Origin of the sequence: Rhodococcus sp. IEGM 27 (assembly GCF_033142305.1) — a bacterium.
Lineage (GTDB): Bacteria > Actinomycetota > Actinomycetes > Mycobacteriales > Mycobacteriaceae > Rhodococcus_F > Rhodococcus_F oxybenzonivorans.
On the sequence record NZ_JAWLSG010000001.1, the window covers coordinates 1 to 115343 of the forward strand.

At 63.7% G+C, this 115343-nt stretch carries 109 protein-coding genes and 2 pseudogenes (1 of these 111 running past the window's edge); 43 read left to right on the top strand and 68 right to left on the bottom strand.

All coding sequences use genetic code 11. The annotated features are described in order from the left end of the window. Positions 1 to 26: 26 nt before the first annotated feature. The 12 genes from R4P95_RS00005 to R4P95_RS00060 form a co-directional block, all read right to left on the bottom strand. The gene (locus R4P95_RS00005; RefSeq protein WP_317746855.1) at positions 27 to 410 is read right to left on the bottom strand and encodes a hypothetical protein; all 384 of its coding nucleotides are present in this window, start codon (positions 408 to 410) and stop codon (positions 27 to 29) included. Positions 411 to 622: 212 nt separating this feature from the next. After that, entirely contained in the window at positions 623 to 991 is a 369-nt protein-coding gene (locus R4P95_RS00010) for a hypothetical protein (protein ID WP_317746854.1), read from the bottom strand. Beyond that, positions 988 to 1365 carry a hypothetical protein gene (locus R4P95_RS00015; RefSeq protein ID WP_317746853.1) on the bottom strand — a complete coding sequence of 126 codons (378 nt, stop codon included), beginning with the start codon at positions 1363 to 1365 and terminating at the stop codon, positions 988 to 990. The genes R4P95_RS00010 and R4P95_RS00015 overlap by 4 nt, the downstream gene beginning before the upstream one ends. Before the next feature lie 374 nt (positions 1366 to 1739). After that, positions 1740 to 3575, bottom strand: a complete 1836-nt coding sequence (locus tag R4P95_RS00020) for an acyl-CoA dehydrogenase (protein WP_317746852.1) — start codon at positions 3573 to 3575, stop codon at positions 1740 to 1742. Positions 3576 to 3747: 172 nt separating this feature from the next. Further along, positions 3748 to 4374: an SGNH/GDSL hydrolase family protein gene (locus tag R4P95_RS00025; RefSeq protein WP_317746851.1), complete on the bottom strand. Its 627-nt coding sequence runs from the start codon at positions 4372 to 4374 to the stop codon at positions 3748 to 3750. Continuing rightward, the gene (locus R4P95_RS00030; RefSeq protein WP_317746850.1) at positions 4371 to 4946 is read right to left on the bottom strand and encodes a PadR family transcriptional regulator; all 576 of its coding nucleotides are present in this window, start codon (positions 4944 to 4946) and stop codon (positions 4371 to 4373) included. The genes R4P95_RS00025 and R4P95_RS00030 overlap by 4 nt, the downstream gene beginning before the upstream one ends. 620 nt (positions 4947 to 5566) lie before the next feature. Further along, on the bottom strand, positions 5567 to 5980 hold the full coding sequence (locus tag R4P95_RS00035; protein ID WP_317746849.1) for a transposase: 414 nt from the start codon (positions 5978 to 5980) through the stop codon (positions 5567 to 5569). A 150-nt stretch (positions 5981 to 6130) separates the two neighbouring features. Continuing rightward, entirely contained in the window at positions 6131 to 6883 is a 753-nt protein-coding gene (locus tag R4P95_RS00040; protein ID WP_317756773.1) for a sulfite exporter TauE/SafE family protein, read from the bottom strand. Continuing rightward, positions 6880 to 8091 carry an MBL fold metallo-hydrolase gene (locus tag R4P95_RS00045; RefSeq protein ID WP_317746847.1) on the bottom strand — a complete coding sequence of 404 codons (1212 nt, stop codon included), beginning with the start codon at positions 8089 to 8091 and terminating at the stop codon, positions 6880 to 6882. Before R4P95_RS00045 ends, R4P95_RS00040 begins: the two co-directional genes overlap by 4 nt. Positions 8092 to 8303: 212 nt before the next feature. After that, complete coding sequence (locus tag R4P95_RS00050) at positions 8304 to 8555, bottom strand: WhiB family transcriptional regulator (protein WP_317746846.1); 252 nt, start codon at positions 8553 to 8555, stop codon at positions 8304 to 8306. Positions 8556 to 8691: 136 nt separating this feature from the next. Further along, on the bottom strand, positions 8692 to 9996 hold the full coding sequence (locus R4P95_RS00055) for an amidohydrolase family protein (protein WP_317746845.1): 1305 nt from the start codon (positions 9994 to 9996) through the stop codon (positions 8692 to 8694). Positions 9997 to 10023: 27 nt separating this feature from the next. Beyond that, positions 10024 to 11685, bottom strand: coding sequence for an alpha/beta fold hydrolase (locus R4P95_RS00060; RefSeq protein WP_317746844.1), 1662 nt, complete (start codon positions 11683 to 11685; stop codon positions 10024 to 10026). 169 nt (positions 11686 to 11854) lie between these two features. On the opposite strand from R4P95_RS00060, the gene R4P95_RS00065 reads away from it, so the two are divergent. Next, positions 11855 to 12526 carry a FadR/GntR family transcriptional regulator gene (locus R4P95_RS00065; protein WP_317746843.1) on the top strand — a complete coding sequence of 224 codons (672 nt, stop codon included), beginning with the start codon at positions 11855 to 11857 and terminating at the stop codon, positions 12524 to 12526. Between the two features lie 35 nt (positions 12527 to 12561). Here R4P95_RS00065 and R4P95_RS00070 read toward each other — a convergent pair whose 3' ends face one another. Next, positions 12562 to 12924: a hypothetical protein gene (locus R4P95_RS00070; RefSeq protein ID WP_317753890.1), complete on the bottom strand. Its 363-nt coding sequence runs from the start codon at positions 12922 to 12924 to the stop codon at positions 12562 to 12564. 536 nt (positions 12925 to 13460) lie between these two features. Continuing rightward, positions 13461 to 14834 carry a DUF1254 domain-containing protein gene (locus R4P95_RS00075; RefSeq protein WP_317746841.1) on the bottom strand — a complete coding sequence of 458 codons (1374 nt, stop codon included), beginning with the start codon at positions 14832 to 14834 and terminating at the stop codon, positions 13461 to 13463. 146 nt (positions 14835 to 14980) lie between these two features. Between R4P95_RS00075 and R4P95_RS00080 the strand changes: the two genes are divergently transcribed. Next, the gene (locus tag R4P95_RS00080) at positions 14981 to 15979 is read left to right on the top strand and encodes an ABC transporter substrate-binding protein (protein WP_213572782.1); all 999 of its coding nucleotides are present in this window, start codon (positions 14981 to 14983) and stop codon (positions 15977 to 15979) included. Between the two features lie 77 nt (positions 15980 to 16056). Here the strand turns inward: R4P95_RS00080 and R4P95_RS00085 are convergent, their stop codons facing one another. Both R4P95_RS00085 and R4P95_RS00090 read right to left on the bottom strand, forming a co-directional pair. Then, a complete protein-coding gene (locus R4P95_RS00085) occupies positions 16057 to 16470 on the bottom strand; it encodes a DUF202 domain-containing protein (protein ID WP_213572783.1) in 414 nt (137 codons plus the stop codon). Continuing rightward, positions 16452 to 16997 carry a YidH family protein gene (locus R4P95_RS00090; RefSeq protein ID WP_317756774.1) on the bottom strand — a complete coding sequence of 182 codons (546 nt, stop codon included), beginning with the start codon at positions 16995 to 16997 and terminating at the stop codon, positions 16452 to 16454. Before R4P95_RS00090 ends, R4P95_RS00085 begins: the two co-directional genes overlap by 19 nt. 142 nt (positions 16998 to 17139) lie before the next feature. Between R4P95_RS00090 and R4P95_RS00095 the strand changes: the two genes are divergently transcribed. Further along, a complete protein-coding gene (locus tag R4P95_RS00095) occupies positions 17140 to 18282 on the top strand; it encodes a DUF1214 domain-containing protein (protein ID WP_317746871.1) in 1143 nt (380 codons plus the stop codon). Between the two features lie 541 nt (positions 18283 to 18823). Here the strand turns inward: R4P95_RS00095 and R4P95_RS00100 are convergent. From R4P95_RS00100 to R4P95_RS00120, 5 genes are all read right to left on the bottom strand, one after another. Then, positions 18824 to 19321 carry a hypothetical protein gene (locus R4P95_RS00100; protein WP_397517749.1) on the bottom strand — a complete coding sequence of 166 codons (498 nt, stop codon included), beginning with the start codon at positions 19319 to 19321 and terminating at the stop codon, positions 18824 to 18826. Positions 19322 to 19572: 251 nt separating this feature from the next. Further along, positions 19573 to 19965 (bottom strand): hypothetical protein, encoded by a 393-nt coding sequence (locus R4P95_RS00105; RefSeq protein ID WP_005564217.1) that lies wholly within the window; start codon positions 19963 to 19965, stop codon positions 19573 to 19575. Between the two features lie 462 nt (positions 19966 to 20427). Further along, the gene (locus R4P95_RS00110) at positions 20428 to 21183 is read right to left on the bottom strand and encodes an ATP-binding protein (protein WP_317746840.1); all 756 of its coding nucleotides are present in this window, start codon (positions 21181 to 21183) and stop codon (positions 20428 to 20430) included. A gap of 39 nt (positions 21184 to 21222) precedes the next feature. Then, positions 21223 to 21861, bottom strand: coding sequence for an RES family NAD+ phosphorylase (locus R4P95_RS00115; protein ID WP_317746839.1), 639 nt, complete (start codon positions 21859 to 21861; stop codon positions 21223 to 21225). 6 nt (positions 21862 to 21867) lie between these two features. Further along, positions 21868 to 22464, bottom strand: coding sequence for a hypothetical protein (locus tag R4P95_RS00120; RefSeq protein ID WP_317746838.1), 597 nt, complete (start codon positions 22462 to 22464; stop codon positions 21868 to 21870). Between the two features lie 550 nt (positions 22465 to 23014). Here R4P95_RS00120 and R4P95_RS00125 point away from each other — a divergent pair. Next, positions 23015 to 23341: a hypothetical protein gene (locus R4P95_RS00125; RefSeq protein ID WP_249353882.1), complete on the top strand. Its 327-nt coding sequence runs from the start codon at positions 23015 to 23017 to the stop codon at positions 23339 to 23341. Between the two features lie 416 nt (positions 23342 to 23757). Here the strand turns inward: R4P95_RS00125 and R4P95_RS00130 are convergent, their stop codons facing one another. From R4P95_RS00130 to R4P95_RS00140, 3 genes are all read right to left on the bottom strand, one after another. Further along, positions 23758 to 24189, bottom strand: coding sequence for a hypothetical protein (locus tag R4P95_RS00130; protein ID WP_249353883.1), 432 nt, complete (start codon positions 24187 to 24189; stop codon positions 23758 to 23760). Between the two features lie 155 nt (positions 24190 to 24344). Beyond that, positions 24345 to 24614: a hypothetical protein gene (locus tag R4P95_RS00135; protein ID WP_213572788.1), complete on the bottom strand. Its 270-nt coding sequence runs from the start codon at positions 24612 to 24614 to the stop codon at positions 24345 to 24347. 46 nt (positions 24615 to 24660) lie between these two features. Continuing rightward, entirely contained in the window at positions 24661 to 25716 is a 1056-nt protein-coding gene (locus tag R4P95_RS00140) for an SDR family oxidoreductase (RefSeq protein WP_397517748.1), read from the bottom strand. Between the two features lie 91 nt (positions 25717 to 25807). Here R4P95_RS00140 and R4P95_RS00145 point away from each other — a divergent pair, with 91 nt between their 5' ends. The 3 genes from R4P95_RS00145 (at position 25808) to R4P95_RS00155 (ending at position 27148) form a co-directional block, all read left to right on the top strand. Beyond that, positions 25808 to 26125 (top strand): ArsR/SmtB family transcription factor, encoded by a 318-nt coding sequence (locus tag R4P95_RS00145; RefSeq protein WP_213572790.1) that lies wholly within the window; start codon positions 25808 to 25810, stop codon positions 26123 to 26125. A gap of 115 nt (positions 26126 to 26240) precedes the next feature. Beyond that, positions 26241 to 26663: a hypothetical protein gene (locus R4P95_RS00150; protein ID WP_213572791.1), complete on the top strand. Its 423-nt coding sequence runs from the start codon at positions 26241 to 26243 to the stop codon at positions 26661 to 26663. Positions 26664 to 26719: 56 nt separating this feature from the next. Further along, positions 26720 to 27148, top strand: a complete 429-nt coding sequence (locus R4P95_RS00155; RefSeq protein WP_317746836.1) for a hypothetical protein — start codon at positions 26720 to 26722, stop codon at positions 27146 to 27148. A 2-nt stretch (positions 27149 to 27150) separates the two neighbouring features. Here R4P95_RS00155 and R4P95_RS00160 read toward each other — a convergent pair whose 3' ends face one another. Continuing rightward, the gene (locus R4P95_RS00160; RefSeq protein WP_317746870.1) at positions 27151 to 27879 is read right to left on the bottom strand and encodes a pyrimidine reductase family protein; all 729 of its coding nucleotides are present in this window, start codon (positions 27877 to 27879) and stop codon (positions 27151 to 27153) included. Further along, the gene (locus R4P95_RS00165; RefSeq protein WP_317746835.1) at positions 27879 to 28403 is read right to left on the bottom strand and encodes a flavin reductase family protein; all 525 of its coding nucleotides are present in this window, start codon (positions 28401 to 28403) and stop codon (positions 27879 to 27881) included. Before R4P95_RS00165 ends, R4P95_RS00160 begins: the two co-directional genes overlap by 1 nt. Before the next feature lie 217 nt (positions 28404 to 28620). On the opposite strand from R4P95_RS00165, the gene R4P95_RS00170 reads away from it, so the two are divergent. Further along, positions 28621 to 30120: a stealth family protein gene (locus R4P95_RS00170; protein WP_397517747.1), complete on the top strand. Its 1500-nt coding sequence runs from the start codon at positions 28621 to 28623 to the stop codon at positions 30118 to 30120. Positions 30121 to 30145: 25 nt separating this feature from the next. Here R4P95_RS00170 and ppk2 read toward each other — a convergent pair whose 3' ends face one another. Beyond that, a complete protein-coding gene (gene ppk2 / locus R4P95_RS00175) occupies positions 30146 to 31090 on the bottom strand; it encodes a polyphosphate kinase 2 (RefSeq protein ID WP_317746834.1) in 945 nt (314 codons plus the stop codon). Positions 31091 to 31174: 84 nt separating this feature from the next. Here ppk2 and R4P95_RS00180 point away from each other — a divergent pair, with 84 nt between their 5' ends. After that, the gene (locus tag R4P95_RS00180; RefSeq protein ID WP_317746833.1) at positions 31175 to 31543 is read left to right on the top strand and encodes a helix-turn-helix domain-containing protein; all 369 of its coding nucleotides are present in this window, start codon (positions 31175 to 31177) and stop codon (positions 31541 to 31543) included. Here the strand turns inward: R4P95_RS00180 and R4P95_RS00185 are convergent, their stop codons facing one another. Continuing rightward, positions 31544 to 32479, bottom strand: a complete 936-nt coding sequence (locus tag R4P95_RS00185) for a phosphodiesterase (protein WP_213578151.1) — start codon at positions 32477 to 32479, stop codon at positions 31544 to 31546. It lies immediately after the preceding gene. Between the two features lie 254 nt (positions 32480 to 32733). Here R4P95_RS00185 and R4P95_RS00190 point away from each other — a divergent pair, with 254 nt between their 5' ends. Continuing rightward, complete coding sequence (locus R4P95_RS00190; protein WP_317746832.1) at positions 32734 to 33030, top strand: putative quinol monooxygenase; 297 nt, start codon at positions 32734 to 32736, stop codon at positions 33028 to 33030. Positions 33031 to 33066: 36 nt separating this feature from the next. Here the strand turns inward: R4P95_RS00190 and R4P95_RS00195 are convergent, their stop codons facing one another. Both R4P95_RS00195 and R4P95_RS00200 read right to left on the bottom strand, forming a co-directional pair. Continuing rightward, positions 33067 to 33735 (bottom strand): 3-oxoacid CoA-transferase subunit B, encoded by a 669-nt coding sequence (locus R4P95_RS00195; protein WP_317746831.1) that lies wholly within the window; start codon positions 33733 to 33735, stop codon positions 33067 to 33069. After that, positions 33732 to 34496, bottom strand: a complete 765-nt coding sequence (locus R4P95_RS00200; protein ID WP_317746830.1) for a CoA transferase subunit A — start codon at positions 34494 to 34496, stop codon at positions 33732 to 33734. The genes R4P95_RS00195 and R4P95_RS00200 overlap by 4 nt, the downstream gene beginning before the upstream one ends. Before the next feature lie 227 nt (positions 34497 to 34723). On the opposite strand from R4P95_RS00200, the gene R4P95_RS00205 reads away from it, so the two are divergent. Beyond that, positions 34724 to 35497: an IclR family transcriptional regulator gene (locus tag R4P95_RS00205; RefSeq protein ID WP_317746829.1), complete on the top strand. Its 774-nt coding sequence runs from the start codon at positions 34724 to 34726 to the stop codon at positions 35495 to 35497. A gap of 6 nt (positions 35498 to 35503) precedes the next feature. Here R4P95_RS00205 and R4P95_RS00210 read toward each other — a convergent pair whose 3' ends face one another. Then, positions 35504 to 36376 carry a slipin family protein gene (locus R4P95_RS00210; RefSeq protein ID WP_213572799.1) on the bottom strand — a complete coding sequence of 291 codons (873 nt, stop codon included), beginning with the start codon at positions 36374 to 36376 and terminating at the stop codon, positions 35504 to 35506. Continuing rightward, positions 36373 to 36837 (bottom strand): NfeD family protein, encoded by a 465-nt coding sequence (locus R4P95_RS00215; protein ID WP_317746828.1) that lies wholly within the window; start codon positions 36835 to 36837, stop codon positions 36373 to 36375. The genes R4P95_RS00210 and R4P95_RS00215 overlap by 4 nt, the downstream gene beginning before the upstream one ends. A gap of 143 nt (positions 36838 to 36980) precedes the next feature. Here R4P95_RS00215 and R4P95_RS00220 point away from each other — a divergent pair, with 143 nt between their 5' ends. Continuing rightward, on the top strand, positions 36981 to 37649 hold the full coding sequence (locus R4P95_RS00220; RefSeq protein WP_317746827.1) for an SIMPL domain-containing protein: 669 nt from the start codon (positions 36981 to 36983) through the stop codon (positions 37647 to 37649). Between the two features lie 32 nt (positions 37650 to 37681). Continuing rightward, complete coding sequence (locus tag R4P95_RS00225) at positions 37682 to 38497, top strand: HugZ family protein (RefSeq protein WP_317746826.1); 816 nt, start codon at positions 37682 to 37684, stop codon at positions 38495 to 38497. Between the two features lie 105 nt (positions 38498 to 38602). Here R4P95_RS00225 and R4P95_RS00230 read toward each other — a convergent pair whose 3' ends face one another. Continuing rightward, positions 38603 to 39115 (bottom strand): hypothetical protein, encoded by a 513-nt coding sequence (locus tag R4P95_RS00230; protein ID WP_317746824.1) that lies wholly within the window; start codon positions 39113 to 39115, stop codon positions 38603 to 38605. A 49-nt stretch (positions 39116 to 39164) separates the two neighbouring features. Beyond that, the gene (locus R4P95_RS00235; protein WP_317746823.1) at positions 39165 to 39314 is read right to left on the bottom strand and encodes a hypothetical protein; all 150 of its coding nucleotides are present in this window, start codon (positions 39312 to 39314) and stop codon (positions 39165 to 39167) included. Positions 39315 to 39636: 322 nt separating this feature from the next. On the opposite strand from R4P95_RS00235, the gene R4P95_RS33465 reads away from it, so the two are divergent. The 9 genes from R4P95_RS33465 to dpdD all read left to right on the top strand — a co-directional run bounded on the left by R4P95_RS33465 (position 39637) and on the right by dpdD (position 59855). Further along, a complete protein-coding gene (locus R4P95_RS33465; protein WP_397517746.1) occupies positions 39637 to 39963 on the top strand; it encodes a pentapeptide repeat-containing protein in 327 nt (108 codons plus the stop codon). Positions 39964 to 42313: 2350 nt separating this feature from the next. Further along, on the top strand, positions 42314 to 45613 hold the full coding sequence (dpdE, locus tag R4P95_RS00240; RefSeq protein ID WP_317746822.1) for a protein DpdE: 3300 nt from the start codon (positions 42314 to 42316) through the stop codon (positions 45611 to 45613). Beyond that, the gene (dpdF, locus tag R4P95_RS00245) at positions 45610 to 48201 is read left to right on the top strand and encodes a protein DpdF (protein ID WP_317746821.1); all 2592 of its coding nucleotides are present in this window, start codon (positions 45610 to 45612) and stop codon (positions 48199 to 48201) included. Before dpdE ends, dpdF begins: the two co-directional genes overlap by 4 nt. Position 48202: 1 nt before the next feature. Continuing rightward, positions 48203 to 49126: a protein DpdG gene (dpdG, locus tag R4P95_RS00250; RefSeq protein WP_317746820.1), complete on the top strand. Its 924-nt coding sequence runs from the start codon at positions 48203 to 48205 to the stop codon at positions 49124 to 49126. Positions 49127 to 49129: 3 nt separating this feature from the next. Further along, positions 49130 to 52213 (top strand): protein DpdH, encoded by a 3084-nt coding sequence (gene dpdH, locus R4P95_RS00255; protein ID WP_317746819.1) that lies wholly within the window; start codon positions 49130 to 49132, stop codon positions 52211 to 52213. Further along, the gene (locus R4P95_RS00260) at positions 52210 to 52914 is read left to right on the top strand and encodes a hypothetical protein (protein ID WP_317746818.1); all 705 of its coding nucleotides are present in this window, start codon (positions 52210 to 52212) and stop codon (positions 52912 to 52914) included. Before dpdH ends, R4P95_RS00260 begins: the two co-directional genes overlap by 4 nt. Further along, positions 52911 to 57353: a protein DpdJ gene (dpdJ, locus tag R4P95_RS00265; RefSeq protein ID WP_317746817.1), complete on the top strand. Its 4443-nt coding sequence runs from the start codon at positions 52911 to 52913 to the stop codon at positions 57351 to 57353. Before R4P95_RS00260 ends, dpdJ begins: the two co-directional genes overlap by 4 nt. Beyond that, positions 57350 to 57880 (top strand): phospholipase D-like domain-containing protein DpdK, encoded by a 531-nt coding sequence (dpdK, locus tag R4P95_RS00270; protein WP_317753888.1) that lies wholly within the window; start codon positions 57350 to 57352, stop codon positions 57878 to 57880. Before dpdJ ends, dpdK begins: the two co-directional genes overlap by 4 nt. Beyond that, positions 57867 to 59855, top strand: a complete 1989-nt coding sequence (gene dpdD / locus R4P95_RS00275; RefSeq protein ID WP_317746815.1) for a protein DpdD — start codon at positions 57867 to 57869, stop codon at positions 59853 to 59855. The genes dpdK and dpdD overlap by 14 nt, the downstream gene beginning before the upstream one ends. Before the next feature lie 420 nt (positions 59856 to 60275). Here dpdD and R4P95_RS33470 read toward each other — a convergent pair whose 3' ends face one another. Further along, positions 60276 to 60650: a helix-turn-helix domain-containing protein gene (locus R4P95_RS33470; protein ID WP_397517745.1), complete on the bottom strand. Its 375-nt coding sequence runs from the start codon at positions 60648 to 60650 to the stop codon at positions 60276 to 60278. A gap of 224 nt (positions 60651 to 60874) precedes the next feature. Between R4P95_RS33470 and R4P95_RS00280 the strand changes: the two genes are divergently transcribed. The 3 genes and pseudogenes from R4P95_RS00280 to R4P95_RS00290 all read left to right on the top strand — a co-directional run bounded on the left by R4P95_RS00280 (position 60875) and on the right by R4P95_RS00290 (position 64784). Then, positions 60875 to 62422: a hypothetical protein gene (locus R4P95_RS00280; RefSeq protein WP_317746814.1), complete on the top strand. Its 1548-nt coding sequence runs from the start codon at positions 60875 to 60877 to the stop codon at positions 62420 to 62422. Next, positions 62415 to 63275 (top strand): HNH endonuclease signature motif containing protein, encoded by an 861-nt coding sequence (locus tag R4P95_RS00285; protein ID WP_317746813.1) that lies wholly within the window; start codon positions 62415 to 62417, stop codon positions 63273 to 63275. Before R4P95_RS00280 ends, R4P95_RS00285 begins: the two co-directional genes overlap by 8 nt. 364 nt (positions 63276 to 63639) lie before the next feature. Continuing rightward, positions 63640 to 64784 (top strand): annotated as a pseudogene (locus R4P95_RS00290) (IS3 family transposase). Between the two features lie 106 nt (positions 64785 to 64890). On the opposite strand, the gene dbpB (R4P95_RS00295) reads toward R4P95_RS00290, so the two are convergent. From dbpB (R4P95_RS00295) to R4P95_RS00310, 4 genes are read right to left on the bottom strand one after another with little or no spacing between them, the layout of a single operon-like run. After that, a complete protein-coding gene (gene dbpB / locus R4P95_RS00295; RefSeq protein WP_317746812.1) occupies positions 64891 to 65988 on the bottom strand; it encodes a DGQHR domain-containing protein DpdB in 1098 nt (365 codons plus the stop codon). Continuing rightward, positions 65981 to 67225, bottom strand: coding sequence for a tRNA-guanine transglycosylase DpdA (gene dpdA / locus R4P95_RS00300; protein ID WP_317746811.1), 1245 nt, complete (start codon positions 67223 to 67225; stop codon positions 65981 to 65983). Before dpdA ends, dbpB (R4P95_RS00295) begins: the two co-directional genes overlap by 8 nt. Beyond that, positions 67222 to 68361: a DGQHR domain-containing protein DpdB gene (dbpB, locus tag R4P95_RS00305; protein ID WP_317746810.1), complete on the bottom strand. Its 1140-nt coding sequence runs from the start codon at positions 68359 to 68361 to the stop codon at positions 67222 to 67224. Before dbpB (R4P95_RS00305) ends, dpdA begins: the two co-directional genes overlap by 4 nt. Next, the gene (locus tag R4P95_RS00310) at positions 68358 to 69248 is read right to left on the bottom strand and encodes a hypothetical protein (RefSeq protein WP_317746809.1); all 891 of its coding nucleotides are present in this window, start codon (positions 69246 to 69248) and stop codon (positions 68358 to 68360) included. The genes dbpB (R4P95_RS00305) and R4P95_RS00310 overlap by 4 nt, the downstream gene beginning before the upstream one ends. Before the next feature lie 107 nt (positions 69249 to 69355). Here R4P95_RS00310 and queC point away from each other — a divergent pair, with 107 nt between their 5' ends. Genes queC through queD form a run of 3 tightly spaced genes read left to right on the top strand, consistent with a single transcriptional unit; the run spans position 69356 to position 71065 of the window. Beyond that, on the top strand, positions 69356 to 70045 hold the full coding sequence (queC, locus tag R4P95_RS00315; protein ID WP_317746808.1) for a 7-cyano-7-deazaguanine synthase QueC: 690 nt from the start codon (positions 69356 to 69358) through the stop codon (positions 70043 to 70045). 1 nt (position 70046) lies between these two features. Then, the gene (gene queE, locus R4P95_RS00320; RefSeq protein WP_317746807.1) at positions 70047 to 70682 is read left to right on the top strand and encodes a 7-carboxy-7-deazaguanine synthase; all 636 of its coding nucleotides are present in this window, start codon (positions 70047 to 70049) and stop codon (positions 70680 to 70682) included. Between the two features lie 8 nt (positions 70683 to 70690). Next, a complete protein-coding gene (gene queD / locus R4P95_RS00325; RefSeq protein ID WP_317746868.1) occupies positions 70691 to 71065 on the top strand; it encodes a 6-carboxytetrahydropterin synthase QueD in 375 nt (124 codons plus the stop codon). A 758-nt stretch (positions 71066 to 71823) separates the two neighbouring features. Here queD and R4P95_RS00330 read toward each other — a convergent pair. Next, a pseudogene (locus R4P95_RS00330) lies at positions 71824 to 72253 on the bottom strand (transposase); the annotation flags it as partial. An 89-nt stretch (positions 72254 to 72342) separates the two neighbouring features. Between R4P95_RS00330 and R4P95_RS00335 the strand changes: the two are divergent. From R4P95_RS00335 to R4P95_RS00345, 3 genes are all read left to right on the top strand, one after another. Then, the gene (locus R4P95_RS00335; protein WP_317746806.1) at positions 72343 to 72756 is read left to right on the top strand and encodes a CoA-binding protein; all 414 of its coding nucleotides are present in this window, start codon (positions 72343 to 72345) and stop codon (positions 72754 to 72756) included. Between the two features lie 123 nt (positions 72757 to 72879). Then, positions 72880 to 73569 (top strand): tellurium resistance protein, encoded by a 690-nt coding sequence (locus R4P95_RS00340; protein WP_317746805.1) that lies wholly within the window; start codon positions 72880 to 72882, stop codon positions 73567 to 73569. 60 nt (positions 73570 to 73629) lie between these two features. Beyond that, positions 73630 to 74040: a secondary thiamine-phosphate synthase enzyme YjbQ gene (locus R4P95_RS00345; protein ID WP_317746804.1), complete on the top strand. Its 411-nt coding sequence runs from the start codon at positions 73630 to 73632 to the stop codon at positions 74038 to 74040. Between the two features lie 25 nt (positions 74041 to 74065). Here the strand turns inward: R4P95_RS00345 and R4P95_RS00350 are convergent, their stop codons facing one another. Further along, positions 74066 to 74701, bottom strand: coding sequence for a TetR family transcriptional regulator (locus R4P95_RS00350; RefSeq protein ID WP_317746803.1), 636 nt, complete (start codon positions 74699 to 74701; stop codon positions 74066 to 74068). Between the two features lie 152 nt (positions 74702 to 74853). Between R4P95_RS00350 and R4P95_RS00355 the strand changes: the two genes are divergently transcribed. Next, positions 74854 to 75303, top strand: a complete 450-nt coding sequence (locus R4P95_RS00355) for a CarD family transcriptional regulator (RefSeq protein WP_249353907.1) — start codon at positions 74854 to 74856, stop codon at positions 75301 to 75303. A gap of 139 nt (positions 75304 to 75442) precedes the next feature. Here R4P95_RS00355 and R4P95_RS00360 read toward each other — a convergent pair whose 3' ends face one another. Beyond that, a complete protein-coding gene (locus R4P95_RS00360) occupies positions 75443 to 76282 on the bottom strand; it encodes a glycine-rich protein (RefSeq protein WP_317746867.1) in 840 nt (279 codons plus the stop codon). Positions 76283 to 76541: 259 nt separating this feature from the next. Here R4P95_RS00360 and R4P95_RS00365 point away from each other — a divergent pair, with 259 nt between their 5' ends. Beyond that, positions 76542 to 77540 (top strand): MBL fold metallo-hydrolase, encoded by a 999-nt coding sequence (locus R4P95_RS00365; protein ID WP_317746802.1) that lies wholly within the window; start codon positions 76542 to 76544, stop codon positions 77538 to 77540. 38 nt (positions 77541 to 77578) lie between these two features. Here R4P95_RS00365 and R4P95_RS00370 read toward each other — a convergent pair whose 3' ends face one another. Together R4P95_RS00370 and R4P95_RS00375 are read right to left on the bottom strand one after the other, a co-directional pair. Beyond that, a complete protein-coding gene (locus R4P95_RS00370) occupies positions 77579 to 78577 on the bottom strand; it encodes an Acg family FMN-binding oxidoreductase (protein WP_317746801.1) in 999 nt (332 codons plus the stop codon). A gap of 50 nt (positions 78578 to 78627) precedes the next feature. Continuing rightward, positions 78628 to 79233: a hypothetical protein gene (locus R4P95_RS00375; protein WP_317746800.1), complete on the bottom strand. Its 606-nt coding sequence runs from the start codon at positions 79231 to 79233 to the stop codon at positions 78628 to 78630. Between the two features lie 221 nt (positions 79234 to 79454). On the opposite strand from R4P95_RS00375, the gene R4P95_RS00380 reads away from it, so the two are divergent. From R4P95_RS00380 to R4P95_RS00390, 3 genes are all read left to right on the top strand, one after another. Next, positions 79455 to 79730 carry a hypothetical protein gene (locus R4P95_RS00380; RefSeq protein ID WP_397517744.1) on the top strand — a complete coding sequence of 92 codons (276 nt, stop codon included), beginning with the start codon at positions 79455 to 79457 and terminating at the stop codon, positions 79728 to 79730. 106 nt (positions 79731 to 79836) lie between these two features. Continuing rightward, positions 79837 to 80829, top strand: a complete 993-nt coding sequence (locus R4P95_RS00385) for an Acg family FMN-binding oxidoreductase (protein ID WP_317746799.1) — start codon at positions 79837 to 79839, stop codon at positions 80827 to 80829. Positions 80830 to 80934: 105 nt separating this feature from the next. Next, a complete protein-coding gene (locus tag R4P95_RS00390) occupies positions 80935 to 81816 on the top strand; it encodes a universal stress protein (RefSeq protein ID WP_317746798.1) in 882 nt (293 codons plus the stop codon). 98 nt (positions 81817 to 81914) lie between these two features. On the opposite strand, the gene R4P95_RS00395 is transcribed toward R4P95_RS00390, so the two are convergent. The 6 genes from R4P95_RS00395 to R4P95_RS00420 form a co-directional block, all read right to left on the bottom strand. After that, on the bottom strand, positions 81915 to 82967 hold the full coding sequence (locus R4P95_RS00395; protein ID WP_317746797.1) for an NAD(P)-dependent alcohol dehydrogenase: 1053 nt from the start codon (positions 82965 to 82967) through the stop codon (positions 81915 to 81917). A gap of 40 nt (positions 82968 to 83007) precedes the next feature. After that, positions 83008 to 84408 carry a wax ester/triacylglycerol synthase family O-acyltransferase gene (locus R4P95_RS00400; RefSeq protein ID WP_317746796.1) on the bottom strand — a complete coding sequence of 467 codons (1401 nt, stop codon included), beginning with the start codon at positions 84406 to 84408 and terminating at the stop codon, positions 83008 to 83010. Positions 84409 to 84604: 196 nt separating this feature from the next. Then, positions 84605 to 85516, bottom strand: coding sequence for a 3-oxoacyl-[acyl-carrier-protein] synthase III C-terminal domain-containing protein (locus R4P95_RS00405; RefSeq protein WP_317746795.1), 912 nt, complete (start codon positions 85514 to 85516; stop codon positions 84605 to 84607). Further along, a complete protein-coding gene (locus R4P95_RS00410) occupies positions 85500 to 86603 on the bottom strand; it encodes a 3-oxoacyl-ACP synthase III family protein (protein WP_317746794.1) in 1104 nt (367 codons plus the stop codon). The genes R4P95_RS00405 and R4P95_RS00410 overlap by 17 nt, the downstream gene beginning before the upstream one ends. 153 nt (positions 86604 to 86756) lie before the next feature. Next, positions 86757 to 88142 (bottom strand): wax ester/triacylglycerol synthase domain-containing protein, encoded by a 1386-nt coding sequence (locus R4P95_RS00415; protein ID WP_317746865.1) that lies wholly within the window; start codon positions 88140 to 88142, stop codon positions 86757 to 86759. Between the two features lie 225 nt (positions 88143 to 88367). Next, the gene (locus R4P95_RS00420) at positions 88368 to 88622 is read right to left on the bottom strand and encodes an SHOCT domain-containing protein (RefSeq protein ID WP_317746864.1); all 255 of its coding nucleotides are present in this window, start codon (positions 88620 to 88622) and stop codon (positions 88368 to 88370) included. Positions 88623 to 88860: 238 nt separating this feature from the next. Here R4P95_RS00420 and R4P95_RS00425 point away from each other — a divergent pair, with 238 nt between their 5' ends. Further along, the gene (locus R4P95_RS00425) at positions 88861 to 89760 is read left to right on the top strand and encodes a universal stress protein (RefSeq protein WP_317746793.1); all 900 of its coding nucleotides are present in this window, start codon (positions 88861 to 88863) and stop codon (positions 89758 to 89760) included. A 408-nt stretch (positions 89761 to 90168) separates the two neighbouring features. Here R4P95_RS00425 and R4P95_RS00430 read toward each other — a convergent pair whose 3' ends face one another. Further along, complete coding sequence (locus R4P95_RS00430) at positions 90169 to 91077, bottom strand: universal stress protein (protein WP_317746792.1); 909 nt, start codon at positions 91075 to 91077, stop codon at positions 90169 to 90171. A gap of 271 nt (positions 91078 to 91348) precedes the next feature. On the opposite strand from R4P95_RS00430, the gene R4P95_RS00435 reads away from it, so the two are divergent. Further along, positions 91349 to 91879 (top strand): flavodoxin domain-containing protein, encoded by a 531-nt coding sequence (locus R4P95_RS00435; RefSeq protein ID WP_317746791.1) that lies wholly within the window; start codon positions 91349 to 91351, stop codon positions 91877 to 91879. A 57-nt stretch (positions 91880 to 91936) separates the two neighbouring features. On the opposite strand, the gene R4P95_RS00440 is transcribed toward R4P95_RS00435, so the two are convergent. Genes R4P95_RS00440 through R4P95_RS00455 form a run of 4 tightly spaced genes read right to left on the bottom strand, consistent with a single transcriptional unit; the run spans position 91937 to position 94942 of the window. Continuing rightward, positions 91937 to 92134 (bottom strand): PLDc N-terminal domain-containing protein, encoded by a 198-nt coding sequence (locus R4P95_RS00440; protein ID WP_317746790.1) that lies wholly within the window; start codon positions 92132 to 92134, stop codon positions 91937 to 91939. A gap of 26 nt (positions 92135 to 92160) precedes the next feature. Beyond that, positions 92161 to 92898, bottom strand: a complete 738-nt coding sequence (locus tag R4P95_RS00445) for a hypothetical protein (RefSeq protein WP_317746789.1) — start codon at positions 92896 to 92898, stop codon at positions 92161 to 92163. Further along, entirely contained in the window at positions 92895 to 93431 is a 537-nt protein-coding gene (locus R4P95_RS00450; RefSeq protein WP_317746788.1) for a flavodoxin domain-containing protein, read from the bottom strand. The genes R4P95_RS00445 and R4P95_RS00450 overlap by 4 nt, the downstream gene beginning before the upstream one ends. Next, entirely contained in the window at positions 93428 to 94942 is a 1515-nt protein-coding gene (locus R4P95_RS00455; protein WP_317746787.1) for a DUF4389 domain-containing protein, read from the bottom strand. The genes R4P95_RS00450 and R4P95_RS00455 overlap by 4 nt, the downstream gene beginning before the upstream one ends. A 212-nt stretch (positions 94943 to 95154) precedes the next feature. Here R4P95_RS00455 and otsB point away from each other — a divergent pair, with 212 nt between their 5' ends. Beyond that, positions 95155 to 98790 (top strand): trehalose-phosphatase, encoded by a 3636-nt coding sequence (gene otsB / locus R4P95_RS00460; protein WP_317746786.1) that lies wholly within the window; start codon positions 95155 to 95157, stop codon positions 98788 to 98790. Positions 98791 to 98824: 34 nt separating this feature from the next. On the opposite strand, the gene R4P95_RS00465 is transcribed toward otsB, so the two are convergent. After that, entirely contained in the window at positions 98825 to 100525 is a 1701-nt protein-coding gene (locus tag R4P95_RS00465) for a GAF domain-containing sensor histidine kinase (RefSeq protein ID WP_317746785.1), read from the bottom strand. A 164-nt stretch (positions 100526 to 100689) separates the two neighbouring features. On the opposite strand from R4P95_RS00465, the gene R4P95_RS00470 reads away from it, so the two are divergent. Together R4P95_RS00470 and R4P95_RS00475 are read left to right on the top strand one after the other, a co-directional pair. Further along, a complete protein-coding gene (locus R4P95_RS00470) occupies positions 100690 to 101217 on the top strand; it encodes a pyridoxamine 5'-phosphate oxidase family protein (protein WP_317746784.1) in 528 nt (175 codons plus the stop codon). Positions 101218 to 101318: 101 nt separating this feature from the next. Next, entirely contained in the window at positions 101319 to 101969 is a 651-nt protein-coding gene (locus R4P95_RS00475) for a response regulator transcription factor (RefSeq protein ID WP_317746783.1), read from the top strand. Positions 101970 to 102236: 267 nt separating this feature from the next. Here the strand turns inward: R4P95_RS00475 and R4P95_RS00480 are convergent, their stop codons facing one another. From R4P95_RS00480 to R4P95_RS00490, 3 genes are all read right to left on the bottom strand, one after another. Continuing rightward, the gene (locus tag R4P95_RS00480; RefSeq protein WP_317746863.1) at positions 102237 to 103586 is read right to left on the bottom strand and encodes a wax ester/triacylglycerol synthase domain-containing protein; all 1350 of its coding nucleotides are present in this window, start codon (positions 103584 to 103586) and stop codon (positions 102237 to 102239) included. A gap of 76 nt (positions 103587 to 103662) precedes the next feature. Beyond that, on the bottom strand, positions 103663 to 104133 hold the full coding sequence (locus tag R4P95_RS00485; protein WP_317746782.1) for a DUF6544 family protein: 471 nt from the start codon (positions 104131 to 104133) through the stop codon (positions 103663 to 103665). Further along, positions 104134 to 105207 carry a DNA polymerase IV gene (locus R4P95_RS00490; protein ID WP_317746781.1) on the bottom strand — a complete coding sequence of 358 codons (1074 nt, stop codon included), beginning with the start codon at positions 105205 to 105207 and terminating at the stop codon, positions 104134 to 104136. A 179-nt stretch (positions 105208 to 105386) separates the two neighbouring features. Between R4P95_RS00490 and R4P95_RS00495 the strand changes: the two genes are divergently transcribed. Then, positions 105387 to 106184 carry a hypothetical protein gene (locus R4P95_RS00495; protein WP_317746780.1) on the top strand — a complete coding sequence of 266 codons (798 nt, stop codon included), beginning with the start codon at positions 105387 to 105389 and terminating at the stop codon, positions 106182 to 106184. A 105-nt stretch (positions 106185 to 106289) separates the two neighbouring features. Here the strand turns inward: R4P95_RS00495 and R4P95_RS00500 are convergent, their stop codons facing one another. Next, positions 106290 to 107681 carry a plasmid pRiA4b ORF-3 family protein gene (locus tag R4P95_RS00500; protein WP_317746779.1) on the bottom strand — a complete coding sequence of 464 codons (1392 nt, stop codon included), beginning with the start codon at positions 107679 to 107681 and terminating at the stop codon, positions 106290 to 106292. Positions 107682 to 107808: 127 nt separating this feature from the next. Between R4P95_RS00500 and R4P95_RS00505 the strand changes: the two genes are divergently transcribed. Beyond that, positions 107809 to 108156 carry a hypothetical protein gene (locus R4P95_RS00505; RefSeq protein WP_317746778.1) on the top strand — a complete coding sequence of 116 codons (348 nt, stop codon included), beginning with the start codon at positions 107809 to 107811 and terminating at the stop codon, positions 108154 to 108156. 26 nt (positions 108157 to 108182) lie between these two features. On the opposite strand, the gene R4P95_RS00510 is transcribed toward R4P95_RS00505, so the two are convergent. From R4P95_RS00510 to R4P95_RS00545, 8 genes are all read right to left on the bottom strand, one after another. Next, positions 108183 to 108512, bottom strand: coding sequence for an amphi-Trp domain-containing protein (locus R4P95_RS00510; protein ID WP_317746777.1), 330 nt, complete (start codon positions 108510 to 108512; stop codon positions 108183 to 108185). Positions 108513 to 108554: 42 nt separating this feature from the next. Then, complete coding sequence (locus R4P95_RS00515) at positions 108555 to 108950, bottom strand: WhiB family transcriptional regulator (protein WP_397517742.1); 396 nt, start codon at positions 108948 to 108950, stop codon at positions 108555 to 108557. Between the two features lie 183 nt (positions 108951 to 109133). Further along, positions 109134 to 110177 (bottom strand): alcohol dehydrogenase catalytic domain-containing protein, encoded by a 1044-nt coding sequence (locus tag R4P95_RS00520; RefSeq protein ID WP_213572885.1) that lies wholly within the window; start codon positions 110175 to 110177, stop codon positions 109134 to 109136. A 143-nt stretch (positions 110178 to 110320) separates the two neighbouring features. Beyond that, positions 110321 to 110521, bottom strand: coding sequence for a ferredoxin (locus tag R4P95_RS00525; protein WP_213572886.1), 201 nt, complete (start codon positions 110519 to 110521; stop codon positions 110321 to 110323). Positions 110522 to 110526: 5 nt separating this feature from the next. Then, a complete protein-coding gene (locus R4P95_RS00530; protein ID WP_317746776.1) occupies positions 110527 to 111750 on the bottom strand; it encodes a cytochrome P450 in 1224 nt (407 codons plus the stop codon). Positions 111751 to 111968: 218 nt separating this feature from the next. Then, positions 111969 to 113270 (bottom strand): MFS transporter, encoded by a 1302-nt coding sequence (locus R4P95_RS00535; RefSeq protein ID WP_317746775.1) that lies wholly within the window; start codon positions 113268 to 113270, stop codon positions 111969 to 111971. A gap of 213 nt (positions 113271 to 113483) precedes the next feature. Then, positions 113484 to 114266, bottom strand: coding sequence for an enoyl-CoA hydratase/isomerase family protein (locus R4P95_RS00540; protein WP_317746774.1), 783 nt, complete (start codon positions 114264 to 114266; stop codon positions 113484 to 113486). 37 nt (positions 114267 to 114303) lie between these two features. Continuing rightward, on the bottom strand, positions 114304 to 115343 hold the 3' portion of the coding sequence (locus tag R4P95_RS00545) for a thiolase family protein (protein ID WP_317746773.1). It continues 136 nt past the right edge of the window; only the last 1040 of its 1176 coding nucleotides appear in the window; its start codon lies beyond the right edge, outside the window — the gene reads right to left on this strand; its stop codon occupies positions 114304 to 114306.

Below are 115343 nucleotides of genomic sequence, written 5' to 3' on the forward strand. Positions count from 1 at the left end.
GGTCATTGTCTTGCCTTCTCGCCAAGCTAACTCGGCGTGTCGGCCAGAGCCAGTTCAACCGTTATCCCGACAGTCCCCGCGGCAGTGCCGATCGCTGCGGCGGCACCGACTGTGCCTGCGGAAATGGCCTCACCCGGGGCGACACCACTGCGGATATCCATATACATCCCTACCGGGGCGGCAGCAGCCGGTGCGATTTTGCCGATCCGTGCCGCATTCTCTAATACCGTCAGGCTCTTGTTTGTGAGTGCGGGGTTGCCATCTATCAACCCCGCTATTGCGAATGCCTCCGCTTGTGTAATTCCGAACTTGGTATTGGGGTCATCGTTGAGGTCACCGGGTGTGGTCGCCTCCGGTGGTGTGGGGAGGAGGCCGTCGGTGTCGGGGGTTGGTGGTGGGGTTGTTCCCACGCCCGGAACCGCGGTGGGGTCGGGCGTGGGAACACCTGTGTGGGCCGGTGACCGTGTGTCGGGGGTCGGGTCACCGGCCGAACCCGAACCGGTCCGAGAGCCTGGTTCGGGAATCTGGGGGCCCGCAGAAGGTGCTTGCGGGCCGGAAATAGTGGCGGAAGAGGTTGGTTCGGACGCGGCGGGGATCAGCGGCCCGCCCGTGCCGGTGGGGATCACCAGTGGTCCGGTGACCGCGCCCCCGGTGATACCGCCACCGCCCGGGTTGAGCGCCCAGGTGTCAGGTTCGCTGTCGGTACCGGCGGGGCGGTGGTTTCCGGACCCGGGTCGAAACACGGATACCCCGGAAACGGTTCCCCACCAGGGTGGGTGCCCTCCCATAGTGCCTGCGCTGCAGCGGTTTCGCGGGCGCAGCGCTCCGCCGGGGTCTCGGCGTGCGCGGACGGCCCGAACATCAGGGCCATCGCGATTACCGCACCGATCAGCAACCCCGACAACACCGCCGCCACCCGCAGACGACCCCGATCCACGTCCGCCGCGGCGTGGGACTGGTGGCGGGATGCGCCGTGGCGGGGTCCCGTCACCGTCGATCCCCCGGCCCTGCGGGCACGACCACCCGCGCCGGCACCGGCCCGTCGCCGGAGTCCTGTCCGCTGCGGTCGCGGGCAGTATTCCCCGGGGCGTCCGGGTGGTTCCGGGCGGGAATGATCGCCGCGACGAGTGTGTCGGCACCGGACCAGAACAACCGGCCCGCGATCGAGAGCACCAGGAAATAACCGAGGTACACCCAGATGGTGCCGTACCGGTCCGCCCACTCCCCGAGGTGGTCGAGGTTCGCGAACACCACGACCAGCAACACCAACCCCGCAGCAAGGGCGAGCGCAGCTTTCACCGCCCCCGCGCCCACCCGCGAACTACTGTTTCGGGCTATTGGTGGATGCCCGGCCTGAGTGCTCACAGCACTGTCCCCCTGCGGAAATGGTACTTCGGAAACGGTCACCACGTGTCCTGTGCGCGGCGTCGAATGCTTTCAATTCTTTCGCTACGACAGGATATTTCGCCGTTACGGCCCTCCCACGGACTCATCCGGATCGGTGCATCCAGGTTCAAGAGACCGCGCACGACGTGATGGCTGTTTGGCACGACATCTTGGCACAACAGTTCGACGGCAGGGAAGCTCAACGTCTAAACCAAATTTCCGATGCCTTTTCGAGCTCGCGGATGCCTCGAGCGCAGCGGCGACCCATGTTTTGCTGATGCTTGCGACGGGTTCTACAGCGCGCTGACGTCTAGGCGAGTTCCGGTGAGCAGTTGAATCCGGTGCAACGCATATCAGAACACCGCATCCTCGATGTCCATGATCTCGCCGTCGAGGTCGCCGAGGACGACCCTGGTTGCCGCGAGTCCGGGCAAGATGGTGCGTGTAAAGTATTGTGCTACAGCGACTTTACCGCGGTAGAAGTCTCCGTCGGTGCCGGTGACCTCGGCATCGAGCTTGGCGAGGGCGATCTGGGCTTGGCTCAAGAGCTGCCAGCCGACGAGGAGGTCGCCGACGGCGAGCAGGTACCGGACCGATCCGAGGCCGACCTTGTAGAGTTCGGTTGGTTCTTCTCCGGCTGCGAGCAGGTGGGTGGTCAGTGCTGCGGTCATCATCTCGATGTCGCCGAGCGCCGTTTCCAGCAGTTGGCGCTCGTTCTTCAAGCGCTCGGATCCGTCCTGGGCCGTGAGGAACTCGCGGATCTGGCCGACGACATGCGACAGGGCTTCGCCGCGATCGCGCGCGATCTTGCGGAAGAAGAAGTCCTGCGCCTGGATCGCGGTGGTGCCTTCGTAGAGGGAGTCGATCTTGGCGTCGCGGATGTACTGCTCCAGCGGGTAGTCCTGGAGGTAGCCGGAGCCGCCGAGGGTCTGGAGCGACTCGGTGAGGTACTGGTAGGCCCGCTCGGAGCCGACGCCTTTGACGATCGGCAGGAGCAGATCGTTGACACGCGACGCGAGCCCTGGGTCGGCGCCCGAAACATGCTGTGCGACGACGGCATCGTGGTGAGCGGCAGTGTACATGTACACCGCGCGCAGCCCTTCGGCGTAGGCCTTCTGCATCATCAGGCTGTGACGCACGTCGGGGTGGCGAATGATCGGAACACGCGGAGCGGTCTTGTCGGCCAACTGCGTCATATCGGCACCTTGGACGCGCTGCTTGGCGTAGTCGAGTGCGTTGAGGTATCCGGTGGACAGCGTCGAGATAGCCTTGGTGCCGACCATCATTCGGGCGATCTCGATGATGTCGAACATCTGCGCGATGCCGTCGTGACGTTCGCCGACGAGCCAGCCCTTGGCGGGCCGGTCGTGGCCGCCGAAGGTGAGTTCGCAGGTGGCCGAGCCCTTGAGACCCATCTTGTGTTCGAGACCGGTGGCGTAGACACCGTTGCGTTCGCCCAGTTCGCCGGTCTCGAAGTCGAAGAGGAACTTCGGCACGGCGAACAGGCTGAGCCCCTTGGTGCCGGGGCCAGCACCCTCGGGTCGCGCGAGCACGAGATGGACGATGTTGTCGAAGAGGTCACCGGATTCGCCCGAGGTGATGAATCGCTTGACGCCTTCGATCTGCCATGAGCCGTCAGGCTGTGCGATGGCCTTGGTGCGCCCGGCGCCGACGTCCGAGCCGGCATCGGGTTCGGTGAGCACCATCGATGATCCCCAGTCGCGCTCCACCCAGATCTGGGCCCATCGTTTCTGTTCCTCGGTGGCGTGGCGGAAGAAGACGTCGCCGAAGCAGGCGCCCATGGCGTACATGTGGGCGGCGGGGTTGGCGCCGATAAGCATCTCGATCAGCGCCCACACGACGGGGCGGGGCATCGGGGTCCCGCCGAGTTCCTCGGCGATACCGACCTTGTCCCAGCCTGCTCCGTAGCCGGCGCGGTAGGCGGCTTTGAGGCCTTCGGGCAGGTGCACGGTGTGCGTGGAAGGGTCGAATGTCGGTGGGTTGCGGTCGATCTCCGCGAACGACTCGGCGACCGGACCTTCGGCGATGTGGCGCAGTTCGGCGAGCATGGTGCGCACGACGTCGGAGTCCAGATCGCCGTAGGCGTCGGTGTCCAGGATGTCGCCGAGACGCAGGGCTTCGAATAGGTTGAATTCCAGGTCTCTGACGTTGCTCTTGTAGTGGCCCATGATGGTCCTTTCGGGGATGAGTGTCAGGCTTGCCCGTTGGCGGAAACGGCGGGAACGAGTTGAAGGTGAGGTTGTTTCGCGGTGCTACCGTCGCCGGAGGAGATGCCGCGCAGCCGTCGTCCGATCCACGGTGCGAGGTGTTCGATCGTCCATTTGGCTTCACTGAACGGGGTTAGGCGCGTAGGGATCCCGCTGGAGGTAGGTGCCAGTCGGTTCCGTCGGGGAGCCCGAGCAGGTGCGCGGCACCGCTGGCCAGTCGCTGATGGCCCAGCTCGTTGAGGTGTAGACGGTCCGGGGACCAGGCACGCAGGTCCTCGAACACCGAACCTGCAGGGACGGTGAGTGCCAGCACGCCACGGATCTCGGCGATTCGGTCGATTCCCGCGTTCAGAGCGCGTACGCGCCCGCCGAGTAGGCGTCCCGGTATAGACAGGCCCGCGAGGTTGGGCACCTTGACCACGATGGTGGTCGTGGCGACGGCGGACAGCTCGGCGGCGATCCGGTCGAGTACGTCGAGTACCTCCAAGACGTCACCGGAGGGCCGGAGCGCGTCGTTGCCGCCGGCGGTGACGGTGACGAGGTCGGGACGCAGTGCGCGTGCGGCGCCCACTTGTTCGGTGAGTACCTCGGGGGCGAGTTTTCCGCGGACCGCGAGATTCGCGTATGCGACCGCGTCGTAGTGGGCGGCAAGGACGGCGGCCAGGCGATCCGCCCAGCCTCGGGGACGGCCGTCGGGCCATTGGAGGTCGCCCAGACCCTCGGACTGGCTGTCCCCGAGGGCGACGTAGGTGAAGGTCATGAGCCGGCGGCGATCGTGGATTGGAGTCGGGAGGCCAGCACGTCGGCGGTTCGGCGGCACCATGCGGCGTTCTCACGTTCGAAGCTGATGCCGCGCAGGCCGGTGAGGTAGGGCCCGATACGAGGACTGTCGGCGAGGAAGTCGTCTTCGGTCTGAGCACCTCGAAGGAGCGCGAGCAGCCCTTCGAAGTGGTTGGCTTTCGCTTCGGCGTGGGATGCGCGTTCGGTAAGGTCCTCGATGAGCGCCGACAGATCGCCGACTTCGGCGGCGTGCACTTTGACGAGCAGGTCGTCCCGAATGAACGTGGGCTTAGACGCGACATCGATGAAGTGGCGCAACGCCTCTCGGCCGGAATCGGTGATCGTGAACACGCGCTTGGTGGGCCGTTTTTCCTGCACGACCGCGTGTCCGGAGATGAGGCCGCCCTCTTCGAGCCGGGTCAGCTCCGCGTAGAGCTGTTGGGGTGAGGCGTACCAGTAGTTGGCCACCGACAGGTCGAAGATCTTGGTGAGTTGGTAGCCGGAGGCGCTCTCGTCGATCAACGCGGCCAGTACTGCATGGCGAAGTGCCATCGATTCACCGTCCCTAGCTCTCGAAGTTGATGAACGATCCGGCTGATCGTCCGTGCGGGGCGACTGGCTGCTCGGCGTTAGTCGCTCGGGTGTTTCGCGCGAAACGCCCGCTGTAACTACGGCCAAGCTTGAGGTAAGAGGCACCAGCTTGTCAAGGCATGAATATTCAAATTGATGACTAGTCTTGTCCGGGGGCAGTAGGGGGCATGGTTGCGCCGTGGGCCGGTGGCCGAAAGGCCCGGAGGGCTCACATTGCGGGCTGGTCCGGGTGGCCGTTCATGGTTCGTTAGCGCAACGAGGAAAGGAAAACCTGACATGAAGTTGATTTCAACTCGTCGTACCTTCATCTCCGGCGCCGCAGCCGCAGTGTGCGCCACCGGCCTGTTGGGTTCTGCGGTACGTGAGAATTGGCATCCCAGCACCCTGTCTTCGACAAACCAGTGGCCTGTGTGACCGCGAATCGGACCGATGAGGGGGCGAAGAGACCTATCGTCGATATCGGAACCCCGGCAGTCCGAATCCGATCCCTGCTTAGTAAGTGTTTGGAAATGGTCACGATGCGCGGGTCGATTGCCATGGGCGGCGTCCCGGTGTCGGCGCGAGTCGTGTCATGAGCCCGATCATGGCCCACTTGATGAACTCCTCCGAGTGCGCGGGGAGGCGCTCATAGTCGTGGTCGAGGCGACGACAGCGCACCCCCACGACAGCGTCCGTTCGATCACCCAGCGGTGCGGTAGTACAGCAAACCCACTCTGCTCTTTGGGTTTCCGAACGATATCCAGTGCGATGCGGCAGTGCGTGTCGATCCAGGCGACCAGCTTGCCGGCGTAGCCGCCGTCGGCCCACACCATTACCATCGACGGCATCACGGTCTTTGCCCGCGCCAGCACCCGGCGTCCGCCGTCACGGTCCTGCACACTCCCCGCCGTCACCAACACCACCACGAGTAGGCCGAGGGTGTCGGTCACCAAGTGCCTTTTGCGCCCATTGACTCGTTTCGCTTCGGGGCCGAAATCGAACAGCTTTCCAAACACTTACTCAGAGGCAGACGCTATGTCAGTAGTTGTGAACACCGATAGAGATCCGCGTCCGGATTCATCGGCGGACAGACCCGATGGGACGGACGCAGGTCAGGAAATTCGAGGGCCGGTGCCGGGGATGGGCACGGTCATGGCCCGAGGTGCTCAGAGCGAGGTGACTGCCCGCAGCACGGTGGCCGCCGCCCTTACGTAGGCCGGCGCGACGGCGACCGTGCGGGCCTGGGCCGGGTTGACGCGTCCGGTCAGTGCTCCGCCGACCTTGACTCCGACGAGCAGGGCGGCGGCCGCGGTCAGCCCGAGCCTCGGATCGATGTGGACGCCTCCACCGGAGGCGAGTTTGGTGGCCAGGGACAGGCTGGCAACGGTGACGAAGAACGGTTGCAGGGTCGCGGCGAAGGCGTGTTGCGGCCACTGGGTGGCGAGCGCGTAGATCGTCACCCGGGGTGCGGCGACCCCGGCGGTGGTGTTCATCAACCCGGACACGAAACCTGCAGCCACCACCGGGGTTCGGCGATCGTCGTGGTTGCGCAGGCGCCGACGTGCCAGCACGGTGGCGGTGAGCCCGACGAGGACGCTGACCCCGAAGACGAGGGCCAGCCACGACGCCGGGACCGCAGCGACCAGCACGGCGCCGGGCAGGACGCCGAGGATCGCCGCCGCGGTCAGCATCCGGTATCGGCGCCAGTCCACGTCGCGGCGCACGACACCGAAGATCAGCGCTGCCGAACAAATGCTGCAGATGTTGACCAGCAGCACCCCCGTCGCGGGGCCGAGGAGCAGCGTGAGCAGCGGGGCGGAGACGAGCGCGAGACCGGTACCGCTGAGCCGCTGCAGGACGGCACCGACCATCACCGCCGCCGCGACCGCCGCCCCGGGCAGGAGCACGGTATCGATCAACTGGTGCGCTCTCCGACGCCGATCTCCATCAGGTCTTCGCCGACGATCAGGTCGCCGGAGAAGCCGGCGGCCGCGGCCTGCCACCGTTCGGTCGGGTTGTTTCCCGGCGCGAGATGCGAGAGGACCAGTGTTTTCACCCCCGCCTCCTCGGCGACCGGACCGACCTGCTCGATTGTGGTGTGCGAGTGCAGGAGGTGTTCGATGAACCCTTCTTCTTCCGGGCTGTACGGCGGTTCGCCGTAGAGCGCTTTGACCCAGTGGGCATCGATCACCTCGTGGACGAGGATGTCGGCACCTGTGGCCATGGTGATCAGGTTGGGTGTGGGTGCGGTGTCGCCGGAGAAGACGATGGATCCGTCGTCGGTGTCGAAGCGGAACGCGAATGCGGGATAGACGGCGCCGTGATCGACGAGGGTCGCGGTCACCCGGACGCGGTCGTCCTCCATGACCAGGAACGGGTCCATGACCGGGAACTGGTTGTCGTTGGCCCGGGCCGCGGCGGCGGCGGGAATCTGAATGTCGTGGGTGCGAATGAGCTTGTCGAGACCGGGTTTACCGGAGTCGCGGAGCCGGTCGTTGATGTCGGTGGCGAATACCTGGGTGAGGTAGTTGGTCATGTCCACCGTGCCCGGTGTCGGGTTCTCGGGGTTGACCACCGGGGCGTCGGTGTTGCCGGAGATCGGGGACAGCGCACCCCGGTCGCCGGGTCCGTAGACCTCGACCGGTGCCGATCCGGGAAGTCCCTGGTACCAGCCGGAGAGCACGATGTTGAAGTAGTCCATGGTGTGGTCGGAGTGCAGGTGCGTCAGGAAGACGCTGCGCAGGCCTTCGTAGCCGTGGAAGTCGCCTTCCTTGCCGAGGTTGGCCAGCCGAAGTTGGTGTGCGACGCCCATTCCACAGTCGACCAGGTAGATCGCGCCGTCCACGACGACAGCGGTGGCGATGCCGTGGCGGGTCTGGTCGCCGCCGTTGTGGCGGGCGATCCAGGTCATCGGGCCACCGGCGGTGCCGAGCAGGACCAGGCGGGTGCGGTGCGCGCGTGCGTTGTCGACGTAAGCAAAGGTTCCGGCGGTCGCCGCGGAGGTGGTGGTGGTGTCGGCCGAGGAGCAACCGGCCAGAGCAGTCTCGGTCCCGAGTGCCATGACACCGGCGAGCAGTCCGCGGCGGGAGAGCGAATGTTGGTGAGCCTCGTGGATGAGGTTGCACATCGAAATAGTCCTTCGCTGAAGTTCGGCACGACAGGCATCGGCAGGGGCGCGCAGCGCGGCATTGCCGGAGCGGCCGTGGAAGTGGGCGTCGACGCGGGTGCGGACACCGGAGCCGCAGGTGCGCCTATCGGGGTTCGCATGGGTAATTCAGGAAGCGAGCGGTGTGGACCGAGCGGTGGTGGGGTTCTTCGTTCCGGCGCGTTCGCGTTCGGTCATTCCGCCCCACACCCCGTGCGGTTCGGGGTGCCCAGGACATGGGCGAGGCAGTGCGCCTCCACCGGGCAGTCGCCGCAGATCTTCTTTGCGTCGTTCTCTCGGCGGATCCGCTGTCCGGCGGGTTCGTCGTCGGGGGCGAAGAAGGTGGCCGAACCAGTGGAGCGGCATCGGGCGTGGAGTTGCCAGTCCCAGAATTCGGTGACGGCGATGAGCTTGGCTTGCTGCCGCGAGAGCAGAGTCGACGGCATGGTGGTTTTCCTCGGGGCCTGGTGACAGTCCGCCGCCGGGCACACGGATATCGGCGGACGTGGTTGTCCGTGGCCGGCCGGTGACGGTGGGTGCGCCACGCTCCCCACCCTCACCGGCGGTGACGGTCAGCAGTTCCTACGCGGGGATGGGGGTGCCGCGGTGGGTTTCGCTGAGTTCGGCCGGGCGCGCGGACTGTCCGGAGCCCGGATCCTTGTGGAAGGCACCGTTCTTCATGATGCCGACGATCTTGGACTGGTCCTGCAGGATGGTGATGTCTTCGAGCGGGTCACCGTCGATGAGGATCATGTCCGCGTAGAACCCGGCCTTGACCTGACCGAGGTCGTCGGGCATGCGCATGATCTGCCCGCCGAGGGCGGTGGCCGCGAGCAGGGTGTCCTTCGGGGAGAACTCGAGCAGTTCGACGAAGTGCTGCAAGTCGCGGGCGTAGGTGCCGTGCGGGGTCCACGCGAACCCGTAGTCCCCGCCGGGCAGCACCCGGATGCCGCGTTCCTTCATCTTCTTCAGATTGTCGATCGCACAGTCGAGTTCGTGCTGGTATCCGGCAGCTTCGGCGGCCTCGGGGGGATACCCGAACGCTTCGGCGTCGTGCAGGGTGGCGACCAGCCAGTTCAGCCCGGGTGCGACGAAGATGCGGTCCTTCTGCTCTTCGAGCATGTCCAAACCCTCCTCGTCGGTGAAGGAGGCGTGGTAGATGATGTCGACGCCGTTGCGCAGCGACATCTTCACGCTCTCCCCGGACCTGGCGTGTGAGCACACCCGCAGTCCGCGGCGGTGCGCCTCGGTGACCGCGGCGAGGGTTTCCTCGTCCGAGAAGTAGTTGTCCTCGGCGTGCTGGTTGCCGGTGATCTCCTCGCCGGACATGCTCAGCTTCACCAGATCCGCGCCCAGGTCGACGTTGCGCCGGACAGCCTTGCGCATCTCCTCGGGACCGTCGGCGAAGGCGGTGATGCCCTTGACCAGTGCGCCGCCGGTGACCGCGATTTCCTGACAGTTCGCCAGGTAGCGGGGTCCGGGGATCTGGCCGGCGTTGATGGCGTTGCGGATGACCACATCGAGTCGCGGCTTGGCGGCGGCGGCACCGACGCACATGGTGTAGCCGGAATCGATGTAGGTCTGCGCGGACCGGGCACACAGCAGTGTGTGTTCCTCGACGCCCATCGTCCCGAGACCGGGCAGGTCGGCGGAGTTGACCCAGGAGAAGTGGGTGTGAGCATCGCACAGACCCGACATCAGGAACTTGCCCTGGCCGTCGATGACTCTCGCGCCTTCGCGAGGCAGATCTCCGGTGCCCTTGCGGACCTCGGCAATGCGTTCGCCTTCGACCAGCACTTCACCCTCGTACGGGTCGGAGCCGGTGGAGTCGAAGATCCGGACGTTGGTGAAAAGGATGGACTGATCGGGGGTGTTGGCTGACGTCATTGTCGCCACTCCTTTCTTCGGAGAAGCTCAGGGCTTGGTCAGGAATTCCTGAAGCCGGTTGGTGACAGCACTGGGGTCTTCGAGGGAGTGCCAGTGGCCCACCCCGTCGAGCACGTGCTTCTGGGCGTTGGGGTAGAGCGCGAGCAGTTCGTCGTTGACCGCGACCGGGCTGACCTTGTCCTCGTCGCCGGTGAGCAGCAGAACGGGGACGTCGATCTTGGCGAAGTCGGGTTCGGCCGCGGCGGCGAGGGCCTCGCAGGCGCTCGCGTAGCCCTCCGGGTTCTGGCCGAGCAGCAGTTCGCGGACCAGGGCCACCGTTGACGGGCGGCTGCTGTGCGTTTTTTCCGACAGCGCCGCTGCGACGATGGTGTCGGCGACGGCGGACATGCCGCCTTCACGGATGGTGCGGGCGCGGGCGCGGGTGGCGGTCTTGGCGGCCTCCGGCTGGGCGCGGACCGCGCCGAGGAGCGCGACCTTGCTCACGCGCTGCGGGTACTTGGCGGCGAACGTGTTCGCGACCAGGGTGCCCATCGAGTGCGCGACCAGGGCGGTCTGCTCGATGCCCTCGGCGTCGAGCAGTTCGCGCAACTCCTCGACCCACTTGTCGATGCTCGCGGGACCGGCGAACGGGGAGCGACCGTGACCGGAGAGGTCGTAGCGCAGCACTGTGTGTGTTTCGGCGAGGGTCGCGACCTGCGGCTCGTACACGGTGGTCGCACCGCCGAGGCCGTGGATCAGCACGACCGCGGGGCCGCTGCCGGTCTTCTCTACGAACAGCTCGCTGGTCCCGGCCGGGGTGAGGCGGTCCACAGCGGCCGGAATGCCGATGCTGTTGCGCAGCTCGCCGAGGCCGGGGGCGGAGACGATCACCTCGTCGCCCTCGACCAGGTATTTCGGCGGGTCGAAGCCGATACCGACGCCGACCGGGGTGCCGGTGGCGATCACGTCGCCGGGTTCGAGAGTGATGCCGGCCGAGAGCGTCTCGATGATGGTGGGCACGTCGAAGATGAGCTGGGCGGTGTTGGTGTCCTGCCGCAGTTCGCCGTTGACGCGGGTCTGCAGCTGCAGGTCGTTGATGTCGATCTCGTCCGCGGTGACGGCCCAGGGACCGAGCGGGCAGAACGTGTCGAGGGACTTTCCGATGAACCACTGCTTGTGGTCGCGCTGCAGGTCGCGGGCGGTGACGTCGTTGATGAGGGTGTAGCCCCACACGTAGTCCATCGCGTCGTCGCGGCTGACCTTGGAGGCGCGCTTGCCGATGATGATGCCGATTTCACCCTCGTAGTCCAGCGCGGAGGTGATGTCGGTGTGCGGGTCGACCGGGTCGCCGGAAGCGATGACCGTGGCGGCGGGTTTGGTGAAGACCACCGGGTACTGCGGCATGTGCTGTCCGTCCGCGGAGCCGGTCGCGTCGAACCCGCTCTTGGCGAATTCGGCGGCGTGCTCGGAGTAGTTCCGCCCGACGCAGAACACGTTGCGGTGCGGGGTGATGGGGGCGAGCAGCTTGCCGCCCTCGGCGGGGGTGCTGGTGCTCAGCCGGCCGAGTGCGGCCCGGCCGCCGGTGATGATCTCCTGCAGCTCGCGCACCTGGGCGCCGGTGTCACCGAACTGCACGGGCAGTGCAGCTCCGTTCGCGTCCACAGCGCAGACGACCGCGCCGTTCTTACCTTGAATCCGCGCGAAGCGCATGAGACCTCCTGTGAAACCAATGTGAACCAAACCGGGTTGCGGTTCGTATTGGTTACGATAGGTCGAGTGCGGTGTGATCGTCAACACTTGATTATCCGCAGTGCCGACGGGAAAGCTGGTTCATAACCCACTATGATTGGTTCGAATTGGTTCGTCGAGAGGAGTTGTTGTGACCCTGGCTGTGGGACCTACGGCTGCCGCTCTGCGGCACATCGAAGCCGTCGTCGCCGAGCGGCAGTTGGGCCCGGGTGACAAGCTGCCGACCGAGCGGGAACTCGCCGCGGAGGCAGGTGTCAGCCGTGCCGTGGTCCGGTCTGTACTCGAAGACCTCGAAAATCGGGGAACCGTGGTGCGACAGGTGGGCCGGGGCACGTTCCTCGCCCCGAGCGAATCCGCGGCCGAAGAGACGGCGAACCATCCCAGCCCCAGCGAAATCATGAGCTCGCGGCTCATCCTCGAACCGGAACTGCTCCCACTCGCCGTGGCCGCAGCAACCCGTGACGACATCGAGGAAATGCGGCGCTGCCTGCGCGGCGGCGACGGCGCCCGATCCTCGGAAGAGTTCGAACGGTGGGACACCGCGCTGCACCACAGCTTCGCGCTCGCCACCCACAACATCGTCCTGATCGGCGTCAGCCAACTCCTCATCGACAGCCGGCAACAACCGATCTGGGGTGGGCTGAAGAAGCGCACCTTCAACCCCGAACTCCATCGCGAATACTGCGGCGAGCACACCGACATCGTCGAAGCCATCGCGGACCGTGACCCGGACAGCGCCCGCACCGCGATGCGCGTGCACCTGAGGCACGTCCGCACAACCCTGTTGGGCGACAACGCCTGACCGAACCACCCACAGCACTCACCCGCGTCGACCGCTCACTGGCGTCCGATCGGGGTGCCCGGGGTCACGGTGACGGTCTCGACGGGCCCGCCAGCAGATGTCTGGTACGCCATGAGGGTGTGTTCTCCGGGCGCGGTGGAGGTCCAGAGCGAAAACGCGTGGCCGAGGATGACCGGTGAGTTGTAGTACGGATCTATGGTGTCCCAGATCAGTTCCTGGGGGAAGAACGTCGAGGCACGGTTGTAGTCCACGATCGACACGCTTCGCTCTATCGGAGTGGAGGTTCTGGCCACCACGAGATACGTGCAGCCGGACCCGTAGGAAGCGGGGCCGTTGCTCAATCCCGGGAGCACTGTGACATCGGTGACGTCGGCCAAGGCCGTCGGTGCGGACCACATCGAAGCAGCACTACAGAGGGCCACCACCGACAAGGTGCGCCGGGCAATTCGGGAGAGGCACATCCCGGGAGGTCGGCGTTCGAGGCGCATCCGTTACATGCCATCTCGATGCTAGTGCGCCACCATGATTTTCGATTGCCGATAGCGGAGACAACGTCCGAAATTGAGACATCCCTGTTTGTCTGGCTAGCCTCGATCTTTGTCGGATGACGGATTGTCGTGTCGGATGACAATGCAGTTGAGACATTGACGGGCGATGTGAGACTCGGTGACACGAATCTGGGAGGACGCGGCTGCTGGCCTGTTGTGAGACCCGGGCCTCGGCCCCATCTTAGGTGTCACCCGAACACGGCGAACCGGTGAGGAACCTGTCTTCGTCTCAGTTCATCTGTCACTCGTAGACACTTCGGTGCGCTCGCCGGCGCAGGTTACCGACTTCCAGATAAGTGTCATTCGATCTCACGCGCGTTGCCATCCAACAAGCGAGGCGTCTAGCTCAGGCGGCGCTCATGGTCTCTCGATCGGTGACATGTTGGTCAGTGCGTCGGGTCGCTGACTATGTGGACCGGGGGAGGTGTCCATTCGCCGTGCAGGGCAGAGTTCTTGGGTTGGTACATCCGCAGCGCGATGAAAAATGGGCCTGCTGGGCATGGAAGCCATTCGCCCACGGCTGGTCTTTCGTTGCTGATAGTTATGGTCATCGGGTATGCGGCGGCGTCTTCTTCTCGGCCTGAAGTGCCGACTGAATGTTTGCCGGCTGGTGCGGCGTACAGCCATCCGTTCAGGTCGTAGAGAGTGATACTCCAGAAGGCTTTGGCGGGCGGCGGATCTGTGAGGTGTATCTGATAGCTGTGGTCGGAGCCATTCAACTGGTCGCGGTTTCGGTCGTAATATGTGTTGTACGAGCAGTTTTCATCAACTACGTTTGCTCCAAGGCCAACAAAGTTCATGACCGCGCGTGCAAGGAAATTGTCGCCATGTGTCCCTTTGTCTAGGACACGTGTCCATCCGCTTCCGATCGGTTCGCCGAGTTGGGGTCGCGATCGCGCGAGTAAACTCATGGCGTCGGAAAAGCCCCGGGCTGCGCCGCGGGCGGCTGCGGCATCGAGCTCGCGAAGTCCGCTGCTAGATATGTCGGGGTTGCTGATTCCTAGGATCCGAAATTGCTGGACGTGGCTTTGGTCGGTTCGCGGGTGACCGTTGATGCGAAGCGAAGTGTCCAGGGCGGACAGGAAGCTCTGCCACGACGTTTCCACTTCCTCTTGGTGGATTATCGGCCAGGACCGATTTGCGGTTACCGCATGATCTGTGCTGATCGTGACTTCATCTTGAAGCTTGTGTACGACGGGGAGGTCGCCCGTGCCGAAGACCTGGATCCTCATCAACACCCACATCAGCGGTGTGGCTACGCGGAAAACCTCGACATCGGCCGGCGTCGGGCCCTGCCAATCTGTGGTCATGACCGCGAATCGCTGCGGCGCGTCAGGGTAGGTGCGACTGCTGATATTGCTGACATTGCTATACGCATCGAGAAGCTGAAGTGTGTAGTAGCGCTCTCCAAAACTGGGCAGATCGATGAAGACGGGCCCGTCGGCGAGGTCCAGCCACCCGTTCGAGTAGAGGGTGTCGACGTTGGGCACGCGAAATGCCTTGTAAGTCGAGTCCGCGATCTGCCGGTCATGGGCGAAAGTATTGAGGCGCCAGGGCTCTGCCGGTGTCTTCGGTGCTGAGGTCGAGCACATGCTCGCGTACTGGTAGACGCTTGGCAGGCCGTAGATCACGGCCTGCATCATCGCGGTACGACTCAGATTCTCATGATCATCGCCGTCGTGGGGAACGATGTCCGCTCGCGCAGATGCTGATAGTTGCGTTGCCTCGGTCGGGTCGTAGCTAGATCGAGCAAAGGCCATGAGCCTGGTTACTCCTTGCCTAATGAGTGATTGACATCACTCTGTTCACGTAGCATGGTAAACCTACCTGAGTTCACTTCACCAGACCAGTACGATCTTGAGAGGTTCCCTTGAAGCACTTCACTAGGCGGGTTCTAGGTACGGGTATGGCTCTTGTCCTGGCAAGCGCGGCAGTGGCATGTAGCAGCGGTGGCGGTTCGTCGGTCGTGGAGGGTAGTTGGGACGAGGTGCTCGCGGCGGCCAAAAGCGAAGGTTCGGTGATGCTGTACTCGGCGCAGCACCCCAAAAACCTTGAAGCCCTGCAAGCTGCGTGGGCTCAGAAGTATCCAGAGATCACGTTGGAGTTCGTACGCGGAACCGACGTTGACCTCATCCCTCGTATCGACGTCGAAAACCGCACCGGCAAGGGGACGGCCGACGTGCATATCACCACTGATACGGCGTGGACTGCCAGCGCGTCCGACAGCGGCGATTACTCAACTACACTGCTAGGTCCGAGCTTTGACAACCCAGCTTATGAGCCGGATGTCAGCATCAAGAACGATCGATTCTTCTTGACTACCGCCGCGACCTTCGGCTTGGGATGGAACACGACCGTCGTTCCGGAGGGGATTCAAGATCCAACGGACGTCTTCGACCCCAAATATCAGGGGCGGGTGGGCATCGTCAAACCCGTGGGTATCGCTTCGTATGTCGACTTCTACGACTTCTACAATGAGAACTTCGGAGACGATTTCGCTGAACGGCTGGCGAAAATGAACCCCCGGATCTATCCGAGTGCGCTGGGCGTTGCTCAAGCTTTGACGTCGGGGGAAGTAGTTGTTTCGCCCATGGTGCAACCCCTTGTTCGCGAGCTGGAATCGGGAGCACCAGTGAACTGGACACTTCCCAAGCCATCGTGGGGTACGCCGTTCTACGGACACGTCACCAAGGCTGCTCCTCACCCCAACGCTGCCCAGGTACTAGCCGATTTTCTAGTCAGCGTCGAAGGGCAAACCGCTCTGGCTACCGCAACAGCGACCGCCTTGCCCGACATACCAGGTGCAGTCGCAAACGCCCACGAGATACAGTCGCCCGATCCGACCGAACTTACCTCGGAGTACGTCGAAAAAGCGTCGCGCGAATGGGAACAACTCTTCACATAAGTGGTCTCACAGTCCCAGGTCGAACGCCGTGCGATCAGTCGTACGGCGCTCGGACTGGGAAGATCACTGATCAGATCTCATAGGGCGACGAATCCGGCGATCAAGAACAAGGCGACCACGCCACTGACTGAGGTCAGACCGGCCAGCATCAACGCAGCAGCACCGGGCGCCAGTGCCAGGTGGATACAACCATCATCGGTTACCGCCAATCGCGGTCGTGTGTTTCGCCTCCTGAGATAGAGGATCGCTACCAGCGTAAGTGCGAGTGCTGCAAGCATCGACGCGATGGCAGTAAGGGCAGCAGTCGAAAGCGACATGCACACCCGTGCGCCGGCGATAGCGCATAGCGCCAATGCGCACGACGTACGTTCCCATGCCAACAACGTTCGCTCGAGTTGCAGGCCGCCGTCGTCGAGCGTAATGAACAGCGGTGCGCAAGTGGCTGGTTTACTGTCCTCGGACCGGTGCGGGATCACTGAAACACTGACCACAAAACCAAACCGCTAGCACCGATTACAACCAGCGCAAGCGGCAGCGTCCCCCGCGGATCGGGCAGCGGCGTACGTTCGCGCATGCTGCGTTCGGCCCTCGCCCAACCGCACCACGCTTGCACTGGCATACCGATCGAACTACCCACAAGGGCAACCGAAGCCAAAACGCTAGCGACTGAGTGATCTCCAATCTCGAACGCCTGAATCGCTACTCCAGTTGCCATCAGGGCCAGAGAAGTACGTATCCACGCGAGGTAGGTGCGCTCATTCGCGAGACTGAATCGCACATCAGGCTCTTCGCCTCTGTCATACACAGCTCGCGGAAACCTCTGGGATGCCACTCGCTTCGCCCGCTTGACCATTTGTTCTCCCGCAGTTTGATCGGCGCCGCAATGCAGGACAGTGCGGCCTGTCACCTCATTCACCGCAACTCTACTTGAGTTCAGTTTAGTATCGGACTCGAGGCTTATCACCCACACTCCGTGAACAGAAGGACTTGTTTTGCCAGACCGCGCATTTGGTTCCATCGGCCTCGACGAGGCGGCCCGATCTCTTCAGATCTGGGGTTTTCCGCTGATCTTTGCTCAACGGATTCGGCTACGGTTCACGAACCCACTGGACCCGGACGCTGCTCGACCCGAGACTTCTGCCGGCGCTCCGCTGAACACGATGGGCCATCAACGCAGACTGTCCGATCACACCCTCACTGCAGGGGTAGCGCCCAACGTGGACACGCTCTACTCGTTGGCATTCCTCGACCTCGACGCCGGACCGTTCCTGCTGACGATGCCGAACTTCGGCGATCGTTACTACAGTGTCCAGATCTGCGAATCTGATACGACAACACGAATTGTCCTGGGCCAGCGCACCTCAGGTCCTCAGCTCCCCCCGATACGCATTTGTCGGGGTGACCCATCTCTTGCCGACGGCAAATCCGAAACCGCCATCAAATGTTCAACCCGCTTCGTGATGGTCGCCATACGAGTGCTGGTACTGCCGGAAGACCCGGAAGACACGGCACTCGCGCGCGCACTCCAGGAACAAATACAGCTCACCGGCCCTTCTATGCCTTCGCGAGCCGCGTCCGAATCCCTGACGGACCTGGTTCGCAGGGAACGGAACGCGGAGATCGTTGACCCCGCTGGCTTCCTCGACTCACTGCAGCATGCGATGACCGCAATCGCACCCGATAGCATCCCATCGACAGTCGTTGAGCAAGTCGAGTGTCTTCAACGTTTGGTGCGCGACACCACCTCGGTCGAGTGGCGCGCCATCTCGGACGGACTGAATGCCGGGCTTGATCAGATCGCTCAACACGTCAAGACCCTTGGCGAAACCAGGAATGGATGGGCGCTCAATGAACGCGGCGCCGACTTTGGCGGTGACCATCTCCTGCGAGCCGCAGTCGCATACTCGCAGATCTACATCAACCCAGCCATCGAAGCCCTTTATCCCGTCTGTGAAGTAGACGATCAAGGCCAACAACTCAACGGTGCCCACGCCTATATGATCACGTTCGAACCGGACGATTATCCTCCAGCCAAATACTTTTGGTCGCTCACGATCTATCACAAAGCCGGCTTGCTCTATGGCAACGAGCTAGCCCGGTATGCGATCACCGACCGCACCCCCGGATTGGTGGAAGGCGCGGACGGGCGACTTGAAGTATGGATCCAAACTGAGCGCCCTCATGAACCCGAACGCAATTGGTTACCTTGCCCTCCCGGTGATTTCAGGCTGATGCTGCGCCTATATGGACCAGATCAAACCGACTGGGCACCCCCTCTGGTAACGCCCCGTGTAGCTCAATGATCGGCACTCCGCGCGGCGGCTGTCCTCGCGCCACACCGGGCGTACAAGACATCAGTGACGGGCCGCTTCCAAGAGCACATTGCGATCGCCAGGTGGATCGACCCTGAGCTCGCGATTGCATCTGCCGGCGGCTACTCGGTGATAGGTAGCAGTGGGATTCGCGTTACGTTCTGTCACTGGTGACGAAACATGCTGCGCCACACCGATATTTATGTTATGTCAACTAGAGCGCCGTGTCTTGCAACAGACGGCCGATCACCGTAGCTGCGTCGCCGACTTGGCCGCGCCCCGAAGTCGGCCAGCGGCCGATCCGAGCCACACGGGCGGGATCTTCCCGGCCGCACTCCGGGCATCCCGCGCACCAGCCGCGAGCCTGACTGCGGACCCAAACCTGCGCAGGTGGAGTCCGACCGGTTCCCGAAGTCGGAACCCCGCGCCTCGGATACGCTGGAGTACTGGGGTTTTCGTCACAGGCGACTGGAGGTGCGGCGCCACACGGTTGCCGGCGGCTCGTACCAACGCTGACCACCGTCGCGATCGATCAGGTGTCGTCCCATTCGAGGCCGAGCAGCCGCATCGCATTCCCCAGTTCGGGATCGTCCGGCCTGACGGGAGCAGACTCGAGTGCGGTGAGGTGGGGGCTGATCGGTGGGTCGCCGGGGTGTTCGTAGATCGCCCACAGGCGCAGCCCGTCGCCGTGCCGGGAGTCGAACTCCACCCCGGTGACCGGCTGGCCGTCCGGGTCGGTGAGGGTGTTGATCCACTGCGAGATGGCCTGCGTGAGTGCGCGTGGGCGACCGTCGCGGATCGCGGCCCCGTCCAGGTCGTCGAGTCCGTGCCGGATCGCGGCGGCCCGGAACCCGGCCCGCAGGGTGGCCAGGGTCTCCGGGTGTCCGGGCAGGGCGAACCATCCCGTCACCGCGCCCCGGACGGCGAGGCGCGGGGTGCACCAGGACCGCGGCACCAGCCCCAGCGGGAGGCTCGGGAACGCGGCCTCGTCCTCGTCGTCGACGACGATGTCGTCGAGTTCTGCGGTCATCTGCGGGCTCGGTCGGGCGAACGCAAGAACTTCGAGGAAGCACGCAAGTCGGCTGGCGCCGGTGTAGAGGGTGCGCCACACCCCGTTCGGGTCGTCCCACCGGCCGGTGAACCGCCCATCGGTGGCGTACTCCCACGGTGTCCACTCCCACGGCGACGGGGCGAAGCCGACCCGTTACACCTCGGTGCCGTGGCGGTGGGCACAACACACCGGCCCGCGTGCGGTGTGAACGGGGGCGGAGGCGGGGTCGCTCATCCGACGGCAGCGAACTGCCGGGCCGCGGCGAGCACCTGAGGTCCGATGTCGGCGAGTTCCCCCTCGCGCAGCAGCAGCGCCGGTGCCCGGTCGTCGAGGATCGGGTTCAGGCCCTGGAACCAGGCCTGCGCCACCGCCGGGGTGTCGCGGGCGGTGATCAACCGGGCGGCGCGGTAGGCGATCCGTAGCCGTTCGACGTCGGTGTCGTTGCCGATGGTCCGGGTTCCGTCCGCCCACTGCCGCACCGCGCGGGTTTCCTTGACCCGGCCCAGGTACGCGACCAGCTTGGCGCCGAGCAGCTCGCGCAGGGCGGTGACCAGCTCCGGCTGGCTCATCCGGGCGGCCTCGTTGTACGCGGCGAGATCCGGTCGCGGGTGTGCGGTTGTCATGGCAGATCCACCTCCTGATCCCAGGATAAATCACAACCGACATCCCCACCACCGTCAACTCGACTCACTGCGCGGGCAGCAAGCGAGGCCCCACCGGGTACGCCGTCTCCGCGACGCACAGGCGGGGGCTCGTCGGCGTCGTATCGGTCTCGGCGGTCGCGCAGCCGTGCGACGTCGGGTCGTTGCCAATGACGAATCGGCACGTGTCGGATACCCACCCATCCTCCCCGGTAACAGCACGGAACCAGGCAGGAGACCGGCCGATGACACCAGCCACCGGCGCTGTCCCACCGCTTCCCGGAAGGCCCTCCCCTACTCCTCCCCGGCGCTCGAACAGCTGGTCCTGATCGGGTGCGCCGCAGCCGATCCGGGTGTCTGAACGGGGATCCGCGCCGTCGAGGGCGCCGAATCATCCCTCATCCTGTGGTAACTATGCCGTCGTGGCGTCACAGCGTTATGGCGCTATAACACGTGCTGCCGGGTTAGTTGGCTGATTGCCAGCGGTCCCTGCCATCGGAACCCGGCGCGCACACCATCGGGACACCCTTCTTGGAGACGCCGGTCCCACCGGAGCAGAACGAGCCCGGATTCACCGCTTTCGGACCCGACGCTGCAGGCGGGGTATACGCGGGGGCCGGCGGGGGTACATACGCGGGCGTCGTGGCATTCCCGCGACATCCACTGCGCCTCGTCGCAGACCAGCACCCGAAATCGTTCGGAGAGCACGTCCTTGAGCAGCCGGTCGAATTCGATCGGCTCCAGTGGCGGTGCGCCACCGATCGCGAGGGCGTCGAAGAGGGTGTGGCGAATGTCGCGCGGCGTCGGTCGGGCCCGGAACAAGCGGATCCGTACCCCGGCCCCGACCAGCCCGACCATCCACTCGGCGATGTAGTACCTGTTGCGGCCGAACGCGTCGCCCTTGGTGGTGATCTTGCGGTTGCGGCGGTCGTCTTCGAGGGTGAACATCCACAACCGGGTCTCGTCGGCGTCGTGGATCGGGGTCGGATCGCCGTCCCAGGACTGCATCGGAGTCCGATCACCGAGCTCACCGATGCTGTGCTCGGTGTTCCACCACTGCACCCACGCCAGCACCTCGCCGGTGAACGCCTCGAACGACAGGGCGGGCTGACCGGGATCGACCGGGGCGCCGCTGATCCGGGTCTGCCCATAATGATCCTGAGCTGCGGAGATGCCGAGGTGAGGGCGTCTTACCGACATGAAATCTGGAAACCGAACTGCTGTCCGCATGGGGCTCAATCACGGTCCGAGTGCAGCGTTGTGCGGGGTGAGGATCGCACCCAACAGGTAGTGCCCATCGGCGGAGTCGAGCGCGATCACGCCTCCGACGGCGGTGACGGCGGGGTGAGTGTGTATGGCCGGGTCATCGGCCAGCATCCAGGCGACAGTGTTCTCGTCGTGCCGTGGCCGGTATTGCACGCCATCGACATCGGGGTTCGCGGCGAGGATCGCGGCGACCCATCGGCGGGTGTGCAGATACCCGGAGGGGTCGCACTTGGACAACCAGGCGCCGGCGTTGATCCGGGACGCCCCGGTCCCGGTCAGATCCACGACCTTCACCGTGCGGGTGGTCCGCACTTCACTGAGGACCCGGCCGGCGATCTTCGCCCGCGGGATCAGCCGCGGGGACTGGTCGACAGGAAGGTTGCGGCAGAGCGTCTCGGCGACCGCCGCAGCGGGGCTGTCACCGAGGTACAGGTACGCGTAGGAGCCGTCGAGACTGTCGAACCGGCCCCCAACCCTGACGCGGGGCCGGGCGGTGGGGTTCAACTCCGCGGCGCCGCGGGCGGCGCTGTGGATGCGCCACAGCGAGGTATCGGTGGGAATGGTGGTGATCAGGGCAGCAGGCAACGGTGTGGGTGGATCCGGGTAGGTCACGCGGGTTCAGTCCTGCGTCAGGTCGTCGGCCATGTCCCGCAGATCCTGCTCGTGCCCACCGTCGGCGGCCAGGGCGGCCGGGGATCGTGGGTCGTTGGCGAAGTCGGTCGGGCTGAGCCACCAGGACGCCACACCCCACGGGTCGTCCTTCGCGCCGAGGGCCCGGTTGATCTCGGCGACGATCGGGCGGACCTGCCGACGTTCGGCGTCGAACTGGAAGGCGGGGTAGAGCTTGTGCCCCGATACCGGCAGGGCGATCACCGTGCCGGCTGCCGACAGGCGGCTGGCAGTGTTGCGGCTGGTGGCCGCCTTCCCCAGGACACGGCTGACGGCGGTGGAGTCGAGCATCTCGTGCTGGTCGACGATCGAGTTCAGCACGGACGCGACGATCCGCGTGCGGGCCACCGCCGCGGCGGCCGGGTTGGCAACCGCACGCTCCTGTTGACGTGCCAGCGCGGGGCTCATCGACAGCAACGCCGTCACATCGTCACGGACAGGACGCAGGGCCGGCCGACGGGAGAACTCCTCAACCAACAGCTCCACGAGGTCCGGATCCGACAAGGCATGGATCGAGTCGCGGGCACGATCACGGTCGACGAGCATGTCCACCACCTCCATTTGTGCCAATAGCGTACCGCGTACCGCGCGTGTCGCGATAGAGGCGTGCGGAGGGCCTCGACACTCGCCCTCTCAACGCCGATACTGCGCCCCCTCAGCCGGTCCGGAACATGCGCCCCACCCTGCCGCGCCAGCATGAATCGGCATTCGCACTCAGCGAACATCGCGGGAACCGCCTCGGCCCCGCAGACAACAACGAGCCTTCGCTCGACAATCGAGCCAGCACCGTCCGCCCGTCGGGCCTCGGCGAATGTCCACGGCCACGGAGTCCGGCGGTCGACGCACTTCAGCGGCCGGCTTAGGGGCATGAAATTACTTAGCAAAAAGAGTTAGCACTCCCACGACACGAGTGCTAAATTTCTTATGGGGTCTTCGTCACAAGCGGAGACCCTCGACCGAGTCGCAACCCTCGACCACCGAAACGGCTTCGACAACACCGTTCCCGTTGCGCCCGAACAGGTCTTGACGACGCTTCCGGTCTCGTCAATCCTATGTGCCCCGTCGACCCGACTCGTCAACCGTGAGAAGGAGGATCATGACCGCCGCCGTCCCCGACAGCCCCGGTGCCGACCACCGCATGTGTTCCTCCCTCGAAGACACTGGGATACGGAAACAGCATGAGTCGCGGTTGCCCGCCATGTCGATCGCCCTCGGAGCGCTGTCCGTGGCGTCGTTCTGGGTGGTCGGACTCGGCTTCGCCTTGGGGGTGGCCGCGGTGGTCTGCGGCGCCGTCGCTACGTCGCGGTCCGCAGTAGCGGACGACGAGGCGGCATCGTTGCGGGCCCTGCTGGGTGTCGTTGCCGGCGCCGCGGGGATCACCGTCTCCGCGATCGCTCTGTTCCCCGTGCTGGCGCAGTTGTAAACCGCGAACACGACATCGTCATTCTTGGTCGCCATCCGGGCCTACCACACCACACCGGCACCGCTGCCCCTCTCGACCACATGTCGACGGCAGGGTGCGGGTGCTGTCGTCAACGACCTGTATGTCAGCGCCATCGCCCCCGGGACACCGTGTTCGATTTTCCTCGCTTACGGCCTGTCAATGGACACGAGGAAGCCCGGGCCGGCATCCGTGCCAACCAAATGGTGGCCACACGTCAGCTAGCGTTCACCGACGGTCACTGACCTGGTCGACGAGACCACACACCAACGCGATATCGGCGTCGAGGGCGGCACCCGTCAGGACTGAACGTGAGCTCGCCGGCGCCGATGCCCGCGCTTTACGTGCCCCCACCGCCGCCGGGGTATGGCATTGGCGGCCGCCGCCTATCGTCAAAGTTATGTCGTGGTGACGTCGGGTGGGTCGGGAAGATCGACGTCGAGAACGAAGTCGAGCCAGATGATCGCGTCGGCCAGAGTGTCCACGCGCAGGGTGGTGTCGAATTGTTGTTCGGCGATGGCGAGTAACCGTTCCCCGGCCGCGACTTCTTCGGCGAGGAAGGCCGCTACCGTCTGCAGCACCCAACGCTCCGATGCCGCCAGGTCGTCGACGTCGACATGCGTCCCGTCCGTGAAGTGAAGGTCGAGGACGAACCGCTCCCCGGGCCCCGCGGCGCCCAGACGAGCGGTGATTACGCCGACGATGGCATCGACGACCCAGGCCAGCACATCTCCGTAGTCCGGCTGACCGTCGGTCGGCTGCGGTTCGGCGCACACTCGGGAGATCTCCCGCGAGAACAGGGTGGCGTCACGGTCACCGACCAGTTTCATCAGTCGACCACCCAAAGCTGCAGCCGACGGGCTGTGGGGACGACCTGCCTTCGATCCCATACCCAAGAGTGCCCGATCCCGGGCACCAACACCCAGTCGAGTCAACGTGCACGCTTACTGGCCCGAAACGGGTCGTGCCGAGCCGGCTCACCGGTTCAAACAGCAAGTCGGGTCAGCCGCCAGCCACGGCGTGCGGCGATGAAACCCGACACGGCCCCGAGAAGTGCACTGAGAATCAGGCCGGCAGCGAGAAACGGCATCGGATCCACCGAGTCCATGTGCGCGGCGCTTCCTCCGGCGCCGAGTGTTTCGTAGCTGCCCACGTAGAAGTGCACCGGGTACGAGAGCCACCAGGAGAACAGGCCGATACACACCAGGCCCGCACCGAGACCGAGGGCCGTTCCGATCAATGTCAGTGTCCGCACACGTTCAACGTCGCAAACGCCGGCTGTGCTGTTACCGCGGCCGCCCTCAGGGGATGATCCTCCGGGCCCGGAGGTCGCGGAAGATGTCGAGGAACATCTGCTCGGTCTCGACGTAACGGTGGAAACCCAACCTGCGCGCCTTGGACCCGTCGGCGATGACGTCATAGTCCCAGCCGAAGACGAAGTCACCGAACGCCCACGATGAGACATCCTCGTACGGCGTGGGTTTCAGCCCGTGCTTCGCGACTAGGTCCTTCCACACCGGCTCCTTGTCCGCCATGACGACGTCCATTGACATCGGCAGCGGCGGCGCGACGTCCAGTTCGAAGAAGTCCGCGATCTTCGGCAGCATCTCTTCCCAGCGGAACAGGTCGCCGTTGTTGATGTTGAACGCCTGATTGGCGCACTCGGGCGTGGTCGCGGCCCAGACGGTGGCCTCCGCCAGCAGTCCTGCGTCGGTCATCTCGATCAGACTCGTGTACGCGCCGGGCTTACCCGGAAACCGCAGCGGCACTCCGAGTTCCTTCGACATCGTGGCGTAAACCGCAATCACCAGCGCGAGGTTCATCGGGTTTCCCAGCGCGAACCCGCATACGACCGACGGACGGATCGCGGACCACGTCCAGCGCTTGCCGCGCTGGCGGTCCTCGAGGAACTGCTGCTGATCCACGTTGAACTCGGGCGGCATGTGCGGCGGGTCGCTCTCGCGCGCCGGCGTCTTGAACGGCCCGAGGTGGGCGCCGTAGACCTTGTAGCCCTGCATCAGGCTGACGTGCTCGAGTCCCGCAGCCATCGGTTCGAGCGCATTCACGGTGTTGACCAGCATCGCGACGTTGGGCGCAACGAGCTCCGCCCACGACGGGCGGTCCTGGTAGGCAGCGTAGAAGATGTGGGTCACGTCGCGCAGTTCGCCCAGCTTGTCGGCGGCGTCGCGCTCGTCGAGCAGATCGACCGCGATGTGCCGCACCCGGTCGGTGTCGAGTCCGCCCCGTCGCGACAGTCCGACGACGTCCCACTCCCCTGTCGCCTCGAGATGGTCGATCAGATTGCCGCCGATCACCCCGCGCGCACCGACGACCACTGCCACTCTGCGCTTCGTCATCACTCACTCCTATCGGTATATCGCGAAGTTGCGATATACCGAGTCAAGCACACATATCGGAAAATTGCGATATAGCGGTACGATGGACAACGTGAGTGAACATCCGGACCCGACCGACCTGGCCTTGGTCTTCAAAGCGCTGTCGAACCCGACCCGCGTGCGCATCCTGCAGTGGCTGAAGGAGCCGGACACCTTTCCCCCGCAGCTCGAACCAGCCGAAGAGGTGGGCGTGTGCCTGAAACACATCCAGGCGAGGGCCGAGGTTTCGCAGTCGACGGCCTCGCAGTACATGGCCGCCCTGCAGAGCGCCGGACTGGTCACGAGCCATCGGATCGGCCAGTGGACCCACTACCGCCGCGACGAGGAGACGATCGCCCGACTGGCCGACCACATCCGCACCGAACTCTGAACGCCGCCTTCACGTCGATTCGACACTAGTAGGGAATGAGGTCGACTTCGGTCCTGGTTCGCCGAGACGGAGTCGGGGGCGAGGGTCGCCGCCGGTGCTGGGTAGTGTCCGGAGCATGCCCCGCTACACGACGACCTTGCACAACCGCGCGGCCCCCGACGCGCCGGCGTCCATCAGCCGGCACGTGCCGTTCCACGTCGCGCACGAGGCGGCCGCCGCAGCGTGGGTTCGAGCGCTCCGTGAGGCGTGCGGCGATCTCCTCGACCCGGTCACGCAGACCGCCGTCGTCAACGTCGTCAGCAACTTCGGCCGCGAACTGTTCACGGAGGAGGCGTACGTTGACGTCACCCTGGCCCGGATCGGCACCACGTCGCTCACCCTGCAGATCGGGATCGAGCAGGACGGCACGCAGGCCGCCGAGGTGACCGCCACACTCGTTCAGCTCGATTCGAGCCGTCGTGGTTCGGCGCCTTGGTCACCGGCTCAGGTTGCAGCTCTGGAGACGCTGAGCACCGCACCGGTCACACCTTCGCGATGACGTCGGTTTCCCCATCGCCGCGTTTCGAGAGCGCCTGAACTGGGCATTTCTGCACCATGAGTATCGAAGACGGCCCCGGCGACACGCTGAGTCCCAGCGAAAGCCTCGACTCCGACGATGTGCGCAACAACGACGGAGACGATGTGGTCGATCCTCCCGACGGCTGGAGTGAGGCCGACAAATTCGGTACCACGGCGCGGGAGGAGCGCGAGGGCGAGTCGCTGGACGAGAAGCTGGCCGAGGAGGAGCCCGACGTCGCGTTCGAGGAGCAACTCGACATTCCGATTGCCGAGCTGCCCGACGATCAGCTGTCCGAGGATGTCGACCGCATCATCGACGGGGAGGACGACATCGTGATCCCGGTGCTGGGCACCAAGCATGCCGATGTGGTGGAGGGTGTCATCGTCGAGGATTCGCGCACTGACCGGGGACAGATCGACGGCGCCGCGGAGGATGGCGACTCATTCTTCACCGTCGTCGACTGACTTCAGCGAACCCGGCCGTATCGGAGGTACAGGAAGTCGTCGTGGGTCAGAACGTGCTGGAGTGACAGCGTGCGCGGCGCTGTCAGGGTGGGGCCGGCGGTCGCCTGCTGGGGTTGTGGTCCGGCCAGCCTCGGCGCCACGGTGAGGCACATTTCGTCGACGAGGTCGTGCATGACGAGGTCGTCCAGCAGCGTCGGACCTCCTTCGCACAGAATCCGGCGGAGCCCGCGGTCGCGGAGTGCAGCGATCAGGGAGGGCATCTCGACGGTGTCTTCGCCCGCGACCACGATGTCTGCGGCCTCTTCGAGTGCTGCGCCGCGCTCGGTCGCAGTTCTCTGCGAGGTGATGACGAGCGGCCGCACGTCCCCGGTGAACAACGGCGTGTCGAGCGGAATGTTTCCGGTGCGAGTCACGACGGCGATCGGCGGTGGTGCGTCCTGGCCCCATCGTTCGAGCCGATAGCGCGACTGCTCCTCGGTGAGCACCGCCGGTCCGTAGCGTTCTGCCCGGATGGTTCCGGCTCCGACGAGAACCACGTCGGCGTAGGTGCGCAGGGCGCGCAGAAGTTGGTGATCCACCGCATCCGACAGCGGCCGGACCCGGCCGTCGAAAGCAGCGGCGCCGTCCAGGCTGGCCACCATGTTCACCCGGACTCCGTCGGGTGGGTCGCGGTAGAACTCCTCGGCCGACACCTCGTCCGTGCCCATGTTCAGTGTGCGCATGGTCGGCATCATGCCTCATGTCCGGGTTCGAGGTCCCGCACGTCCGAGAAGGTGATCAGTTCACCCAGATCGTCCGGCGCCGAGCCGCTTTCGGGTGCGAGGAGGAACGCGACATGATCGCCGAGCTGGAGGCGTTCGAGGATTCGGCCGCTGAACCAGGCCGCGGAGTCGGCGAGGATCGGCAGCCCGTGGGGGCCGGTGCGCCACTCGCACTGCGCGAACTTGTCGATCTCGTCACCGGTCTGTTCACCGAAGAGAGTCGCCAGCGCGAGGTGCTCCCGGGTCAGCAGATGGACCGCGAGGTGTTCGGCGTTCACCGCGACCCCGTAGGTGTGGTTCTTGTTCGACAACCCCACCAAGAATCGCGGCGGGTTGATGCTGACCTGCGACGCAAACCCGACCAAGCACCCCGACCGCTGCTCTTCCCAGCGGGTGGTGACCACGAACATCGGATAGTTCAGCAACGCGACGACATCCTCGAACGCCTGTCCGGCGTCGTGCTGCGTCGTATCGGAATTCCCGTTAGGCGGCATTTACCCTGTCTAACAGATTGGGGCGGAAGCTACGCAGGCCGCCGTCCTTCGGAACGCCGGTTCAGGGCATAGAATAGGCCTCGCCGCACTCGCAGCCGTCACCTGAAAGGCCCCCACGATTACTCATTCTTCTGCTCCGCACGATGTTTACCTGGTTCCACCCGAGCAGGAGAGCGGCGACGCCGTCGCTCACGTTTCCGCCGCGGCACAGTCCAGGTTGGAACACCGACCCGATGTTGTGCGGGTCAAGGGTCGCTTCGCGCTGACCATCACCACCACGACGCCGCACGAGGCGATGGTGGAGGATCTGCTGTTCATCCGCGGCGTGCTGGACGGCGCGGGCATCGACTATCTGCTGGTGCGGGGCAACGACGAACGTCCGGTGATCGCGGTCGACTGGGCTTTGCGTAAGCAGTTGCGCACCGCCCTCGTGGCCGCGTGCCGGAACCGCCCGTTCTACTCGAAAACCGTCGATTCGGGGCGTGGTTCGGCCGTTCTCGTCGCCGACGGCGCCCTGTCCGCGAACTCGAAGGCGCGGATCTTCCGGCTGTTCCGTCCGCGGGTGCACGTGGCGAGCGGCCTGAGCTACGGGGCGGCGACGGGTGTGCAGATCGAACTGTGGAAGTTTGCCGCCGACGAGATCGTACTTCCCATGGAGAATTCGCTGACCCGCCACATCGTGCGGCCGGAAGAAGCGGTCCGCGGCACCGTCGAGCGGTTCGGTCGGGTGTGGCCGACGATCGAGAACATGTTCGCCGACCACGCCTCCGACATCAACTTCGACATCGATCTGGTGTTCTCGTGGGTGGACGGATCGTCCAAAGAGTTTCAGGCGCAACGTGCCAAGCGGATGCAGAACTATGTGGTGGGCGAGGGCGACGACTCAGAGGCCCGGTTCCGGCAGATCAACGAACTGAAGTATGCGCTGCGCTCGGTCCACATGTACGCGCCGTGGATTCGCCGCATCTTCGTCGCCACCGATTCCGATCGTCCGGCGTGGCTGGCCGATGACCCCCGCGTCACCTTCGTGCCCAGCGAGGAATTCTTCGCAGATCCGTCGGTGCTGCCCACCCACAACTCGCAGGCGGTGGAGTGCCAGCTGCACCACATCCCCGACCTGTCGGAGCACTTCCTGTATTCCAACGACGACATGTTCTTCGGCCGCCCCGTCGGACCGGAGATGTTTTTCTCCCCCGGCGGGATCAGCATGTTCATCGAGGCGACCACCCGAATCGGGCTGGGCCACAACGACGAACAACGCAGTGGTTTCGAGAATGCAGCCCGCGTCAACAGGCGGTTGCTGCAGAACCGCTTCGGGGTCACCACTACCCGGCACCTCGAACATGCCGCCACCCCGCTCCGCCGGAGCGTGCTCGAGGAGATGGAGAAGGAGTTCCCCGACGAGTTCGCCGCCACCGCGGCCAGCACCTTCCGCGCCAGCTCCAACATCTCGGTGACCAACTCGCTGTATCACTACTACGCGTTGATGAGCGGGCGCGCGGTGGTGCAGACGTCGGCGCGCGTGAAGTACGTCGACACCACCGTCAAGGCGGGACTGCGCGACATGGATTCGCTGCTCGCCAAGCGGTCCATGGACTTCTTCTGCCTCAACGACGGCAGCGCACCGGAGATCGACCTGGAATTGCGCACCAAGAGGGTCACCGATTTCCTGGAAAGCTACTTCCCCATCCCGGCGCCGTGGGAGACCGGGGCTTGAGCGACCGCCCCCCGGGGAGGCTCCGTCAGACCGCGGGGATCGAGTCTCCTGGCCGCTCACCCTCGTCGTAGACGGTGGCGGGTGGGCCGATGATCTGCGGGTCGGGCGTGCCCACCACTTTCTCGTCCTTGCCGGTGTAGTCGAACTTGTGGAGCACCCACCGGATCGCCTCGATGCGGGCCCGCTTCTTGTCGTTCGACTTCACGACGGTCCACGGCGCGTGCGGGGTGTCGGTGTAGAAGAGCATGGCCTCTTTCGCCTCGGTGTAGGCGTCCCATTTGTCGAGGCTCGCGAGGTCGGTGGGTGAGAGCTTCCACTGCTTGACGGGGTCGGTGCTGCGGGCCACGAACCGGGCGTGCTGCTCTTCCCTGCCCACCGAGAACCAGAATTTCAGGACGCGGATGCCCGACTGCACCAGCATCCGTTCGAACTCGGGGGCCGACCGGGTGAATTCCAGATACTCGTTGGGGGTGCAGTACCCCATGACGCGTTCGACGCCGGCGCGGTTGTACCAGGACCGGTCCATCAGGACGATCTCACCGCCCGCCGGGAGGTGCTGGACATACCGCTGGAAGTACCACTGAGTGCGCTCGCGTTCGGTGGGCTTCTCGAGCGCCACCACCCGCGCACCACGAGGGTTGAGGTGTTCGGTGAACCGTTTGATCGCGCCACCCTTACCGGCTGCGTCGCGGCCCTCGAAGAGGATGACTACTTTCTCGCCGTTCTCCTTCACCCAGGCCTGAAATTTGAGCAGTTCGATCTGCAGCTTGCGTTTGCGGGCCTCGTACTGGCGGCGCGTCATCTTTTCGTCGTACGGGTATCCGTGCTTCCACGGCTCGTCCACTTCGGCGATGCCCCGCTTGCGGCCGGACTTGCGCAGCAGTTCACCGATCTCGTCGATCTCCGGCGTCACATCGATGTCGTTGCCCCCGGCGGCTTCGAATCGGTTGGAATCGTGCAGCTCGTCCACAGTGAAAGGCTACCGCCCTGGCGGCTCACCGGCGCAGCTCATGAGATCGTAGAACGTCCATCCCTCCGGCAGAGAGCGTCCAGCATGAGCATCGACCACATCGTTCCTGCACTCGGCGCCGACACTCTCACGGAGCTCCGGTCGGTCCTCGCCGCACTTGCCGGCGATGCCACTCCCACGGTGACCGTCGACCGCGTCGAACTACCCGCCCCCATCCGCGATGCCGTCGTCCAACTGCTCGCGCTGCTCGGCGAGGGCCAGAGCCTCGCGCTCGGCACGGTGGCGGATCTGCTCACCACCTCGCAGGCGGCGGAGGTTCTCGGTGTCTCGGACACGTATGTGCGCCGGCTCGCCGATTCGGGGGCGCTGCCCATCGAGATGCGCGGCACCCATCGCCGGTTCCGGCTCTCCGACGTGTTGGCGCACCGGGAGCAGTTTCCGCGTCGGAGCTGACTACACCCGAACAGTCGGGCGCTGGATGAAGTCCTCCCCGGCATCCGGGATGCGCACACCCTTGTCGGCGAGCCGGCGCGCGGTCTCGTCGGCGGTGACGTATTCGCCGACGGTGTCGTAGGAGCCCAGCGGGACCACGGAGTGGACGATGGTTTCCGGGTAGACGTGCACCAGGTTGAAGCCCTGCGCACCGTCCTGCCCGCGCAGCGCACCCGCCGGAACGTTGAGGTCCTGGGTGTAGCAGGTGGCGGAGGCGACGGAGACGGGGATGCCCGCGAAGGTGGCCGTCGTGGAGTAGTGCAGGTGCCCGGCGAGGATGGCCCGGACGTCGCTGTCGCGGAGCACATCGGCGAGTCGCGGCTGGTCACGCAGCTCCACCAGGACCGACAGGTCGAGGACGCACGGAACCGGCGGGTGATGCAGCGCCAGGATGGTGCCGTGCGGCGCGGGAACGGCCAGCTCCGCCGCGAGCCAATCCAGCTGGTCCTGCTCGATTTCGCCGTGGTGGTGTCCGAGGACGGTGGTGTCGAGGGTGATGATGCGCAGGCCGTCGACGTCGTAGGCGTGGTCGATCGGCGCGTACGACGGCTCCTCCCGGAGCAGTGCGGTCCGGAAATGACCGCGGTCGTCGTGGTTGCCCATCGCCCAGATCACCTGCGCACCGAGCGACTCCGCGACGGGTTCCACGATGTCGCGCAGTTTCTCGTAGGCGCCCGGCTCACCTTTGTCGGTGAGATCGCCGGTGAACACCAGAGCGTCCGGTGCGGCGTGGGATGCCTCCACCTCGGCGAAGATCTGGCGCAGTTTGGCTTCGCTGTCGACGGCCCCGTAGAGCAGGGTTTCGTCGACCAGATGCGTGTCGCTGAGATGGAGCACGAAGTGCGACGGCCGTGGATACTCGGCCGTACGTAGGTCGGCTGCCTCGGTACCGTTGATCGGTCTCTCGCTTCCGCTCGCCCGGAGGGACAGGAGCCAGGCGGACTCCCGCTGGGTATTCACACTAGACAAGTGCGTGCAGGCAACGTCGAGGGGCACGCCGGACGGACGCCGGGTGAACGTGGCACGACGATCCCGCGTACCGGTTGGCGCAGAAGAAATCCGGCTGATCGACTGCCCGCCCACCGCGGTTGAGGAAGCGTTCTCTATCGTGATCGACGTCATATTATTTGGATCGATTTCGAGGAGACCAGATGCCGATCACCGCAACACTGGAACTGAAGTTCAAGCCGGAGTCCGTGGACGCTGCCCGTGACATCTTCAACCGCGAGCTGAAGGCCACCCGCGCGTTCGACGGCTGCCTGGGCGTCGAGGTGCTCGTCGACGCCGCCGACCCTGCCCGCTGGCTGCTGATCGAGAAGTGGGAGTCGGAGGAGCACGACGCCGCCTACCGCACCTTCCGCGCGGGACCGGGCGCCATCACCGACCTCGGACCTCTGCTGGCCGGCGCACCGGTCCTCACGAAGTACACGGTCGACGACAGCGTCTAGATCCCGATCCCGCGGGTCGTCGAACTGGAGTGCCGATCAGGCAGCGTTCTCCAGGTCGACGATCAGGGTGGGGCCCGTCGCGGCCTGCACGTCGTCGACGGTCACCCCGGGCGCGAGTTCACGCAGGGCCAGGGTGCCGTCGCCGAGTACGTCGATCACGGCCAGGTTGGTGATGATCCGGTTCACGACTCCCTGGCCGGTGAGCGGCAGGGTGCACGCGTCGACGATCTTGGGGTTGCCGTCGCGGTCGGTGTGTTCCATCACGACGATGACCCGTTCGGCGCCGTGCACCAGGTCCATCGCCCCGCCCATTCCCTTGACCATCTTGCCGGGGACCATCCAGTTGGCGAGGTCGCCGGTGCGCGACACCTGCATTCCGCCGAGTACCGCCGTGTCGATGTGGCCGCCGCGGATCATGCCGAAGGACAACGCCGAATCGAAGAAGGCGGCACCGGAATTGACGGTCACGGTCTCCTTGCCGGCGTTGATCAGGTTGGCGTCGACGGCCTCCTCGGTGGGGTACGGGCCGGTGCCGAGGATCCCGTTCTCCGAGTGCAGGATTACCCGCACGTCGTCGTTGAGGTAGCCGGGGATGAGGGTCGGCAGCCCGATGCCGAGGTTGACGTATTCGCCGTCGATCATGTCGGCGGCGGCGCGCTGCGCCATCTGATCGCGGTTCCAGCCGGTGGCAGCAAGTGTGGTCACGAGGGGCGTCCTTCCGCGCGCACGGTGCGCTTTTCGATTCGCTTGTTCTGGGGTCCGGTGTGCACGATCCGCTGGACGAACACTCCCGGCAGGTGCACGTGTGCCGGGTCGATCTCGCCGGGTTCGACGAGGGTCTCCACCTGGGCGATGGTCACCTTGCCCGCCATCGCGGCTAGGGGGTTGAAGTTCATGGCCGTCTTGTCGAAGACGAGGTTGCCGTCGGTGTCGCCGATCGCGGCGTGGACCAGCGCGAAGTCGGCGTTGATCGCCTCTTCCAGCACGTACCGCTTGGTCCCGAAGACGCGGGTCTCCTTGGGCGGTGACGCGATGGCGACGGAACCGTCGTGGCCGTAACGCCAGGGCATGCCGCCGTCCGAGATGGGGGTGCCGACACCGGCCGGGGTGAAGAAGGCGGGGACGCCTGCGCCGCCGGCCCGCAGCCGCTCGGCGAGGGTGCCCTGCGGGGTCAACTCCACTTCGAGTTCCCCGGCCAGGTACTGCCGGGCGAACTCCTTGTTCTCCCCCACATACGACGCGGTGACGCGGCGAATCCGGCCCGCCGACAAAAGGATTCCGAGCCCGTGGTCGTCCACTCCGCAGTTGTTGGAGAACACTTCGAGCTCGTCGACGCCCGCTTCCTCGAGGGCGGCGATGAGCGCGTCGGGGATGCCGCAGAGCCCGAACCCTCCTACCGCCAGTGACGAGCCGCTGGTGATGCCCGCGACCGCCGCTGCCGCGGACTCGGAAACCTTTCCTGTCATCGTGTCTCCCTTCGCTACCGCTCGACCTCCGAGCCGGTGTTGACATCTGTGCGTTCATCCATCAGACGCTGAGTGTCACGACTGGCGGGCTTCACTGACCGCCGTCGTGAACGCGTAAGCCCTAGTAGAGCGTGCTCTTCCTCACGTTTCAAGGAGTTCGGCAAGGTTGTTCACAGCCTGGACACCGGAGCGCCGAGCGTTCACTGAGTGAACGCTATGATGGCCTCATGACGGAGGAGACACGCGGACCGCACGTGGTCGGACGGGTGGGTGCGCTGCTGCGGGCGGTCGGAGCACACGAACCCGCCGGCGCGTCCACCACGGTGCTCGGGCGCGCCGCCGGACTGGCCCGTCCTACCGCGCACCGCTTGCTGTCTTCGCTGGCCGACGAGGGCCTCCTCGACCGCGACGCGAGGACGGGCCGGTGGACCCTCGGCCCGGAGCTGTATCTGCTGGGCGCGGCGGCCGCGACCCGCTACGACATCACCCGGCACGCCCGCGGCGTCCTCGACCGACTGGCCCGCGACACCGGGGAGAGCGCCTTCCTCTCGGCGCGGCGCGGCGACGAAACGGTGTGCATCGCCGCCGAGGACGGCAGCTTCCCCCTCCGCTCCCACGTCCTCCACGAGGGCATCCGCTTTCCGCTCGGCGTCGCCTCCGCGGGACTGGCGATTCTGGCGCATCTCCCCGACCGCGACATCGACGAGTACCTGGCGCGCACCGACCTCTCCGCACGCTGGGGCGAGAACCACAGCACGGACGCACTCCGCGAACGCATAGCCCTCACCCGCCACACCGGGTACGCGGTCAACCCCGGTCTGATCGTCGAGGGAAGCTGGGGCATGGGTGCGGCGGTGTTCGACCGGGACGGCCGGCCGGCGTGGGCGCTGAGCCTCACCGGCGTCGAGACCCGCTTCCGCCCCGAACGCCATCCCGAACTCGGCACCCTCCTCCTCGAGCAGGCGCACGTCCTCTCGCAACTACTGCAGTCGCGGGCGTGAGTCAGTTCAGTTGCGCAGCGGGTGCGCTACAGGTTCCGGTCGCGTCATGGCCCGCATCGGGTCGACGTCGGGTCTGGCCTCCAGTTGCGACGGTTCGCCCGGCTGTGCCTTGTCCTGCCCGTCGGCAGTCGGGGTGGTGAGGAACGGGCGAACCAGGTCGAGCGGCAATGGAAAGACGATTGTCGAGTTGTTGTCGCCTCCCATCTCCCCCAGCGTCTGCAGGTAGCGCAGCTGCAGGGTGGTGGGGTTGCGGCTGATCACGTCGGCGGCCTCGGCGAGCTTGGCAGACGCCTGGAATTCGGCCTCGGCGTTGATCACCTTGGCGCGGCGTTCGCGTTCGGCCTCGGCCTGCCGGGCAATGGCCCGCTGCATGTTGGTGGGGATCTCGACGTCCTTGATTTCGACGGTGGTGACCTTCACGCCCCACGGTTCGGTCTGCTGGTCGATCACCTGCTGCAGGTCTTCGTTGAGCCGTTCGCGCTCGGACAGCAGGGCGTCGAGGTCGGCCTTGCCCAGGATCGAGCGGAGCGTGGTCTGCGCGATCTGCGAAGTGGCGGAAAGGAAGTCCTCCACTTCGACGATGGCCCGGTCTGCGTCGATCACCCGGAAGTAGGTGACGGCGGTGACCTTGGCAGGCACGTTGTCGCGGGTGATCACTTCCTGCACCGGGATCTTGAGTGTGACGGTCCGCAGGCTGACGCGTTCCATGCGGTCGATGGCCGGGATCAGCAGCACCAGGCCCGGACCCTTAAGGTCGATCAGCCGGCCCAGCCGGAACACGACGCCCCGCTCGTATTCGCGGAGCACCCGGATGGAGCTGCTCGCCAGCATGGCGAGCAGGATGATGACGACGCACAGGATGACGACGAGTTCGGTCATAACAGCTCCCACGGTTCGCGGCGGCGCACGGTGAGGGTGAGGCCGCGGATCTGTTCGACGACGACGGCGTCACCGGCGGTCGGTTCCTCGTCGTCGCCGAATTGGGTCTGCGCTTTCCACAGTCCCCCGGCCGTTTCCACCTGTCCTTGTCGCCCGGCCCAGCTTCGAACCGTGGCGTCGGTGCCGATCAGCGATTGCGGGCCCGAGCGGACGGGAATGCGCCGCGCCGACAATGCCTTCCGGCCGATCACGGCCGCGCTGCCGAGTCCGACCACCGCAACGCCCGCGGCCGCCGGGACGGCGATCATCTGCGCGGTGTCGCTGGACGTGAACAGCAGCCACACCCCCGCTGCGGAGGCCAGGGCACCGAGCCCGCCGAGCACGCCCGCGGTCGGTGCGTGTGCCTCGATCACGATCAGCAGCACACCGAGTATCAGTGCCAGCACACCCAACGCGGCCATTTCGCATCACCCACGATCACGCTTCGCGAGGGCCCGGCCGCATCGCATAGCCACCTGGCGATCGGGCCCTCGGTATCCACGGTATGCGAGCGCGCGGGGTCACGCCACCAGCAATTTCCGGCCCGGATGGCACACTCCTTCTCATGCATACGAGCCCTGTTGTCGTCACAGTCGCCGGCCACGGTGAGGCCACGTTTGCGCCCGAGCGGTGCACGGTCACGGTCGTCGTCCGCATCGAGACGGGCGACGTGGAACGGTCGGTCGGGACGGCCACGGCCACCGTCAGCCGGCTCACCGAGCTGATCAACGCGCAGTTCGACAGCAACCACGGTCCGATCAACTGGTGGTCGCTCGATCAGGTCCGACATTCGCGGCACCGCCCGTACAACAAGGACGGTCTCCAGCTGCCGTATGTGTATAGGGCGGAAGCCGCGCTCGAAGTGAAGTTCAGCCAGCTGGGCGCCGTCGGCGGCTTCGTCGATTCGGTGTCCACGCTCGAAGGGGTGAACGTCGGGAACTTCGACTGGGCGCTCACCAGCAAGAGTCGGGCGGCCCGCATCGTGCAGGTGCGGGAACTCGCCATCCGTGACGCGCAGTCGAAGGCCGAAACCTATGCCCGTAGTCTGGGGCGCAACACCGTTCACCCCGTGGCGATCGCCGACCCCGGCATGCTCGGCGTCGACGCCGGGTCGTCCTATGGCGGTGTCGGGGCCCGCGCCTTCGCCGCCGGCGGGTCGAACGAGGCCATCGCACTCAAGCCGGAGAACATCACACTCAGCGCCGACGTCCACGCGCGGTTCGAGGCATGGTGAGCGAGAATTCGATGCGGGCGTACCGTTCGGGAATGACCAACTTAGATCACGGAGATCCGGGCGACGCCCCCACTGTGCCGCCGCCGCTGGTGGAGGTCGTGAATCCGGCCCGCCCGTCCGCGGCAGAGGAGGCCCGGACGGTGGCGGCCTCGACCAACATCGGCACCCTCGCCAGCCTTACCGCCGACGGTGATCCCTGGGCGTCGTTCGTGACCTACGGTCTGCTGGGCGGCTCCCCCGTGCTGTGCGTGTCGCACATGGCCGAACACGGTCGCAATCTGGCGCACAATCCCCGAGCGAGTATCGCGATCGTCGCACCCAACCCTCCTGCCGATCCGTTGGCCAGCACCCGCATCACCCTCGCCGGATACGTCTATCGCCCGGAAGGCGACGAACTCGCCGCCGCACGCGAGGCGCACCTGGCAGCCATCCCGGCGGCGCACGTCTACATCGACTTCAGCGACTTCGCCCTGTGGGTGCTGCGCGTCCAGCGCTTGCGGTGGGTCGGCGGTTACGGGCGAATGGACTCAGCAACCGCCGAGGCGTATGCGGCGGCATCCCCCGACCCCGTGACCCCACACGCCGGCCGCGCCGTCGAGCACCTCAACGCCGACCACGCCGACGCGCTGCTGTCGATGGCCCAGGCGCTCGGTGGCTTCCCGGACGCCACCACCGCCACCTGTGAGGGCGCCGATCGGTACGGGCTGGACCTGCGCGTCGTCACCCCGCGCGGCGCCGCCATGACGCGAGTCGGGTACGCGGAGCCACTCGACTCCCCCGACCAGTTGCGAGCGGCGACAGTCGCTCTGACGCGGCAGGCTGCGGGCGTCGATACGTCCGGCCGCTGACGAGCCCGCATTTTTCCTGCCAACTGACTACGCGCCTCACCGAACGTCGCGTCCAGTTCGGCGCGACGACGTTGTACGACTCGGTATCGATCGGTGGGAGCGGGTTCACGCCGTCCAGTAGGCCTTCGGCGGGTTGAACGTGCCGTGGTACAGCACGATTTTGGTGACGGTTGAGCCCGGAGGGACGTCGAAAGCGATGTCTCCCTGACGCCGTTCCCCTGCGATCAGTTCTCCGGATTCGTCGAGAATTCCTGGTTCGGAGAGGTCGAGGTTCTCCACTTTCATGCCACTGTCCGTGAGTGCAAAGAAGGAGCCCGGGATGCACGTGCCTTGTTTGGTGGCGATGGTGACCTCAACGAGCACCCTGCCGGAGGGTTCAACACGAGGTTTTCCGATCGTGTAGTCGCTGAGCCCCGTAGCGAATCCTTCGCTGACAATCTGGAGCGTCTGCCCGAAAGGAGTCATGGGTGTGGTGTCGGCGGGGATCGTCACCGGCGGTGACGCGTTACCGCTCTCACCAGTCGATTGTCCGCCACTCGGCTGCTGGCCTCCTGAACAGCCACCGATCACGAGGAATACAGCAAGGATGGTGCCGGCGACAGCACTTGAGCGGTGCATGAGTCCTCCAGAGAATGAGCCCTTCCATGTAAGTGATCGTCGCCGCGGGTCAGAACGTTTCGGGCCAACGAGAATCAACGGACAGCGATTCCACCGCCTCTAGGAAGCGCGCTGCCTTGTCGCCGAGCTGAACAGTTCCGTCCGCCTCGATCAGCCCTCGTCCAGCCACCCCCGGCACATCCACCAGGGCGTTCTGCACGGCGGCTCGATCAAGCTCGGGTGAAGGGCCGCACAAGGGCCGTCGCCCGGTTCCTTCATGGAGGGCTCGGCTAACTGCGAGACCGGGTGTCGAGCATCATCATCTTGTGACAAGCCCTCTATCGCCCAGTACTCCGCCCTCCCCCGCACCGACACCAGCACCAGCACCAGCACCGCCGTCGGGCACCGATGGGCCCTACTGGTGGGTTCGCGATCTCATCGTCGCCGGGATCGTTGCCGGCATCGTCGCTGGTTTGTTTCATCGTCGCCCAAGCGTCTATCGACGACAATCGTGCTGAGCGCGAACGCCAAATCTTAGCCCGATGCCAACATGCCGGCCGAACAGGCCGAAAATCTCCGTTTCGTCCGGGAACGGGTCAACTTCTGACCATCGGGCTTCCCGGCCCTTCCGGGGCATTGATCTCCGTGAACAGAAGGTCTCGGGTCTGCAGTTGCAGAGTGCCGATTTCCAAGCGGCCTCGATGTTACGTGCCGACCTCACCAGCGCAAAGCCCACCGATGCCAATTTTCAGCGAGGCGAACCTCACCGATGCGCGCCTGGTCGGGTGGACCTCACCGGCTCCTTGCTTTTCAACACCGACCTCACTCGCACGGACCTCACCTACTCCGTCCTCGGCGGAAGATGCTGAGCAGCCCGGCAGCGAGCTTCGTCTTGTGATACGGCAATCCCGTCACGAGGTGGTAGTCGTACGCCGCCGGCTGTTGCATCGCCGACCCCGGCCCGAACTTCTGACCTGGATGTGCCAGGGGCTGCTGCCCATGCAGCTGCCGCGCACCATACTGCTGTTGAGGTTGGTCGCCGTACGGGTGCTGAGGCTGGAGTCATGGAGGGCTGTCGTTCGCCGATGTGGGTGCGGATCCGAATCTGAGGCAGGCGAATGGGCTGAGCCAGCAGCACCGACATCCCCCGACTGCGACCGAACTCGTCGCAATTCGTTCACCGCCCATTTGATACAACCGATACCGCGACCGTGGTATCGGTTGTCTGACCCTATCTCTCGAGCACATGACCGGCATGCCCCCGGGACGAATCCCGGCGAATGCGTATCAGCGGTACGGAATTCGGGCGCCGGCCAATCACTCCGATCGCTGAAGTGACGTGGCACGAGTGACACAACTCGACCCCGTCGACGTCGCCGGTCACGTAGTACAACTCCTCGAGTCCGGACGTCGTGAACCTCGGCGCCGAGCAGTTGGTGGGCTTCGCCGCGGTTATCGGCAACGAACCGGCGCAAGAGGAACCAGCGAGACCCAACACTCGCGGGTTGTCGATCAACCGGCCGGTGACGCGGCCTTGCGGTATATCCTCCCTCGACGTAGCTGGCAAGATATGTGGCCGCGCAACTGGTCCTTCGGTCGAATGCGGACACAAGGCCCGCGAACCCCGGGGGGTTCAAAATCACCGCGAGTCCTTGATGGTCCGAGTCTTTTTCGTGCCCTTCTTGTCAACTCTTAAGCCGTGAGGTCGACCCGGTGCTTCCGGTAACGGTGGCAGTCGATCTGCACCTCGAGTCCTGACCCAAACCCGACCCTGGCTGGATACCCCTTCGTTTCCACGACCACGGCGACGCGATTGTCGCCGAAATTCGGGCTTGTACATCGCGTGAATGACACAGGTGCGCCGTCCTTCTCGTCGGCTCAAGCCCGGACTGCGTGTCCCCCACCCTGCAGCAAACACAGGCGACCACAGGAAGTAGCGTTCTCGTCTATCCGGTCCCCCAATGGGGAGGGCCCGAGGCACCTGAGGGGGACGCATGCCGGTTTATCGACACCGAGGTTGCGCAAGTCCAAGCGGACGCGCTCGCGCGTACCCGTGGGTGTGACCGACGACACCGCCGCGGCAGTGCTCTATGCGCCCACAGTCTCATCGCCTCTGGCCAACACATGCGCGGTCATGGCGGCGAGCCCCGTCAAAAACGAGGCACAGGGTATTCGCGTCTCCTGGAACGGGTCGCGGGGCCTCACCCGCGGCGAGAAAGGGCCTCTGGACAGCCGTCAGTCATCGATACCGCCGCGCACACATTTGGAAAACCCCGTAAGGATGCGCGGTTTTTCGACCAGCACTTCCGCCAGACGACCGAGCCCCTCTTTCTTACGCAGCCAGCGGAGCACCGTGGACAGCAGGCGACGCCGACCGGACCGCGATACGCCAGCCCAGACCTGTCCCCCTTTGGATCAGGAAGCGGCCATCACCTCAGTGAACTCCGCGCGCCAGGCCTACAGGACGGCGGGAAGTGGATGGCAGCACGACCGCGGTAGCGGACCGCCGTGGCCACGCGGTCACAGCCACTGCTCCCAGGTCGTGGACGGTGCGCTCATGATAGTTGCCCACTTGGCCGGCACTCCCCGGGGAGGACGGGCGGACCATCGTGCCGGCGTCGAGCAGTTCTCTGCTGCATCCGGTCGGTGGATCGATCGCAATTACATCCGATGGCAACTCATGACTGGACAAGTCCTGACTATCAGACACGGCCACGGAAGCGGCTACTTCGAGTTGAGCGGCCTGCAGACGATGGCCAAGACGACGAACCTGGCGGTCAGCCTTCATTGTCAGGCCGCGCACTCGAACACCCGGGCCCGTCGGCGACTGGCCACAAACCTGACCACGCAGTCGACCTGGTCCGAGATTCTAAAAGCGCAGGCCACAGCACCGGCAATCAGTGGATACGACACCCTGGCACTCTCACCTGGCCGGCGTAACACTCCGTTTAACCCTGCCGACATAACAGCTACTAGGGAACGTTCGGACGAGGGAGAAGAACCGATTCAACTTTTCCGCACACGTGCCGCAAACTTACGCCCGGGATCTGATACCACCAAGCGGAGATGCGCAATCCCCATATTTCCATGTGCCCCAGAATGGCGATACGTCCGCCTCGAATTTCAGCACCGCCGTGTTGCGGCGATTCGGAATCTCGTGCGCTCGACTTGTCACCATTACGTTGGGCGAGCGGCAACCTCGTTGTGAAGGGTACTGACATGGACCGTCACGGAACGGATCTACCTGAAGGGTGCTTCGTCGACTTTCCTGACGCACCCGGACTTGGCAAGATCTCTAGCGTCGGGGACGGCCACAGCATCTGCATCGACTTCTTCGAATCCATCGCGCAACCCGTCGCGGCCACCGTAACGGTGTCGGAATGCACTCACGTCGAGGTCCCACCTGAGACACGCGCCTTCTGGCGGGACCCCGACACCCACCAATGGCGCGCGTGTCGAGTCAAGGGCAACAGCGGGTCGACCTACTATGTGCACTTCCCGAACTCTGCGTACGATTCGGCTGTCGAGGAACCGGACCTCTACGTCCGCTGGGACCGTCCCGTTGTCGACCCGGTCGATGTTCTGGTGACCGGCGGGAATGAGTCCGCCTACTTCTACCATTCCCGTATTCCGTTTCTGCACAACATTGTCGCCCAGGAAGCGGCATCATCCGGTATCTCCGCCTTGCTGTCGTCAGCCGTCGAACTGTACCCACATCAAGTCAATGCAGCATTGACCGTGCTTTCGGATCCTGTTCAGCGATATCTGCTCGCCGACGAGGTCGGATTGGGCAAGACCATCGAAGCCGGCTACGTGATCCGGCAGACACTGCTTGACAATCCCACCGCCACCGTCACGATTCTCGCGCCGGGCGGTCTGCGTACTCAGTGGCGTGAGGAGTTGTCGACCAAGTTCTTCACCGACGACTTCCCTCGGGCGCGAATCCGTATCTCCTCGCATGACACGCCGGAGAAGTGGTGCGCCTACGCCGGTAGCGACCTCGTTGTCGTGGACGAGGCCCATCGAATTGCCCTTACAGGCGATCCGGCGTCGAGCCCGTATCGGGAACTTGTTGCACTCGCCCATTCCAGCGAGCGACTCCTGTTGCTCTCTGCCACGCCGGCCAGTACTCATTGGCGGATGCAATTGGGCTTTCTCCACCTGCTCGACCCGGAGTTGTACTCCTGGCATCGAACGGATGAGTTCGAGCACAAGTATGCGATTCGTACGAAATTGGCGGATTCGGTGTACCAACTGGACTCGGAATACCCCCAGTACATCCGGGACGCCATCCAGGACATCACCGAGGTCATTCCGGATGATCCTCGATTCCAGGATCTCGGCGAGCGCGTTCTGTCCCATCTCGGCGAGTACGACGACGTGCGGGACGATGTCGATCCGGTCGTCTTCTCCGCTTGCGTCGAGGCCCTTCGCGCGCACATCAGCGAGACGTACCGCATCCACCGCCGCGTCATCCGCAACCGGCGTGCAATCGTCCTCCGGGAGAGTTCGACCTCAGAACTGCTCCCGTACGAAGTGCGGGGGCGTTCGACGCCGCACCGACTCCGGTTGGAATCCGATGTGCGCGGTGCTCACGACGCACTCGTGAACTGGCAGGTTCGCGTCGCGGAACACCTCGTCGACCACAGCCTGGAAGCGGATGCAGAAGAGTACGCGATCATCCTGGCAATCCTGGCGTCGCGGTTGCCCGGCCCCGTCAGCGACCTTCTCAACGCTCTGCGGTGGCGCGTGAACCGTGACCACGACGCTGCCCTTCGGGCTGGTCTCTCTGCCCCCGAGCGGGATGCCCTCGGCGCAGCGCCCATCCACGACTTCGAACACACCGTGATCGACCAACTTGCCGAAAGGGACACCCCCGAACTCGTTCGACAGGACACCAATGCCTTACTGACCGCCCTGCGCCCCGTTCTCAAAGCCGGCGAAAGGGGGATTGTCTTTTGCGGCCCCGGTTCACTGGCCCGAGACCTCTACGAGCGGATGCGTCAGCGATTTCCCAAGGCCTTGGTCGTCCTGCACGATTCGTCGATGTCGGACGAGGATGCTCACTCTAGTCTGACAACGTGGAATTCCCATGACACCTCCCACCGAGGAATCATCCTTCTCATCGACGCCTCCGGCGAGGACGGCTTGAACTTGCAGAAGGCCGATGTAGCGGTCCACGTTCGCGTGCCGTGGTCGCCAAACCAGTTGGAGCAACGACTCGGCCGTATAGATCGGTACCCCGGGCACGAACCCGGGGCACCTCGAATGCCGGCGCACGCGTACGCCGTGGGGGACCAGGAAGGCTCCGAATCGTTCTCCTCCGACTGGCTCGAACTGCTCGAGAACGGTTACCAGATCTTCGAGAACTCAGTCTCGTCCATGCAGACGTTCATTGCCCACTCCTTACCCTCTGTTTGGGTGCAGGCGCTACTTCGTGGGCCCGGTGCTCTCCGCCTGCAATCGGATAAGGTGCGCGAATCTCTCCAGAGCGAACGCAAGGAGATCGAGAAGTTCGACATGCTCGACTCCATCGACGACGCCTCGGCTGATCCAACAGAGGTCACGCGCCGACTCGATGCATTCGAAGCGGAATGGCGTTCGACCCAGCGTGCCACAACCGGATTCGCGGGTGCCGGCGAAGGCGGAATTAACGTGAGGTATTCCCAGGTGGACCGGCGTGGTTGTCCTCTGTTCACCTTCGACCTGCTCGGATCACGACCGTTCGTCTCCCCTCGGTTGTACCGTGAGGTCAGAGCGAAGACCCCCTCCATCGCGATGCAAGGGACGTTCAACCGCAACGCGGGCCTACGTGCCCCCGGTACTCGAATGCTGCGTAGAGGCAATCCGGTCGTCGACCTGCTCGACCGGGTTTGCCGTGTCGACGATCGCGGCCAAGCCTATGCTTTCGAACGCACCGCTCCAGGCGTTGATGGAGAACCACAGTCATTCTTCAAGTTCGACCTTGTGGTGGAACCGGACATCGGACCGGCATTGACACTTCTCCCGGACTCCGAATCCGCCGCTCGCGCGGTTCGCCGTAGGGCTCTGTCCATGTTCCCGCCGTTCACACTGGAAATATGGATCCCGGCGGCGCCCGACGCACCGTTACCTCTCGGGAGCACGCTCACACTCCTGCAGCGTCCGTACAACAACCGACGGGACCGAAACTTCAATGCTGAGCGCATCTCCAGGCTGCTGGAGGTGTTCGGCGGTTGGCGGGAATTCGAAGTGTCCGCTCGTCGCGCTCAGGACCGCGCAGTGAAGTATCTGACCGATACGTCTCAACTCGTCGAACGCTGCGAGGAACACGCCGCTCGCACCGAGGTCAACCTCGAGGTGCTGCGTGCTCAGAGTGAGGCGCGCCGGGCTGCAGGCAGGCTCCTTTCAGATTTCGAAAGCCAGCAACTCGATCTCAAGGTGGGTGATGCGCTCGTGTCGGGGATCCGGCAACCCCAGATCCACACCGTGGCGGCCGGTTGTGTGGTGCTGACCGATCCGAAACAGAGAAACTCGTGACGTATTCCGAAACGACGCGAACCGCCCAGCGCCTTCTTGACGCGTGGCCCGATGTTCCGAAGGAGGACAACCTCCACGGATGTGCACGGCGGTTTCGTGACGCCCTGCTCGGAGTGAAGTCCGGCGAAGCCGCAGTCGGGGATGTCACGAGTCTGGCACGCCAGATCATTCTGGACGGACGTGCACGCGGATCGGCCAATGAACTCCTCTTTCGCCGGTCCGCCGAACTGCCTGATGCGACCGACTGGTCACGAGCAGGCTGTCACGCGATGACTATCGGCGACCGCTCACGCATCACCGCCGAGTGGTGGCATCCGCCGACGACGGACGACATTTCTGGCCGTCACGCGACCGAGGACATCCGAGAGATCTATCGCGGCGAATTCTCCATTGCCAAAAGGCATCTCAAGAGCCTCGTCGGCGATCCGTTCTGGCAAGAGGCACTCGGCTACCGTACGTACGTATCCACCGGCCAGCGCCAGGCCGCCAGGTCGGTCGCGCTCGCCCCTCCCGGAAGTACGACGGTCGTGTGCCTACCCACCGGGCATGGCAAGACCGCGGTGGTCCAGGCACCCATCCTTCTGGACCGGGAAGGACAGGGGGTGTCAATTGTCGTCGTTCCGACCGTTGTCCTTGCACTCGACATGGAACGCCGATTTAAGGAGTTGGTTCGCGACCGGGGTCTTTCCCCCAGTTCCACCGATCGCTACGCCTACACCGGCGACCTTCCGGACGAGGTCAAGGCAAGCATCCGTGACGAGATTCGGCAGGGGAGACAGCGTGTCGTCTTTACGTCACCGGAGGCTCTGACCTCCGCCCTTCGACCGGCTGTGGAAACTGCTGCCCGCGAGGGGAGATTGCGGTATTTCGTTCTCGACGAGGCACACTTGGTCGAACAGTGGGGCAACGAATTCCGTCCGGAGTTCCAGTCCATCTCACACCTGCACCGCCGTTGCTTGCAACTCGCCCCCTCCGGGCGCGAACCTGTCACGGTCACCATGAGTGCCACCCTCACAACCCACCAGATAACCACGTTGACAGATCTTTTCGGGGGAATTTACAGTCCGGAGGTTGTCTGGGCAGCGCAGCTCCGTCATGAGCCGAGTTACTACGTCAGTCGATTCGGGGACGAGGACGACCGGACGGCAGCGGTTCTCGAAGCCGTCGTGAAACTACCCAAACCGATGGTTCTCTACGTCTCCCGGAAGGAGGACGCGCCTCGGTGGGCCGAATTACTGAGAGATCACGGCCTTAATCGTACCACTGTGGTCACCGGCGACAACGACGACGACGAACGTCGTGACGCTCTGGAGGGTTGGGCAGGTAGGGCACATAACGGTGCCGCGACGACCACGCGTTACGACATCGTCATCGGAACGTCCGCGTTCGGCGTCGGCGTCGATCTGAACGACGTCCGGTCGGTGATCCATGCATGCCTCCCGGAGACGATTGATCGCTACTACCAGGAGGTCGGGCGTGGCGGCCGGGACGGACAACCGTGCATCGCCTACCTAGCCGTTGCCGAATCCGACCTTGCAATCGCCAGGTCTCTCGGACAGCAGAAGTTGCTCACCGCCGAGACCGCCCTCAAACGGTGGAACGCGATGTACGCCACCCGAGAGCGACTCGGCACAACGGTGTACCGTCTCGACACCAACGCTCGTACAGCGCAACAGTCCGAAGGATATGAACGCCACCGGACGTGGAACATTCGGCTCCTCAATCTGATGACACGCTCCGGACTGATCGAGTTCAACGACCCGACACCTCCCGAATCGGATCCCTCATCGACTTCAGAGCAGCGCGCCGCCCTTCTCACGGGCTTCTACGAGCGGTATGGCGACCATGTGGATGTCACCATCACGGACACGTCCTTGTTCGACGAGAAGGTGTTTTCGGCCCGGATCAACGCGACACGCGACGCTATACGCCACGCGAACGACCGCGCGACGAACGCAATCTTGGACGTTCTGTCGAACAAGGAGTGCATTGGCACGCTCCTGAGCAAGCACTACGCCGTCGCGCGCAATGGTGTGTCACTTCACCCCGGCGTCACCTGTCGGGGCTGTCCCGCCTGTCGACGCGCCCGCGATGCGTCAAACGGGTTCTTCCGTCTGGCTCCGGAACCTTATCCGTTCGTCGCTGGTTATGAAGCCACCGACCTGGACGACCCTCTGGCTCGACATCGTGGATCGTACTCCCACGTCAGCCTGAGGTGGTCCGCCTTCGGTACGCCTCGATGGGAGATCGAACGGGTGCTCCGCGAACTCGTCGGTCGCGGAGTGCGGGTGGTGGGAGGTCCGGGAGCGCCTGACTCTCTGCTGAGAATATTGCAGCGTGAACTCCGCCCCGCACCGATCATTGCGGACCGGGACGATTCACTTCTCGTGGAGTATCCCGGGACAGTGGTCTGGGTCGCGTCGCCCGAGGACGATCCGTGGCCGGCCGACTTGATCGCCCGCCTGAATTCTGTCGACCGCACATATGTTGTGCACTCCGAATCCGATTGGGAGACAAGAGCAACCTACAGCCGCGACATCCCCTTCTTCCCTTCGCACTCGATCACCACAGTTCTGGAGCATTTCTGACATGGGCCTCATCAACGTCGACGATCCCCTCCCCTGGCACACCTGGGCGACAGTCCGGTTGCTGCTCGCCACTAAGGATCGGTCCCTTGCCGAAGCGGAGGCACAGGCGTTGCTGGCCCCTCCGTCGCTGAGTGAAAAGTCCTCGTCGATCTTCCGCAAGACGACGCGACTCCTCACAGATCTGGGGCTTTTGAACAGTTCGGACGGTATGCTGAGTATCGCCGATGACGACTTGGCTGCCGTTCAACGCGACGACGTCGAGTCGTTCACTGGTTTGTTGCGACGTGCTGTCTTCGCCGACGAGCAAAATACCGATCTCACGGTACCCACCGGCGAGGTCAGCCGCACGGGTGCCCTCGACCTTAACCGTGCTCTCGCGTGGTTTCTGTCCTTGGACTCGTATGCCGGATACGATCTCGACGCTGAACTGGCGCGGGCCTACACAGCATTGCGCCCGGAAGCCGGCACCAAGGCGCTGGTGAACAAGGAACGGTTGCCACATTTCGGGGCGTGGTCCCAGTTCCTCGGCCTGGCCAGAACCCGTGTTGTCATCGCCGGGGGCAGGGGCACGGAGAATGACTTTCAATCCCGGATCGCACCGGACTGCACAATTGCGGTGCGCAGCGTCCTCCGTAAGAGTAGCGAGATCACCAAGGATAGTCCCGTTCCCGCGCCCGCTGTTCTCCTTCTCCTAAGGAAAGAGATCCCCGTTGTACCTGGTGGGCGACACTCCATGACGGTGGGTATCGCTCCACCGGAGGCCGACACAGGTGGAAGCGTCCTTTCCTACGCTCTGCTTCGGGGGCAGGACGAGGGATGGCTGGCGCTGGACAGACTCAGCGACTCCGAGCACCGAGTCCACTTGGTCGATCCTGATACCGGCAGCAATATGAAGTCCATCTCCCATATCACGATGGTGGAGTGAATCGTGTCCGAGTTCGTCAATTTTCTGTGCTGGGACCCGATAACGGTCCCGTCATCCATCGCTACCGAAGCCGTCAGTGCCGATCGCGAAGTCTTTCTCGCCACGCACTCGCCACTGCGGATCAATCAGGCTCGTCTGCTCGGAAACACCGACATCGTGAACACCGGCAGTACCGTCCGCGAAGAAGACGTGCTGAAGGACTTCCTCGAAGCCAGGTCGACAACCGGCGCCCTGCTAATGCCGATTGTCGGCGGGTCCGGTTCGGGTAAGTCCCACCTCGTACGTTGGGTAAAGGAGAACATCCCGCAGAGCGAGTCCCGCAAGGTTATTTACCTGGAGAAGTACAAGACCAGTCTGCGTGCCGTCATCGGAGCGCTTACCGAGGATGCCGAGTCTGGCGTTCTCGCCGATCTACGACGCGACATCGATCATTTCTCCGAAGGCACCTCGGAGACGAAACTTGCCTACGATCTTCTTGATCAATTGGCGGCAGCACTGCATCATGCCATTCCCGCTCGCGACGATCGACACGGCCGGACGTTGCTCGGGGAGAAGGGTCTACCAGTCCTTCTCCATGACCCTGTGATCCGGAGCCGCATGCTCCGCCCGGATCGGTTCATCCCCCAACTTGCCCACCAACTTCTCGAGGACAAAACGGGCGGGGAAGCGGAGCGGCCGCCCGGATTCTCCATGAGCGACCTGCCCGTTGACATCGATGCGCGAGTACTCGAGGACGCAACAAAGCTGTCAAAGAACCTGATCCGTCGGTTGAGCACCAGCGACGAACTTCAGTTGGCTGCGGTGCAATTGCTCAATACGCATCTCGAGGCCGCGGTGAAGAAGGCGACCAATCTCAGCGGGGGTCGTCTCGGGGACGCCATGCGCACAGTGCGTGAGGAGTACAAGAGGAAGAAGCCTAACCAGGAGATCATTCTGCTGATCGAGGACTTCGCTCTGATCCAAGGAGTCCAAGGCGACCTGTTGGATGCAATCCTCGAACCGTCCACCCGCGAAGGCGTGGAGTTCATGGCTCCGATTCGGACGATGATGGCTGTCACTACCGGTTACTTCCACCGGATGGACGAGACCGTCCTGACACGTATCGGGGCGACGAGCGCTCACGTCTACAACCTCGATGTCACCTTCGACGACGACCAGGGAGCGGACCTGACTTCAGACTTCGTCGGCAGGTATCTCAACGTTGCACGACTGCTCTCCAAAGAATCCACAAAACATACAGTGGCTACGGAAGCGAACGCCTGCGACGGATGCCCCTTCCAGTCCCCTTGCCACGATGCCTTCGGCGTCTCCCCGAGTCGTGGGTACGGACTCTATCCTTTCAATAAGGACGCATTGACACGAATGGTCCACTCAACCGCAGGCGATGACCCACAACGCTTCACCCCACGAACCGTACTGAGCAAAGTCGTGATCCCCATTCTGAGCACTCATGCCGACGACTTGTCCCATGGGCGCTTCCCTAGCGAACAATTCGATCGCGAATTCCCGGTGTCAACAGTCGATTCAGCACTGCCGAGCAACCTCGCTGCGGACATCGATCGGAACGACCCTTTCGATGCGAACCGACGAAAGACTCTGCTCACTTTCTGGGATGACGGGGGCCGTAAACAAATCAGTGCAGATCTCCTGCGTGCCTTCAAGATGTCTTCTCTTTCCCTCTCGTCCGAGGGCACACCACATCTCGCCCCCGCACCGCCAGTACACACTCCTGCGGCATCAGAGCGCGACAAACAGGATCGACAGCGGCAGACCGCTTCCTCCGCGGGCCTGCCTGCGTCACTCGAAGGGCAACTGACCGCGATCGAGAGGTGGGGGACTCGCCCGGACTCCCCCCTTACCGATGCGGAAATCAGCCGAGTCGTGCGGGGGTTTGTGGCGCGTACCGTCTCCGATGCCTACCTGTGGACCTCCCCCATCACCAAGTCCTTGAATCAGAGCGACATAGCGTCGTTCTGGTGGAATAGTGCCGGCAAACCTGTCTCGATCGAGGATGCGAACGAAAACGTGGGGAAGGGCACAGAGTCCCCGATCTACCTCAAACGTTCGCCGGAGAACGCCCTGCTCTTCCAGGAAATTCACCTGGCCAAGTATTACAAGCGTGGCATAGCAGGTCGACACAATCGACGGCTGGCCACCCTGGCCGAGGAGCATTCCTCCACATTCTCGCGTGAACTGCAGGAGCAGCGATATTCGTCCGACGACGTGCTTGTTAAAGCAATGGTCGCATCGCTGATCGGCGCTGCACTGTTCGGTCGGGTTCGGCCTCAGACCCCAATTGCCGAACTCATGTCGGCACTTTTCGACGATGGGGTGTCATGGACGCTCCAGGATCTGCCGTGCCGAGTCCCTAACTGGGAGATTCTCGCAAAACAGCACCAGGTTGCGCGGCCCACCCTGGTCGCCCAACTTCGTGAAGCGTTCGGTATCTCCAAAGGCACCACTGGTGCGGTGCTGTACCTCGACGCCGCACGCGTCCTGCCCCTCCTGGATCGCGCTAAAAAGGTCTGGACCTGGGATCCCCCCACAGACATTCCCAAATGGCTGACGCCCGCCTCGAAATCACTGTCGAAGTTCCCCACGACCGTGACCGAACAAACGACCGCGCTGAAGGACAGGATCGAAACAATTCGACAATTCGTCCCGCGAGGTGTGACGTGGCCGGAAATCGTCGCCGGTGTACGTGCCTCACTGGATGCATCAGTCAACGCAAGCCTCCCGGTAGCACCCGACATAAGTGCAGAATTGCAACGCTTCACATCGGAACAAATCGATGTCGGTTGGACAGAAGTCATCGCCATTGAGAACGACCTGGCACGGATCGACGAAGCGACAACCTCGGCCGACGAACTTCATTCTCGAAGTGTCGTCGCAAGTTCGCGACCGCATGCCGTCGACTTTGGCAACATCGTCATGTTTCTCGCGACGGCCGACAGGTGGCTTGACGCCGCTCTGAGTGCGCAATCACTCAGTTCCGCGTCGGACATCGTCGACGCTGCATCCAAGGAAGTAGCGGACGTCGTCGAAGAATGGGCGCACATTCTCGATCCGGTGGGAGACGAATCGTGACCGAAACAGCGAACACACCCCGTCATCTGCTCGAAAAAGCACAGAAGTTGACGGCCCTTGCCGACACGTTAGGAGCCGAGCGTCAGCAGAAAAACGAGGCCGAACGAATCTCGCAGCGGACCCAAGAGTTGCGCACCGCTGTCCATCTGCTGGATTCAGCTGTGAAAGCTGCCCGGGCTGTGGAGGAACTCGATTCCTCGTTCGACTGGGGAGTCGACGAAGCCCGCGCGCGACAGCGCAAGTTCGTCGGAGTCATCAAGCGGTATCCCATGCCAAGCGATACTGTATTCAACTCGGCCTGTGAGGATGTCCGCAATTTCGCTGACACTGTCGAGCGCAAATCACGTCGTGCGTGGACTGTTTGGAAAAACCAGGCGCTGGCTGTGCTTCCGACGTCACGGTTGGTCACTCTCGATCCGCCCGAGCAAAAGGAAGCGAATCGACTACGCGAGAATCTCTTCGAGATCGGAACATACAACGATCCCACTCCTCTATCAGTCCGGCTGTTCCAACGAGAACTCCGCGAATTGACAGCGCTGCTGGAAAACGCTCCCGAACTTCCGGCCGAACTCGAAGGTATCTATCGGGAACTGAGCATGAACGGGGTCGCTCTGTCCAATGTCGATGATGAAACGATTGCTCTGCTTCGCCGGACTGGGACGCTATGCAACCGGATCGTGCTGAAGGTGATTCACTCGTGACGGAGAGACTCCCAAAGGATTTCCTGAACGAACTCCTCAACCGGTGCGAAGATCTCGAACTCCCATTTTTGTCGTGGGGGCTGACCGACGCCGCTCTCGACGAGGAAGAAGTCCTCGCGGCTATCCGCGCAGTTCAACATCACCATCCGGGCGTTTGTCTGCCAGCGGAAGAGGTCCTGGAGCACTGTGTGTCCGACCTGGCATTGTTTCTCCGACTCCCAGACCGGAACACGCCGAAATACCGCACGCGTATCGCCGAGGCGGTCCGTCTGACAGCGAACCTCCGGCAATTGTTCGCGCCGAGGGATCCGAACGATCACAACTCCTGGCGCACCGGAAAGAACCTGGTCGCCGATTATCGTCTGCACGTTGCCCCACGACGGTATCCGCGGCGTGACGTTTCCGCCGAAGAGTTGGTGCGAGATCTGTTCTCCGCTCCGGGGTCACATTCGATTCAGAAGGAAGTGATCACCGCTCAGACTCGGGGGCGATTGCTCTCGCGATTCCAGGTCGATTCCGCCCGCGCCATCTTCACCGGGATTCGGTCGACGCGAAACACTGCTGTCGTCGTCGGCGCGGGAACCGGTAGCGGGAAGACGCTGTCGTTCTACCTGCCGGCGTTCACGGACCTGGTGAATCAGGTTCGCGAGAACGGTCGGCATGTCGTCCACACGTTGGCTCTCTACCCTCGCAAGGAGTTGCTACGCGACCAACTGGCCGACGCCCTGTCGACCGTGTTGACCCTCAATCCCTTGCTCGCCCGACATGGTCTGCGTCCCCTCCGTCTCGGCGCACTGTACCAAGACGTACCCTCCCATCCCGGAGCATGGATCTTCTCAGGACAAGTCACACGAGACTCGGCCTGGGTCAAAACTTCCAAGGGGTGGGTCTGCCCGTTCGTCCCCTGTCCTACAGACGACTGCGATCACGGTAGACTCATCTGGGCCGACCATGATCGTCGTGCACGCCGCGAACGACTGCAGTGTGACTCCTGTGGTCTAGAGATCGACGGCGCCGTTCTCGCGCTGACGCGGGAGTCCATGCGGACGTCTCCACCGGACTTGCTCTTCACCACCACCGAGATGCTGAATCGGGCGAGCACAGATCCGAATCTCGATTCCTTGACCGGATGGTCCGTGCACACTCCGCATCTAGTACTGATGGACGAGATTCACACGTATTCGGGTGTACCGGGCGCCCAAGTCGCACACTTGCTCCGCCGATGGCGCAGCAAAGCCACTCGCTCGGTCACCTTCGTTGGACTGAGTGCGACTCTTCGTAACGCGGATACGTTCTTCGGTTCGCTCGTGGGACTGGACAGTAGAAATGTTCGCTACATCGAACCCCGCGAATCCGATCTGGTATCGGAAGGGCGGCAGTACTCGCTGGCACTTCGCAACGATCCCGTTGCCGGAGCCAGTGTCCTCTCGACCTCCATCCAGGCTGCAATGCTCCTGGGCCGAATTCTCGACCGCGGAGCGTCCGACGGAATATTCGGTTCGACCGGATTTCTCTTCACGGACAATCTCGACGTCACCAACCGCTTCTACAACGACCTTCGCGACGCCGAGGGCGGACAGTCGCGGAACGGCGTTGGAGGTGGTTGGCGGCCAGTCCTGGCCGCCCTCCGCTCGTCACGACGTCCGAACCACATGGAACGATTCCGCGATGGACAGTCTTGGGACATCGTCGAGAGGATCGGCCGAACCCTCGATCCGGAACTGCGAACGGGTGCGTTGCGGATCGGCCGTACGTCCTCGCAGGACTCAGGCGTATCCTCGACCGCCGACCTCATCGTCGCGACTGCATCGCTGGAAGTCGGATTCAACGACAGTCGGGTGGGCCTGGTTCTTCAGCACAAAGCGCCGTTGAACTCCTCCGCGTTCATCCAACGACGCGGACGTGCCGGTCGACAACGCGGCACGCGCCCCCTCACCGTGGTGTCACTCTCCGACTACGGTCGCGACCGCTTTGCTTACGAGAGTTACGAGACGCTCTTCGACCCCGAAGTCGAGGCGCGATCGCTGCCCGTTACCAATCGTTTCGTACTGAAGATCCAGGGAACCCACGCGCTGCTGGATTGGTTGAACACCCAACTGCGCCGTCAACACCGGTTCATCAACGTTCGAGACGTGCTCACGGCGCCGAAGTCCGGCAAGAAGACCCCCCCGCGCGCACATAGGGAATCGGTGATCAAGCTACTCCAACGCGTGCTGAACGACACGGCCGTCCGAGATCAACTGGCCGAACATCTGCGGCGAACGCTCCAGATCTCCGAGGAGCACGTCCAAGCCATCCTGTGGGAACAACCACGGTCGATCCTGCTGGCCGTGGTCCCGACAGCGCTTCGCAGGCTGCGTTCGAACTGGACGCCGGTAAGTCCGGATCCCGGCGCCACCCCTGACTCGCTGCTGCCCGAATTCGTCACTCGTGCATTGTTCTCCCAACTCGACCTCCCCGAGGTCATGCTTCACCTTCCCTTCACCGACGAACCCGAGTACATGCCTATCCTTCAAGCCCTACGGGAAGCGGTACCCGGTCGGGTGAGCCGCCGCTTCGGTCATCGCCGCGACGATCACCGCACCTGGCTCCCCATGCCGGACAATCCCGACGACGTGATCGACCTCGACACCTTTGTCGTACTCGGCGAAACCCTGGGAGTCCGACGAGACGACACCACCGGCGGCAAGGTCATTGCAGTGCGGCCGTACGAGATCGCACTGGCAGAGCCGGACAAGGATGTCGCTGACCGGTCACAGGCGATCCCGGCGTGGTCAACGGAGATCACGATTCGCCCCTTTACACCCCTGACTCCGGCGGACATCCCCTCGACGTCGTCCTGGGAGAGGACAATTCAGTCCGTGGAGTTCGCCATGCACAGCACGGGCAATCCCGTCGATGTGCACAGGACATCCGCTGAGGCTCATGTCGATTTCGTGAACGGGCAGGGCCAGACATCACGCCACGTGATTCGCTACTCCCGACGAGGTGAGCCCGCCGCTCTAGGGTTTACGCTCCCCGTCGACGGGATCCGCTTCCGCATTGCCCCACTCGATCTGGAGAACGACCGCGTACGCGAACACTTACGTTCACCGCAATGGCGCACATACGCTTTCCTTCAGGAGTTCACCAATGATGCGGAACTCGCCGATGTGGTCAACCCGTTCCAGGCCGGGTGGCTCGGGCAGGTGTATTTGACGGCGTTCGCACTGACCACTGCCGAAGGCACGGTGAACCGTTCGGATGCGGTGTCTGCACTGTCCCACGGTGGATGGGCAGTTCACCTTCCGGAGATCCTCCGAGTGCTCTATCGAAACGACTCGGACGAGGAGTGGACCGACGAAAGGCTCGTGGCAGTTCTATCCGAACTCTCCGACCATCCTGAGGTCCGCAGGGCAATCGATCGCGCAGCGCAGGTCCTTGTTGCCGACAACATCACTGATCGGACCTCGAAGCTGGCTCGGCGAACCTATCTCGATACCCTTGCGGGCGCTGTGCTCGCCACGTGTCTTCGAGCCTGCCCGGACGTCGGCGACTCCGATCTCGTCGCGGACGTCACAAACATCGACGAGATCGGTGCCGCCGATGTGTGGATCACCGAGACCTCCGTCGGTGGGACCGCGTTCGTCGAAGACATCGCGCGGTTCTATACGTCCGACCCACGCCGGTTCTGGTCGCTGACCGAGTCCGCACTCGGACCCACCGAATTCGAGTACGTCGACGTCGCACTCACCTCCCTGCTGCGGCACGTTCAAAGCGACCCGAACGGCGAACTCGCTTCCGCACTGCAACGCCTCCGCAGTGATATCGGCGCCTCCGCATCGATCGATGCCCTACGGACTCTGCGACAGAGGTGGGGTGCGATCGATTCCCCACCCCGTCATTCCGCGCTAGCAGCCTTGTCGAGCAGATTGTTGAGGAAGGGCTCCGGGCCGTCCACCGATACCGCAGTCCTCGAACTAATCGACAACTGGGACGCGTGGGAACTGACGTCGGGTATCGAACTGGACTCCCGCATCGTGGCATATCTCTCCGCCACGCGTAGAACTTCGTCGATGAACGCGGACCAGATCTTTAGCCTTCTGTGGCCGCGGGGGCCCGTCGCCAGAAACCGCAAGTTGATGCACTATCAACCCTATCGTCGTGAACTGCTGCTGGACCGATTGCTGGCCAGTGCCTCTCTGTCCGATACCGCTCCAGCCGTCGATGTCACCATCGACGGCTGGGAAGACAACTATCGCACGATCCTGCAGACCTCATCCACGGTCGACCTGTGGTGCCCCGTCTCCGCAACGGCGACACTGGCCGACGCGCTGATCCGGATCCCGGCGCTTCCCGTCTTCCAGGGGCACCTGACGTTGTACGGACAGGTTCGCGGCGTTCGGAGAAGTGGGACGACTTTGACGGCACGGGTCGAGATTTCGGAGTCTCTGCAATGACACGGTTGGAACGTACGATACGCACGAGTTGGGCCACCGGGATCAAAGCTGACACATTCTTGCAGACCGTAATGGTGTCCGAACTACTCTCGCCGAGCAGCGACTTGTGGGTGGTCTCCCCGTGGATCACCGATGTCGTCGCGGTCGACAACAGTCACGGTTTCTACGACGACATGTTTGAGAATCCACCGACCCGACTCCGCCTGGCTGCGACATTGGGCATCCTTTCCGAGCAAGGATGCCAGGTCAGAATCGTGACACGATCCGACCCGCACAATGATGCGTTTCTGGATCGAGTGGCGAGCGCTGCTCCGCACATTCTGATTGCCATCGACGAAGGCGACTGGGTCCACGAGAAGACCTTGTGTGGCCAACACTGGATCATCACCGGATCGATGAACTTCACCATCAACGGGATGGAACGGAACGACGAATACACCACCTTCCAGTACGGCGGAAGCCTCCCCGCACAGACCCGCATCGACCTCAACGCACGCTGGAAGGAGCAACTCCATGTCCGACGTTGAACTCGACATTGAACGCCTGCTCACCAACTTCTTCGGCGAGGGCAACGCGGCATGGCCCGGGATGGACCCATCCTATCGATGGTCGTCGCGGGTGGTCCCCTTCGTCGATAACGCGCGCCGCCGCCAGCACGGACCATTGGTGCTGCCACGCATGTCCTACAACGGGAACCTGTTCGTTCTGTACGTCATCGTTCCCGATCCGCGGGAGACTGTGTTCGTCACGGAACTGATCCGCTCGTTCGCCGGCCCGACCCTGATTGAAGACTTCGATCGCGCGATCGTCCCCGTGCAACCAGATCAACGGGACGTGGTGGAACGCGGCATCGCTGCGGCCGCGCCGCGAGCATCACTCCTCAAACTCCAGGCGGCATCGTCGAATGAACTCCGCAAGGAGTTGACCGACTCGATGTTCTCGATGCTGAACATGATCGCCCAGAGGCCGCGGCGGGAACTGCGGCAACGCAAACCGATCGGCCGACTCTTGGCTGAATTCGATGCGGCCCTGGCATCGGGAGCGACGGATGCTTCGCTAGAGATCGTGCATCAGATCGAAAAGCTCGGCGGAATCACGGCGACGAATCTCGCCGCCCTGAAAATCCGGCGCCTCGACAAACTGGGTCACAGCCGTGCTCTTCTCGATTACGACGGACTCGTCGACGTTCTGCTCCAGCACGTATCCGGAACGGTGTACGAATCGGTCCTCAACGCATTGTGGACGGAGTTCGTCGAAGACCCCGTCTCACGCGGCGACGTCGACAAGGCGCTTGCCACCCTCAGCGCATCGTCACTTGCGATGCGCCGGTTCCTGGACGTCGACTACTCCGGGTTCGGAAGTTACGCACTGAGCGTCATCGCCCTCCTCGCGCTCCACTTCGAAGTGGAGCGCGTACTTACCGACGTGTCGTCGATTCTGCTCGCCCCATCGTCCACTGCCATCGTTCCGCCAGCCATCCATTCCCTGCTGCGCGTCGAGGGCATCAACGATGAGGGACGTACACCCGCACCGTCGACGGATGGCGAGCAAGGACCGGTCCCAGCCGCGACGGTCGCATCGTGGAGCGAACTCTTCCATCACCTGGACACTTTCGATCCTGCCCGTTTGTCCCTCGAGGAATTCACGTCGTGGCCATCGCCAGCCGCCGACGACACTGCACTGGCCGACTCCTTCGATCGCCTCGGCGACAAGCACGCCGACATTGCGTGGTCGCTGGTAGGTCCGTTTCTGGAATCCATCGGATACTCCGAAGCCGCACCGTTCAGCGCCCGGGCACTGATCCGTAACGCAATTGCCTTCGACCGCTTCAGTCCGGGCGATCTCGCGACGATCGCAGCACTTTTAGAAATTGCACTTCGGTCAGGAATGAAGCAAGTCGACTACGTGGACCTGCTCCTCGAACTCCAGTCTTCTTACGAACAGTGGAGTTCTCCGGGCAACGCCCCCCTTGTGTTGGACCTGATTGATCGATTGGCGATGTCAGCGTGTCCCGATGAGGATGCGCGCCGAAACTTCACCACGACTGTCTTCTCTCCTCTCCTGCGCCACCTACCACGCCTGTACAACGTCGATCGAACCTTTGCCGCAAGGCTATCGACCGAAATTGGTCTCGAACTCGATTGGTCTCTGCACACCGCCGCGACAGACGCAGTCGAACCTGACCAATCGCCGTTGGCGGCGCAGAGGGTCCTCCTCTACTCGCTCGACGAGGGTGTGCTGACCCGGTGCGCGGAACAATTGGTACAAACCTTCTCGTCTCTAAGAGTTGCAACCTCGCACGATCACGTCGGCGGACCGCAACTCAAAGAGAAGATTCGTAACGCCGACATCGTTGTTATCGCGACGCGGTGCGCAAAGCACGCAGCCACCGGTTTCATCGGGAAATATGCTGAGTCGTCGAGGATTTTCTATGCGCAAGGAAGTGGATCGGCCTCACTCTTGCGCGCGACGTACGAAGCACTTGAGGCCGTTGCCCCGTGATCTCTGAATTGTGCATCCCGGGTGGCCGATGTCGTCAAGGTTTGGGCGGTGCGTCAATGGTCCCAGGCGATATGTTCGGCGTATTGAGTGTGACGTCCAGGTCGAGCGTGTCTTAATCGGATTCGAGTCCGGCCAGACTCGGTCGAGAAGCATCTCGCGTTGAAATCGGTGTGGCGGACCCAACGTGCTTGACGATCACTCGCCGACTGTTGATTATCGGGCCCCAACGCGGCAGAGGCCCCTGCTCGGGGTGAATACGTCTGACAAACGGGACCCGACTAGCCAATCCGGCGCACATGTCGGTGCGTGAGAACAGCACAACCGGGAAACTACCAGGAGAACGCGGTGAACCATGATTGGTGGCTGTGGCGACGTCGAGTGTTGTAGTAGTCGAGCCTCGGCACAAGGGCGGCGGCCGAATCATCGTTGGTGGCGAACACGTGCCGATACCCGCGCTCCGTTTGGAGGGCCCGGAAATGTCCGTTCGAATTTCCCCTTCCGACAAAGGCGCAATGGAGTTGACAAGCTCTGCGTGATCCCGAGATCGGCACAAATTCGGGGACCGATCCGGTCCTGACCGCGTCGTTCGACTTTCGAAATCCGACCACGTTCAGCCCGGTCTCCGCACTGGTCCGCGCCGGCATCGAGTGTCGTCGTGACCTTCTCGTGCAACCCGGCGACGCCGTCGTTCTCGCACCGGCGGATCCACCTGCTCGCGCACTTGCGGGTAATGCCCACCGCTGAGGCGATGTGTGCCTTCGGCCAGCGTTCGCGGTACCGATCGACTATCAGCACCCGGCCGTGAAACGTGGTTCAGGCAATAGCGTGGCGCACAAGAACCTCCGGATTGGTTGTGGGCCACAGACAAACCACACATCAACCGGAGTTTTCTCTTCGGTTCTAGCTGTTAGGCCCGCTACCACGCCCTGCCCGGGGTACACCGAGGACATCGTGGTTGACCGGGTATCGATCTGGAGGAGAACGTTCTACTTACTAGGAAGTGGGTGATGAGTGGTGGAGTGAACGAATCCGACATTGCCCAACACGCTCGCGCCAAGCCAATCCCAGAGCACCAGCGAACATATGAGATGCTCCTGTATACAGCGCTATCGTCTGCAGTTTGGATCGACGAAGGGGATTACATGACGTCCAAAGAACACACTTACAATGCGATTAGAGTTCAACAGAGGCCTTCAGCGCCCGCATTTTATATGATCGGAGCTCCCGCTCGGGAGATAACGAAATGGGCAGACGCGCCGCATAAAAAGACAACCCTACGGGCGGGCTATCAGCGGGAACTTGAGGAACGGCGGATCAACTCAATCGAAAAGTTTCTCAAGAACTCGCCGAACAATATTCTTCCATCCGCCGTATTGATCGCCGTTCGTACTGAAAATATTAGCATCGAAGAGTCTTCGGGGCAGTTCAAGATAACCATCACCTCCGATTCATTAGAACCTAACTCACTACGCCATAAAATTCTCACGGAGCTACGCGAACGGCTTAGCGACGAGGAGTTGCGGAATGTTCCTGAAATCTCTGAAGAATTGCAATTCTCCGATTTTGGCGATATTGACCTTGATCCAATTGCCACCCTCGATGACGAGGCCGATACGGACGCCTTGGCCCCCGATTCATATCTCTCATCTCTTTACGCCGAACTGTCGAAATTCGAATATTTGGATCCGAAACGCAAAAGGGAGATGGACGAGTTTGTCCATACCATGTCAGTTCCCGGACTGATCATGGACGGCCAACACCGAATTTTCGGAGCAAAGGAGGTTGCAGGCGAAGAAATCATCCTCCCAGTCGTTCTCGTCCCCGGACTTGAGCTGTCCGAACAGGTCTTTAACTTCTACGTTCTAAACAACAAAGCGAAACCCCTCGACAAGAGGCAACTTCGGTCAATAATTGCGACCTCACTAACGAAAGGGGAGATCGACGACCTTTACGACCGGTTCAGAACATCAGGTCTTCGAGCGGACGAGGCTCAATGGACCTATCGAGTGAATAGCGATCCAGACAGCCCCTTCAAGGATCTCATATCCCTTCGACTTGACGGCGATACCGCGCCCATTGATGACAATGTCATGGACCAGGTCGTTGCGCGGTTTATCAAACTCCCGAAGAGTTATCAGTCTCTCAAGAAGGGAGTCGATTGGGATTCGGGAGATCCTGATTACAGCCGCCGACTCGGTCTCTTTTACAGCCTCTGGAGAGCGGTAAAAGTTAAATACCCAATTGCTTGGGCCGCCGCGGAAAGTGGCCGCGGCAACGGTCAACTCTTTCAGAAAGTTGCATTGCTGCAACTTCAAGCCTACGTCCTCGAAGTATTGAAGCAGGTCGTTCCTTTCCAGGCCGAGTCGCCATTCGCTTCCCCGGACAAATTATACGAGGCGACCACTACAGCACTCGGCACCCTTCCCGAGGAGTTCTTTACGAAAGAATGGAAGAAGAAGGGACTCGACACAAATTCTGGGCGAATTTTGTTCCTTGAGCAACTTCAAAAAGTGGCTGCAGCAGACGGCAAGAGAATCGGTAGCTTCTCACTCTTCAAGGATGCGTGACGAGTTGCCAACAGAACTGGACTCAATACTCAGTCGGATGGTACTTGAGACAGAATCTTCCGATCGGAGAGGAAAATACATACGAGAGTGGGCACTCGACAAACTGCAAATGGACAAAGAGATTAACGACCATATCGATCAGTACATTCGATTGCGAATCGCACTTAGCCTCTGCCCCACGTCAGCGATTACCCACTCCAAGTCCGAACGACTGTCGAGGGCGGAAAAAATAGAGGAGCACCTCATTACGAATGAATTTTCCGGTAAAGAAAGCGCGACACAACTTGCCGCCGTGCTCGATAGCGTTTTAGACAAATGGCTAACGCAACGCGAGGACGTGAGTCAGTTTCGAGATGCCCTGTTTTTGCGAGATGGGAAACTCTGTCGCTCTTGTCGGGTCGATCTTCAATCGGCCCCGGCGATTGCGGAATCCGTGCGACGGCGAGATCGGTACAAGTTGATTTGGCTCGACCCCGAACGCCATCTCCAAGCTACTGTGGATCATCGTGTACCCGTGTCTCGCTTCGGCACAAACGAACTCGGCAACCTTGAATTACTCTGCAGATTCTGCAACGAGGGGAAGGCAGACGGCGCTCCAATGCACCTTAAACACGAAGTCGAATTGGGAACACAACTTCCCATCTCGCGACACTCGACAGGAGTTGAGGTTCCAGGAGGTGTCGTCGCCAAGTCGGCCATGATTACCTATAGAGTGCTGCGTCGAGACGAATTCCAATGTTCCCAATGCGAACAGGAGGATAGCGAATTGACCATTCGCAAGGTTTGCGAAACCGGACTCGCTGTGATTAGCAATTTGCGCGCGGTTTGCTACCCATGCATAGGTGGGGTGTAGCACGCGCAAGGGCCTTTGAACTTGAGCGTGGAAACTCGGTCTATGAGCCTTCGGAGATGTTCTTATCGCTCGGATCGGACAGTTACGGCTGACTACCCGGCGTGTCGCACACGATAGTAATGCGGACACCACGTGTGGGTAGTGCGGTCGCGATTGGCAATGTCGGGGATTGCCAGCATAGCTGGCAATCGGACCGCCCCTCGACTCAAGAAAAACACGGCCAATCCAGCACTGTAAACCAGCAAGAACGCGTTGGCTGACTTGAAACGGGAGAAATGACCTTGGCGTGTCCCCCTTGATTAGGTCCGGGTTGTTCTAGAGTCCTGATTGCCCTGGTCAGGGCGAAGAAGGGACGATAGGGATCATGGCGGGACGCAAACGTCACTCGGCGGAGGACATCGTTCGCAAGCTGCGACGAGCCGACGAGTTGGCCGCGGAAGGCAAGAACGGCGAGGAGATCGCCGCCGCACTCGAGGTGTCGGCGGCGACGCTGTACAACTGGCGTCGCCAGTACTCGGGTATGGACGCCGACGCCGCGAAGGAACTCAAAGAGCTACGGGAGCAGAACAGCCGGCTCAAGCGGTTGCTCGCCGATGCCGAGTTGTAGAAGGACGCGCTGCGGGAGATCGGCAAGGGAAAATTCTGAGCCCGACCGCCAAACGCGCCGCGATCACCCTGCTCACCGGCACCATGCAGATGTCGGAGCGGTTCGCGTGCAAGGTCGTTGGGCTCTCCCGATCCGCCTACCGGCGGCTGCCGTTGGCGCAGACACCGGACGACCCGGATGCCGATCTGCGCGCAGAGCTACGCGGGTATTCCCGCAAGCATCCGCGGCATGGGTTCCGTCGGGCGTGGGCGTGGCTGCGCTACGACCAGGGCGTCGAGGTGAACAAGAAGAAGGTTCACCGCCTGTGGAAGGAGGAAGGACTGCAAGTCCGGCGTGCCCCACGCCGCAAACGTGCCGGCCAGTCCTCCGTTCCGATCGTCGACGCGGATGCTCCGAATATTGTGTGGGCATTGGATTTCCAGTTCGACTCGACCGTCGACGGCAAGACGGTGAAGATCGCGTCAATGGTCGACGAGCACACCCGGATGTCGTTGCTGAACATCGTGGACCGCTCGATCACCGCCGACCGATTGATCGAGGGCTTGGAGAAGGCGTTCGCGATGTGGGGTGATCCGCCGCTGGTATTGCGCATGGACAATCGGCCCGAATTCATCTCCGAGGCACTGCGGGCCTTCTGCGCTGGGTCGGTGGGGGTGTCCTACATTCCGCCGGGCACGCCATGGAACAACGGGTTCATCGAGTCGTTCAACAACCGGTTGCGCGATGAGTGCCTGAACCGCAACTACGGGCCTACGCTGCTCAAGGCCCGCGTGGTGATCGAGGACTTCAAGAACGACCACAATCATCGACACCGTCATTCGGCGCTGGGTTACAAGACTCCTGCCGAGTACGCTGCCGGATGCACCCACCGGCACCAGCCCGTGGCGTGCGAGATCGACTGATCGACTGCACGTAGGAACCGGCTCTAGAAACAACCGGACCGACTATCGGGGACCTGCCAACCTCTCCGACGTGTCCCAAAGTGCGCTGACCGAAAAGCGTGCGAGGCTACCTCAGAGACCGCAACAGCACATTGGTGAGGAGTTTGACGTCGTTCGGCGTGTTCTGCAGTGCGTTCCACCGTCGGTCGTCGCCCGGCGCCAGTTGCCACGTACCACTCATCCACGCCGTGACATCACTGAGATCCGCGAGTTTACGATCCAGTCCAGCTGACGGAAGATCATCCGCCAACTTTCCGTCGGTGAGTGAATCCATTACATAACCCATCGACTGAATTCCCACGCCGTGCGTGAGTCGAGACTTTCGGGGAAGTTGCTTCCACTCAATCGGCCAGGTGCTTTCGACGAGGCCCCAAAAAATTTTGAGATGCAGAACCATCTGCTCAATGTCGCCGGTACCGTCTTCCGGGTTTCGATACTGGTAGAGCGCGCCGTCGTAAAGACTGTTCTCAATCATCTTGAGCACACTGTTGTCTTTGATGTAACCGTCGGGCGAGGTCGGGGTAGAAATGGCACCGAAAAAAGGACTATCCGTATCGATATTCAGTCGAACCATCACTTGCGCAGGCAACTGGCGGCGCTTGTACTTCGGAGGCAGATAGCCGGTCGTCTCCGGCAGCAATTCGTGAATCAGCCCCTTTGGCAAGGGCTTCGTGTTGTTCACCAGGATGAATTGCGATCTCTGCTCCTCCGCGCCATCGGCAATAAACCCGACTGCAGCCACAGGGAACTCAGCTAGATCCGCGTCACGGATCGCAGCAGTACGCTGCTGACCATCGACCAGCAGGGCCGGTTTCTCGGCTTCGTCGAGACTCTCGTCGACAGGGATCACCAACTCCCCAGGTGTGGCGTAGTCGACGGTCCGACGGGACCTCGACGGCTTAAACTCTACGCGCGAATCGAAGGCGAGCACGATCGCGTTGGGCAGCATGGCATTGTCCGACTCCAGGTATCGACGGATCGCCTTGATATGGCTGAGCACCTCCGGTCGCTGGTAACCCGACAGGTCGCCTTCATTGCCACGGTTGACCCTCGACACGGTCGTGAAGTCGTGCAACTTCTTACCATCGACCGCGAAGCAATAGATGCGGCGGTTACCCTGCTTAACCTCCAGAGCAGGAACCCGGACCTCGTACTTGTCAGCCATGCTTTCCCTTCCGCTTCGTAGCCCGACAAGGCAACACCGACATCTTCTCTGCGAGCACCGACAAGTTGTGAAACCCTCGTCTTTTGTTGCGTTCGGTCCCTCGGAATATCGCCATCTCGATCCCATGCTCTGCGCAGAGACCACACTGACAGGCCTTCCACGGAGCATGTTCGAGGGTCCGCCGATACTGCTCGTCGTACGTCTTCTTGACCCCGACAACGTTTTCGTACGCAATCGTTGCTGCCAGCGCTTCGTCCACCGTGCATGCTCCACGGTCGAATGCGCGAAGTCGTGCAAGACACTCACGCTCAGCCTTGACCGCTTCAGCTTGCGCGACCTTCCCCGACAGAACTGCACGCTTGAGCGTTACGTTGCCGTCCACCTGAGGCACCCGTATTGCGGCATAGGTTGTGGTGGCGGTGTGGTAGTTGTCGCGATCGTCCATGAAGGACTGACGGAAGGACGACGTGCTGTCGAAGCTGGAGACGCCGTATGACGCGAACGATTCGATGGAGTCGACCCGCGTTATTCCAAGAAGGTGCAGTTTCGTCGACTTGCGCCGAATCTTATCGATCTCTTTCAGACAATCGAGAATGTCGGGTGTCTTCAACGGCACCATACCGCCGAGTGCGATGCGCTTGTACCCCATCCTCTGTAATTCCTTGACGCTGTCGGCGTAACTCGCGGGATCCCACCCCTGGGCAGCTCCGACCGGTTCAACAGAAGACTTGCGCTTCTTTGCCTCCGCGATGAATGCTTCGGCGTAACGCAGCGATATCCGGCGCCTGTTGACCCACTCGTCCGGTGGTTCGAAGTTGATAAGACCAGGTCGTTGATAGCCGAGAATGATGTGATCAATGCTGACGCCGGCCTCGAACCCGCACTGCTCGTAGAAGTCGAGTACCTCATCAACCGAATATGGCGGTTCCGGTTCGTTTACGTAGTTGAACGCGCCACAGTCCCCTAGCGTCTCGACCCCGTCCGGCAGACGAAAGAACCCGCGGACGCCTAGTCGGTAGAGACGCTGCCGTTGGGGCATCGAGTATTTGCCGGGGCCGCTAACGGAGCCATCAACGATCGCCTTAGATACGAGGATTCCATCGTAGGCAGGCGCAGACAGCACTTCGTGCGCATAGCGGTCGTCGCGTTGACGAACGCGCAACGGCGAGTACTCGTCGTGAACGAAGTCATATGTCGGACTGACCAGGTCTTGGCTATCAGGAAAGTAAAACTTCACTTCTTCTCCATGCGTGCCTCGACGTACGCTCGCGCCAGAAAGTTCGAGAGAGCCGAGATGTGGCGCGGGGTGTTTTGCAGTTCATTCCACGGCAAGCCCAACTCATCCCAGGTTCCACTCGTCCAGTGGCACCGATTCACGATGCGTGTCAGCTCGTATTTGGTGGTCTCGTATGCGGTGGGCGAGTTCACGTCTACATGGGCCATGACTCGATCCATCAACCGACTCATTGCACGGATTCCGACCCCGCCCATCAGCCTGGACCGCGTAGGCGGCTTGCCCCACGCGTCCGGGAACAGATCGCGAACGGAGGTCCAATATGTGAGGAGAAGTTTGCGAATCCCCTCGGTATCGGTCGATCCCGTCGCCATGTTCCGATATGGGAACAGAACTCCAGAGGGAGACTCAAGAGATTCCTTGAGGGCTTCAACCAACCCCGTGTCTGTGACCACGCTCTTTCGTCGGTCGTCAATATCGGTCGATGCCCGCTTGATCAGGCCGGCAAATGGCGAGTCCGGGTCCTGATTGAGCATGTCGACAAGCGCCGACGGCAGGCGGCGGGCGGAAAGTCGCGGAGAGGGCGCTGCAAAGACTTCCGGTAGAAGTTCGGTCACAAGGTTCGGAGGCAGCGGCGAGACCGTGTTGATCCGAAGGAACTGTTCCCGTTGCATCGCGAGTGTGGGAGCGACGAAGCCCGCGATGGGGACGGGCATCCGCTTGTTCGTGGTGCGGGAGAGCGCCAAACTGCGTTGTTGTCCGTCGACAATCCATGCCGGTCGTGGATCGGTGTCATGTGTGGGCAAGGGGATTTCGAGTGTGCCGGCCGACGAGAGTCCGTCACTTGTGCTCGGGCCTCGGCTTGACCGGAAGCGAACAGATTCGGGGAGAGCGAGGATCAGTCCGTTCGGAAAGAGAACCTCGCCCGAGTTGAGGTAATCGAGAATTTGTTTGACGTGGCTGCGGCGTTCCGGCCGCTGATAACCGATCAGTTTCCCGGCGTCGTCTCGCGAGATCCGTGCAACGTCGGCAACCAGGTCGATCTCCTCGGCCGCGAGCGCAAACAGGTACACCGGCATCGCGTCGTTCTGTTGGATTCTCAGTGCACGACGTTCGAGGTGCTTTGCGTCGTCTGTCATGCCGACTCCTCACTAACGGTCAGGAAGATCTGGCGGAAGCGCTTTTGTTCACAGGCGATACCTGCGTCGCGTAGGTGGCGCAGCGCACGGGTCGCCGACAGCGATGCGTCGTTCGCAAGCAGGGGCATGATCAGTTGTCGGAGCTCGACATCGGTGACAGGTTTACGCTCGTAGACTTCGACTTTTCGGACGCGGGATTGCCATGTCGAGAACCCGGAAAGGTCTCGCTTGTCGAAGATCGACTTCGACGTTCGGCGGGCGACCCACGCCCGCGCCATTCGGTGGCCGATACTCGACGCGGTGCCGCCAAGGGACGCGCGGAGGGCCCGGTCGGCAGGTATGCGCGGCAAACCGTCAATATCTCTGGCACCCCCTACCAGCAGAACGTCACGACCACCGTGGGCGAGTCCGACCAGGTCGTCGTCCATCGCTTTTGCGTAGTTCTCCGAGAGCACCAACAACACACTGGGTGCGGCGATCGATGTGAGGGTCTGCGCATCGTCGAGGCCGCTGAGCGCACGCCACCACGCCCGGCGGGCAATCGTCCCGGAAGCGACGGTGTCAGCGTGACCACCGGAGAAGGTGGCCGCGTAGGCAGGGCCCATCTGGGAAACGGGCCGCAGACCGAGACCCGCGGACGCAACCATCAACGATGCCGCGAAACCGGCCGCCGTACACTCGCGATGCAGTAGACGTGCCTGTACCCACGCTTCGCCCTGATAGAGGTCGGCGAGTGGCACCAGGTCGCCGGCGGTCGTCACGCGCGACTTCCAGGCCGAGAATCGAAGTCCGACATCTCCTGCGGGCAGGCTGCGTGCCTGCAGGGACGCGTCGGGAGCCACAGACTTCCGTTCTGTGCAGTTGACAACGATCGCGAGTTTACGCACTCCACCTCCCTCTGTCGGACCCCGAAACTACACTACAACCGGATCTACTCGAACATGCAGTTTCCGATATGCTCCATCACCGGCCGACATCTTCAGGAGGAAAGATCATGGGAACCCCAGCGGTTGTGCTACTCAGCGGCGGCCTGGACTCAACCACCGTCCTTGCAATCGCCCGTGAACAGGGATTTACGCCATACGCGCTGTCCTTCCGCTACGGGCAACGGCACAGCGTCGAACTGGAAGCGGCCAGTCGCGTAGCCGAGACGATCGGCGTCGAACGCCACGTGATCACCGACATCGACCTGAGGACGTTCGGAGGATCCGCACTCACCGCCGACATCGATGTTCCCAAGCACGCCGACGTCACGGACGTCACCGAGGACATCCCCTCGACCTACGTCCCCGCCAGGAACACCATTTTCCTCTCGTTCGCACTCGCCTATGCCGAGACAGTCGCCGCCCAGGACATCTTCATCGGAGTCAATGCACTCGACTACTCCGGATACCCCGACTGCCGACCAGAGTTCATCCGGGCATTCGAAGACATGGCCAACCTGGCGACACGTGCCGGAGTCGAGGGCGCCCGACTCCGGATCCACACACCGCTGATCTCGATGTCGAAGGCCGAAATTGTGACGACCGGACTGCGCCTTGGAGTCGACTACAGCATTACCTCATCATGCTATGACCCAGACGGACAGGGACGCCCCTGCGGCCATTGCGACTCCTGCCTGCTAAGGCTGAAGGGGTTCTCCGAGGCCGGCCAATCGGATCCCCTCACCTATCAGGCAGTGTGAAGTGTCCTACAAGGTCAAAGAAATCTTCTACACGCTCCAGGGTGAAGGCATGCACGCCGGCCGGCCTGCCGTCTTCTGCAGATTCACTTCCTGCAACCTATGGACCGGTCGTGAGAGCGATCGGCACCGCGCAATCTGCAAGTTCTGCGACACAGACTTCGTCGGCACAGACGGTCCGGGGGGTGGAAAGTTTGCTACCGCGTCCGACTTAGCCTCGGCGATCGCCGACAAATGGCCTTCGTCGGACACCGACCATCGAATGGTCGTGTGCACCGGCGGCGAACCGTTGCTTCAACTAGATGAACCACTGACTACGGCACTGCATGAACGTGGCTTCTACATCGCCGTTGAAACGAACGGCACGCAGACGCCACCGCCTGGTGTCGATTGGCTGTGTGTGAGTCCGAAGCAGGGCGCCGAGTTGATTGTCGAATCCGGCGACGAACTGAAGTTGGTCTTCCCGCAGGTCGGTAGCGACCCCCGCCTATACGAAAGCCTGGCTTTTAAGAGCTTTCGCCTTCAACCCATGGACGGCGACGAGGTGGCGGCGAACACCGCCTCGGCTGTCGAATACTGCATGACTCACCCGAAGTGGCAACTAAGTCTCCAAACACACAAGTTTCTAGGGATACCATGACCGAGCAAATGGAAATTTTCCGCGAGTTCAACTTCGAAGCCGCACATCGACTGCCCAACGTTCCAGATGGGCACAAGTGTTCACGCCTGCACGGCCACTCCTACCGCTTTACCGTCCACATAGCCGGTCCCGTCGACGAACAGTTCGGATGGGTCATGGACTTCGGTGACCTCAAGTCGATCGTCAATCCTGTTGTCGCACGACTGGATCACTACTATCTGAACGACATCGAAGGCCTTAAGAACCCCACAAGCGAAGTGCTCGCGAAGTGGATCTGGGACGAACTCGAAGAGAACCTTCCGCTGCTGACCGCGGTCACGGTCCGCGAGACCTGCACCTCGGGCTGCACATATCGCGGAACTCGCGCCGTCCTCACAAGCTAGATTCGCACCTATCAGCTCCGGAGAGAGCACATGCATCCGCAAGTCTCGGAAACAGTTTTCGTTGACGGTATCCAGTTTTCGCTGCTGGACGCGCTCGTGCCCCTGATCCCGGGCGACATGTTCATCTCGCGTACGAATACCCATGGAACGAGGCCGCACTCCGGAGTCTGGGTGATAAGGGATGACGTTCTAATGCTCATCGATTTCGCGGTCGCCGAGATTGACGATGTAACTCAGTCGCAAGCGCAATCAAGGACATGCATTCATCTCCCACATCGTGCGCGTTGGTACACAGGTGAACTCATTCTGAACGCACCCACGTTCGCAGCATTCGCAGCGGGCCCCCAACCAGATCCGACAAGGTTGACCATGGCGCTGACCGTCGCCGGAGGCATCGTGACTGGACGGAAGTATGCGAATACGCGACGTACCACGATGTACGCATCGATTCCGACGACGTAGAGACTGACCACCCCTCAATGATTCAGTGTCAGGTACGGTCTGGATGTTCTCGTAACTGACCACCACGCCGCGGGCGAGTTTGAGTTCTTCGACGTCGCGCAGGCTCGAACGCGAACAAGCGATACAGTCACACGGCATATCCGACCACCTCGATCGGATACCGATACCTGTAGAGCGTGTCTCACGTGGAAAGTTGCTTGAAGCAGGTAGTGCGGGACGAGGTAAAGGAATTTGGCGAAGTGTTCGCCGTGACGTTCGTAGCGGATGGTCAGGCGTCGGTATTCGGTGCGCCAGGCGATAGTGCGTTCGATCTTCCACGAATACCGCCCAGTCGATCATTTCTCTCGATGCCGCGACGAGCGATCCGCGGAGCCATGCCGCGTTCGCGTAAACACCGGCGATGTTCGTCGTAGTCGTAGCCTTTGTCGGCGCGGATCTTCCCCCGGCTTGCGGCGGTGCGGGCCACACCGGGGCTCCACGGCCGGGATCACCACCAATGACTGCAGCATCGTGCTGTCGTGCGTGTTCGCCTCGGTCACAACCACAGCCAGTGGGGTTCGATTCGCTTCGTGACCAGTCGAGTTCGCCCGCGGTACCGACCCAGTCGAGCACCTCGCGATGGAGTTTCTCGCACACCCCGGCCCGCATCCAGGTGCTGAAGCATCGATACGCCGTCGGAACTGTGACTCCGAAGAAGGGCGGCAGGTGCCGCCACGCGCGTCCACTGCCACCTACCACGCGTCAATCTGTCCCACATATCACTTCATCCACATCAGACACGCTATGAGTCCGCAGGTGAGTATTAGGTTTGCGATATGAACACCTCTTGGCAGGACCCCAAGTCCATCTCGTCGATGCTCTACGACTGGGAGACGTGGGCGATAGTCGGACTCTCCGGCAATCCGGAACGGACGGCGTACCGCATCGCTCAGTTGCTGCAGGAACGCGGCAAACGCATCGTTCCCATCCACCCCACCGCCCCGACGGTGCTGGGCGAGCAGGGTTACCCCACTCTCGCGGACGTGCCGTTTCCCATCGATGTCGTGGACGTGTTCCGTCAGTCCGATGCTGCGGGGGAATTCGCTGACCAAGCCGTCCAAGTGGGGGCAAAAGGCGTGTGGTTCCAGCTCGGCGTCATCGACGAAGAAGCGTTCCGACGCACAACCGAAAAGGGACTGGCCATGGTGATGGATACGTGCCCGGCAATCGAGTGGAACAAGCGGAGCTGACTCGCTGATCCCGGTGTAGGTCGAGTCGGGCAGTTTCGAACGTATGACTACCCTGGACCGAAACCGTGCAAATCGGACAGCGATCCTGCACGGTGCCCGGTCGTCAAACGGAAGGTTCTACCCATGGCCATCGACTACACCCGTCGCCCCTCCACCCCGGCCGCACCGCAGGGCGGTGTCAATTTGAGCAAGGTGACGTTGTCGAAGGCAGCACCGTCGGTCAGCCTTACCAAGTCGGGTGAGCGGCAGGGCGCGATGCGGGTCAACCTGAACTGGTCCACTGGCGTGACGCCGCAACCGAAGAAGACCGGCTTCTTCGCGAAGCTCGCGGCGGCCGCGGGCGGCAACACCGGCATCGACCTGGACCTCGGCTGCCTCTACGAACTCACCGACGGATCGAAGGGCGTGGTCCAGGCACTCGGCAACACCTTCGGTTCGCTGCAGGACGCCCCGTTCATCAAGCTCGACGCAGACGACCGCACCGGCACCGTGACCGGCGGCGAGAATATGCATATCAATCTGGATCGCCCGGAGATGTTCAAGCGCATCCTCATCTTCGCGATGATCTACGACGGCGCACCCAACTGGGCCGCAGTGGACGGCGTCGTCACCCTGTACCCCACCAGCGGTCCCGAGGTGGAGGTTCGCCTCGACTCCTCGAACAGCTCCGCTCGCATCTGTGCCATCGCGATGCTGCACAACACCAGTCAGGGCATCACTGTGACCCGCGAAGTGAACTACATCGAAGGCAGCCAGGCCGACCTCGACAAGGCCTACAGCTGGGGCATGAAGTGGGCAGCCGGCCGCAAGTGACAGGCGCGGGCCCTACCGGTTCTGATCGAATGTCACACTCCCCCGCGCTAACGTCGGAGCATGTTCAGTACTGAGATCGAGGTGCGCACGGGCGCTGAGCCGGTGGTGCACGACCTGACCCGTGAGATCGAGAAGTTCCTCGCCTCGGCCGGTGCCGGCGATGGCCTGCTGCATGTGTGGGTGCCACACGCCACTGCCGGGCTCGTCGTCATCGAAACCGGCGCGGGCAGCGACGACGACCTCCTGCGGGCAATCGACGACGTCCTGCCCCGCGACGACCGGTGGAGGCACCGCCACGGCAGCCATGGACACGGCCGCGATCACGTGTTGCCGGCGTTCCTGCCGCCCTACGCGTCGGTGCCCGTCATCGACGGCACCGTTGCGACGGGGACCTGGCAATCCGTGTGCCTCGTCGACACCAACGTCGACAACCCGGTGCGCCGCGTCCGCTTCAGCTTTCTCGCCGGGTGAGCTGACGCGTGGGGCGAACTCCCAATCACATGTACGCGAGTGTCCGTGCCACGGAATAGGTTTCGGGCAGGTTCGCCGCCTCGTCGGTGGATGAACGGTCCACCCACGTTTCCAGTGCCGCTCGGAGTACTGCGATCGACACATCCACGGCCAGCCGAATCTGCAGTTCGGAGCAGTCGAATCGTTTCGACACCGCATCGACCAGAGTCGCGTTCCGCGCCACGCTCGCACGCGCCAGCACAGCGCGCAGCGTCGGCTCCTTCTTGATGAGCTTGTTTACCCGCAGCAATCGCCGAGATGCGATCGACGAACTGTCCGAGTACGTCGCCAAAGCTGCAGCGAAGGACGTTTCCAGCGCGAGTCGCGGTGACATATCCGAGTCGAGTCGGTCGAGCCCTGCAGTCAAGACCGCCTCGAAGGCCCAGTGGTCTCGGAGTGCCGCCTCTTCCTTGGTGGCGAAGTAGCGAAAGAACGTGCGCTGTGACACGCCCGCCGCCTGCGCGATCTCACCAACCGTCGTGGCTTCGACACCCTTGTGCTCGAACAGGGTGAGCGCAGTCTCGCTGATCTCCACATTTGTCTGCTCACGCCGCCGCTCCCGCAGCCCAGGCTGGCCGGCGGGCAGGTGAGGCGACACGGGGAACGCGTCGAGTCTGGTCATCGCTGGCCCTCACAATCGGTAGAAGCCCTACCAGTCGCTCACAGGTGGTCACCGGTTGTCAATATGGCAGCGTGTGCCATAATGTACTCGAAGGGTGGTAATCAATGAATCTCAATATCGGAGACATTTTCCTGTACCCGCACCATGGGTCCGTGACGGTAACGAAGCTCACGACCCGGATGTTCAAAGATCTACCCACTGCATACGTGCAGTTCGAAGTTGCTCAGAATGGGCTGCAGATCGAGATACCGGTGGCGAAAGCCGAGGCGATCGGTGTGCGCAACGCAATCAATACCGACGAAGTCGGTCGAGTGTTCGAGATCCTGCAAGGCCCGACAATCGACGACCCGTCCAACTGGTCCAGGCGGTTCAAGGCCAATCAGGAGAAGATCACCGTCGGTGGCATCTTTACGGTGAGTGAAGTGATCCGCGATCTGATGACGCGGTCGCTGGCCAAGCCGCTCTCGGCCGGAGAAAAGCGCCAGCTCGAGCACGCAATGCAGCTCGTCATCTCCGAACTCGTCCTCGCCATGAAGACGACCCCCGAGGCCACGAGACGCCGTATCGAATCGATCTACGAAACCACCGCCGTCGCTGTCTAGTTCGGCGGTTCGTGTTTTGTAATCACCCAGCGTGTTGCCAACGGCAGCAGCCCGGATACAAGGTCCGGGCTGCTGCCGTTGTCGTTGAGCCGCACCACTTCCCCCGCTGTAACGACGGAACTACCGCGACGGTGCTCGTTCAGCTACTACCGAACAAGCTCCCCAGCGATCCGCTTCCCGAACCAGCCCCGTAGGTGATCACCACGGATGAGACGGCGTCGACACCGGCCGCACTGATGGTCCCGTCGGGCGCGTAGGACGAACCGCCTCCGCCTCCACCGCCACCAAGGTTCTCGGCGCCGCCGCCGCCACCGAACCAGCCGCCGCCACCCCCGCCACCGGTCTCGGATCCAGCTCCGCCGACCCCGGCAAGGCCCGCCGATCCGTCGGGATTGTCACCACCGTTGCCGCCGACACCACCCGCGTCGGCCTGACCGCCACCCCCGGCTCCTCCCCCGCCACCGGCCTGACCTGCGGGTGCGTTGGGAGCGAGGTTGCCGCCGCCACCGATGTAGGTGTCTCCGGCACCGCCGCCACCCGACGCGACGATTTGCCGATCGGCCAGCTCACCCGTTCCGATCCGAACGTCGGATGCGCCGCCACCGCCGCCTGCGCCAGTGCCACCGACTCCGCCGCCGTTGAACCCGGCCGCACCCGTGCCGTCGCCACCGTTGCCGCCGACGAGCACATACAGGGCGTCGCCGGGCGTGACGGGAAGTGAGCGCGACGCGACAGCGCCGAAGCCGCCGAGCACGGAAGCGGCGTTTCCACCGCGAGCACCCGTAGCGGTCACGTCCAGGCTGGTGATGCCCTCCGGAACCGTGAAGGACTGGGCACCGCCGGTGAAGGTGAAGGTGCACGTCACCGTACTGCCCGACCCCTGCACGCAACCCGTCGGCAGTGCCGGGGCGGCCACGGCGACACCGGGCGCGAGCAGCGCGGATGCGCCGACTACGGCCAACCCGCACACCCCGCTCATGTACCAGCGGCGTCGTGTTTTCGTGTGCTGATCTGTCATGTCAGTCGTCCCCCGTCGCAGGCTGATCCCGATTGATCGTCTCGGTTCGGAGCATCCCACAGCGTTTGCCGGCCCGCGGCGGATCGAGGGATCGAGAAAAGTCTGAACGCCCGCTAAACGGGACCCGGCTGTTCGCGACCGGTCCGCAGCGGCTATGAAGGAGTGATAGACCGATTTGGTTTCGGAACCCAAGAGCAGTTTCTAGTGCGAGGTAAAGCAGATGAATGGTGCGGCGGCCATCGGTGATGGCATCTTCCAGATACCTGTCCCTATTACGGACAACCCCCTCGGTCACACACTGGTCTACGCGATGGAATCCCCGGGTGGACTGATCCTCGTCGACGCCGGTTGGGACGACGACAACGCCTGGGCCGGGCTCACCTCCGGGCTGGAGGAGATCGGCCACTCCGTGAAGGACGTGGAGGGCGTTGTCCTCACCCACTTCCATCCCGACCACACGGGGCTGTGCGGACGGGTGCGGGAGGCGTCGGGTGCGTGGATCGCGATGCACGAGTCCGACCACGAATTGTTCGCGCACATGTCTTCCGGTCGCAGCGACGAATGGCTGGAGTTTCAGCGCCTCAACATGGTCCGTGCCGGCGCCGGCGCCGACGAGGTAGCGGCGTTCGAGCAGGCGGTGACCACCGAGCCGCCCACAGGCCCGAGTTCGGCTCCCGACCGCGTTCTCGTCGACGACGAACTGATCGCCCTCGCCGGCCGCGGGCTGCGTGCCGTCTACACCCCCGGCCACACACCCGGGCACGTCTGCTTCTACCTCGAAGACGCCGACGTCATGTTCACCGGTGACCACGTGCTGCAGAAGACGACCCCGCATGTCGGCAACTTCGTCTACCCCCTCGAGGAACGCGATGCCCTCGCCGAGTTCTTCGACTCGCTGCGCCGCGTGCAGAAGATGGAGATCACCCGCGGTCTCGGCGCCCACGGAATCCCCATCGACGATGTCGCGGGTCGCGCCGGCGAGTTGATCCAACATCATGAGGAACGGCTCGACCACCTCCATCACGCGTTCGGCGACGACCAGCTCAGCGTGTGGGATGTGGCCGCACGGATGAAGTGGTACAAGCCGTGGGCCGACATCTCGCCGATGGGCAAGCACATGGCGCTCTCCGAGGGTGCGGCCCACTTGCGGCACCTCGTCGCCCGCGGCCTCGTCGCGCAGGTTCCGGGTAGCGATCCCGCCCTGTTCGCGCGCGTCTGATCCGGAGACTCCACTGCGTGGTGATCGACGCGGGGTCACTATCCAGGTGGTGTCGGCCGGACTTTGAAGAGGACCTCGGAAAGCGGACGACGAGATGTGGTCGGAAGCGTCTGCTCATGGGTTGCCACTCCCACCCGAATGAGCACTTGCGGCAACCCAGGGTCCGCGGAGAGGTCCCGGACGAGGGTACGAGTGGCCGGCATCTCGGTGAGGTGAGTGACCGGACACGTGGCGAGCCCGCGGGCTGCACATGTGAGCAGCACAGCGGACAGCGCCTCGCCACAGCGCAACCAGTCCAGTCTGGAATCTGCGTCGGTGGTGAGTAGCAGGATCGCGGCCCGATCCTGCCGTGCAGCCGGATCCGCCGATGCCGCGGTGCCCGAGGGGAAGTCGCGAGCCAGTGACACGGAACGGCGTTGAGTGGCAGACGGTAACGCCGCTTCGGGCACCCCGTGCGGGAAAGAATCCGGATGACCGGCCCACCATCTGAGTTCGGCTTGATACATCGGATTGCCCCCACGGAGACCGGAGAGCCGCAGGGACGCATCCTCGAGCGCTGCTCGGCTGCGCTCGTCGAGAACGACGAGGCGAACACCGCCCCTTTCCGACACAGCGTGCAGATGCGGAATTGTCTCGTCCCACGACGGTGGTGCAGTGAACGGCAACCTGTCGGTACTTCTCGTCGGAATTGCTTCCGCCAGGCGGGCGTCGTCCGGCACGATCTCGCGCTGGTGGAACATGCCAACCGTCGCAAGGAGCTCGCGGTCGGCCCGGGCCGGCATCCGATCGATGTCGAAGCCCCAGCCCTGTGCAGCGAAGGCATATTCGAGATGGTTCAGCGCAGCGCCGCAGGAAATCACCATTTGACGACCGAAGTCGTCCGTCGCGGGAAGAAGGCGATCGGGATCACTGAACAGTGAAAGCCCGAACCGGTCGACAACCCAACGCCACGGCTGACTGTTGTGGAGCGACGGCGCCCTGCACGCAAGGGCCACTGCAGATTCGAGAGATGCTCGGTCGGGCATAGCGGAGGTCATCGATGCTCCCGGTGACGTGATTCTTCCGGTTGTCGTCAATCGAACAACGGTCAACTGATCGTCCATCCCGGGGTCCGGTCAACGTTGCCCCATTCACGATCCCACCGCCGCATCCGCTCGCGCGAGCCTGCCCATCGGAAGAGGGCCAGTAGAACAACGGCAGTGGTCGCGCCGATGGCCCATACACACAGTGCCGCGCTCACTGCGATGGCGGCGTTCTCCGTTCCGGTCCTCGGCTCGTCCACGACGTCGCCGCTCGCATCGATCCAGACGTCGACGGTATCGCCCGCCTGTGCATTCGGTGGAGCCTCCACGTCCCCTGTGCGAGGTGATCCGTCAGAGGCACGCCACCGCGCCGACGCGTAGTCGTGGGTCAGCGGAGACCGGGTATACCCGTCGTCCATTCGGGGCTTCGGGTCATCGACGAGGACGGCGGTCGTCACATGCCGGTTTGCGCGGTCGGTCCGGGACTGTTCACTCAGGTCGGTGTAGCTGACCGTGCCGAATGCCGCCGCACACGGCACCAGCATGAGCACGAAAAGGACGGCCATCAGGACCGCGAGCGACTCGAATCGATCACTCGGGCGCATCAACGAGTTCCGGCTCCACGGGGCCAGTCGCCACCACCGCAAGGTGAGTGGCTGCGTGCTGTCCATCCCCACCTCCTCGGAACGCTCCTCTTCCGAGTGTTCCGCGATGAATCCGAGGAGCGTAGAGCACAAAGTCATCGGCCCAGGACTCTTCCACGAGCGCCCACCCGGCGTGGGCCACGGCGCCTGAATCGGTGACCTTCGGCCCTGGAACAAAGCTCCTGGTTATCGGACCGTTGTTCACGGACGCCGACACACACCGAGCAGCACGAAACGGAGAGGACATCGTGGGACAGCATCGCGAGGGCTCATTCACCGATGAGCACCGCCAGGAGGGCGACGATCTTCGATACTTGCACCCGGCCGGGATGGCGCTTGCGGTGCTGTCCGGCGCGACTGTGGCGGGGTTGGTCGCTGTTCTCGGTGTCTGGCTCGCGACGCCTCTCGTCGGTGTGGGTGCGGCAGCGATTCTTGTCGGAATCCTGTGCCTTGCGGCAGCCATGTTGATGCCCCGCCGGCCACGCAGGGCACGCACCGGGACGCTCGGACCCCAACTGCGGTGACCATCGGCCCTGCCGCGGAAGCCCTGCGACGACGAGTATGGGTGAGGACGGGCAGCGCGCCGATACCGTCGGCGACGTCGGTGAGAGTGCAGGTGAGGAGTAGACCATGAATGTCGAGATTCCCGGCCCCGAGATGGTGCGGCACGCCGTCGACTTGGCCTGCCGAGCACCCTCGGTCCACAACAGCCAACCATGGCACTGGACACTGACCGACGATCGCCTCGAACTTCATACCGATCCCCAAAGACTCCTCAAGACAGCTGACCCCACCGGCCGCCAAATGGTGATCAGCTGCGGAGCGGCCCTACATCACCTAGAGGTCGCGCTCACCGCAGTGCGATGGACCGCGGATATCCAGCGACTCCCCGAAGGCCCTCACTCACCCCATCTCGCGACGATTCGCTTCCGGCATGACGCTCGCCCTCAATCGCACGACTTCGACCTCGCGGCCGCGATGAGGCATCGCTACTCGGATCGACGGGCGTTCGACCCCCTGACGACGTGGGGTCCCGGCGCTCTGTCCGAGGTGGTTCGCGGACGTGGCGCGCGCTTGACCGTGCTCCCCGCCGACGCGCGTCCTACGTTGGCAGAAGCGACGGAACTCACCGCGGCCACGCGCCGCTACGACTCGATGTATCACACCGAATTACATTGGTGGGCAGGTCATTCGATACCGGCGGGAGGAATCCCACCGGCTGCGCTGGCCACCGCCGAGGAACGAGCACGCGTCGGCATCGGCCGCAACTTCCCCTCCGGCACCGACACACACGGAGCCGACTCGACGCAGGTCGATCGGTCGACCGTGGTGGTGCTGAGCACCGCAACCGACACTCGGATGGACTGGCTGCGCTGCGGTGAAGCCCTTTCGGCCGTACTGCTCGACGCAACGGTGAACAAAGTTGCCACCTGCCCGCTCACCCACGTGACCGAGGTCCCGCAGAGCCGGGCGATGATCGGAGAACTTCTCCCCGAGCCCTCCTTCGCCCAGGCATTGGTTCGCCTGGGCACGGTCGAGGTCCGCACTCCCCGGCAGACTCCCCGGCGTGAGGTGAATACCGTTCTGTCGGTGAACAAATCCCGGCGAGAAAACGGTCGCTGACCGTCATGTGAGGCGGAAATACCGTACATACGGAGGTCGTTTACGGACGACGACGATAGATGTCGAGACAGAAACTCATCGCAGAGCAGCCCGGAGGAGTACACCATGACCGGCCACCGCCCGATTGTTGTAGGAACAGACGGCTCACCCTCATCGCTGCAGGCGGTGTCCTGGGCAGCCAAGGAAGCCGCGCTCCGCAACCTGCCTCTGTCGCTGATCACGACGACGTTCGTTCCCGGCGCCTATGGCGTGCCGATCGGAATGCCCGCCAGCTTCTTCGAAGACGAGCAACGCGACGGTCGGGAAAGATTGGAGCGCGCAGAACAGATCGCCCGTGCCGCGGTGCCCGCGCACAACATCGAGATCGTCGCCACGCTGTGCACCGGAACTCCGGCCGGTGAGCTGATCGGCCGCTCGGCGACGGCGTCGATGGTTGTGGTCGGCGCGAACAGGCAGGGAATCGTCGAACGCGCTTTCCTGGGCTCGGTCAGTTCTGCGGTTGCCGCGCACGCTCATTGCACCGCTGCAGTCGTTCGGGGAGCAGCTGATCGTGATATCAATGACCGTGCCGGGCCCGTCGTGGTCGGCGTCGACGGCTCACGGCACAGTGAATCTGCCATCTCGATGGCCTACGAAGAGGCCGCCCTGCGGCAGGCGGAGCTCGTGGCTGTGCACGCGTGGTCCGATATCACTTTGGTAATTGCGTTCGACGGAGGTAGCGATGCCGAGTGGAGGCGGGCCGCGGAAAACGAGACCGCTGTCTTGTCCGAGAGTTTGGCCGGCCGCGCGGAGGATTACCCGGATGTGAAAATGCGCACCGTCGTCGTCCGGGATCGTCCCGCGAGGAACCTACGAGAACAGGCCGAGAATGCACAGCTCCTCGTGGTGGGAAGCCGGGGGCGAGGTGGATTTACCAGTATGCTGCTCGGATCGACCAGCAGGACGTTGATGCACTCGGTTACCTGCCCACTGCTCATAGTTCGCTAGTCCGACGCTCGGAATTCCAGACCGGCGGAGCCTCACGGAAGTGAGTGCCCCGCGTCTGTCGAGGCGCCCATGCTTCGGGGTCTCAACGCATCTCGGTTTCAGGGTCGGGGAGAAGGCGTGATGACGGCGCGACCACGCAATGTTCCCGCGGCCAGCCGCCGATACGCTTCCACCCCGTCCTCGAGCGCGAAGCGTTCTACGGCGATGTCGAACACGCCCTGGTGGGCCATGTCAACCAGTTCGATCAGCTCGTTCCGTGCACCCCAGTACGGGACGGCGACGTTGACCTCGTACGCGCCGCGGAAGAAACCTACCTGGGCGGCTGCCTGGCCGTCGCCCAATCCGACGATCGCGACGTCGGAGCCGACCCCCGCGATCGCCATCGCCAGATCCAGAGTCGGTTGCATCCCCACGAGATCGAGCACCAGCGCCGCACCGGCGGGTCCGGTGATCGTGCGGACCTTCGCAGCGGCGTTCGAGTCGGACAGCACGGCCTCGTGGGCACCGATCGACCGGGCGAACTCGAGTTTGTCTTCGCTGACGTCGAGAGCGACGACGCGGGCCGGTGACAGGTGCCGCAACAGCTGTATGGCGACGTGGCCGAGTCCCCCGGTGCCGATCACGACCGCGGTCGAGCCGGGACGGAGTTTGCCCAGCGACCGTTTGATCGCGTGGTAGGGCGTCAGCCCGGCATCGGTCAGGGGAACTGTCGTCACCGGGTCGAGGTCCCCGATCGGCACGACGTGGCGGGGCGAATCGACCACCATGTACTCGGCGATCGCCCCGGGAGCGCCCAGACCCGGCGGCAGGATGTTCAGGTCCGCGGCCCGCGAGCAGTAGTTCTCCATGCCCTGGGAGCAGTGCCAGCATTGTCCGCATCCCCACGGCCCGTAGACCAGCACATCTGTGCCGACATCGAGTCCTTCCACACCGGCGCCGACGGCGGCGACGCGTCCAGCGCCCTCGTGCCCGAGTGTCAGTGGCAGCCCGAAGGTGTATTGCTCCTCGGGTAACCCCATGATGAACGCGTCGGAGTGGCAGACCCCGGCCGCGGTGATCTCGAGGAGGATTTCGCCCGGGCCGGGTTCGGGTGTGGGGATCTCGACCAGTTCGGGTTCTGCGCCGATTCGTCGGTACTGGATCGCCTTCATGCTCTCTCCCTCATGATGCTGACGCTGTTTTCACTGACCGCTAGCCGATTTCGGAGAGGCGGGCCGCGGCCAGGAGCGATGCCACGCCGTGTTCGATTCCCTTTGCGAAGTCGGCCAGATCGGGGTTGGTGTCGTAGTCGCCCGTGATACCGAAGGTGAGGTGGTCGCTGTAGCTCAAAATGGCGATGCCGATGCGCAACCGCAGCGCGATCGGTACGTAGGGGAAAATTTCGAGGATCTCCCGGCCGAGGATGTGACGAGTCTGCCGTGGCCCCGGGATGTTCGTGGCCACGGCCACGACGCTGTGCTGGGGGAACCGCATGGCCAGGCGTATCGCCCAGGCCAACGGCATGAACGGCCCGTACTGTGCCAGGGCCGTGAACGCTTTTCCGCCTTCCGCCTCGTTGCCGGCTTTGTGCGCGGCGAGGCGCCGGTGCACAACAGTGAGCTGTTCGACATGGTCCTCGATGTCGACGGGTAGAAACGGCAGCATCAGAGAAACCGCGTTGTGCACTGGGCCCCCACCCGGTGGGTCGGTCCGCACGGACACGGGGACGAGGGTGCGGACGGTGCGGGCTTCCGGGATTTCGCCTCGCCGCAGGAGGAGCGTGCGCAGTCCGCTGGTGATCGCGGCAAGAGCGACATCGTTGACCGTGGCTCCGTAGGCGGAGCAGATTTCGCGGACATCCGCCATCCGGGTGCGGGCGCCGCAGTAACGCCGTTGGCGTCCGATGCGACCGAGCAACGACGTGCCGGACGCTGACGTCACCATCTCGGCGAGGAGGCGAGCAAGACCCAGGGTGGCGCCGACAGCGGCCGCCGCGAATCGCTGTGGTGTGGTCAGTATCGTTGTGAGCATGCGGAATTGACGCGCCGGCGAGAGAACTCCGGTGATCGTGTCGATGATGCCGGCGGGGGTCTGCTTCGGGGAGAGAATTTCCGGTGTGGTTCGTGTAGTGGCCGGCAGGTCCTCGTCGCACATCGCTTCGAACAGTTTGGTGCCGGCGATGCCGTCCGCCATGCAGTGATGCATTTTGGCGAGCACGGCCCAGCGGTCCCCGGTAAGTCCTTCCACCACCCAGCATTCCCACAGCGGATGATCGCGGTCGAGGCGATGCCCCATTACCCGGGCCACGAACCCGAACAGCGTCTCCTCGTCCCCCGGCTGTGGGAGCGCCACTCGACGTACGTGGTGGCCGAGGTCGAACACCGGGTCCTCCACCCAGGAAGGCTTCCCGAGATCCAGCGGCACTATATGCAGTTTGTCTCTTGCGTGCGGTAGGTCGACCAGCCGCGCCACCACCGCCTCACGGAATTGGTCCGGAGTCGGCGCCGGACCCGCGAGAATCGCCAACGCCCCGATCGTCAGGCTCGCATGATCATCGGAATCCTCGGTCTCGAGGAATCCGGCGTCCAGAAAAGTCAGTGTGTCATCGTCCATCGGTCCCGCCTCACCACGTCAGACCTGCATACCGATCACTGTGCCGCAGACAAGCCGGGCACGACAGAGTCGGACGGTGGGCTCGTGAGGCCGAAAGTCCTCCCTGATATCGACACACCGCCAAAAGGGACTGACGCTCATCACCTCCGGCCCGGCGCTGATCGAACCCGTCGCCTTCCTCATGAGCCTTAAAATGTTACTGACCATCCGGAACCTGGCCGAAGGCGTGTGATCCGTTCGCGGGCGGCTCGACGTACACGGCAGCGCCCGCCGTCACCCCCGCACCGGCGGCGATGATGAGCGTACGAGTGCCGGCACGGCGGCCACCCGCATCGAGTCCGGCCACCAGCGCGGCGGTATGGATGCGTTCGTCGTCGGCGACCACGACCCGGGAATCGGGCAGGCCGAGGTGGCGTGCCAGGGCCGAGCGGAATTTCGGGCGGGGCGGTGCGAGCACCACGACATCGATATCGGCGAGGGTGAGGCCAGCCTGCGTGAGGGCTTCGGTGGCGGCGGCCGCGGCCGCGGCGGCATAGCGTTCGTCCATCGAGGCCGACTCCCGGAACCGCAAAACATTGCGGGCGTCGATCTGCCCGACCGTGGCTGAGAACGCGTCGGAGCCGTCGAAGTCGTTCACCCAGTGCACGCGGCCGAGACCGTAATCCTCGTCGGTCCAACGACACAACACCGCGCCGCCGGCCGCGGAGAACGTGAAGTTTTCGCTCATCCCGTGGCCGGGGTCGGCGTCACTGGCGACGACGAGGGCGCAGTCGATCGTCCCGGAGCGTAAGAACCCGTCGACGATCTGCAACCCGGTCAGCACACCACATGTTCCGTTCGCGACATCGAAGGAGAAGGTGCCGTGCTCGCCGGCATGCGGATCCTCCGGATGTGCGCCGATGTCCTCTTGGATCATCGCCGCGAGGGCGGGTTCCCCGAGATTGCGGTCCCGATACAACCCGGCGTTGACCAGAAGGTCGACCTCGTCCGGGCTCCGGTCGGCGTTCTCGAGGCAGGTCTTCGCCGCGGCCACGGCGAGGCGCAGTGCGCTGTGCCGGTTTCGCCACCCACCCGAGGTGACGTCAACCCGATCAATGATCGTGCCCATAGCCAGCCACCAATTCCTCATCCAGTTCCAGTAGAACGACCCCGATCTCGAGACCGGAAGCCAGCGAGATCAATGCCACGGTCTCCCCCGGCTGAATATGTCCGGCCTCGAGTTCCTCGACCAACGCCACAGTGTGCGTCGTCGACGCCGTGTTCCCGTACCGGTCGACGGTGATCACCGCGTCGTGCCGGGGAACGTCGCCGAACGACGACTCGAGTTCGGCCATGCCTTTTCGGATGGCCCGGGCGGAGGTTTGATGGGTGATCACGTGATCGATGTCGTGCATCGACATCCCGAGCGTGTCGAGGACCTCATGCAACAGCAGCGGTGTGTCCGCGATGGCGGCTTTCTGAATGCCGCGGGAATTGGTGAACATACGCGCGCCGGGCTCGTTGCCCTTCGGGTAGGCCAGGCATAACCGGCTGTAATCGGCGACGGTGGTGAAGCCGGCGAACCGAATCCCAGCCGATCCAGCCGGAGCCCGCTCGAGGACCAGTGCGGCACCGGCATCTCCCAACGTCAACGACGCCAATTCCTTGCTCATGATGTTGTGGATGTGCCGCGCCGCGTTCTGTCCGAGCTGCGAGATGTATTCACCACTGACGATCAACGCGCGTTCGATGATGCCCTGCCGGATCCAGTTGTCGGCCACCGTGACTCCGGTCAACATCCCGGCGCACGCGTTGGAGATGTCGAAGGTCATCGCCCGATCCGCACCGAGCGCCTGGGCGACCGCACCGCTCATCGTCGGCTCGAGCCACTGGGTGAGTCCACCGCGGAACTTGGTGATGCTGCAGCTGATGACGGCATCGAGGGAAGCCGCCGTTCGGCCGGAGTGCTTCACCGCGTCCTGCGCCGCAGCCACTGCGAGGGTGTAGGAATCCTCGTCTCCCACCGAGACCCGCCGCTCGTGGATTCCCGTCAAACGCTCGAGGTCGATGTGAGTGGTGTGGCGGGTCGTTGCCATCAGGTCCTCGGTGGTGAGCCGTGTGACCGGGAGGTGCCGGCCCGCACCGGCCACCCGCGTGCGATAGGGGGTCCGGGCGTCCTGTCCCCCAGCTTCCATCACGAGCCAATGCTTGATCATGGTTTGCCACCTCCGTACCCACCACCATCGCCCCCTTCACGCGGCCGCGACCAGGGCACTTCGACCCTTCCTCTCAGAAATCGTCACCGAAATCGGTAACGGCTCCCGACGTTTGCGATCTCGAGTAACGACAAGAGTCCTTGCCGACTTCTGTCACGGCACCGAGACGACTGCGGTGTCGGGTGCGGGAGAGCACAGGGCCAGGACGGCGCGGAAACCGTCTGCCAGGGAGTCGGTCAGCGTATCGAGGTCGGGGACGGCGCCGGGGTCGGCGTTGATGCCCACGCAGCAGTGCGACGTGTAGGACATGAGGGTGACGTTGAACGCCGACCCGAGAGTGGGACTGAAGGCGTAATACCGGGTGATCTGCGAGCCGGCCACGAAGAGCGGTACCGGTGAACCCACCACGTTCGACGCCACCACGTCGACATGCTCGAGCATGTTGGCCAGGAGCGAAGCGGGTAGCAGATTCAATGCTCCGGCAATGCAGGAGGACAACGGAATCGCCGGTTCTTTGCGCCATCTCTCCACAACGGCGTGAACCTCCCGTATCAGCTGGGCGGGGTCGCCGATGTTCGTCGGAAGGGCGAACCGCGCCAGAGTGATGCGGTTACCACCGAGCGGGTCGGTGTCGGTGCGCAAACTGATCGGCAACGTCACTCTCAGTGCCGGAATTTCGGCGCCATGAAGCCGGTGATACTTCGCCATACCCAGCAGGATGGCGGCGAGGAAGCCGTCGTTGAGTGATCCGCCGGCGGACTCGGCGGCCCGGCCGAGCGGTTCGAGCGGGGCCTCGAGGACGGCGAACCTGCGGCGGGTGGTGCGCGTTCTCATCACCGGGGACAGCGTCGTGCGGACGGGACGCGTCAAGCGCATCGTCGACGCCACGACATCAACCGAGTGGCGAAGCGAGTCGGCAGGATGTCGGATCAGCCCCTCGCCTCCCCGGACCATCCCCGTCGACAGCCCTCGTACGATGCGGCCCGTCATATCCCGATACCGGGCAAGGCTATTGATCGGCTCGGGCATTCGCCCCTCGTGCGGTACCACCACCTCGGCGTCGTCTCCTCGCACGGTCCCTTCCCGGGTGAAGTCGACGATCTCCCGGGCGATCTGCATGCCGCCGACGCCGTCGGTGAGGCAATGATGAACTTTCATCACGAGGGCCGCCCGGTGATGGTCGAGCCCGTCGAGCACCGTGAACTCCCAGAGGGGACGCTCCTTGTCGAAGGCCGCCATACCGGTGGTGCGCGCAAAGTCGAGCACGGCGTCCCAATCGCCCGGTTCCGTGAGCGTGCACCGTCTTACGTGCCAGGCGAGGTCGAAGTCGGGGTCCTCGACCCAGCGGGGCGGGGCAACGCCCACCGCGGCCGTGACCACCTTGCGCCGAAAGATCGGAACCCGCTTGGTCCCCCGCTCCATCATGTCGACGAATCGCGGCCAGTCGGGAACCCGATCGAGGACCGCAACCGCAACAATGGTCGAGCGCAGGATCGGATCTGCCTCCATCCGCCACGACATGTAGTCCGTCTGCGTCATATACCTGTTCGTTGCGCTCACCGTGATCACCTTGCAATCGAGTACTGAAAAGGCTGTCCCTTCGCTTCGGCATGCCTTCTGCTGCCCGTTCCTCCACTACATCGGCATCATGTGCATCGGCATGTGCGGCAGTATGCCGGCGCCATGCGGCCACATCATGAGCTCGTGAGCCATCTGCAGGGCATCCATGTCGATCACCTCCTCACCGACGTCGTGACCACTCGGTTAGGACGCTGTCTCGGCGCGCAACGTCGCCAGGCGCGTCCGGTACTCCACTTCGTCGATCTCACCCCGCGCGAACCGTTCCGCCAGAACCTTTTCCGCGGTATCGAGGGCAGACGGCGCGTTGTGTGGGGTCTGCATCCCGCGGCCCAGATAGCGAATCATCGCGACGATGCCCACGATCAGCAATCCCCAGAAGAGGGCCATCCCGACGAATATCAACGCGTATCCCAACCCGCTTGGATCGTTGTGGTACATCACGATCAGTCCTCCAGGCTGCTCGGTGCGGCACCCGACTCGGGGTCGGTGCGCGGCTCGTACCTCGAGTGTCCCCCGCCAGGCCGGCATCACCACAGGGTCTTTCGCCTCTCGTCACCACCGGCCCGTGGGGGACCCGGAGGACTACGGGTGCCGACGAAGTGCCCTTCGGCCCTACCTGTACCTCACGGGAATCCGGATTCTGGACAGGAGACCGGTCACACTGACAGGAGCCACCGTGCGAGCAGACATTCCCATCGTCGTCGGAGTCGACGGCTCCGCCCATGCACTCGACGCCGTGCGTTGGGCGGCACACGAAGCTGTGGTCCGCCGTGCCCCTTTACTGCTGGCTTCCTCCTTGGTGGTGCGGCGCGGAACCTACGGGGATGCCATCAATCTCTCGGCAGGTGCCTACACGGATCTCGAGTACGCCGGGAAGCAGCGTCTGGAGAGGGCGGCGGAAGTGGCAGCCAAGGCGGTCGGCGACTCCCGCCTGATGGTGCGCACCACGCTTCGGGAGGGCAGCCCCGCGACTGTCCTTCTGGAGTTGGCGAAATCGGCCCGCATGCTCGTCGTGGGATCCCGGGGGCTCGGCGGTGTCGCCGGGGGTCTCCTCGGCTCGGTGAGCACGGCGGTCGCCGCCCACTCGCCGTGCCCGGTGGTCGTGGTGCGCGGCATGCCCGAGCCGGTGGACGCTGCTCTCGACGGCCCGGTGGTGGTCGGGGTCGACGGTTCGGCGCGCAGCACACCGGCGATCGGCGCGGCGTTCGAGGAAGCCGCTCTCCGCGACTGCGATCTGGTTGCGGTGCATGCGTGGAGTGATGTCGACTTGTCGACCGTCTTCACGACCGACGACGCGGACTTTCACGATCTGGGCTGGCCCGCGATCGCCGTCGCGGAAGAGGCCGTACTCGCCGAAAGCGTGGCCGGCTGGCACGAGTCCTACCCGGGCGTCAGTGTCCGGAAGGTGGTCGTCCGGGATCGGCCGATCGCCCACCTCGTCGAACTGTCCGAGCAGGCGCAGCTCGTCGTCACCGGCAGCCGGGGACGTGGCGGCTTCACCTCCCTGCTCCTTGGGTCGACCAGCCGGGCTGTACTCCATGCCGCCCGATGCCCGGTGATGATCGTCCGCAAGTGACCCGGAGTTCGCCTGGCGTCGACGACCGCGGGGACTGCCGGATACCTGGGTGAGATTGCGACAACTGCAGAGACCCTCAGCGATGAGGGTGTTCATCAAGTGAGTGCAAGAAGGGACCACATCGCATTGCAGCGAATTCGGTTGCTCAGTGAAAACACTTTCGCGCACATTGCGACGTACAGGCGACGGCCGACGAGCAGACCTGCGGTTGGTGAGACTGGGTGCGCAAGCGGAATCCATCGCGCAGCGTCTGTGACGGCACCGACACACCAGGTCTGACGGCGGATGTTCGGGCGGGGGACCTCTATTTCTGCGGTGGCCCCGATTTGCCGCGCGCCGCAACGTATGACGTGACGATGGCTGTCATAGAAAAGATGAGCGCTATCAACACGAGCGCCAGTGGCCAGGTCATCGCTTCTCACTCCTCGGTGGACGGCAGATCGTGATGGGGCACAGTGCATGGTGCAGGAGGTTCTGGCTGGTCGAACCCAGCAGCGATCCGGCGAATCGATTGTGGCCGTGACTTCCCACGACAACGAGTTGTGCGTTGCGCGCATAGTGCAGCAACAGTTCGGCAGCGTTCCGCTCATCGATGACAGTGGTGACTTCCAGGTCCGGATACTTCTCGCGCCAACCGGCAAGATTTTCTGCCACCAGTACCGTCTGCTCTTCTGCTAGGGCACCCCAGTCCATCTTCGTCGCAGCGGAGCGACGTCCGGACATGTCACCGGTGCCCCATGCGTGCACCGCGAGGAGCGGGACGTCGAACAGCACTGCGAACTCGACGGCGGACTCGATCGCCCTGATGCTGAGCGCACTTCCGTCGACGCCGACCACGACAGGCCGGTGATCGGGCACCGGTGACTCGGAGTCGGATCGGAAGACCGTGACAGGGCAATGCGCGTGGTTGACCACCCGCACCACGGTGGATCCCGTGAACAGTGACTCGACCATCCCGGCGCCCGTGGAACCGACCACCACCATGTCCGCGTGCTTGCTCAGTCCGGTGAGCGACATCCCTGCCGGTCCCGGATGGATGCTCGAAGACACCCGGACGTCCGGAAACTCCTGCCGCACTCGCCTCTCGGCGCGCTCGAGAATCTCCTCGGCCGATTTCCGGACTTCCTCGGCGAACTCGTCCTGGAACAGCAGGGCAGCTTCACTGTAGTGGTAACCCGGACTCGGGAGAGCATGGGCAAGGCGCAGCGGCGCAGATCGTCGCCGCGCCACGGCGGCCGCCCACACGGCGGCCCGTATCGCGCGTTCGGAGCCGTCCACGCCGACGACCACGGACTGGCGGTTCGCAAGAGTGCTCATTGTCCAACTCCAGTTGTCGCAACACACTTCCGGACTTGCGCCGAACACCTTCAGGATCGGACACCTGTGGCCGGCGCCGATAGGGCACTAGGTCATCACACCCCGATGTCGAGTGACGTCTGCACGCTGGAAGGGACTTTCGGATGACCTTGTGCCCTCTACCGGCACCTCGGGCGGTGAAAGACTCGGAGGTGAACCAGAGGTGACGGGCTGCTGAACCTCATCCGTGCGATTCAGCGGTACCGAACACGTCGAACCAGGAGGCAACGACATGCGAACACTGATCGTCTACGAGTCGATGTACGGCAATACCCATGCTGTAGCAGAGGCGATTGCGCGAGGAATCTGCGCTGCGGGCGACGTCACGACGATCCCCGTGTCGCAGGCGCCCCAACAGGACGTGTCCTCATACGATCTCCTGATCGTGGGCGGTCCCACCCACGTGCACGGGATGAGCCGCGAATCGACCCGGCGCGGTGCCGTCGAGGCCGCCGAGAAACCGGAGAGCAACCTGGCACTGGAACCCGACGCGGCCAGTGCGGGACTTCGTGAGTGGCTCGACGGCCTCACCGTGGACGAGGGGAATGCTGCTGCCTTCGATACCCGTATCGACAAGCCCGCACTCATCACCGGACGGGCGTCGAAAGGAATATCCAAGAAGCTGCGGCACCTCGGCTTCGAGCTCGTTGCCGATCCGGAGAGCTTTCTCGTCGACACGAACACCCAGCTCGTCGACGGTGAGGAAGCACGGGCGCAGCACTGGGGTCAGATGCTGGCGAAGCAGTCCCCGGCGCACACCTGAGCGATGCGTTCTCAGCCCGGGTGCTGTGTGCATGCCACACCACCCGGGGACAGGCGATCACAGTGCGGCGCGCCTCCCGCGCGTGAAGTAGGCGACCGGCCCGATGAAATTGACGGCGATGGCTGCCGCCCATTTGCCCTTGCTGCCGTTGATTTCCTGGGGATCACGTCGAGCGAGATCCAACCAAGCGGCGACGGCCAGCACCACCTGAACAGTCGCGAGCACCACCAGCCCGCCGCGCTGACGACCTGTCATGTCACTCCACGTTTTCCGGCTTCTTCTCACTTATCTCCCCTTCTTCCCCTGAGTGGAACACCGTCATGTGGCTGAACGATCTCGTCCGGCCCGGGTAAGAACCGTCCCGTGATCACGCCCAGCACCGTCCCGGCCACCAGCCCGGTCACTGATCCGAGTGCAGTAACAGCGGGTATCGACCAGGTGCTGCCCGGGGTCGTCGCTCCCACGAAGATCACCGTCATCGCGAGAGGCCAGCCGGCCACATTGGCCAGCACCCATCGGCCCGGCCGCCGAACCAGACCGCGCAGCACCAGCGCCTGCACCGCGCCGAGCACGGCACCCATCACCGCACCGAGGGCCACTGCACCGGCCAACACCACGAGCAGCGGCGGCCCGTCGCCGCCGCTGTCAGAACCGAGCACACCGGGCACGGACGCTGCGGCCCAGCCCAGCCCGGCGACCACGGCCGTGACCACCACCCATCGGCCCACGTTGAACCTGGGAAGCAGCCGGCGCAGCCCGCGGGCCTGTAGAACGCCGAGAGCGATCCCCTCGACCAGTCCCCCGGTCACCACCACTGCGAGCGCCAGCGCTGCATCGCGCCCCTGAGGAGCGTCACCCGATATCCTTTGTGCCAGCTTCGCGGCGAGGGCGGCGGCCGTCATGCCAACGGCCTCCGCTGCGGCACACAGAGCAGTCCACCGGGTCGACGACAGACCGGGGACGCGATGTGCGGAACCGTCGAGGTCGCGATTGATGGGCGCTGACTCGAATGCGGTCACTCGCCGCGCACCTGGGCATCCCGGTGATAAATGGTCTCTGCCCACTGATCGATGTCCGCCCAGTCGCGGGCGTCGCCGTAATGCCCGCCCATCAGCCGGAAGAGCACCCGACCGAAGCCCGGCCAGTCACCGAGGCCGATGGCTCCGGCGAAGAAGCGGTGGCCGCGAACATCCGCGGTCTCCCGCAATTGCTGCACCACCCGCGGTTCAGGGGTGACACGGCGAAGATAGGACGCCACCCGGTTCGACAGGATCGTGCTGGTCGCCCCCACTGAGGACACCGAGTACGCCCACACCGGCCGGCCGGCGAGTTGCGGGCGGAGTCGCCCGATGGCGTCCGCCGCTTCGGGAAGCCACTGACCACTGTGGATGGCGCTCCCGACAACGAACGTCCCGTATTCGCGCACCGAGGTGATGTCGCTCAACGACCGCACGTCCACGGTCTCGCCCGCGGCTTCGAGGTGCGCGGCAATGCGCTCGGCCACCCCTCGGGTGGAACCCCTCGCGGTCGCGTAACCCACCAGGACAGTCATCGGGTCGACTCCTGAGGGTGACCCGCGGCCGGCTGGTCGTCCGGTGTTGGTTCTGGCGGCGGGGTCTGTTCGTGGGGTTCGCGTGGCCCCTGATCGAATCGGAAGGGGGGATACTCGTCGCGCAGGAGCGCGACATAGGCGATGACACGGTAGACCCAGCGGTTGATACCCATGACGAAGTCGAAGAGCGGACGGGGATAGCGGCCGGTGAACAAGATGATGATCGCCGCGACCAGGATCAGAACACCGAGCAGCGAACCGAACAGCCAGGGCTGCCCGGAGACTCCGTCGTCGCCGCTCGCGACCCCGAAACGCCAGCCGCCGAACCAACCCCCCGCGAGCACGGCCAGAATCAGGTAGTGGGGTATCGCCAGCAGCCACCACTTCACCAGAACCAGACCACGGGAGAGCCGCTCGGGATACTCGACATCGAAATCGGCCGGGTAGTCGGTGCGCGCCAGCGTGAAGGGCGGATACCGGTCGGTGCCCAGCGCGGAGTAGGTGTAGAACTGCACACGCCAGAGCCAGCGCAGAACTCCGACGTTGAAGTCGAACAACCCCCGCGGATACCGGCCCGTGAAGAGAATCGCGAATCCTGCCACCACCGTGGTCACGAACAAGCCCAGACCGAGGAAGACCAACACCACGTAGTGCGGAATCGCGAGCAACCACTTGACCAGCCACAACCATCGTGACAGCGGTTGGTCGAGATCACCTCGAAGGTGCGCGGGATAGGGCTTCGACGGGGTGGGTGTGTGTGCGGTCGACGGTGTGGTGGGGGCGGACGCCGCACCGGTTCCACTCGTTTGTACCGGCCAGTGGGGTTGGGGTGGACCGTGCCGGCCGAGCCCGAGCGCTCCCACCACCACAAGTGGTATGCCCACTGCGAGCATCACCACGGCGGCGAGGAGCACACCGAGCGCGAGCGGGCCGAGGATTTCGAGCCGTGCACCGGCCTGGAGATCGACCGAGACGTTGGGACCACCGTCGGCGTTCATCACCACGGCGGTCCAGGACCCGCGCTGAAGATCCCATTGCACCTGCTGGGTGCCGGCTCCGGTGGACGAGACGGACCAGAACGTCTGCGCCGAAGGGACTTCCGGCCGGCGGTCACCGGTGATTTGACGGTAGCTCGGCTGGAAGGGGTCGAATTCGACCTCCGTCACCTCGGTCCGCGCGACACCGGAGAGATAGCGTTCCACCGCCTCACGCGGGCCGATTCCGACGAAGATCTCCCGGTTCGACGGGTCCGCGGTGACCCGCAACAACACCCGGCCGAGATCCTCGGTGTTGAAACCCTGGGGAAAATCGGCCTCGTCGAAAAGGTCGATCCGCTCCGACACCAGGGCATTTCCCGAGGACTGATACCTCTGCGTGGGTGAGGTGAGATGACCGTCGTCATTTTGTGTGAAGAATGCCCACCCGAGAAACACTGCAGCGCTCAGAAGGGCGAACCCGAGCAAAGCACACAGGCAGCCGATGACGAGCGCCACGATTCTTCCTGGTTTCACTGTCCGCCTCCGGGATCATGAGTCCTGTACCTCAGTGTGGTGGCGCACGAGCCGCGACGTGAGGGCCATTGGTCACCACTCGACGCTGGTCGACGAAACAGCCTCCCGTACTTACGCTCCCGCCCGGACTTCCACCCATCAGTAGTTCGACGTACTCTGGACGCCGCTCGACAAGCACCCGGACAGCTCTGCACAACGCGAAAGCTGAACCCATGGCCGGACCTGTGATCGATCTGCGCCGGCACGGCGCCGTCCTCTTCGACCTCGATGTGGTTGTCGACACCGAGTCCGCGAAGCCTGTCACCGTCGATTCCACCGCCATGCTGGTGCGCCGGCTGCGTGCGCTGGGCGTGGACACGGCCGTGTTCTCCCCGAGCGGGGAGGTGGAGGCGGTGATCGAGGCCACCGGGATCGCCGACCTGTTTCCTGTCCGCATCGACGGCGAGGCACCGAACGAGGCCGCACGCCGGCTCGGAACCCAGCCCGCCGCATCAGTCGTAGTCACTCGTTCGGAAGCAACAGCGACTACAGCCAAGCGGAGCGGGTTCGCCCTGGTCGTAGGGATCGGCTCGGAGAAGGATTGCTGGGGTGCGGACCACATGGTTGCCGACCCGGCGGAGATCACGATCCGCTTGGGGGATCGTCGTCTGTCGCAGATCCCCGACGCGGTGACGTCCCGACACGAACTCGCCACCCTCCTGCGTATCCGGCGGCCCGCGGTGTTCCTCGATTTCGACGGCACCCTCGCCGATATCGTCAACGACCCGTCCGCGGCGGTCCTTATCGACGGCGCCGCAGCACAATTGGCTCGCTTGGGTCGCGTTTGTCCCGTGGCCGTGATCAGCGGCCGCGATCTCGAGGACGTCCGGTTGCGCATCGGCATGGACGGGATCTGGTACGCGGGCAGCCATGGTTTCGAACTGAGCGGGCCGAACGGCGAGCACTACGAAAATCCCGACGCGCTCACCGCGGTGCCGTTGCTCGCGCAGACTGGACGTCTCGTCGAGAAACAGCTCCACGGAGTTCCCGGTGTCCTGGTGGAGTACAAGCGGTTCGGGGTGACAATCCACTACCGTAACGTCGCCGCCGCCCGCGTCGACGAGGTCATCACAACAGTGTACGAGGCGGCAGGTGCGGTCGATGGTCTGCGCATCGCCGCGGGCCGAATGGTCGTCGAAATACGTCCCGACATCCGCTGGGACAAAGGCCGAGCATTGGAGTGGATTCTCGGACACGTCGTCGATTCAACGCAGTTGGTTCCCTTCTACGTCGGTGACGATCTCACCGACGAGGACGCTTTCGACGCCGTCGCGGACACCGGGGTGGGAATCGTGGTCCGCAGCGATGAGGCGGCCGACCGACGGTCGGCGGCCCGGTTCGCGGTGAACGGACCAGCACAGGTGTGCGACCTGCTGCAACGTTTGGCCGATCTGATGGAAGGAAATCCGGAGACTGCCTCGCGGTCGGACGCCTGGATCCTGTTCTTCGACGGATACGACCCGCCTGCCGAGAAACTGCGTGAGGCGCTCTGCACCGTCGGGAACGGCTTCTTCGCCACGCGCGGGTGCGCACCCGAGTCCGCTGCCGGCGCCGTGCACTATCCGGGCACCTACCTCGCCGGGATCTACAACCGGCTAAGCGAGGAACGGTCGGGCATGACCATCGTCAACGAAAGCCTGGTCAATGCGCCGAACTGGCTTGCGACCACCTTCCGTGTCGAGGAGACGGCGTGGTTCGACATCGATACCGCCGAACTCCTCGACTACCGCCAATATCTCGACGTGCGCCGGGCCGTTCTCACCCGGCGGTTTCGCTATCGCGACGAGGCCGGCCGCACCACCTCGGTAGTCCAGCGGCGCTTCGTCGCGATGCACCTGCCCCATGTGTGTGCGCTGCAGACGACGATCGAGGCAGAAGACTGGTCGGGGCAGCTCGAAATCCGGTCGGTGCTCGACGGTTCGGTGGGTAACACCCTCGTCGAGCGTTACCGCGAGCTGGCCAGCGACCACCTCACTCCACTGCGCGCCACCGAGCTGACGGACGACTCGGTGCTGTTGTCGATGCGCACTAATATGTCCTGGATACCGGTGGGGATGGCCGCCCGGAACCGGTTGTGGCGCAATACTGAGAAAGCTGACTGCCGCTACCAGCTGTTCGCGAGCGACAGGCAGATCGGGCACGACATCACCGTCGAAGTGTCCCCGGGGGAATCGGTCACCCTCGAGAAGATGGTGACGGTCTTTACCGGCCGCGATCACGCGGTGTCGGACCCGGCCGACGAAGCTGCACGCCAGCTCTCGGAGCTCGGCCGCTTCGACGACGTGCTCGACGGTCACGTCCTCGCGTGGAAACACCTATGGGACAGGGCAGGGATCGAACTGAAGGGCTACGAGGACGCCTCCCGAATCGTGCACATTCATCTACTGCACCTGCTGCAAACGGTATCCCGCCACACCGCCGACCTCGATGTGGGGGTACCGGCCCGGGGCCTGCACGGTGAGGCATACCGAGGGCATATCTTCTGGGACGAATTGTTCGTCTTCCCCGTACTGACCCTGCGGCTTCCGTCCCTCACCCGGTCGCTGCTGCGCTACCGGTACCGCCGGCTCACCGAGGCCCGCCACGCCGCGAGCGCCGCCGGCTACCGGGGTGCGATGTTTCCGTGGCAATCGGGCAGCGACGGTCGGGAGGAGAGCCAGCAGCTGCATCTCAATCCGGCGTCGGGGCGGTGGCTGCCGGACCCGAGCTGGCGCCAGCACCACATCGGGGTAGCGATCGCCTACAACGTCTGGCAGTACTACCAGGTGACCGGCGACCTCGAGTTCCTCACCAACTTCGGTGCCGAACTTCTGGCCGAAATTGCACGATTCTTCGCCAGTCTCGCCACCTACGACCGGGTGCGGGGCCGATACGTCATCCGCGGGGTCATGGGTCCGGACGAGTTCCACTCCGGCTACCCGGGGTCGCCATTCGACGGGATCGACAACAACGCATATACCAACGTAATGGCGGTGTGGGTCATCCTGCGCGCTCTCGAGGCTCTAGATGCACTCGCGTCGGCGGACCGGGTCGATCTGGTCGACACCCTGGCCGTGGACGCACAGGAAATGGCACGGTGGGAAGACGTCAGCCGCCGAATGTTCGTGCCGTTCCACGATCAGGTGATCAGCCAGTTCGAGGGATACGACAACCTCGCCGAACTCGACTGGGACGCCTACCGCGAGCGATACGGCAACATTCAACGGCTCGACCGGATCCTCGAGGCCGAAGACGACGACGTCAACCGCTACCGCGCCTCCAAACAGGCCGATGTGTTGATGCTCTTCTACTTACTGTCCGCCGACGAGCTGCGGGACCTGTTCGGCAGACTCGGCTACCAGTTCGAACCCGAGGCCATTCCGCGGACGGTCGACTACTATCTTGCCCGCACCTCGCACGGTTCGACCCTGAGTGCGGTAGTGCATTCATGGGTTCTCGCTCGCGCCAACCGCGACAAAGCCATGGAATTCTTCGAACGGGTACTCGCCTCCGATATCGCCGATATCCAGGGCGGTACGACCGCCGAGGGCATACATCTCGCCGCGATGGCGGGGAGCGTCGACCTGCTCCAACGGTGTTTCACCGGACTCGAAACCCGCGGGGACCGGCTGGTGTTCGGCCCGCAATGGCCGGAGGAACTCGGCGCACTGAAGTTTCCCATCGTCTATCGCGGACTCCACCTCTGGCTCACCGTCACAGGCAGAAAGGTGCAGGTGAGCGCAGCGGCCGGCAACCAACGACCGATCGAGATCGTATGCCGCGACCAGACCGTTACCCTGCAGCCCGGGTGCACCGTCAGTGTCGGCTAGGGGCCGCAACCCGCAACGAAAAAACATGTCAGACCTACGGCAGCGGGGCCGCCCACGTCAATCGAGTCCCGCCCGCGTCCCTGGGTGCAACCGTGAAAGTCCCCCCGGCCTGCTCGGCTCGGGCGGCGAGATTGTGCAAACCGCTACGTGCCACTGTCGGCGGGAGGCCGATGCCGTCGTCGCTGACATCGACAGTGAGGTCGTCATCGACCGAGACGGTGACAGTGACCGCACGGGCTCGGGCGTGATGAACGACGTTGCTGAGTGCCTCACGCAATACCGCTTCGGCATGGTCGGCGAGCGGACCGGTGATCACATTCAGCGGCCCAGCCATCCGAACTGTTGTGCGCAGGCCGCTGTTTTCGGTCTGCTCGGCAACGACCGTGTTGAGTACTTGCCGCAGCTGTCCGGAATCCTCGTCCGTTCCGCGATGCAGATCGAAGATCGTGGTCCGGACGTCGGTGATGATCTGCTGCACGTCGTCGATCATGTCCTCGAGTCGTGCGCGAATCTCGGGGGCCCGGGTGCGTGCCTGGGTGCTTTGTAGGTTCAGGCCGTGGGCGAACAGACGCTGGATGACGTGGTCATGAAGGTCCCTCGCGATCCGGTCACGGTCCGAGATCAGCGACATATCGGCCAGCTGCCGTTGATCATCAGCCAGCTTGAGCGCCAAGGCAGCCTGATCGGCGAACTCACCGGCCAGCGATTGTTGCCGATCGTCGAACGATTCCGCCCCGAGTTCGCGGATGATCGCCAGAACCCCGGTGACCGCATCGGGGGATACCCGCAGCGGCAGCAGCAGCGCGGGCCCGTAGCGGTCGCCGTCCGCGATATGTGGAGCTTGCGTCAGCGTCCTGGTGCGAAACGCTCGTCCTATGTCGGAACCGTCGACGGGGATATGCCGGCCGTGGAAGGCGGCGGGGTCGTTTCCGGCGTAGGCGGTGACCGCCAGGGTGGTGACCTCGGCGGTCTCGACATCGGGGTCGTCGGGTTGGGCGATCAGTACATGGTCGGCGCCGGCGAGTGTTCGCGCTCGCTGGGCGATGAGGTCGAGTACTTCCCCGGTATCGGTGGCCGCGAGGAGTTCCCCGCGAATTTCACTGGTCGCGTGCTGCCACCGCTGCCGCAGCCGGGCCTCCTCGAACAGCCGAGCATTGTCGACGGCGATACCCGCAGCGGCGGCGAGCGCTTGGACGACGACCTCGTCGTCCTCGGTGAAGGACTGACCATCCGCCTTCTCGGTGAGGTACAGATTCCCGAAGACCTCCCCGCGCACCCGGACCGGTACCCCCAGGAACGTGCGCATCGGCGGGTGGTGGTCCGGGAATCCCGACGACGCGGTGTGCGCGGCGATGCTGTCGAGACGGATTGGCTTGGGTTGCTCGATCAACAACCCGAGGAGGCCATGCCCGGTCGGGAGATCACCGATCAATTCTCGTGTCTGCTCATCGATCCCCTCGTAGACGAATTCCTGGAGTCCGTCCCGGGAAGGATTAAGTACTCCCAGGGCACCGTATTCGCAGTCGACCAACTCGATTGCCGCGTGCACGATCCGCTTCAGGGTCGCACTCAATTCCAGGCCCGACGCTACGGTGAGGACCGCTTCGAGGAGAGCGTCGATCTGATCGCGGGAGTCCATCACCTGGCCGATGCGGTCCTGAACCTCGACCAGCAGCTCTCGCAGCCGCAACTGCGACAACCCACCTGTCAGTAACGGTTCCTCGTCGGCGCTCATCGTTCGCTCCCACTTACCGAGTATCGACACTCACCCCCATCACACCACGACCACGCAGGCAGGCACGGCGGTTCACCCGCCCGTATCCCGCGGCTCGAGGAGGACGGTCAACGAGTACAGCCGAAATATTCCCGGAAATGCGGTCAGGGCGCTCGAGGACCACAGTGACGACTTTGTCCTCTGTTTGCGTCCTGGTAGCAGCCCCGATGCTGGTGGGGTCGGTACTCACCCCCACGGAAGAAGCAGTCATGTATCAAAAATCACCCGTGGTGGCCATGGATTCGGACGGTCCGCTCCCGATTGCCGAATGCCGGAAGTTGCTGCGCTCGGTTCCGACCGGCCGGCTTGTCTACACCGAGGACGCTCTGCCTGCGGTGCGGCCGGTCACGTTCGCCGCCCTCGACAGCGATCTCGTCATCCCCACGGGTAACAATCCGTGGTTCGACCGGTTCGACCGGGGGGTGCTCGCGTTCGAGGCGGGGACCATCGACCCGGCCACCCGCACCGGCTGGAGTGTCCTGGCAATGGGCAGGTCACGGGTACTGTCCGGCACCGACGGGTTGATCGGACTCGCCGATCCGGCCTGCATACCGTGGAGCAGCTCACGTGATGACCGCTACCTCGTAATCGGCATCGAACAGATCAGCGGGCACCGCACCACGCTGCTCCGCCCCGCCGGTGATCACCGCTGACCCCCCTCTGCACTGATTCTCGAGACAGCAACGAAGAGTCTGCCTCATCACGTACGCTGTCAACCAGGGCGCTGACCACCGGAAATGGAGTTCTGAGCCGCATGATCACAGTCTTTCTCGTCGATGATCACGAGGTCGTGCGCCGGGGTATCGCCGATCTGCTGTCCACCGATCCGGAACTGACCGTCATCGGCGAGGCCGGAAACTGCGCCCAAGCTCTCGCACGGATTCCCGCGCTGCAACCCGACGTCGCCGTCCTCGACGTGCGGCTACCCGACGGCAACGGCATCGAACTGTGCCGCGACCTCCTCTCCCAGCTGCCCGACCTGCGGTGCTTGATGTTGACTTCCTTCACCGACGAACAAGCCATGCTCGACGCCATCCTCGCCGGTGCCAGCGGATACGCCCTCAAAGACATCCGCGGCACCGAACTGGCCCACGCAGTCCGCGAGGTCGGTGCCGGGAAGTCGCTTCTCGACAACCGTGCGGCCGCCGCCCTGATGGAAAAACTGCGGGCAAAACCCACCGAGGAAGAAGGACTGGTCGCCGGACTGACCAATCAGGAACGCACACTCCTGACCCTTCTGGGCGAAGGATTGACCAACCGGCAGATCGCGGAGCGCATGTTCCTCGCGGAAAAGACCGTGAAGAACTACGTATCCCGGCTGTTGAGCAAGCTCGGCGTCGAACGCCGCACACAGGCCGCCGTCATCGCCACCAAACTTCCGCACAGCCGCACCACACCGCGGTGACGTCGCTCTCGCAGTCCCGGCCGTGGGGCGGGAGCTAGCTAGTTTCGGGGTCGGACCGCTGTTCCGGTCGCTAATACGTCAACTGCCAGGGCTGCACTCCGTGGCCGAGCTGCTGCCACCCGTCGTCCTCGACCACCCCCACGAACCGCATGTACGCGTTGCCGGACTGCGAAGACAGGGTTGCGACAAGCGCGGCCCACCAGTGCCGGGCACCGACCTCTTCCAGTCCACTCGCAACGTCTGCACTCGAGCCTTACGCCCATTGTTCTACACCGAGGCGTGACCCTCGTCGATCGCCTTGAATTGCTCGTGCAGGGCTGCGGCGAGGTCGTCGATCTCCGGTACCACGTCGGGGTCGGCAATGATCGTGACCGTGAGTGTGCCGGCATACGACAGTGCCGCGAACGCGACACCGACATTTCCAGCGGTGACGGTAATCGGCACCATCGACGCGATCGGACTCCCTGCGATGGCGAGTGGGGACGGCGGCCCTGGCAGGTTGGACAGGAACGAGTTGACGAGCCGTTGACGGTCGACGAACCACCGAAACAGTCCGGCAGCTGCCAGAAGCCGGAAAAGGGGCCCGATCAGCGCCGCGGACGTACCCCGAGTTCTCCTTTTCTGGACACGGGTAATCCCGGAAATGGTGGTTACCCGCTCCGCCGGGCTCCCGGCCAGTGGAACCCGGACCGGCATGACCCCCACCTGATTTCCCAGGTGCCCGCTCGTTGTCGACCTGCGGGCGGAGACCGGTACCGAGACCACAAGCTCCTGCGGGAATTCGTTGCGCCGTTCCAGGAGGGCGGCCAAGGCTCCGGTAATCGCGGCCAGGAGGACATCGTTGACCGTTGCCCCGGATCTTCGCCCGGCTTCCCGAACAGTTCGGAGATCGGTCTCCACTGTCGTCACCCTGCGGCGCGGCCCGGTCGCCACATTCAGCGAACAGCGGGGTGCGCGGCGACCGATACCGTGCCCGAGTTCGTTCACGCCCCCGCGCACGCGTGCCACGGTCCGCGGGAATCGCCGCAACGTGCGGAGGCGTTCGACGACGCAGTCGACGAGAAGATCTTTCGGCCGTGGCGCCGCGACGACAGTGGGGATCTCGTCCACCGATCCCGCCGCGGCCATGCCGTCGACCAGATGCGCAAGGATCGCAAGGCCACCGATCCCGTCGGCCAGAACATGGTGCAGCACCATCACCAAGCCGAGGGACCTGTGATCGTTTGCAAGGTCGGTGATGATGATCGCTCTCCACAGCGGCCGTGAGCGAGGCAGCGGCTGGGTGACCGCGTCCACCGCGAGCGCCAGGGCAGTGTCACGGTCACCCGGCGCCGGGCAGCGCACCCGTGCGAGATGGGCACCGACGTCATAGTGCTCGTCATCGGCCCAGTACGGCCGGCCCAGGCCCGGTGGCGGGTCGACCAGGCATTGCCGCAACCGTCGTATCCCGCTGATCCGCTTCGTGAGCGTGGCTTCGATGGTCGCCGAGTCCACTGCCCCGTCACCGGCGAGGAAGAGCACGGCACCGACATTCATGGGCACCGGCCCGACGTCCGAGGCGAGTTCGGTCAGGTCGCTCGGGCCGAGGCGCTCAATTCTGCGCTGTTTCGCCACGATTCGAGGATGCCAGAGTGCATGTGCTGTGCAGGCACACTTGCGCCGATTCCCGGCAATTCATGGCTGAGCTGCGGTGTCAGCGGAAGTGGGCGTCGGTGATCTCGGCGCGGAAGAATTCGCCGGCCAGGCGCCCGGCCGCACTGGCGGTGACATCAGGACCATGGGCGGACATCACCGGGATCAGTCCACCGAGTCGCCACCGCATCTCACCCCTACCGTCGGTGAAACGGTCATAACCCAGAATCGGCAGACCCCCTACCTTCGCCGTGGCGGCCCAGATGAAGCCGTCGCCCGGGGCGAGGATTTGGGTGGCGGTGAACGACCACCACGCTCGGAGCCGGATCTGTCCACGCATCTCGAGTCGTACCACTCGGGCGAGCGGCGTGTTCTCGGCGACGGCGTGGGTGATCCACCGGCGGGCCGCGGGTGGAAGATCCTCGGCGAGGGTGGCGTGAAACCGTTGCCCGGTCCCGTGCACATTCGCCAAGCTCTTCCACTGCCCCCTCACGTGGCGGGCGGCCCGAGGAACTGGCAACGGCTCAGACATTCAAATGCCCTCCTCACGGGTGGTGATCGTCCTTGTGGGCGGGGTCATCTCCAACCGCACGCCGAGGAGGCGCACTTCGCGGTCGTGGTCGAACCGGTCGACCAGGGCCGCGGCTGCGTCGCAGATGATGTCGACGTCGAAGGTCGGTTCCGGCAGCGCCTTGCTGGTGGTGCGGGTGATGAACGGCGCGTAGCGCACCTTCAACGCGACGCGAACGGCCGGACGATTCTCTGCCACAATGTCTTCCCGCACCCGCACGGCGAGACGGCGGATCTCCTCAGTGACGGCGGACCAGTCGTCGAGGTTCTGCTGAAACGTCGTCTCGCGACTGTGGGAGCGGGCAACCCACGGATCGGCGGTCACCGGGGAACGGTCGATGCCCCGGCCGATCCTGCCGTACCACGGTCCCATGGTCGGGCCGAACGTTGCGGCAAGGTCCTCGTCCGCGGCCGCCGCCAACTCACTCACCGTGTTCAGACCCAGGGCGGCAAGCTTTTTCGCTGTCTTGCTGCCGATGCCCCACAGCGAGCGGGTGTCCCGCTCCCCCATGACGTCGAACCAGTTCGCACCCGTCAGGCGAAAAATGCCCTGCGGCTTCCCGAACCCGGTCGCGATCTTGGCACGTAACTTGTTGTCGCCGATCCCCACTGAGCAATGCAGTCCGGTCGCCTCGAGCACCGCCGCCTGAATGGCCCGGGCGAACGCCTCGGGATTCTCGGTTTCCACACCGAGAAACGCCTCGTCCCACCCCATCACCTCCACCACGGCGTCCATCTTCCGCAACGTATCCATCACCACCGCGGACACCTCGGTGTAGGCCTCGGCGTCGACGGGCAGGAACACGGCGTCGGGGATCTTGCGGGCCGCGGTCCGCAGCGGCATCCCGGACCCCACCCCGAACTCGCGTGCCTCGTACGACGCCGTCGACACCACCCCGCGTTCGGTGGGGTCGCCGCGCCCACCGACCACCACGGGCTTACCCCGCAGCTCGGGCCGGCGCAGCACCTCCACCGCGGCGATGAACTGGTCGAGATCGACATGCAGCACCCACCTGCGATGCGGCGGTGTGGTCATGGAATCAGTGTGCCGGAATCGGCGGAGCCAGCACCTCGAAACGCGACGCGGAAGCTACTGGACGGGGTCGCGATAAGCTTTGCCTCTATCCCCCACACGGGCGACGTGTGCAGGGCACCCACGGGCGTTAGTCGAGCGAAGGGATGCCGTGCATGTTGAGTCGGCCGAGGAATCGCGGCATGAGAACCCTCGCAGCGAGCGTCCTGTGCGTGATCACTGCAGCGATGACAGTTGGCTGCTCCGATGACACACCGACGCCGCCCGGCGGAGGGCCCGCGCCCGAGTCACTCGTAGGCGCAGCGGCGAACGACGCATTCGCAGCAGAGGTGCTCACGCTGTCAGTAGGGGCCGAGAGTTCGGATGCGCGTTGGGCAGGCGAAGGCCTCATCGCCCTATCCGAGGGTCGATTCCGATTCGAGGTCGATGAGGCGCAGCCGCCTGCAGCATTCCAGATCGGGACGGTGATCGGGCTTGGAGGCGAGGGCGCAGAAAACACGGTGAGCGAGACTGTCGGTGGATCCATCGGTGCCGCCGGACAGCGCTGTTGGATGAACCCTCACGCGCCGGTTGGCTACTTCACGGACACCATAAGTGTCGAAGAAGCGTTGCGGGTTACCGGAGCAGTCGTCGAGAGCCTGCGCGGCGAAATCGAGCAGGCCCGGATGATCGATCCAGCTCTCGATACCTTCGAGGTCGAACTCACGCCCTCGGCCACACAGCCGGACGATGAGTTCGTGGACACACCGGACCGGGTCTGGGGGGATCGTTGGATTCTTGGGCGATTGGGTGGCCCGATTGCTGTCGAGCTCACCGACGCGGGTGCGCTACGTTCACTCGAGTTCGAGTTCGGGCCCTACGAACCCTATTCCTTATTGGGGCAGCAGCATTCGGTCGACCAGGTAAGCATCAGTGCCAGGTTTGCGCCGGCCGACGCTGCACTCGCCCTCGATCCACCGGACTGCCAAGCGATCGAGTGATCGATTTTCGCGGCAGAAGTCAGCGATCAACGACGCCAGATCGGCAGGATCACTCCGTCACGAGGCTGGTTCCAGGTCCCCCTCGTCGGAGTCTGAGCCGCCACCTCACATCGACAACACCATGCGCGCGAGGAGTCGACCCCACTCCGGATCGCTCGTGTCGTGCACCCCGTAACTTTCGCCGATCGCACCGGTGAGCATGAGGAATTCGATGGTCGGCCGAGCGATCCAGTAGGCCTCCAGCCCCTCGACCACTGTTTTGTCGCTCGCCCGCCACCCGAGGGCCGCGAGTCCCTCGGCGACCACGCTCTGACGTTCATTCGGTGACGCACCGGCGGCGAGGGCGAGGAGCACCAGGTATCCGGCCTCCCGCTCCACCCGGTCGGTGCCGAGTGGCAGCCTGTTGAGGAGGTGGCTCCACATTCCGCGCGCGTTGCCCGCAAACTCGGCGCCCAGCTTGGTCTGCACCAGCTTGCCCTTGTACTTGCGCGCCAGCCCGAGTGTTTTCGTATACACGTGCAGCAGGTGCACCGGCCGCTGGTCGTTTTCGCGGTTGTTGGTCGACGGCCAGCCGTCGAATCCCGGTAGTTCCCGGGCCTCGGCCACCACGGCCGGCGGGAGGTGACCGGCCTTCGTCAGGGTGATGCCGTCGGCTCCGATGCGCTGCAGGAACCAGCGCAGGTGCAGTGTCACCGCCTCCTGCGCGACGAGGTAGTCACCCGATCGTTGGGTCAGGTGGGCACGTTCGAGCATCGAATAGACCTGCGGCGCAGCGCGGGGCGGCATGTGGCGGAGCAACTCGGCGAATGCCGAGTCGGGCACCGGACCGTGCGCCCGGACTGCCTCGTGTCCTCCCAGACTCGCGTTGACGACGGAGGGGTCGAAAGATTCGGGCGAGAATCCCGAATTCACCCACGCGCTCGCGTCCTGGTGCTCGGGATGGCTCGGGTCGGCCAGCACCCCCAGCAGATCGGCGTATCCACCGGGTCCGCCCGAATTCTCGGGAGGGCACGCCCGGGCACCGGCGAGGCACTGCGTTTTCGGCTCAGGATCGCCGGCCCTGATCTGCTCCAGGACGATCGTATGGTCCCAGCCGTCCCCGAAGTCGTAGGCATACGACAACTGGTCGCCCGGCTGCACCAGCACCTGGTCCAGCCGGATGTCGTCCTCGCACAACTCGTCGTCCTCGTCGGCGAAACCCTCGTCGATGCTCTCCTGCATCTCGTACCGCTCGGATGCGGGCGGCTCCCCGCCGACCCACGCGTGCAGGTGGCTGTCGTACCACCCCATCACCGTCTGGAGCACCGGATGCAGCTGGTTGAGTCGCAGATTCGACGGGACGACGAACTGCCGCCAAATGGTGGGCGACACGTCGTCGAGCTCGATGCGCAGCTGGTAGCTCACGACGTCGAGTCGTCCCGAGCGCTGCGAAGGCCGGTCGATGACCGGTTGGTCGGGAACGACGGAGAGGTGTCTGCGTGAGCCCGAAGCTGCCATGGGGTCATGGTAGGGCCAGCTCCGGACAGCCGCGACAACGCTGGCGAGTTCAATCCGGCATCTGGGACATCCAGGCGTGTGACGATGGTGAAGTTCGTCGGCATCGCGGGACCGTGTGGAGAGCGAAATGGAAGTTCGGAAAGTCGTGGACCTACGGCAGGACCATGCCGGGGCGCCGCGCGTCTTCGGTGAGCCCTATGAGACGGCGGACGGTTCCACGGTCATCACCGTCGCGCGGGTTCACCGCGGGTTTCGCTTCGGCAAGCCGAGCGGAAGAGAGACCAGGCGGGACGGTGATCTCACGGCGTCACCGGTCGGCGTGTTCGTCATCCACGGCGGCAGAGTGTGGTGGCAGCCGGCCGTCGATTCCACGCGCATCGCGCTACTCGGCGAGTTCATCGGGTTGGCGTCGGCGGTGATCGCCACGTTGGCCGTTTTGCGCCGTCCGCCGTGGCCCGATCTACGGCGGCGGTGAGTAACTGACCGGCATGCGCAGGCAGATCACTTGGCGGTTGCTTTGCGCGGTCGTCCCCTACGCGCGGGCTTGGCCGGGACCTCGCTGTCCGATTCGGCGGAAGCCTCCTCCGCCTCGTCGTTACCGGACGGTCCGTCGCGCCAACTGATCTCGATCTCCAACTCGATCTGGTCACCTTCGACCTCGATCTCGAGCTCCCAGCGAACCTGGTCGGCCACGTCGATGGTGATCGAGTCGCCACCCGATCCCAGTTCCACCTCGGAGCCACTCGCGAGGGCCTGCCCGAGCGCGATGAGCCTGTCGGACACCTCCTTCCGAGTGAGCTCGGACGTCCGCTTGATCTCCAACTTGGGCACGACGACTCCTGACCTCGGCACAGTATGTTTTCACCGTAACCGTCAGGACGAGTCGACGTTGCTCAAACGGCCGCGACCGGGAGCGAAGGGATCGAGCCGAGTGGTCGGCTCGCCGCGGCGAAGTCGGTGAGTGCGCTTCCGTCGGTCCGCCTCGGTCAACCCACCCCAAACACCGTACGTTTCACCCGCCGCCAGAGCGTGCTCGCGGCACGGCGCGAGCACGGGGCAGGGCCTGCAGATCTGCCGAGCCTTCGCTTCGCGCCGGACGCGAGCCGAACCGCGTTCGCCGTCAGGCGAGTAGAACACCGCCGGATCAGCGCCACGGCACGCGGCGCGCAGCACCCAGTCACCCGGAACGAGGGTGGCGATCTCCTCATGCGTGGCGGCGCTCAGCGACGAAAGGCCTCGTCCGGGAGCTGTCGAAGTCTCGGTCGGCACGAGAGTCCCTTCTGCTGTGTCGGCGGCGCAGTCGGTGCCGGCGGCATTCGGCGGGTGATCCGCCCTTGCCCACCGACGTTGCCCGTCGTCACTTCAGACTCCCCGAACAGCGGAGCAGAGAACACAGGAGCTTTCCCTAGTCCTGCCTAGGCACCGACCCGGACCGAGGGAGACGCCGACGATTCAACTCATCACGACGACTGGCCGGCCATTGACCTTGCCGCTTTCGAGGTCGTCGAAGGCGCTCAGGGCATCGTCGAAGGTGTACCGAACGAGATCGATGCCGATCTGGCCCGTTCTGGCCAGCGCGACGAGGTCGTGCAGGTCCTGATATGTCCCGCTGTAGGGGCGGGTGATCGAAGCACCCCACGGCAGGGAGGCGGCTACCTGCGAGGTTTCGAACTCGAAGACTCCGTCGTTCAGGCCAGGAACCCGAATCGAGCCATACGGTGCAACCACCGCACCGGCGAGCTTCAACGTCGCCGAGTTCCCTACGAGGTCCAGAACGAAATCGGCGCCGTATCCACCGGCTGCGCCCATAACTTGGTCGGCGACGTCCGAGGAATCGGATGCGAATGTGTAGTCGACTTTGTGTCGCACCGCGGCGAGCGCCGCTTCCCTGATATCGAGCGCGATGATTCGAACGCTGGTGAGGGCACGAAGCAACTCGACAGCGAACTGGCCGAGACCGCCCACTCCGATGACCACCGCCGTCGAGCCCGGCCGCAAGAGGTCTCTGGCGGCATTGATGGAGTGATAGGGCACGAGGCCTGCGTCGGGGAGAACCGCCGCGAATGCGGGGTCGAGGCCATTCGCGGGCACGACGGCCCTCGCTGGAACCGTGACGAATTCGGCCATTCCCCCGTCAATGGAGATCCCTGGGGTTGTTGCGGGGTACATTCGTCCGCCCGTGTTCAGACAGGCGTTCTCCCGGCCGGCGGCACATTGCCGGCATCGGCCGCAGGACCAGACGGGGTGCACCACAACGAGGTCACCGATCGACAGGTCGTCCACGCCCTCCCCGCACTCGACGATGTGGCCGGCGATCTCATGACCGAGCACCACGCCTGTGGGGATCATCGGCTCGGGTGCCGCGCGGACATGAACGTCGGTTTGGCAGACACCCGCGGCGGCGACGCGCAGCACCACGTGGCCGGGAGTGATCTTCGGATCAGGCACCTCGCTGTGTTCGACCTTGTTCACACCGAGATATTGGATAGCTCGCATTGGGTCGTCTCCTTATGAGCCTTGCGGAACGTGCAGATATGCCGTGCCGAGAATCCCGACAGGTCGGCAAAAAGATATCGGTGCAGGCGGTGGCAATGAGAGTGTCACATTGCCACCGCCTGCACCGATAAGTCCCGTACGCGTCAGTCTTCACTCAGCACGATGGCTGCTTCGGGACAACTGGAAGCGCCGAGCCGCGCTGCTTCTTCCTGACCCTGACGGACTTCTCGTTCAACGTCGCGGTTGTCCGAGAAGCCCTCGTCGTCGGGCTCGTACACGTCCGGGGCGATGGAGTAGCACCGTCCGTGGCCCGTGCACAGTCCTCCGTCGATTCTCAGTTTCATGGTGATCAGCCTTTCGCTTCGTCGTCGACGTCGAAGGTGATCTCGAGCGACGTCGTTGTCCTGAGTTGACCTGTTTCGGTCTTCACCGACGTTCCTTCGGTGATGTGGAAATTGGGAATGCGTCGGAGGAACTCTTCGAGCGTCACCTTGAGTTCGAGCCGGGCCAGATGGGAACCCAGGCAGCGGTGCGGTCCCATACCGAAGGCCGTGTGCACGACGCCCTTGCGGTGAATATCCAGGGTGGTGGGATCGTCCGTCGTTGCCGGGTCGCGCGAGACTGCGGCGTAATTGAGAGCGATCCAGTCCCCCTCGCGGAGTTCGAGGTCACCGAGAGTGGTGTCCTGGGTGACGTAACGCGCCGGCGCGACCACCGGGGCGAAGAGGCGAACGAACTCTTCGACGGCTTGTGGGATGAGGCCGGGGTTGTCGCACAGTTCCTTACGCACATCCTCGTGCTGGGCAAGGTAGTTGACCGCGGCGGTCATCGCATGGGTGGTCGTCGCCAGCCCACCGAAGACGAGGTCGAGAACGATCGCGACTTTGTCCTCCCACGGGGCGGGTTCGCCGTCTTCCCGGGTGACGCCGGCGTTGACGATGTCCACCACGTCTCCCCGTGGCGCTTCCTTGCTCCGCATTTCCAGATATTCCGACAGATAGTCGTTAACCTTCATGAAGTACTGGGGGCGTTCTTCCACGGGCCCGAAGGTTCCCTTGTCGATACCTTCGAAGAGTTCGGGCAGGTCGGCCTCGGGCACTCCCATGACGCAGCGGAAGAAGACCATCCCGGGAAGGTGCGCGGAGAAGTCGCGGACGAAGTTGCAGCTGCCCTTCGTCTCGAAATTGTCGATCAGCTCGTTCGCGATCGTCCGGATCTGGTCCTCGAAGCCGGCGACTGTCGTGGGTGAGAAGAATGGGTTGAGCGCCTTGCGCCACTTGTCGTGGTACGGCGGGTCCGACTCCTCGGGCAAGATGGTGGGTGTTCCTTCCGGTCGGTTGACCGCGTAGCCCTTGGCCGAGCTGAAGGTACGCCAGTCCTGCGCAGCCTTCTTCACATCTTTGTAGGTGTTGATCACCTTGTAACCGTGCCCGGTCTGGCTGTGCGCAACCGGACATTTGGCTGCCATCTCGTTGAGCACCTCATCGAAGCGCTCGTTGAATTCCGGATCCTCGAAATCGAAATCCGAGAACATGTCTCGCTTGAACGGCTGAACCGACGGGTTCTGGGTCATGAGGAAACCTTCCTTGCGGGATTGCTGTAAGCGTTCGAGGTGAGGTGTTCACGCCGGAGCTGAGGGAGTGATGTTCGGCAATCTGGCGGCAGCCTCTGCCTGCACTCGCTGTGACTCCTGCCACAACAAACTATAGTTATATTTACACTCTTTAAAGGTGCTGTCAAGCAGCCCGCGCGGAGGCCTGGCCGGCACGCCAACGCACGGGCGGATTGTTCTTACGTGAGCACACGGTCGCGTGTTTCCGGCATCCGCGCATACACGACCAGACCGAAAAGGGCTGCAGCAGCGACGTACAGCCATACCCAGTCCTGCAATCCACTCGTCGCCAACCAGGTGGTGACATATGGGGCGGTTCCGCCGAAAACGGCGACTGCAATCGCATACGGAAACCCGATTCCCGTCGTGCGCACCTCGGCCGGAAACTGTTCGGCCATGACCGTGGCGATCAGTCCCGCATACCCGGCAAGCAGTGTCACACCGATCATCTCGACCGCGAAAAGCGTCCAGAATCCCCCGGTACCAAGGAGAAAGAACGCGGGATAGGCGAAGACCACGAAGCCGCCCGCGAAGGTGATCATCACCGGCTTGCGCCCTACACGGTCGGCGAGAATGCCGACGAAGGGCAGGAGGCAGAGGAAGTAGGCGAGTGCAATGGTGTTAGCGACCAGCGCCGTCTGCAGATCCATCGTCTTGATCGCTGCACTGACGTAGCCGGGCATGTAATTGATCCAGATGTAGTAGATGAGGACGCCCGCGGCCGCCATCCCGATCACGCGCAGTGCCTCCCGCGGGTGTTTCCGGAACACTTCGGTCAGAGGGTTACGGGCCACCCGTCCCTCCGCCTGCACAGCGCGAAAGCTGTCGGTTTCGTCCAATCCGATCCGTAGCCAGAGCCCGACCAGGCCCAGCAGACCGCCCCCGATGAAGGCGGCCCGCCAACCCCAGGTGGACATCGTCTCGGCGTCGAGCGTAGAGGTCAGAATGAGCGATAACACGGCGGCGATGAGGACCCCTAGTCCGGCTGAAACCTGTTGCCAGGAACCAGCAAACGCTCGGCGCATGCCGGTCGCAGACTCCACCAGCAACGACGAGGAGGAGCCGAACTCACCGCCGGCCGAGAATCCCTGCACGAGGCGAGCCAGCAGGAGGATGATCGGCGCCGCGACTCCGATCTGCGCGTAGGTGGGGCACAGTGCGATTACGAAGGCGCAGCCCGCCATCATCACGATGGTCAGCGTGAGCCCCTTCTTCCGGCCGTGCCGATCGGTGAAAACGCCGATCAGTGCGCCGCCGACCGGACGCATGAGGAACCCGACCGCGAACACCGCCAATGTCGCCAGCAGGCTCGCTGCCGGGGAGGCCGGTGGGAAGAACTGGCTGGCAAAGACCGGCGCCAGGGCGCTGTAGAGCGCCCAATCGATCCACTCGACAGTGTTTCCCACAGATCCGGCAATCAAGGCCTTTCGCCGTCGTCGGGATGCGAGTTCGGACTCGCTGTTACGTTCCTGGATCGTCATAGATGAACCTCCGCTGACATTGACACACCCGATGAAGAGGCACCACCACAGGCGCCGGTGTGACCCAAGTAACTAGAGTTACTATATGTATATTTACTTTCCGCAGTGACCTTGTCAACACGAAACCGGGAGGCGACGGCCGGCCGACGACTCGAGGGGCAGGACGCATCGCGCCCTGCCCCTCGACGGGTAGTTGGGTGTGTCGGCCGGCAGCTAACTGCCAACGAAGTGCGCTGGGCGCTTCTCGGCCAGCGCGCGGCGCGCCTCGCGGGAATCGTCGGTTGCCGTGACAACCGCATGATGCGAGGAGATGAGATCCAATGCGGTTCTCAAGTCATGTCTTTCACCCAACCGGGTGCTGCGCTTGATGAGTTGCACCGCGATAGGCGGTTGGCGGGCGATCTCGGAGGCCAATTCGTGGATGGCGTCGTCCAGCTGATCGTCGGGATGCACCGCGCTGACAATGCCGAGGGAAAGCGCCTCTTCGGCATCGACAATTCTTCCGGTCCACATGAGTTGAAGAGCTGTCGCGGTGCCCACGATGCGAGGCAGTAGGTAGCAGCCCCCGTCGCCAGGGACGAGACCGACACGGATGTAGGCCTGCGAGAATCGGGCCGACTCCCCCGCCAGTCGAATATCGGTGAGTAGTGCCATGTCCATGCCCGCGCCGATCGCGTCCCCCGGAATTGCGGACAAGTACGGTTTGCTGAGCGCCTCCGCTGCGTGGGCGACCTTGTGGACACGTTTGGTCAGTAGCTCTTTCGCGCCCAGAGGCGTGGGCGCGATGCTATCGAGGACAGCGAGATCGACGCCGGAGCAGAAGGCCCCGCCTGCGCCGGTCACCACCACCACCCGAACGTTCGAGTCCTCCTCGGCCTCGATGAGGGCCTGAGCCCACGCGTCGATCATCTCCAGAGTGAATGCGTTCTTCCGCTGCGGGCGGTTGAGTCGGATGGTGGCGATGTGTTCGGCCACCTCGTATTCGAGATCTGTCATCGAGATACCTTTTAAGTCAGCCACGCTGGTGGGTTGGTCAGCTCGAAGAGCCGAGTACGAGCACGTTGTAGTACTGGGCGCCGGACCCGGCACCGGCAACCAGACCGGTACGAGCACCCGGTACCTGCCTGTCGCCGCCGTCTCCGCGAATCTGTCGGACTGCCTCGATAATCTTCAACGTTGGTGCTCCCCAACCGATGTGAGAGAAAGAGAGGACGCCGCCGTCCGTGCAGGTCGGCAACCCTCCGGTTATTCCGATTCCGGTGTCGAGTGCGAAAGGCCCGCCGTCACCTTGTTTACAGAATCCGAGGGCCTCGTACTGCCGCAGAACCTCCGCGGAATTGACGTCGTAGAGCTGCACGAAGTCCAGGTCGTGCGGGTCGATCCCGGCACTGGCGTAGGCACGCTGCGAGGCGTCGGCGCCGATCATCCACACGTCGTCGTATCTAGGCGGGTCGACGTACTGCTGACGCATCCATTCAGCCCCGCCGCCGAGTATCCGCACGGGCGTCGACGGTAGGTCACGCGCGCGCTCCATCGACGTGACGACGAGCGCCGCGGCACCTTCGTTGGCCAGACACACGTCCAGCCGGGTGAACGGGTCGACCAATGGAGGAGCGGCGAGAACATCCTGGGCCGTGTATGGGCCACGACCAGCCATGACTGCGTCGGGGTTGGCGGAGCCGGTATTGCGAATGGTCGCGGCCACTTCGGCCATCGCCTCCCGCGCGTGCGGGTATTGGTGAAGGTAACGCTGCGCCACCAGGGCGAACTGCGCGGTGGTGAAGGACCCGAACGGTTCGACGAACTCGTTGGCCGGGCGGGTGTAGGAGGCGACGCGACCCGCTTCGGCATCCATCACACCCGCCTGTCCTCCGGTGATCAGAACAGTGTGGCACTGTCCAGTCGCGATCGCCGCGGCCGCGTCGAGTACTGCCGGCACGCCTTGGGGGTAGGTGTCGCCGATCCAGCGGACCTCGATGCCGAGCAACCCTGCCCAGTCGGCCGAGCCGGGCTGGAAGACGGTGCCACCCGGGCCGGGCCATCGGGCACAGATGCCGTCGACCTCGCTGCGAT

Bases quoted from the DNA above. Each gene is read 5' to 3' on its own strand.
- R4P95_RS00020 (WP_317746852.1), bottom strand. From the start codon at position 3,575: ATGGGCCACTACAAGAGCAACGTCAGAGACCTGGAATTCAACCTATTC.
- R4P95_RS00025 (WP_317746851.1), bottom strand. From the start codon at position 4,374: ATGACCTTCACCTACGTCGCCCTCGGGGACAGCCAGTCCGAGGGTCTG.
- R4P95_RS00030 (WP_317746850.1), bottom strand. From the start codon at position 4,946: ATGGCACTTCGCCATGCAGTACTGGCCGCGTTGATCGACGAGAGCGCC.
- R4P95_RS00045 (WP_317746847.1), bottom strand. From the start codon at position 8,091: ATGTGCAACCTCATCCACGAGGCTCACCAACATTCGCTCTCCCGCCGC.
- R4P95_RS00050 (WP_317746846.1), bottom strand. From the start codon at position 8,555: ATGCCGTCGACTCTGCTCTCGCGGCAGCAAGCCAAGCTCATCGCCGTC.
- R4P95_RS00055 (WP_317746845.1), bottom strand. From the start codon at position 9,996: ATGACGTCAGCCAACACCCCCGATCAGTCCATCCTTTTCACCAACGTC.
- R4P95_RS00060 (WP_317746844.1), bottom strand. From the start codon at position 11,685: ATGCGCTTCGCGCGGATTCAAGGTAAGAACGGCGCGGTCGTCTGCGCT.
- R4P95_RS00070 (WP_317753890.1), bottom strand. From the start codon at position 12,924: ATGTGGTCCGCACCGACGGCCTTGGCCGACGTCACCGATGTCACAGTG.
- R4P95_RS00075 (WP_317746841.1), bottom strand. From the start codon at position 14,834: ATGGCCTTTGCTCGATCTAGCTACGACCCGACCGAGGCAACGCAACTA.
- R4P95_RS00080 (WP_213572782.1), top strand. From the start codon at position 14,981: ATGGCTCTTGTCCTGGCAAGCGCGGCAGTGGCATGTAGCAGCGGTGGC.
- R4P95_RS00090 (WP_317756774.1), bottom strand. From the start codon at position 16,997: ATGGAACCAAATGCGCGGTCTGGCAAAACAAGTCCTTCTGTTCACGGA.
- R4P95_RS00095 (WP_317746871.1), top strand. From the start codon at position 17,140: ATGGGCCATCAACGCAGACTGTCCGATCACACCCTCACTGCAGGGGTA.
- R4P95_RS00100 (WP_397517749.1), bottom strand. From the start codon at position 19,321: ATGACCGCAGAACTCGACGACATCGTCGTCGACGACGAGGACGAGGCC.
- R4P95_RS00105 (WP_005564217.1), bottom strand. From the start codon at position 19,965: ATGACAACCGCACACCCGCGACCGGATCTCGCCGCGTACAACGAGGCC.
- R4P95_RS00110 (WP_317746840.1), bottom strand. From the start codon at position 21,183: ATGTCGGTAAGACGCCCTCACCTCGGCATCTCCGCAGCTCAGGATCAT.
- R4P95_RS00120 (WP_317746838.1), bottom strand. From the start codon at position 22,464: ATGCTCGTCGACCGTGATCGTGCCCGCGACTCGATCCATGCCTTGTCG.
- R4P95_RS00125 (WP_249353882.1), top strand. From the start codon at position 23,015: ATGACCGCCGCCGTCCCCGACAGCCCCGGTGCCGACCACCGCATGTGT.
- R4P95_RS00130 (WP_249353883.1), bottom strand. From the start codon at position 24,189: ATGAAACTGGTCGGTGACCGTGACGCCACCCTGTTCTCGCGGGAGATC.
- R4P95_RS00140 (WP_397517748.1), bottom strand. From the start codon at position 25,716: ATGACGAAGCGCAGAGTGGCAGTGGTCGTCGGTGCGCGCGGGGTGATC.
- R4P95_RS00150 (WP_213572791.1), top strand. From the start codon at position 26,241: ATGCCCCGCTACACGACGACCTTGCACAACCGCGCGGCCCCCGACGCG.
- R4P95_RS00155 (WP_317746836.1), top strand. From the start codon at position 26,720: ATGAGTATCGAAGACGGCCCCGGCGACACGCTGAGTCCCAGCGAAAGC.
- R4P95_RS00160 (WP_317746870.1), bottom strand. From the start codon at position 27,879: ATGCCGACCATGCGCACACTGAACATGGGCACGGACGAGGTGTCGGCC.
- R4P95_RS00165 (WP_317746835.1), bottom strand. From the start codon at position 28,403: ATGCCGCCTAACGGGAATTCCGATACGACGCAGCACGACGCCGGACAG.
- R4P95_RS00180 (WP_317746833.1), top strand. From the start codon at position 31,175: ATGAGCATCGACCACATCGTTCCTGCACTCGGCGCCGACACTCTCACG.
- R4P95_RS00190 (WP_317746832.1), top strand. From the start codon at position 32,734: ATGCCGATCACCGCAACACTGGAACTGAAGTTCAAGCCGGAGTCCGTG.
- R4P95_RS00200 (WP_317746830.1), bottom strand. From the start codon at position 34,496: ATGACAGGAAAGGTTTCCGAGTCCGCGGCAGCGGCGGTCGCGGGCATC.
- R4P95_RS00205 (WP_317746829.1), top strand. From the start codon at position 34,724: ATGACGGAGGAGACACGCGGACCGCACGTGGTCGGACGGGTGGGTGCG.
- R4P95_RS00210 (WP_213572799.1), bottom strand. From the start codon at position 36,376: ATGACCGAACTCGTCGTCATCCTGTGCGTCGTCATCATCCTGCTCGCC.
- R4P95_RS00215 (WP_317746828.1), bottom strand. From the start codon at position 36,837: ATGGCCGCGTTGGGTGTGCTGGCACTGATACTCGGTGTGCTGCTGATC.
- R4P95_RS00220 (WP_317746827.1), top strand. From the start codon at position 36,981: ATGCATACGAGCCCTGTTGTCGTCACAGTCGCCGGCCACGGTGAGGCC.
- R4P95_RS00225 (WP_317746826.1), top strand. From the start codon at position 37,682: ATGACCAACTTAGATCACGGAGATCCGGGCGACGCCCCCACTGTGCCG.
- R4P95_RS00230 (WP_317746824.1), bottom strand. From the start codon at position 39,115: ATGCACCGCTCAAGTGCTGTCGCCGGCACCATCCTTGCTGTATTCCTC.
- R4P95_RS33465 (WP_397517746.1), top strand. From the start codon at position 39,637: ATGCCAACATGCCGGCCGAACAGGCCGAAAATCTCCGTTTCGTCCGGG.
- dpdE (WP_317746822.1), top strand. From the start codon at position 42,314: ATGGACCGTCACGGAACGGATCTACCTGAAGGGTGCTTCGTCGACTTT.
- dpdG (WP_317746820.1), top strand. From the start codon at position 48,203: ATGGGCCTCATCAACGTCGACGATCCCCTCCCCTGGCACACCTGGGCG.
- dpdK (WP_317753888.1), top strand. From the start codon at position 57,350: ATGACACGGTTGGAACGTACGATACGCACGAGTTGGGCCACCGGGATC.
- dpdD (WP_317746815.1), top strand. From the start codon at position 57,867: ATGTCCGACGTTGAACTCGACATTGAACGCCTGCTCACCAACTTCTTC.
- R4P95_RS00285 (WP_317746813.1), top strand. From the start codon at position 62,415: ATGCGTGACGAGTTGCCAACAGAACTGGACTCAATACTCAGTCGGATG.
- dbpB (WP_317746812.1), bottom strand. From the start codon at position 65,988: ATGGCTGACAAGTACGAGGTCCGGGTTCCTGCTCTGGAGGTTAAGCAG.
- dbpB (WP_317746810.1), bottom strand. From the start codon at position 68,361: ATGACAGACGACGCAAAGCACCTCGAACGTCGTGCACTGAGAATCCAA.
- queC (WP_317746808.1), top strand. From the start codon at position 69,356: ATGGGAACCCCAGCGGTTGTGCTACTCAGCGGCGGCCTGGACTCAACC.
- queD (WP_317746868.1), top strand. From the start codon at position 70,691: ATGGAAATTTTCCGCGAGTTCAACTTCGAAGCCGCACATCGACTGCCC.
- R4P95_RS00335 (WP_317746806.1), top strand. From the start codon at position 72,343: ATGAACACCTCTTGGCAGGACCCCAAGTCCATCTCGTCGATGCTCTAC.
- R4P95_RS00340 (WP_317746805.1), top strand. From the start codon at position 72,880: ATGGCCATCGACTACACCCGTCGCCCCTCCACCCCGGCCGCACCGCAG.
- R4P95_RS00345 (WP_317746804.1), top strand. From the start codon at position 73,630: ATGTTCAGTACTGAGATCGAGGTGCGCACGGGCGCTGAGCCGGTGGTG.
- R4P95_RS00350 (WP_317746803.1), bottom strand. From the start codon at position 74,701: ATGACCAGACTCGACGCGTTCCCCGTGTCGCCTCACCTGCCCGCCGGC.
- R4P95_RS00360 (WP_317746867.1), bottom strand. From the start codon at position 76,282: ATGAGCGGGGTGTGCGGGTTGGCCGTAGTCGGCGCATCCGCGCTGCTC.
- R4P95_RS00365 (WP_317746802.1), top strand. From the start codon at position 76,542: ATGAATGGTGCGGCGGCCATCGGTGATGGCATCTTCCAGATACCTGTC.
- R4P95_RS00370 (WP_317746801.1), bottom strand. From the start codon at position 78,577: ATGACCTCCGCTATGCCCGACCGAGCATCTCTCGAATCTGCAGTGGCC.
- R4P95_RS00375 (WP_317746800.1), bottom strand. From the start codon at position 79,233: ATGGACAGCACGCAGCCACTCACCTTGCGGTGGTGGCGACTGGCCCCG.
- R4P95_RS00385 (WP_317746799.1), top strand. From the start codon at position 79,837: ATGAATGTCGAGATTCCCGGCCCCGAGATGGTGCGGCACGCCGTCGAC.
- R4P95_RS00390 (WP_317746798.1), top strand. From the start codon at position 80,935: ATGACCGGCCACCGCCCGATTGTTGTAGGAACAGACGGCTCACCCTCA.
- R4P95_RS00395 (WP_317746797.1), bottom strand. From the start codon at position 82,967: ATGAAGGCGATCCAGTACCGACGAATCGGCGCAGAACCCGAACTGGTC.
- R4P95_RS00400 (WP_317746796.1), bottom strand. From the start codon at position 84,408: ATGGACGATGACACACTGACTTTTCTGGACGCCGGATTCCTCGAGACC.
- R4P95_RS00405 (WP_317746795.1), bottom strand. From the start codon at position 85,516: ATGGGCACGATCATTGATCGGGTTGACGTCACCTCGGGTGGGTGGCGA.
- R4P95_RS00410 (WP_317746794.1), bottom strand. From the start codon at position 86,603: ATGATCAAGCATTGGCTCGTGATGGAAGCTGGGGGACAGGACGCCCGG.
- R4P95_RS00415 (WP_317746865.1), bottom strand. From the start codon at position 88,142: ATGACGCAGACGGACTACATGTCGTGGCGGATGGAGGCAGATCCGATC.
- R4P95_RS00420 (WP_317746864.1), bottom strand. From the start codon at position 88,622: ATGTACCACAACGATCCAAGCGGGTTGGGATACGCGTTGATATTCGTC.
- R4P95_RS00430 (WP_317746792.1), bottom strand. From the start codon at position 91,077: ATGAGCACTCTTGCGAACCGCCAGTCCGTGGTCGTCGGCGTGGACGGC.
- R4P95_RS00435 (WP_317746791.1), top strand. From the start codon at position 91,349: ATGCGAACACTGATCGTCTACGAGTCGATGTACGGCAATACCCATGCT.
- R4P95_RS00440 (WP_317746790.1), bottom strand. From the start codon at position 92,134: ATGACAGGTCGTCAGCGCGGCGGGCTGGTGGTGCTCGCGACTGTTCAG.
- R4P95_RS00450 (WP_317746788.1), bottom strand. From the start codon at position 93,431: ATGACTGTCCTGGTGGGTTACGCGACCGCGAGGGGTTCCACCCGAGGG.
- otsB (WP_317746786.1), top strand. From the start codon at position 95,155: ATGGCCGGACCTGTGATCGATCTGCGCCGGCACGGCGCCGTCCTCTTC.
- R4P95_RS00465 (WP_317746785.1), bottom strand. From the start codon at position 100,525: ATGAGCGCCGACGAGGAACCGTTACTGACAGGTGGGTTGTCGCAGTTG.
- R4P95_RS00475 (WP_317746783.1), top strand. From the start codon at position 101,319: ATGATCACAGTCTTTCTCGTCGATGATCACGAGGTCGTGCGCCGGGGT.
- R4P95_RS00485 (WP_317746782.1), bottom strand. From the start codon at position 104,133: ATGTCTGAGCCGTTGCCAGTTCCTCGGGCCGCCCGCCACGTGAGGGGG.
- R4P95_RS00490 (WP_317746781.1), bottom strand. From the start codon at position 105,207: ATGACCACACCGCCGCATCGCAGGTGGGTGCTGCATGTCGATCTCGAC.
- R4P95_RS00495 (WP_317746780.1), top strand. From the start codon at position 105,387: ATGAGAACCCTCGCAGCGAGCGTCCTGTGCGTGATCACTGCAGCGATG.
- R4P95_RS00500 (WP_317746779.1), bottom strand. From the start codon at position 107,681: ATGGCAGCTTCGGGCTCACGCAGACACCTCTCCGTCGTTCCCGACCAA.
- R4P95_RS00505 (WP_317746778.1), top strand. From the start codon at position 107,809: ATGGAAGTTCGGAAAGTCGTGGACCTACGGCAGGACCATGCCGGGGCG.
- R4P95_RS00520 (WP_213572885.1), bottom strand. From the start codon at position 110,177: ATGCGAGCTATCCAATATCTCGGTGTGAACAAGGTCGAACACAGCGAG.
- R4P95_RS00525 (WP_213572886.1), bottom strand. From the start codon at position 110,521: ATGAAACTGAGAATCGACGGAGGACTGTGCACGGGCCACGGACGGTGC.
- R4P95_RS00530 (WP_317746776.1), bottom strand. From the start codon at position 111,750: ATGACCCAGAACCCGTCGGTTCAGCCGTTCAAGCGAGACATGTTCTCG.
- R4P95_RS00535 (WP_317746775.1), bottom strand. From the start codon at position 113,270: ATGACGATCCAGGAACGTAACAGCGAGTCCGAACTCGCATCCCGACGA.
- R4P95_RS00540 (WP_317746774.1), bottom strand. From the start codon at position 114,266: ATGACAGATCTCGAATACGAGGTGGCCGAACACATCGCCACCATCCGA.